This window comes from Micromonospora avicenniae, from assembly GCF_900156065.1.
Taxonomy (GTDB): Bacteria; Actinomycetota; Actinomycetes; order Mycobacteriales; family Micromonosporaceae; genus Micromonospora; species Micromonospora avicenniae.
Genome location: NZ_FTNF01000002.1, coordinates 401,951 through 516,423 on the forward strand (window position 1 = coordinate 401,951; position 114,473 = coordinate 516,423).

Below are 114,473 nucleotides of genomic sequence, written 5' to 3' on the forward strand. Positions count from 1 at the left end.
GGTACCCCTCGCTCAACCTCGGCTGGGCCGACCCCTGGGACGATCAGGTGCTCGCCGGCGGCATCCTCTGGGCCGGTGGCGAGTTCGTCAGTGTGACGATGCTCGCCGTGCTGGTCGTTCAGTGGATCAAGCAGTCCGAGCGGGAGGCCCGGCGCATCGACCGCGAACTCGACCGCCAGGAGGCCCGCGAGCGCGCCGCGGAGTCCGCGGCCTGAGCTGCGCCGGGAGCATCCGCGGCCGGCGGACGCCGGGCGGGATGTCGGCTGTGTCACGTCGACCGGTACGATCAGCGGGCAGCTACGAGGTGGGAGCCTGTCTAGCGATGAGCGATCGTGAGTGCACCGTCGTGCTCTACAGCGACGACCCGCAGGTCCGGGACCGGATGCGGCTGGCCGTCGGCACCCGGCCCGCGCCCGGCCTCCAGCTCGAGTTCGTGGAGGCCTCCAGCTATGCGGAGGTCGTCCGGCTGGTCGACGACTACGAGATCGACCTGCTCCTGCTCGACGGCGAGGCGACCCCGGGCGGTGGCATCGGAATCGCCCGCCAGATCAAGGACGACCGGGCCGACGCGCCCCCGACCTGCGTGGTGATCGCCCGCGCCGCGGACCGATGGCTCGCCGCGTACGCCGAGGTCGACGCCACCCTGGTGCACCCGCTCGACCCGGTGACCACCGGCAACACGGTGGCCGAGCTGCTGCGGACGCACGCACCCGCCTGACGTCCCCCGCTCCGGCACCGACCCACGGCGCCGGACCGACCGGCGCCGGTTCACCCACCCGTATCCGCACGCTCGGGAGGCCCGCGATGGGCGATCGGACCTGGCCGCACCTGCTCAACGCGCTGCTGCGCGGCGAGGAACTCTCCACCGCCGACACGGCATGGGCGATGGGCGAGATCATGAGTGGCGCCGCGAGCGCCGCGCAGGTCGCCGGGTTCGCCGTCGGACTGCGCGCGAAGGGCGAGACCTCGGCCGAGCTGGCCGGGCTGGTCGAGGCGATGCTCACCCGGGCGGTCCCGGTGTCGCTGACCGACGAGGTGCGGTCCACCGCCCTCGACGTCGTCGGCACGGGTGGCGACCTCGCCCACACGGTGAACATCTCCACCATGGCCGCTCTCGTGGTCGCCGGTGCGGGGGTGCGTGTGGTCAAGCACGGCAACCGCGCGGCCTCCTCCCTGTGCGGCACCGCCGATCTGCTGGAATACCTCGGCGTACCGCTGGATCTCGGCCCGGAGGCCGTCGCCCGGTGCGTTACGGAGGCCGGCATCGGCTTCTGCTTCGCGGCCCGCTTCCACCCCGGCATGCGGCACACCGGCCCGGTCCGGCGTGAGCTGGGCGTGCCCACGGTGTTCAATTTCCTCGGCCCGTTGAGCAACCCGGCCCGCCCCCGAGCCGGCGCGGTCGGCTGCTTCGACTCCCGGATGGCCCCGGTGATGGCCGGCGTGTTCGCCGCCCGAGGCGACTCGGTGCTGGTCATGCGGGGCGAGGACGGGCTCGACGAGTTCAGTACCGCCGCGCCGACCCGGGTCTGGGTGGCGCAGGGCGGCACCGTACGCGAGACGCTGCTGGACGCGGTCGACCTGGGGGTGCCCCGATCCACCATCGCCGACCTGCGGGGCGGTGACGCTCCCTACAACGCCGACGTGGCGCGCCGCGTGCTGGCCGGCGAGACCGGTCCCGTACGCGACGCGGTCCTGGTCAACGCCGCGGCGGCGCTGGCCACCCAGGGCCCGTTGAACGGTGATCTCGTCGAGGCGCTGCGGGCGGGAACGGCCCGCGCCGCCGAGTCGATCGACTCCGGCGCGGCAGCCGCCACTCTGGATCGTTGGATCGAGGTCGCCAAGACGCTCTGACCGCCGCCACGGCCGGTCCGCCGGGTTCGGGCTGCCCGTTCGTGTCGGAGGGGCGTGTCAAACTACACGCGAGTGATTCATCCTCGCTCGGGCAGCACGTCCACGACCGGCCCCTTCTCCGACCGGCCGGACGTCGTCCCGGGCGGACCGCAGCGAGAGGAGGCGCCCGTGTCGGACCGTGAGCTGTACTGCGACAACTGCCAGGGCGTTCAGCAGTTCGAGACGCCACCGTGCGTCGACGGGCACGGCGTCGACTGCCCCGAGCTGGTCTGCACCCGCTGCGGCAACGCCCTGCTGATCGCCACGTTCACGTTCCACGCGCCTCGCCTCGCTCGGAGCGAGCAGCGCGCGCCGGCCCGCCGGGCCGCCTGACGCTCCCGCCACGCGCCGGCCAGACGTCTGACGACCACGCCCCCACCTGCTGCGTACCCGCCACGCCCTCTGAGGGCCACGCACACCGCCTGACGGCCACGCCGTGCCTGCCCGGGGCTGCGTGGACCCGCCACGACCCTCTGACGGCCACACAAGCCGTCTGTCGACCCATCCGCTCTTCGCCCGGCCGCCGCGCGATGTCGTCCCGGCGGTCCGGCAGCCTCGCCGGCTGTTCGACGCCGATGCCGCATCGGCGGCCGAGGCGTCGCAGTTGGATTGCCGTACGAGCGCTGTCGAGCTGCCCCAGATTATGAGACGGCGGTGGGTGGCGTCGCGACCGTCCCCGGGACGCCGGCGGACGGTGCACACCGGGCGGCAACGGCCGCTTACCGGGGGCCGCACGTTGACGTCGAGCGCGATCAGCGTGTGCCCCAGAAGTGGGGCAGCTCGACACTGCCCGGCACACCACCCCGGCACCCCGCGTGGAAGCACGGGTCGCTCAGGAGGTGGGGTGGGTTCTCCCACCCGGGAAACGCGAAAGCCCGCCTCCGAAGAGGCGGGCTTTCGTCGTGGTCCAAGACGCGGCCGGCTCAGTGCTCCGCGGTGCGCCGGGTGCCCGAGTAGTACTCGAAGAGCAGCCCGCAGGCGGCGAAGATGACCGCCACCAGACCGGCGCCGAGCAGCCAGAACTGCCAGAACACGAGGCCGAGGCCGGCGATGGAGGCGGCGAGCGCCAGCCCGAGCGGCCAGTAGCTGCCCGGGCTGAAGAAGCCGACCTCGCCCGCGCCGTCGGCGATCTCCGCGTCCGGACGGTCCTCCGGACGCAGGTCGATCCGGCGGGAGACGAACCAGAAGAAGCCGCCGCACATCGAGCAGAGGAGGAAGGACAGCGCCAAGGCGGTGGTGCCGACCCACTCGACCCGGCCGCCCTCACCGGCGGTCCAGGCGCCGTACAGGATGGCGGCGCCGAGGAGGAAGCCGGCGATGATCAGGAAGATACGCCACTCGGTCTTCATGCCCGCTCCCTCAGCGTCCCGCGCCGGCCGGAGCCGGGTTGAAGTTGTGCTCCGTGCGCCGGGTCTCGAACGGCTCGGTGGTCTGCGCGTAGGGGTCCTCGCCGATCGCGGACAGCGCCTCCTGCGTGGTCTTGCCGTCCCGCTTGGCCGCGAGGAACTGGTCGTACTTCTCCGGCGACACGACCCGCAGTTCGAAGTTCATGAACGCGTGGTACGTGCCGCAGAGCTCCGCGCACCGCCCGACGTAGGCGCCCTCGCTGTCCAGGCTGGAGACCTCGAACACGTTACGGATCTTTCCGGGGAAGACGTCGCGCTTGAACAGCAGCTCCGGCACCCAGAACGAGTGGATGACGTCCCGGCTGGTCTCCTCGAAGCGGACGGACCGGCCGGTCGGCAGCACGAGGATCGGGATGACCTCGCTGGTGCCGAGCGTCGACGCGACGGTGTTGGCGTCCGGGCCCTGACCGTCACGGTAGTTGAACTGCCAGTTCCACTTGAACGCGACGACCTCGACGGTGACGTCGGGGTTCCGGCTCAGCTTGTTCACGTCGGTCTGCACGACCGCCGTGTAGTAGAAGAGCACGGACACCACGAGGATCGGCGCGATGGTGTAGAGGAACTCCATCGGCATGTTGTAGCGGGTCTGCACCGGCAGGTCGTTGCCCCGCTTCCGGTAGCGGATCACGCACCAGAAGATGAGGAACCACACGAAGACGCCGACCGCGAGCGCCGCGATGCAGGACGCGATCCAGAGGTCGTACATCCGGTGCGACTGCGGCGTGATGCCGCCCTGCGGCCAACCGAAACCGTGGAACGTCTTGCCGACGTCACAGCCCGTGAGCAGGAACAGCAACGCCGCGCCGCCGAGGCCGAGCCCGGCGAGCCGACCAGCACCACGCCGCCGGCCCCCGCCAGCTCCCGCGTTGTGCCGTACGGCCGACGGCCGTACCTCCGAACTCCTTGCGACCACCTGGTCCTGCCTCCCTAGCGCGCCGCGGTGTCTGTCCTTGTCCTGCCGACCTCCGGCTTACGGAGCGGACAGCACCGGCGGCAAAGGCGTCACCGACGGTCGCAGATTACTCGACCATGACCGGCTGGACCGTGTTGGGGTCACTCTCCGCCCCCCAACGGGGGATCTTGGCTCATTCGGCGAGATAGCGTAATCAGCCGTGAGTGCTTCCCCGGTCTACCTGGACGCCGCCACGGCCACGCCGCTGCACCCGGTGGCCCGGCAGGCCCTGCTCGCCGCTCTCGAGGACGGCTGGGCCGACCCGGGCAAGCTCTACACGCAGGCTCGCCGCTCGCGCCAACTGCTCGACGCGGCCCGGGCCGCGGCCGCCGAAACCCTGGGCGTACGTCCCGACGAACTGTCCTTCACCGCCAGCGGCACCGCCGCCGCGCACGCCGCCGTGCTGGGTGGCCTGGCCGGTCGACGGCGAACCGGTCGCCGGCTGGTGCACTCCGCCATCGAGCACTCGGCGGTGCTGCACGCCGCCGAACGGCACGTGGCCGACGGCGGGGAGGCGGCGTCGGTGCCCGTGGATCGGCTCGGTGGCCTGGACCTCGAGGTCTGGTCGGCCGAGGTACGCGCGCCGGGCGTGGCGCTGGCCGCGCTGATCGCCGCCAGCCATGAGGTGGGCACCCTCCAGCCGGTGGCCGAGGCGGCCGCCGCGTGCCTCGACGCCGGGGTGCCTCTCTACGTCGACGCGGCGCAGGCGGTAGGCCGGGTGCCGGTGCCGCCGGGCTGGTCCGTGCTGACCGCGAGCGCGCACAAGTGGGGCGGACCGGCCGGGGTGGGTCTGCTGGTGGTGCGCAAGGGCACCCGCTGGGAGTCGCCCTATCCGGCCGACGAGCGGGAGTCGGGTCGTACGCCCGGGGCGCTGAACCTGCCCGCGGTGGTGGCCGCCGCCGCGAGCCTGCGTGCGGCGGCGGCCGAGGCAGAGGCCGAAGCGGCCCGGCTGGCGCCGCTGGTCGACCGGATCCGAGCCCGGGTGACCGCGGAGGTGCCGGACGTCGAGGTCGTCGGTGACCCGCAGCGCCGGCTGCCGCACCTGGTCACGTTCTCCTGCCTCTACGTCGACGGCGAGGCGTTGCTGCACGCGCTTGACCGGCGGGGTTTCGCGGTGTCCTCCGGCTCGTCGTGCACCTCCTCGACGCTGCGCCCGTCGCACGTGCTGGAGGCGATGGGTGTGCTCTCGCACGGCAACGTGCGCGTGTCGCTGCACCGGGACACCTCGGCGGCCGACGTGGAGCGGTTCCTCGCCGAACTGCCCGGGATCGTCGCCGACCTGCGGGCCGAGGCGGGGGTGGTGGGGCTGTGACCATGCCGGACGAGGTGCTCGACTGCCGTGGCCAGCGCTGCCCGTTGCCGGTGATCGCGGTGGCCCGCCGCCTGCCGGAACTGCCGGTCGGCACGGTCGTACGGCTGCTCGCCGACGATCCGGCGGCCGCGGTGGACATCCCGGCGTGGTGCCGGATGCGGGGACAGGAGTTCGTCGCCCGGGTCACCGGCCCCGACGGCCCCGCCTACGACGTACGCCGCATCCACTGATCCCGGCCGCCTCGGCCCACTGTCAGGGCAGCAGGTGGGGGCGGACCTCGTCGGCGGCCACATCGCCGTACGACTCGCCGAGGCGCTTGATGAAGAGATCCCGGCGCACCTGGTATTCCTGGGTGCCGACGGTCTCCAGCACCAGGGTCGCCAGCAGGGAGCCCACCTGCGCTGCCCGCTCCAGGCCGAGCCCCCAGGAGAGCGCGGTGAAGAACCCGGCGCGGAAACCGTCCCCCACGCCGGTCGGGTCGACCGCCCGGATCTCCCGGGCGATGGGCACGTGGATCGTCTCGAAGTCACGCCCGGCGATCTCGACGCCGTCCTTGCCGAGCGTGGTGACCCGGACCTTGACGCGGTCGAGCAGCTGATCGTCGCTGAGCCCGGCCTTGCTCTGCAGGAGCGACTTCTCGTAGTCGTTGGTCATCAGGTAGTCGGCGCCGTCGATCAGCGCGACCACGTGTTCACCGGGCATCCGGGCCAGTTGCTGGGAGGGGTCGGCGGCGAAGGCGTAACCGCGCTCGCGGCACTCGGCGGAGTGACGCAGCATCGCCTCGGGGTCGTTCGCGCCGACCAGGACCAGGTCGAGGCCGCCGAGGCGCTCACCCACCGGGCCGAGTTCGATGTTGCGCGCCTCGCTCATCGCCCCCGCGTAGAAGGAGGCGATCTGACACATGTCGAGATCCGTGGTGCAGACGAACCGGGCGGTGTGCGCCACCTCGCTGACGTGCACCGAGTCGCAGTCGACGCCGTGCCGCTCCAGCCAGGAACGGTAGTCGGCGAAGTCGGCGCCGACCGCGCCGACGAGCGCCGGGTGCAGGCCGAGCTGGCCCATGCCGAACGCGATGTTCGCCGCCACGCCGCCACGGCGCAACACCAGGTCGTCCACCAGGAAGGAGAGCGACACCTTGTGCAGCTGGTCGGCGATGAGCTGGTCGGCGAAGCGGCCGGGGAAGCTCATCAGGTGGTCGGTGGCGATCGAGCCGGTCACCGCGATCTTCATGTCAACCCTCGAGGTCGGGAGCGGGGCGCGGTCAGCCTACCGGGCCGGCAAACGTGCGGTGTCCGCTCGGTGGGACGACGGTCGTCTGCGGGTGAACCGTGCCGGAACGAGGACGGGGCCGCCCAGATGGGCGGCCCCGTCGTCGTACGGGTCGACTCAGCTGAAGGAGTCACCGCAGGCGCAGGAGCTGCCCGCGTTGGGGTTGTCGATGGTGAAGCCCTGGGCGTCGATCCGGTCGGCGAAGTCGATGGTGGCACCGGCCAGGTAGGGGGCGCTCATCCGGTCCACGACGACCTCGACACCGTCGAAGTCGGTGACGATGTCACCGTCGAGGGAGCGCTCGTCGAAGAAGAGCTGGTACCGCAGGCCGGAACAGCCGCCCGGCTGCACCGCGACGCGGAGCCGCAGGTCGTCGCGGCCCTCCTGCTCGATCAGGGCCTTGACCTTCTGCGCCGCGACGTCGGTGAGGACGACGGTGGTAGGGGCCTTGGCCTCGGTCGACTCGGTCTGCGCTGGCGTGGTCACGTGGAATTCTCCCTGCGCGCTCGTGGTGTGGTCGTCCCGACCAACGTCACCCGCCGGTCAGCGATTCCCACTGTGGTCCAATTTCTGATTGTAGGCCGGTCCGGGCGCCGTTGACCCCTGGACGTGACCCGGGGGTCACCTCGGGCGGCGTGGGTCACACCCGCCGTGCTCGGCTCCACTGCCCGGCCAGCCGCGCGCCGAGCTCCCGCAGTCCGTCGGCGGGCCGGCTGAGCGCCTCCGCGAGGCCGCGCTCGTCGCCCCCGAAGTGTTCCACCAGGCTGTACGCGTCGGTGACCCCGGCCGCGGCCGCCTCCCGGCGGCCGGTGCTCACCTGACCGGCCAGCACCACGCAGGGCAGCCCCCGGTCCCGCGCCGCCCCGGCCACACCGGCCACCACCTTGCCGCGCAGCGACTGGTGGTCGAACGAACCCTCGCCCGTGATCACCAGATCGACGGCGTCCAACGCGGCGTCGAGGCCGATGGCCCGAGTGACCAGGCCGATGCCCGACTCACAACGCCCGCCGAGGGCGAGGATCGCCGCGCCTGTCCCGCCGGCGGCCCCGCCACCCGGAAGCGCACCGAGCGACGCCGGGCAACCGGGCAGGTCCCGTTCCAGCACCATCGCGAAGCGTTCCAGCGCGCTGTCCAGCAACAGCACGTCGGCCCTGTCCGCGCCCTTCTGCGGGCCGAAGACGTTGCTCGCGCCGTGCAACCCGAGCAGCGGGTTGTCGACGTCGGTGGCGGCGACGAGGTCGACACCGCGCAGCCGGGGCGCCCCGTCGAGCCCGGCGACGGCGGCCAGCGCCGCACCGCCGTACGGCAGAGCCAGACCCGCCTCGTCCAGCGGCGTGACGCCCAGGGCGGTGAGCATGCCCGCTCCTGCGTCGTTGGTGGCCGAGCCGCCGAGCCCGACGACCACGCGCCCGGCCCCGCGCTCGACCGCCGCGGCGATCAGCAGACCGAGCCCGAAGGAGGTGGTCGCCTTCGGGTCGCGCTCGGGTGGGGCGAGCAGGTGCAAACCGCACGCCTGGGCGCTCTCGACGTAGGCGGTGCCGTCGGCGGTGAGCAGGATCTCACCGGCCGCCGGACGTCCGAGCGGATCGACGATCGGCACCGCCACCCGGTGGCCGCCGAGCGCGTCGGCGAGCACGTCGACGAAGCCGGGCCCGCCGTCGGCGAGCGGTCGGATCAGGAGTTCGTCACGCTCGGCGATCTCGCGCCAACCGGCAGCGACCGCGGTGGCCACCTCGGGGGCGGACAGGGTGCCGGCGAACTTGTCCGGGCAGAGCAGCACGCGCATGCCGAGCAGTGTGGCAGCACACACCGGCGGAAGCTGCGCACCGTTCGCGCTGTGGGACCATGGCCTACGTGACTTCCACCTGGGTAGAACCCTCCAACACGGCCACGGCACTGCTGCTGCTCGGGCGGGGAAGCGACCCGGCCACCGAGCGCGGGGTGGAGTGTCCGGGCGACCTTCCGGCGCCCAGTGACCCCGACCTGGTGGCCCGGGCAGCGGCGGCGAAGGCGGCGTTGGGCAGCAAGGTGTTCGTGCTGGGGCATCACTACCAGCGCGACGAGGTGATCCAGTTCGCCGACGTGACAGGTGACTCGTTCAAGTTGGCGCGTGAGGCGGCGGCCCGGCCGGACGCGGAGTACATCGTCTTCTGCGGCGTGCACTTCATGGCCGAGAGCGCCGACATCCTCACCACCGACAGCCAGAAGGTGATCCTGCCCGACCTGGCCGCCGGGTGCTCGATGGCCGACATGGCCGTGCTCGGTCAGGTCGAGGCGGCCTGGGACGTGCTCACCGAGCTGGGTATCGCCGAGGAGACGGTGCCCGTCACGTACATGAACTCGTCGGCCGACATCAAGGGCTTCGTCGGCCGGCACGGGGGTGTGGTCTGCACCTCCTCCAACGCCAAGCGCGCCCTGGACTGGGCCTTCGAGCAGGGTTCGAAGGTGCTCTTCCTGCCCGACCAGCACCTCGGCCGCAACACGGCCGTGCTGGAGATGGGCTACTCGCTCGACGACTGCGTGCTCTACGACCCGCACAAGCCCAACGGCGGGCTGACGCCGGAGCAACTGCGCGACGCGAAGATGATCCTCTGGCGCGGGCACTGCTCGGTGCACGGCCGGTTCACCCTCGACAGCGTGAACGACGTCCGCGAGCGGGTGCCGGGGGTGAACGTGCTCGTCCACCCGGAGTGCCGGCACGAGGTGGTGACCGCGGCCGACCACGTCGGCTCGACCGAGTACATCATCAAGACCATCGAGGCGGCCCCGGCCGGCTCGGCGTGGGCGGTCGGCACCGAGCTCAACCTGGTCCGCCGGCTCGCCCTCGCGCACCCGGACAAGCAGATCATGTTCCTGGACCGGGCGGTCTGCTACTGCTCGACCATGAACCGCATCGACCTGCCGCACCTGGTCTGGGCGCTGGAGGAGCTGGTGGCCGGTCGGGTGGTGAACCAGATCACCGTGGATCCGGACACCGCCGGGCACGCCCGCGCGGCGCTGGACCAGATGCTGGCGCTTCCCGGCGTCGGCGCCTCGGCCCCGACCGCCAACTGATCACGTTCCGTAGCGTCGTTGATACCCATTAGTGCGGGATCACCGGTTTAACACTCTGCGGGTGGTGTGACCGGTTCCATTCTCGCCACCGAGGACTATGCTGCCGGAGCAACGACGCAGGCGGGTCCGTTTTGACCTGACCGCATCCGGGGTAGCGATGAGCACCATTGGCCCCACCATCAACACGGCAGCACCGACGCGCTGGAGGTTGCGTTGACCGACGACGTCCTGGTCGTGCACGGAGGCACTCCGCTTGAAGGGCGGATCCGCGTGCGCGGCGCGAAGAACCTGGTCTCCAAGGCGATGGTCGCCGCGCTGCTCGGCGACACCCCGAGCCGGCTGTTCGACGTGCCGAAGATCCGCGACGTCGAGGTGGTCCGGGGCCTGCTCGGGTTGCACGGGGTCAAGGTGACCGACGGCGAGGAGGAGGGCGAGCTCGTCTTCGACCCCGCCAACGTCGAGAGCGCCAGCACCGACCAGATCAACGTGCACGCCGGGTCGAGCCGTATCCCGATCCTGTTCTGCGGGCCGCTGCTGCACCGGCTCGGGCACGCCTTCATCCCGGACCTCGGTGGTTGCCACATCGGGCCGCGCCCGATCGACTTCCACCTGCAGGCGCTGCGCGAGTTCGGCGCCACGGTCGACAAGCGGCCGGAGGGCCTGCACCTCTCCGCGCCGAACGGCCTGCGTGGCACCAAGTTCTCGCTGCCGTACCCGAGTGTGGGCGCGACCGAGCAGGTGCTGCTCACCGCGGTGATGGCCGAGGGCGTCACCGAGCTGCGCAACGCGGCGGTGGAGCCGGAGACCCTCGACCTGATCTGCGTCCTGCAGAAGATGGGCGCGATCATCAAGGTGCACACCGACCGGGTGATCGAGATCCAGGGTGTACCGAAGCTGCACGGCTACACCCACCGGCCGATCCCGGACCGGATCGAGGCCGCGAGCTGGGCGGCCGCGGCGCTGGCCACCCGTGGTCACGTCGAGGTGCTGGGCGCCCAGCAGGCCGACATGATGACCTTCCTCAACATCTTCCGGTCCGTCGGCGGCGAGTACGAGGTGACCGACCTGCGGCCGCCGCGCGACGGCCGGCCGGGCCAGGAGGGCGGCATCCGGTTCTGGCACCCGGGCGGGGAGCTGAAGTCGGTCGCGCTGGAGACCGACGTGCACCCCGGCTTCATGACCGACTGGCAGCAGCCCCTGGTGGTGGCGCTCACCCAGGCCCGCGGGCTGTCGATCGTCCACGAGACGGTCTACGAGCAGCGGCTGGGCTACACCGAGGCGCTGAACTCGATGGGCGCCAACATCCAGGTCTACCGCGACTGCCTCGGTGGCACCCCGTGCCGCTTCGGTCGGCGCAACTTCAAGCATTCGGCGGTCATCGCCGGTCCGAGCAAGCTGCACGCGGCCGACCTGGTCATCCCGGACCTGCGGGCCGGGTTCAGCCACCTGATCGCGGCGCTGGCCGCCGAGGGCACCTCCCGGGTGTACGGCGTCGACCTGATCAACCGCGGCTACGAGGACTTCGAGGCGAAGCTCGCCGACCTGGGCGCCCACGCCGAGCGTCCGTAACGTCGGGAACCTCGAGTTCGCGCCCGGTGCACCGCGATGTGCACCGGGCGCCCTCGTTTGGCTACCCTTTCCCCGTGCCGTCGCTGTTTCGCCGTAAGCCCACCGACCTCGCCGACGAGGCCGTCACCTCGGTGACGCCCGACGAGGAGTCCGAGTCCGCCCACCCGCGCGGCTACACGCCCGCCAAGGGGCGCGAGACGCCGAAGCGGCCGAGCGTGGGCCGGCGCCCGGGCGGCGCCCCCAGCAAGCCGCTCACCAAGGAGGAGGCGCGGGAGCGTCGCCGGGAGCTGCGCGCCGAGGCGGCTGCCGAGTTCCGCCGCGAGGGCGGTCCCCGCGACCGGGGCCCCGAGCGGCTGCTGGCCCGCAACGTGGTCGACTCCCGGCGTAACGTCGGCACCTGGTTCTTCGGCGGCGCGCTGATCGTGCTGCTCGGGTCGAACGCCGCGATGCCGCCGCTGGTCCGGCTGATCTCCAACCTGCTCTGGGGTGTGCTGGCCCTCGGCGTGGTGGTCGACTCGATCCTCATCTCGCGCAAGATCGGGAAGCTGGTCCGTGAGCGTTACCCCGACACCGGCCAGCGCATGGGCTCGCTCTACCTGTACGCGATCATGCGGTCGATCACCTTCCGCCGGATGCGGACGCCGCAGCCGCAGGTCAACATCGGCGATCGGGTCTGACGCAGAGCGGCATCGCCGGGTGCGGTGACGCGGGCGAGCGACGTCCCATCACCCTCCGTTCGCGGTAGCGTACGTATGGTTCACCATGCGTAATGCGCTACCGAGATCAACGGAGTGACCCATGCCCGCTCCCCCGCTGCCCGACATCGCCGCCGCGCTGCGTCGGGAACGGGAGCGGGCCGGCCTGTCGCTGGCCGATCTGGCCCGCCGGGCCGGGCTCTCCGAGTCCACCCTCGCCCAGCTCGAGTCGACGGACGGCAATCCGGACGTGAGTACGCTCTGGGCGCTCGCGGACGCGCTCGGCGTACCGCTCGCCCGGCTGGTCGAGACGCACCCGCACGAGGTGCGGGTGATTCCGGCCGGCGAGGGTCCCCGGATCCGCTCCGAGCACGCGGACTTCGCCGGGGCCCTGCTCAGCGCCGGCTCGGCCGAGGTACGCCGCGACCTCTACCTCATCCGGCTGGAGCCCGGTGCGGTGGGCCGGGCGGAGGCGCACACCCCGCACAGCGTGGAGCACGTCGTGGTGGCCGCCGGGCGGCTGCGGGTCGGCCCCGAGTCGGAGCTGGTCGAGTTGGGCCCCGGCGACTACGCGGCGTTCCCGGCCGACACTCCGCACCAGTACGAGGCGCTGGCGCAGGACACCTTCGCGGTGCTGGTGCTGGAACACCCCTGACGCGCGCCCGGCCGACTCCGGCCGCCGCATCGACCCGGAACCGGCGCTCCAACCGCGACCGGCGCGCTCGTCCCCAGGAGACGCGGAAGCGGCGACATCCACAGTGGTGGACGATCCCGCCCAGACCCACTCGCCGGCAGGTGGAGTATCGTCGGAGGCCGGATGCGGCTATCGCCCAAAATGTCCGGAACAGTAGGATAACGTTTGAGGTAGTGAACGGTGCCACAGTGGCGTTGGGCGAGCCCACGCCGCTACCCTCCATCCGCAGCCACACCCTGCCGGAACGGCGAAGTCCGCCGGCGGGTCGGGTGCCCAGCGCGACAATTGGCAACGAGGTGACAACGCCGTGAGCGAGCGGACGCGAGCCGGCCACCGGAGCGCGGTCCTCGGCGGCCCGGCGTCCGGCGGTCACCCTGTCGCGGCCCCGGCCGGACGGCGTCGGACCGGCACCGGCACGCACCCCGGGCGAGGCGACAGGCACGCCGGATGAGCAGCCGGTACGCAGACCGGTGGCAGGACCCGGCCGAACCGTCCTGGATGGTCGAACCGACCCACGAGTGGCACCCGCAGTTCCCTGGTCAGCGTTACCCCGGCGACATCGGCGCGCAGTACACACCACCACCCCGCGGCCGGGCCGCCGTGGTCGGCCGCGCCGACGTGCCGCCGCTCGCCCCGACCCGGCCCGACGGCACGTACGTGGGCCGGTCCTGGGCCGACGAGCCGACGCCGGAGGAGGAGCCGCACGGCTGGGACCGCCGGCCGGACCGCGCCGACGGACGCCGGTACGACGACGAGCCGTACCGCACGCCGCACGCCGAACCAGCCTGGCCCGACGAGCGACCGTCGATGCGCCGCCGGGACCCGGACGGCCGCACCGAGTGGGCCGACCGCCGCTCGCGCGGCGAGGATCGCGGCACCCGGGAGAACGCCTGGGAGCGAGGGCCGACACCGGACACCCGCGCGCACCACGCCGAACGCAACCCGGGGTATCCGCCCGCCCGGCCGGTCTCCCCCGCGCCCCGCTCTCCCCAGCCGGGTTGGATGCCCGAGCCGGACGAGGAGCCGTCCCGCCGATACGACGGTGGGCGGCCGTCCGCCGGCCACGAGGGACGCCCGCCCGTCGGCGGCCGCACACGCTACCCGTGGGGTCACGCCCCGGATCGGGACCGGCGCCCGGACGACCTCCGGCACGACCCGCCCGGCCGTGCGGAGCGGCCACGCCACCCGGAACACGCCCGGCACCCCGACGACGCACGCGGCCCGCGCTACGACGACCGGCCACGCTACGAGGACGGGCCGCAGCGCCCCGCCGCGCGACCCCGCGACGACGACGAGCACCCCCGCCGTCCCGACCACGACCGGCCCGGCCGCCCGCATCACGAGGACGATCGTGCGTACGACCGTGGCGGGCATCCGCGTCCCGAGCCGGACCGGCGCGGGCAGCCCCGCGAGGCGGCCGGCTACACCGACCCGTACGCCGATCGGCGTACGCGCGAGCAGGGCCGGCCGGAGACGCACCGCGAAGGGTGGCCGCGACCCGAGCCCGAGGCACGGGCGGCGTCCTGGCCGCCGGGACCAGCGCGCCCCGGCCGGGACCCGGCACAGCGCGGCGAACCGCGACCGGAACCACGCCGGCCGGTCGAGCCCGAGGCATCGCCTCACGGCGCCGGACGGCAGGAGCTGCCGCCCCGGTACGACGACACACAACGCGCGCCCGGCCGGCCCTACCCGCCGGCCGCCGCCGCACCGGCCCGGGACATGCCGATGTCCGGCCCGCCCGTCTCGCCCGCCCCGACGGGCGGCCGACCCACGGGGCCCGCGCCGGCCGGCAGGACGTACCCGCCGACACCCGCGGCCCCACCGGCGCACCCGGCTCCCTCGCGGTCCGGCGTGCCCGACAGACCGATCTCACCCGCGCCGGCGCGACCGGTCTCGTCGGCGCCCGTCTCCCCCGCACCGCCCGGCCACGTCCCGGGGGCACCCGTCTCCCCCGCACCGGCCCGACCGGTCTCGTCGGCGCCCGTCTCCCCCGCACCGCCGGGCCACACCCCGGGGGCGCCGGCGTCCGGCTCGACCGCGCACCACAGGCCGGTCTCCGGTCCGCCGGGGAGCGGGACGCGACCCGAGTTCCGCCCCACCCCCGAGCCGCCCTCGGGCGCGCCGGCCCCGACGCGGCCCGCACCGGCTCCATCGGCCGAGGCGACCAGCCGGACGGCTCACCCCGTCCAGGGGCCACCGCCTGGACCGGCCGTCCCGCCCCGCCCGCCGTCGGCCGCTCCGCCCGCGCCGCGTACAGCGGACCGGCCCACGCCGGACGAGCCGCCGCGCCACGACGGACCATCCACTGTGGATCGAGGTGTGCCCGGCGAACGGCCGCCGGACCGGGGCCGTCCGGGCGTCGAAGGCGCTCACCCCTACCCCGGCGCACCGTCCGAGCAGCGGCCGACCGAGGGTGAACGCTCCTCCGCCGGGAGCACCGTGTCCCCTGCGGATTCAGCGGCGCCGGCCGCCCCGCCGGCACCCGGCACGCCACGGGTGTACGTCCCACCGCCCCCCTCGGGTGCGCCCGCGTACCGGCCGGAGCCCGAGCCCGCCGGTGGTTCGGACGCCTGGTTCCGCCCGGCCCGACCGACGCCCAGCGAACCCGAGTCGACCCCGTCCACCGGCCGGTCGGAGCAGGCCACCGGCCGGTCGGAGCAGGCCGCGGCGCAGCCGTCCGGGTCGGCGTCCGGCCACACCGAGGACCGGACGACGGTGCAGCCGGACCGGTCGACCAGCGACACCCCTGCGTCCTCGACTCCGAAGCCGGTCCACACCCCACCCACCCCGCATCCGCCGGCCGCGGCCCAGACGCCATCGACGGCGACGCGGCCCGTGGATCCGCAGGCATCCGCCCCACACCCGCCGGCCGCACCGGAGCCGCCCGCCACGCCCGAGCCATCGGACGACGCGTCCGCCGCCCCGCCGGTGGCCGGCCATGTCGAGACGTCGACCTCCGAACCGGAACCGCCGGCAACCGCGCCCGTCGACGCTCCGGTGAACCGACCGGCCAGTGTGCTCGACGAGCCGGTGAATCCACCGGCCGCCGGGATGGTCGACGCTCCGGTCAACCCGCCAGCCGCCCGGATGGTCGACGAGTCGGGTGTCCTGGCCGCCGATCCGATCGAAGCGGCGGCACCGGCGGCCGCCCCCGTCGACGCACCCGCACCGACGGTCGGTCAGTTCGGCACGCAGCAGGCTCCGCCGGCCGGACCGGTCGAGGCCACCACGGGGACGCCCGTGGACGTGGCGGAGGTCGACCCGGCGGACGACGTCGCGTCGGCGCCGGACGCACCGGCGGCCGCGTCGCCGAGTGCCGGACGCGAGCCAACCCGGTCGCCGATACCCGATGAGTCCGGCACCGTCGCCACGTCCGTACCGGACGAGCACAGCTCGACCTCGTCGTTCCCTGCTGACCTCGCCGCAGCGGTCCCCGACCCGGCGCAGCCCGTCTCAGCGCCGCCGATCCCAGCGCGGCCCGTCTCAGCACCACCGATCCCAGCGCCACCGGTCTCAGCGCAGCCGATCCAAGCTCAGCCGGTCTCAGCACCACCGCTCTCGGCACAGCCGGTCTCGGCGCCGCCCGCGCCGGCGGGTCCGGTCCCCGCGCCGTCAGCACCAGCGCAGCCCGTCGCGGCTCCGGCCGTACCCGGTCCGGCCGTGCAGGTGCCCGCCGTGCCGGAGCCGCCCCGCACGGCGACGGTCGTCCCGGAGCCGCCCCGCACGGCGACGGTCATCCCGGAGCCGCCCCGCACGGCGGCGGTCGCCCCCGAGGCGGTCGCCCGCGAAACGGCCGTCCCGGAGACGGTTCTGAAGACGGGCGGCACGGGGACGGGCGGCACGGAAACGGCCGGCGCTCAGACCGCCGGGGGCTTTCCCGCCGCGACAACCACCCCGCGCCAGACCTCCGCGTCACCCACCGAGCCGGACTCCTCGGCACCGGCTCCGTCGGCGAGCACGCCAGCCGGCGCGGACGACGCGGAGGTGGACGAGGCGGAGGTGGCAGCTGGCGGGCTGGATGGGACACCTCCGACCGCTCCCGCCGCCTCGTCCGCGACGGCGCCGGCCGACGCGACGGTGCCGGCCGACGCGACGGTGCCGGGTCCGGGCGGGCCCGCGCCCGATCGGGTGACACCACCGACGCAACCCGTGGCGACGCCGGCGTCCGCACCCCCGGTCACGTTCGGCCCCACGCCGCAGCCCGGCTCCGCCGCCGCGCCGGCCTCCGCCGCTTCGGCGCGTCCGGTGTCCGCGCCACCCGGATCCGTCTCGCCGCACTCGACCACTGTCGGGTCCGAGCCGGAATCCGGTCGCTCGACCGGCCCGACCGCCACGCCGGCGGCCGGACCGGTCTCCACGCCACCCACCGCGCCAGAGTCCGAGCGACCGACCGCGCCACCAGCCGGGCCAGAGTCCGAGCGACCCGCCGAACCGGCCGCCGGCACCGACGCCGCGCCCCTGACCGGCCGGGAGTCCGAGCAGCCCGCCGAACCGGCCGCCGCGCCACCGGCGTCGTCCGTGTCCGCCCCGCCCGCCGCGCCGATGGCCGCCGAGCAGGGCGACCCCGAGCAGGTGTTGGCGAGCTACCGCTGGCAGATCGACCCGGTGACGCTCCGGGAGGTCGTGGACGACCCCGAGGAGCTGCGGATCATCCGACGGCGGCTCACCGAGAAGCTGGGTACGGCCGTCGACAACCGGGCCCGCGCCCGGCTGCTCAGCCTCCGTGCCGTGGCCACCCGCGTCCTCGGGGAACTCGACGACGCCCTCGCCGACGCGCGGCTCGCCCTCACGTACGCGGAAGCGACAGGCGAGCTACGCCGGATCGCGCTCGCCCAGGCCCGGCTGGCGCAGGTGCTCCGCTGGCGCGGCGAGTTCGTGGAGGCCGACCAGCTGTTCGCCCGGGCCACCTCGCCCGAGTTGCCGGACCGGCTGCGCGCCGCGCTGCACGAGCACGCCGGACGATCCTGCGTCGACCAGGGCCGGTTCATGGAGGCCTGCCAGCACTTCGAGCGGGCGCTCGACCTGCGCGGTGCCGGGGATGCCGAGCTGCTGGCCCGGGTCCGGGTCGCGCTCGACGCGATCGCCGAGCGGGCGGCGGAGGGCTTCGGGCCGTACCCGCGCAGCCGCGACGAGGTCCTGGAGCGGATCCAACCCCCGGTGCCCGCACGCGACGGCGCGCTGTGGGGCTACACCGACCCGGAGGGCGACCTGGTCATCCCGGCCCGGTACGCCGAGACCCAGCAGTTCCGCGAGGGGCTGGCCTGGGTACGCCGGCCCGACACCGACCGCTGGTCGCTGATCGCGCTCACCGGTACCACGGTGATCCAGCCCTCGTACCTCGCGGCCCGTCCGTTCTCCGACGGGCTGGCCTGGGTGCTCCGGAACGCCGCCGAGGGCTGGCTGGCCATCGACCCGACCGGCGACGTGGTCGTTCCGCCCGGGTTCGCCGACGTACGGCCGTTCCGCCGGGGCGTGGCGGCGGTCCGGCGCGACGGTTGGGGCGCTGTCGACCGGTCCGGCCAGATCGTCGTGCCGACGAAGTACCACGGTTTCCGCACGGCCATGGCCGACGGTCGGCTCATCGACGGCTTCACCGACGAGGGACTAGCCGTGATCGAGTTGGCCGGCCGGCACGGTGTGGTGGACCACACCGGCAACATGATCGTGCAGCCGGTGCATCCGGTGCTGGTCGTGCATCCGGTCGCCTTCCTGGTGGGTACGGGCACCGGGCGGTGGGGCGCGCTCGATCGACGCGGGAATCCACTGATAGAGCCGGTGCACCGCACACCGGAGGACGTGCTCGACGAGATCGAGCGCCTGCTCGCCGACACCAACCCGGTGCTCTAGCGGGTCTACGGCGACGACCCGGCGGCCGGCGGCGGCCCGAGCAGTTCGACTGCTACCGCCCGACCGGCGGTCGCCGGCCCGCACCCCGCCAGGCCCACCCGGTGTGCGCCACCGCCGTCGGCACCCGGGCGAACCCGTGCGGACGAGGGACGACACACACCGGAGGACGGCGGGGGGGTAGGCAGCCGGAGATCAGGGTTAGGGTCGAGGTCATGGAATTCCGTCACCTGGGCCGCTCCGGCCTTCTGGTCAGCGAGATCTCGTACGGCAACTGGATCACCCACGGCTCGCAGGTCGAGGAGGACGCCGCCCTCGCCTGCGTACGGGCCGCGCTCGACGCCGGCATCACCACCTTCGACACCGCCGACGTGTACGCCGGCACGAAGGCCGAGGAGGTGCTCGGCCGTGCCCTGAAGGGTGAGCGGCGCGAGGGCATCGAACTCTTCACCAAGGTGTACTGGCCGACCGGCCCGGGCCGCAACGACCGGGGCCTGTCCCGCAAGCACATCATGGAGTCGATCAACGGCTCGTTGCGCCGGCTGCAGACCGACTACGTGGACCTGTACCAGGCCCACCGGTACGACTACAGCACGCCGCTGGAGGAGACGATGGAGGCCTTCGCCGACGTCGTGCACTCCGGCAAGGCGCACTACATCGGCGTCTCCGAGTGGAAGGCGTCCCAGATCCGCGAGGCGCACAAGCTCGCCCGTGAGCTGAAGATCTCGCTGATCTCCAACCAGCCGCAGTACTCGATGCTGTGGCGGGTCATCGAGGGCGAGGTCGTACCCACCAGCGAGGAGCTGGGCGTCGGCCAGATCGTCTGGTCGCCGATGGCCCAGGGCGTGCTCTCCGGCAAGTACCTGCCGGGCCAGCCGCCACCGGCCGGTTCCCGCGCCACCGACGAGAAGTCCGGGGCGAACTTCATCGCGCGTTTCCTCAACGACGAGGTGCTGACCCGGGTGCAGCAGCTCCGGCCGCTGGCCGAGCAGGCCGGGCTCACCATGCCCCAGCTCGCCATCGCCTGGGTGCTGCAGAACCCGAACGTCTCCTCGGCGATCATCGGCGCGTCCCGCCCCGAGCAGGTGTACGACAACGTCAAGGCGGCCGGCGTGAAGCTCGACGCCGACCTGCTCAAGAAGATCGACGAGATCCTCGACCCGATCACCGAGCGCGACCCGGCCAAGACCGAGAGCCCGGCGCAGCGCCCGTGACGCCCTCCGGTCCGGCCGGCGCGTCAGCCCGGCCGGACCGGCCCGTCAGCCCTGCCAGAAGCGGATCAGGTCGAGCCCGTCGGCGTAGAGCCAGGACGGCAGGCCGAGCACCTCGCCGACGGTGAAGACCACGTCGAAGAACCAGCCGCTGATCCGTGGATTCCACAGCAGCGCGAACAGCAGGATGAATCCGTACGGGGCGAAGAGGTCGTACATCCGGCGCCACTGCTGGTTCAGCCAGGGCTGAATCATGTTTCCGCCGTCCAGCCCCGGCACCGGCAGCAGGTTGAGTGCACTCGCCGTGAGCTGGAGGAACGTCAACAGCGCCACGCCGGCCCAGAACTCGACAGACCCGCCGGCGCCGGTGCCGACCCGCAACACCAGCACGAGCACCAGCGTGAACACCACGTTGGTGGCCGGTCCGGCGAGGCTGACCAGGGTGTGCCGCAGCCGTCCCGGAATGGCGTGCCGGTCCACCCAGACCGCACCGCCCGGCAGCCCGATGCCGCCGAGCAGCACCACCAGCACCGGCAACGCTATGGACAGCAACGGGTGGCTGTACTTCAGCGGGTTGAGGGTCAGGTAGCCGCGGTGCGCGACGCTACGGTCGCCGGCCCGGAAGGCGACGATCGCGTGGGCGTACTCGTGCAGGCAGAGCGACACCAGCCAACCGGAGACCACGAACCCGAAGACGTCCAGCCGGACGTTGCCGACCTCGTTCCAGGCGAGCACCCCGGTGGTCACGAAGAGCGCCACCAGGGCGACGAAGATGGGGCTCGGCCGGAACGCCGCCCGTGGCACGCCGAGTATCAGCGACTCCCCGCCCTGGCGCACGGTGGCCATCACTCGGCTGTGGGCAGCAGGCTCATCCGGTACTCGACCCGGTCGTCGTCGACGAGCGCGACCGAGGTGACGCCGGACGACGCGAGCTCGCGCCAGACCTGACCGATCCAGGACTCGGCGTCGGCCTGGCTGCCGAACGACTCCGCCGGGCCCTGCACCGGCTGGCCGTCCGTGCCCTCGTACCGCCAGCTCCACGCCATGCCGCGTCTCCCCTCGCCGCTGTGGTCCCCATGGGATGAACCCTCGCAAGCGTAGTCGCCCTGGCGCGCGACGGCCGCTCGCTCGCCCGTCGGGCGGTCGTACGGGCGTCGATAACCGGGTCCGCGCCTGCCGGTACGGTGGCCCGGTGCTGACTGAGGGAGTGGTGCTCAGCGATCGGTACCGGCTGAGCGAACGCGTGGCTACGGGCGGGATGGGTGCGGTCTGGCGGTGCACGGACCTGCTGCTGGAACGCGAAGTCGCCGTCAAGGTGCTGCTGTCGACCCTGGTCGCCGACGCCGAATTCGCCACCCGGTTCCGGGCCGAGGCGCGGATGCTGGCCGCTCTGCGTCACCCGGGGGTGGTCGCGGTGCACGATGTCGGTCAGGCCACGCTCGCCGACGGCACTCCGGTCGACTACTTGGTCATGGAGTACGTCGAGGGTGAACCGCTGGGCCACTGGATCGGCCGCGCCGGCCGGCTGGACGCCGCGTCCACCATGTCGGTGGTGGCGCAGGCGGCGGACGCCCTGCACGGGGCTCACGTCGCCGGGATCGTCCACCGCGACGTGAAGCCGGGCAACCTGCTGGTCAGGCCGGACGGCCGGGTGGTGCTGGTGGACTTCGGCATCGCCCGCTCGCCGGCCCTGACCGGGCTCACCGCGGCCAACATCGTGCTCGGCACCGCCCTCTACATGTCGCCCGAGCAGGGCACCGGCCAGCCGGTCTCCGCCGCCAGCGACGTCTACGCGCTCGGCGCCGTGGCGTACCTCTGCCTCGCCGGGCGGCCCCCGTTCGTCGGTGAGAACCCGCTCGAGGTGGCGCTGCGCCACCAGCAGGACGAGCCGGAGCCCCTGCCGCCGGGCACCCCACCCGCGGTCATCGAACTGGTGGCCCGGGCGATGGCGAAACGTCCGGCCGACCGGTTCGGCAGCGCCGCCGAAATGGCCAGGGCGGCCACCGAGGCGCGCCGCGCCATCCTGGCCGCCAGCCCGCACTCCGCCCGACCGCCGTGGGCGTCGACCGGCGCGACCCCTACCGCGCCACCCGCACCGGTCCACCTCTCCCAGCCGCCGCTGCCGGCCACACCGGCCGCTCCCGGCGGTACGCCTCCGCCGCCCGCCCCGGTCAGCCCCGCACATCCCGCGCCGGTCGGCCCCGTACACCCCGCGCCGTTCAGCCCCGCGCGTCCCGCGTCGCCGGCCGTGCCCGGGGATCTCACCATCGTCGGCGCGGCACCCGCCGGCCCCGGCGCCGGGCACCCGGACGCCGCTGCTCCACCGGCCGGGTCCGCGGCGCCTACCGTGTTCACCGCCACACCCGGGTTCCCGGCCCCGCCGGCCGACGTCCCGCTCGGGTTCCCGACCCCCGGGGCGGGCCCGAGCGGATATCCGACCCCCGGGGGCCCGAGCGGATATCCGACCCCGCCGGCCGGGTTCCCGGCCACACCGCCCAGCGGACCGGCCGGATTCCCGACCGGCTTCGCCGGCCCGGTCCCGATGTCGACGCCCATCGGCCAACCCGGCCCCGCCCGGTGGTCGGCCGACGTCACGCCCGTACCGCAACCGCCCCCGGCCGACACCCTCGAGAACCCGCTGGGTTCCGAGCCGACCGGACGCAGCGGCAAGCTCATCGGTGCCGGCGCGGCCGTGCTCGTGGCGCTGGCCGCGACGATCGGACTGATCACGCTGCGTCCCGGCGGCGAGCCCGGCAAGAGCGACCAGCCGCCGGCGCTGACCGCCGAGTCGGCCGCGGCGCGGGAGCCCACTCCCGTGCCGAACGCCGTCGGCACCGCCCCCGCCCGCAGCCCCGGCACCACCCCGAGCGCCACCCGTACGGCGAGCCCCGGGGCGACCGGCAACAGTCCGACCGGCCGGCCCGGCGCTCCCGAAGCGCCCGCCGGCGGGCGGACCGCCACGCCGACCGGTGGCACCGACGACCGCCCGACACCGAGCACGACCAGCAGCAGGCCCGAGAAGCCCAACCCGTACACGGCGGCCCAGGCCTGCGGCTCCGGCTACCAGGTGATCGACTCGGCGACGCTGACGGACGGCGGCGGACTCCGCCGGGGGCGCGTCTACCTGCTCTACAACGCGGCCAACGGCAACAACTGCGTCGTCACCCTCAAGGACACCGCCGTCGGCACGAAGACGGCGGCGTCCGCGTACCTCGAGGTGAAGGGGCAGACCCGTAGGACCGACAGTGGCTCGTTCCAGTACTACGCCGGGCCGGTACGGGCCGCCGCGGCCGGCACCTGCGTGAAGTGGGGCGGGTCGACCGGAGGCGTCAGCTACGGGAGCCCGTTCGAACACTGCGACTGAGCGCCCGGGCCGGGCGGCAACGGCAGCACCGACGGCCTTAAGGTACGGGCATGTCGGTTGACGGGTGGAACACGGTCCTGGTGCTCGGCGGCATCCGGTCCGGCAAGTCCGAGTTCGCCGAGTCCCTGGTCGGTGACGCGCCGGTGGTCCGGTACGTGGCCACCGCACCCACGGGGGACCCGCAGGACACCGAGTGGGCGGGCCGCCTCGCGGCGCACCGCGCCCGTCGGCCGGGCAGCTGGACCACCGAGGAGACCGCTGACGAACCGCGTCGGCTCGCCGACGTGCTCGCTTCCGCCGAGCCGCATGAGACGCTGCTCGTCGACGACCTCGGCGGGTGGGTGGCGGTGCTGCTGGATCCGGCGCACCAGCCCGCGGACGACACCGGGACGATCACCGAACTGGCCGACGCGATCCGTCACTGCGCCGCGCGGCTGGTGCTGGTCAGCCCCGAGGTCGGGCTGTCGCTGGTGCCGACCACCCCGGTCGGCCGGGCCTTCACCGACGCGCTGGGCGTGACGAACCGGGCCGTCGCCGACGCCTGCGACGGGGTCGTGCTGGTGATCGCCGGGCAGCCGACCTGGCTCAAGGGCCCCGCGCCGGTCCGCACCGGCGCCACGCCGGCCGTGAGCACCGGGGCTCTGCCGGCCGCCGGTGGGAAACCTGCCGGCACCACCGCCAACGGTGCCGGCGTCGAGCCGACACCCGAACTCGTCGACCTGTCGAACGCGGTGAACCCCACATCCCCGCCGCCGTTGCCCGCCGAGAGCGGCACCGGCTGGAACATGCCCACCATGACCCTGCCGATGGCCGCCACGGGTCTCGTCATCCAGCCGGGCATGGAACTGCCGATGCCCGACGAGTACGCCGGTCCGCAGGCGATCGAACGACTCGCCACCCTCGACGTGCCCGGCGCCGGGCTGGGCGTGCTGGAGCGACTGGTCGGCTTCGCCGCCGCCACCCAGGGCACCCCGACGCCGGCCGCCTGGAACTCCGTACGCGTGCTGCTGGTCAACGGCGACCACGCCGGCGGCGCGGCCGCCGGTGTCCGGCCCGGCGAGTCGGCGCGCCGGGCCGGCCAGGCCCGCACCGGCCGGGGCGCGCTGGCCCGGCTCGCCGCCGAGGCGGGCGCGAGCCTCCAGGTGGTGGACGCCCCGAGCGCCGCCGCGATGGAGGATGGGCCGGCGCTCACCGGCGAGCAGGTCGAGTCCGCCCTGCGCTACGGCTGGCAGCTGGCCGAGGAGGCCGCCGGGGCGGGCGCGCAGCTGCTGGTGCTGGCCGCGACCGGGGCCGGCACCGAGGCGACCGCCGCGGCCGTGCTCGCCGCCACCTCCGGAGCGGAACCGTCGGCCGTCCTCGGCCGGGTGGTCACCGAGACCGGCGAGATCGACGACGCGGCCTGGATGCGGCGCTGCGCGGCGGTACGCGACGCGATGCACCGGACCCGCAACTCGTCCCGGGCCGCCAAGGACGTGCTCGCCGAACTCGGCGGTGGCGACGTGGCGATCGCCACCGGCGTGCTGCTCGGCGCGACGGCGCACCGCATCCCGGTGATGCTCGACGGCCCGGTCGGGCTGGCCGCCGGCCTGGTCAGCCGGGACCTGGCCGGGCAGGCCCGGCACTGGTGCCTGCTCGCCGACCACGGCGGCGACCCGGCGGTGAAGCTGGCGGCCGACGTACTCGGCCTCACCGCGCTGCTCGACCTGCGGCTGGGTCTCGGTGAGGGCGCCAACGCGCTGGTCGCACTGCCGATGCTGCGTTCGGTGCTGGCGCTCGCCGCCGCGCTGCCCACGCACCCGTCGCTGACGGGCGAGGTCGAACCGGACGACGAGCGAGCGGCACCCGAGTTCGCCGAGCCGGCGCCGGCCGGACCCGGCCCCACCAGTATCGAGCCGGACGAGGAACGGGTCGACCCGTCGGGCCGTGCCGGCTGACGGGCGGTTCGTCGCCGGGGCGCGGCTGGCGCTCACCACGTTCACCACGCTGCCGGTACGCGCCGGCCGGATCGACCGGGCCGTGGCCGGCACCGCGATGGCGCTCGCGCCGGCCGTCGGGGCGCTGCTCGGCGCGCTGCTGGCCGGCGTGCTGCTGCTCCTGGCCACGGTCGCCCCGCCACTCGTCGCCGCCGGGGTGACGGTCGGCGCCGCCGCGCTGCTCACCCGGGGCCTGCACCTCGACGGGCTGGCCGACACCGTCGACGCGCTCGGCTCGTACCGGCGTGGGCCGGCCGCCCTGGAAATCATGAAGAAGCCGGACGTCGGCCCGTTCGGGGTGGTCGCGCTGGTGGTCGTACTCCTGCTGCAGACCGCGACGCTCGCCGAGCTGGCCGGGCGGTCGTGGCCGGCGTGCCTCGCGGCGGTGGTCGCCGCGACGGCGGCCGGCCGGCTCGGCGTCACGCTGGCCTGCCGACGGGGCGTGCCGGCAGCCCGGCCGGACGGCCTCGGCGCGCTGGTCGCCGGCACGGTCGGCCCGCCGGCCCTGGCGCTCGGCGTCGTCGCCGTCGCGCTGGTGGCCGTCGCCGCGGTGCCGGACCGGCCGTGGCAGGGGCCGCTCGCCGTCGGGGTCGCCCTGGCCGTCGCGGTGGCGCTGCTGGCTCACGTGGTACGCCGACTCGGCGGCATCACCGGCGACGTGCTGGGAGCGACCGTCGAGGTCGTCACCACGCTGGTCTACCTCGGACTGGTGCTGTCCGGCTGAACGCGGCACGGCCCGCCGGGTAGCGTTCGGCTCGACAGCACCGGCACCGCCAACCGGGGGACGAGAATGCTCATCACCGACGACTTCCTACCCGTACCGGTCCCGGAGTCGCTCAGCGCGACCTACCTGGTACCCGTGGAGGGGTTGCCGAAGGTCAGTACGAAGAGCGCGGTGGCGGCGCTCGCCGGCCGGATCGCCGAGCCGGTTCACGGGCTGGCGAAGCAGATGCTGGACAGCCCGCTGATGAGCGTGGACGTCCGTCCGATCGGCGAGTTCCCCGAACTGCCGCCGGACCTGCTCGCCGCGTTCGGCGCCAGCGAGACGCAACTGGACCGGCTCGCCGCGGCCACCCATCTCGTGGTCGTGCAGGCCGAGTACCGGCCCGGCTGGCCGCCGGCGCACGAGTGGGCGGCCCGGGCGGTGGCGGCGGCGGTCGCCGAATCGGTGGGCGGTGACGTGGTGGACGTCTTCGGGTTGCAGTTCCTGGACCCGGCGACCGCGCTGCGCTCGCTTCCCGACGACACCGGACGCATCCGGCTGGTCGACTGGGTGCTGGTGCCCTACTCCTCGGACGCCGAGGGGCTCTGGTTCACCACGAAGGGGCTGCGGCGCTTCGGCCTGCTCGAGTTGCAGACTCAGGGCGTACCGGACCACCTGACCCGGGCGTGGGGCGCGGTGATGACCGGTGCGGCGCGACGGCTGCTGCGAGATTGGACCGACGGGCTGTCCGGCGAGGAGGTGCCGGCGTTCGTGCAGCTGCCGGTGCTCGCCACGGTGACCGGGCACGACATCGCGGTGGCGTACGGCAATCCGGAGCAGCACGGTGCGACGGCCCCGGTGCTGCTGCGGCTCGAACTCGACCCGGCGACCGACCCGGACGCGGACTCGTTCCTCAGCCTGCGGCCCCCGGAGGGCCACCCCGGCCCGGCCGGCCGGTACTTCGCGGCGGCGTGCGCCACGCTCTTCGCCGGCATCCAGCCGGACGTGCGCTACGCCCGGCCGGGGGACGCGATGAGCAAGGCGATCGCCACCGCGCGGTCGGGGTTGGACGACGTACGTGCCCGGTTCGTCGCCGGGCAGCTGCCGCGCGAGTCGCAACTGGTGGTCAAGTACGGCCTGCCCGGCGAGGACGGTCCCGAGTACGTCTGGGCCGGCATCAGCTCGTGGGACACCCCGGAGCGGATCGTCGGGGTGAGCGCCAGCGACGCGACCTCCGATCCGACCGTACGGATCGGCTCCCCGGTCGTGGTGGAGGCCGCCGACGTGGTCGACTGGGCGGTGCTGGACGGCACCGGCGTCATCGAGGGCGGCTGGACCCAGGCCGTCCTCGACGCCGGCGAACACCCCACCCCCTAACCCCTCCCCGCCGACTGACCGCCTCGGTGATCAAGAGGTTTGCGTCACGGGTCGCGCTCAATCTGACGCGAACCTCTTGATCACGAGGCGGGGCGACGAAGGGCGGGGGACCCGGGGTGGGTTATTTGACGCTGGGCTGGACGAAGGGGGGGCGGGTGACGCGCATCTGCGCGCGGCGGCCGCGGATGTCCACCTCGACCACGTCGCCGTCGGCCAGGTTCGCCGCCGTGTCCAGCAGCGCCAGGGCGATGCCCTGCTTCAGCGTCGGCGAGAACGTGCCGCTGGTGACCGTGCCCACAGTCGTCTCACCGAAGTGCACGGTCATGCCGGGGCGCGGGATCGCCCGGTCGACGGCCACCAGACCACGCAGCGTACGGCGGGGACCGGCCGCCTTCTCCGCGCGCAGCGCGTCCCGGCCCCAGAACGCCGGCTTGTCCCAGCCGACCGCCCAGCCCGAGCGGGCCTGCACCGGAGTGATGTCCAGCGACAGGTCCTGACCGTGCAGCGGGTACCCCATCTCGGTACGCAGCGTGTCGCGGGCGGCGAGCCCGCACGGACGCACGTCGTACGACTCGTCGGCGGCGAAGAGGGCGTCCCAGACGGCGGTGGCGTGCTCGGCCGGCACGACCAGCTCGTACCCCAGCTCGCCCGTGTACCCGGTCCGGCAGACGGTCAGCTCGACCGGCACGCCGGCAACCGACGTGGCGCTGGAGAAGCTCATGTAGTCGTGCCCGGTGGGCAGACCCAGCGAGTCGAGCAGTTCGGCCGAGCGCGGCCCCTGCACGGCGAGCACCGCGTACGCCTCGTGCTCGTCGGTGACCGTGATCGACGCCGGCGCGGCGGCGCGCAGCCGGCGGACCACCTCGGCGGTGTTCGCCGCGTTCGGGATCAGGAAGACGTGGTCGTCGGCGTACAGGTAGGCGATGATGTCGTCCACGACGCCACCTGTGGCGTCGTCGCAGCAGAGCGTGTACTGCGCCCGGCCGGGGCCGATCCGGCCCAGGTCGTTGCTGAGGCAGGCGTTGACGAAGTCCGCCGCACCCGCTCCGGTCACCCGGGCCTTGCCGAGGTGGGACACGTCGAAGACGCCCACCCCCGTGCGTACCGCCGTGTGTTCCCGGAGCACGCCGCCGCCGGCGTACTCCAGGGGCATCTCCCAACCCCCGAAGGGGGCGAACTTGGCACCGGCAGCGGTGTGCCGCTCGTGCAACGGGGAACGACGCAGCCGGGTATCGGCGGCGTCGGTGGTCACGTCGGTCATGGGTGGCAACTTACCGGGGCCGGACGCGCTGGTTAGCATCGGCGGGACCCGCCGATTCGCCTCGGCGGGACAACCCACACGTCCGGCGGGTAGGTTCGCCGCCGGAGACCTTCACCGCCGGTACGCGTCGTCGCGGCCGGCCCGGCCCGCCCGGAGTAGCTCAGTGACATCGCCCCGCACCACCCTCAGCCTGGTCGACACCGACCCTGCAGAGCTCGCCGTCGACGCCATCGTGATCGGCGTGCACAGTCAGACCGGAGAGCAGGCCGCCACCAGCGGCGTCGCCGGCACCCTGCTGCTCGCCAGCGGCGCGGAGAGCATCGCCGCCGCCTTCGACGGGAAGCTCACCGAGACGCTGGCGCTGCTCGGCGCGACCGGCGGCCCGGGCGAGGTGATCAAGCTGGCGACGCTGGGCACGATCACGGCTCCGGTGGTCGCCGCGGTCGGCCTCGGCCCCGAGCCGTCCGGGGCCGCGCCGAACCCGGAGACGCTGCGCCGGGCCGCCGGTTCGGTCGTACGCGCCCTCGCCGGCGCCTCCCGGGTGGCGCTGGCCCTGCCGCTGCCGGACGACGCCGACGCCCCGGCCGCGCTGCGCGCGGTCGCCGAGGGCGCGCTGCTCGGCGCGTACCGCTTCGCCGGATACAAGACCCGGCCGCAGCCGGCCCGACGCGAGCCGGTCGCCGAGGTGCTGGTGGCCGTGCCGGACGCCACTGACAGCACCGCGCAGGCCGAGGTGGCCCGCGCCACGGCGGTGGTAGGGGCAGTCCTGACCAGTCGCGACTGGGTCAACACCGCGCCGAACGAGCTGCGCCCGCCGGCCTTCGCCGACGCGGTCGCCGACGCCGCCCGCGAGGCCGGGCTCGGCGTCGAGGTGCTCGACGAGGCGGCGCTGCGGGAGGGCGGCTACGGCGGCATCATCGCCGTCGGGCAGGGCTCGGAGGCACCGCCGCGGCTGGTCAAGCTCACCTACACCCCGCAGGGCGGCGGCAACGGCAAGCGGGTGGCGCTGGTGGGCAAGGGCATCACCTTCGACACCGGCGGCATCTCGATCAAGCCGGCTCAGGGCATGTGGGAGATGAAGTCCGACATGGCGGGCGCGGCGGCGGTCGGTGCGGCCATGCTGGCGGTGGCGGCGCTCAAGCCGTCCGTCGCGGTGACCGGCTACCTGCCGATGGCCGAGAACATGCCGTCGGGGACGTCGTACCGCCCCGGCGACGTGATCAAGATGTACAGCGGCAAGAAGGTCGAGGTGCTCAACACCGACGCCGAGGGCCGGATGATCCTCGCCGACGCGATCGCCCGCGCCTGCGAGGACGGCACCGACTACCTCTTCGAGACCTCCACCCTGACGGGCGGCCAGGTGATCTCGCTGGGCAAGAAGATCGCCGGTGTGATGGGTACGCCGGAACTCTGCGAGCGCGTGAAGACCGCCGGTGAGGCGACCGGCGAGCCGGCCTGGCCGATGCCGCTGCCGGACGACGTGCGCAAGGGCATGGACTCCGACGTGGCCGACATCTCCCAGGTGAACGCGGGCATGGATCGGGCCGGGCACATGCTCCAGGGCGGCGTGTTCCTGCGCGAGTTCGTCACCGAGGACGTGGCGTGGGCGCACATCGACATCGCCGGCCCGGGCTATCACTCGGGTGAGCCGACCGGCTACTGGGCCAAGGGCGGCACCGGCGTGCCCGTGCGCACCCTCCTGCACCTGGTGGAGGACGTCGCCGCCAACGGCTGACGCCGCCCGCGCACTTTCACGGAAAGAGTGGCCATTCCCGCGGGAACGGCCACTCTTTCCGTGAACGAGGCCTCTCGCCCGGTGGGGCGGGTGGGGGTCAGTAGAGCTCGGGGCGGCGCTTGCGGCGCTCGTTGAAGTCGCGCATCCGCTGCGGGTAGCCCATCAGGCGCACGTCGTAGACCGGGATGCCCAGCCGGTGCGCCAAGCGCCGCGCCCCGTCCGGGCTGTCGATCCGCCGGCGGGTCCACTCTCCGTCGTCGGCGATGAGGATCACCGTGGTCTCGGTGACTGTCGTCCGAGGCTCGATGTACGCCTCGACGCCGCGCCGGGTGCGGACGAAGCTCTCAAGATGCTCCAGATCGGCACGGTCAGCCACCCGATCCTGGCTCACCGCGCGCGTCGGCTTGCGGCGCCGGAACAATCCCACGGACCTCTCCCCCACAATCCGTCATCGACGACGGTGCCAAGCGTACGTGCCGGGGACGTGTCGTTGGGCACCTCACTACGCACCCTGTGCCCGGTGGTGACAAGATGACCGAGGTGGGGTCTGCCCAAGAGGCGTCCCGCCGTGACCCCCGATGCACTGTCGCGACCTGGGAGTTGGACGTGAGCGAGCCGAACGACGCAACCTTCGACATCGTCATCCTCGGAGGTGGCAGCGGCGGCTACGCGACCGCGCTGCGTGCCGCCCAGCTGAACCTCTCCGTCGCGCTGATCGAGAAGGGCAAGCTCGGCGGCACCTGCCTGCACAACGGCTGCATCCCGACGAAGGCTCTGCTGCACGCGGCCGAGGTCGCCGACCAGACCCGCGAGTCGGAGCAGTTCGGCGTGAAGGCCGAGCTGGTCGGCATCGACATGGCCGCGGTGCACTCGTACAAGGACGGCGTGATCGGCCGGCTCTACAAGGGCCTGCAGGGCCTGCTGGGCAGCTCCAAGAACATCACCGTGGTGGCCGGGGCGGGTCGCCTCGTCGCCCCGAACGCCGTCGAGGTCGACGGCAAGCGCTACACCGGCCGCAACATCGTGCTGGCCTCCGGCTCGTACGCCAAGAGCCTGCCCGGCCTGGAGATCGACGGTGAGCGGGTCATCACCAGCGACCACGCGCTGACCCTGGACCGGGTCCCGTCCTCGGTGATCGTGCTGGGCGGTGGCGTGATCGGCGTCGAGTTCGCCAGCGTCTGGAAGTCGTTCGGTGTGGACGTGACCATCATCGAGGCCCTGCCCCGCCTGGTCGCCGCCGAGGACGAGGATTCGTCGAAGGCTCTGGAGCGGGCCTTCCGCAAGCGGAAGATCAACTTCAAGGTCGGCAAGCCGTTCGAGAAGGTCGAGAAGACCGCCGACGGCGTCAAGGTGACCATCGCCGGCGGCGAGACCATCGAGGCCGAGCTGCTGCTGGTCGCCGTCGGCCGGGGCCCGAACACGGCCAACCTCGGCTACGAGGAGCAGGGCGTCAAGATGGACCGCGGCTACGTGCTGACCGACGAGCGGCTGCGCACCAGCGTGCCGAACGTCTACGCGGTCGGTGACATCGTGCCGGGGCTCCAGCTCGCGCACCGCGGCTTCCAGCAGGGAATCTTCGTCGCCGAGGAGATCGCCGGCCAGAACCCGGCCGTCATCGACGAGGCGGGCATTCCGCGGATCACGTACTGCGACCCGGAGGTGGCCTCGGTCGGCCTCACCGAGGCGAAGGCCAAGGAGCAGTACGGCGCCGACAAGGTCAAGATCTTCAACTACAACCTCGGCGGCAACGGCAGGAGCCAGATCCTCAAGACCGCCGGTCACGTCAAGCTGGTCCGGGTGGAGGACGGCCCGGTCATCGGCGTGCACATGATCGGCGCGCGGGTCGGCGAGTTGATCGGCGAGGCGCAGCTCATCTACAACTGGGAGGCCTACCCGGCCGAGGTGGCGCAGCTCGTGCACGCCCACCCCTCGCAGACCGAGGCCCTGGGCGAGGCGCACCTGGCGCTGGCCGGCAAGCCGCTGCACGTACACGCCTGATCAAGAACGTATTTTGCGGCGTCCGGCGACGGGCGATGATCCCACCAGGGGAATGAAGGAGTCTGGAGAACATGCCGGTATCGGTCACCATGCCTCGGCTCGGCGAGAGCGTCACCGAGGGCACCGTCACCCGCTGGCTCAAGCAGGAGGGTGAAACCGTCGAGGTCGACGAGCCCCTGCTCGAGGTCTCCACCGACAAGGTGGACACCGAGATCCCGTCGCCGGCGGCGGGCGTGCTGACCCGGATCGTGGTCGGAGAGGACGAGACCGCCGAGGTCGGCAGCGAGCTGGCCGTCATCGCCGGTGAAGGTGAGCAGGCCGGCGGCGCCGCGCCGCAGCAGCAGGCCCCGGCCGAGCAGGCCGCCCCGGCCCCGCAGCCGACGGCCGCCGCCGAGGGCACGGCGCCCGAGCCGGCCCCGCAGGCCGCGCCGGCTCCGGCCGCCGCGCCCTCCCCGGCTGGCCAGGGCACCCCGGTCACCATGCCGGCGCTCGGCGAGAGCGTCACCGAGGGCACCGTCACCCGCTGGCTCAAGCAGGTCGGCGAGACCGTCGAGGTCGACGAGCCGCTGCTGGAGGTCTCCACCGACAAGGTGGACACCGAGATCCCGTCGCCGGTCGCCGGCACCGTCCTCGAGATCAAGGTCGCCGAGGACGAGACCGCCGCGGTCGGCGCCGAGCTGGCCGTGATCGGTGCCGCCGGTGCCGCCCCGGCCGAGGCGAAGCCCGCACCGGCCCCGCAGCCGGAGGCGAAGCCCGCCCCGCAGCCCGAGGCCAAGCCGGCCCCGCAGCCCGAGGCGAAGCCGGCCCCGGCTCCCGCCGTCACCCCGGGCGTGTCGTACAACGAGCCGGCGGCGGAGGCGGAGACCGCCAAGCAGCCGGCCCAGGCCGAGCAGCGGGCCGTTCCCCCGGCCCCGGCCGCGCAGGCTCCGGCGGCGCCCGCCCCGGGTGCCGGCGCGGAGGCCGGCTACGTGACCCCGCTGGTCCGCAAGCTGGCCGCCGAGCACGGTGTCGACCTGGCCTCGGTCAACGGCACCGGCGTCGGTGGCCGCGTCCGCAAGCAGGACGTGCTGGAGGCGGCGGAGCGGGCCAAGGCCGCCAAGGCCGCGCCGGCCCCGGCCGCACCTGCGCCGGCCGCTGCCGCTCCCGCCAAGCCGGCCGCGAAGCCGCAGCCGAGCGCGAAGCGGGGCACCACGGAGAAGCTGCCCCGGATCCGCAAGGCCATCGCCACCCGGATGCACGAGTCGTTGCACGAGATGGCGCAGCTGACCACGGTGATCGAGGTGGACGTCACCCGGATCGCCAAGCTGCGGGCCCAGGCAAAGGACTCCTTCCAGCAGCGGCACGGCGTGAAGCTGTCCTTCCTGCCGTTCTTCGCCCTGGCCGCCATCGAGGCGCTGCAGACGTACCCGATCCTCAACGCCCAGCTGGACCTGGCGGGCGGGACGATCACCTACCCGGACGCCGAGCACCTCGGCATCGCCGTGGACACCGAGCGCGGCCTGCTCGTGCCGGTCATCCACAACGCCGGTGACCTGAACCTGGGCGGCATCGCCAAGCGGGTCGCCGACCTGGCCGAGCGGACCAGGACCAACAAGATCAGCCCGGACGAGATCGCCGGCGCGACCTTCACGCTGACCAACACCGGCAGCCGGGGCGCGCTCTTCGACACCCCGATCGTGCCGTCGCCGCAGTCGGCGATGCTCGGCACGGGTGCCGTGGTCAAGCGGCCGGTGGTGGTCAACGACCCGGAGCTGGGCGAGGTCGTCGCCGTCCGGTCGATGGTCTACCTGGCCCTCTCGTACGACCACCGGCTGATCGACGGTGCCGACGCGGCCCGTTTCCTGGTCGCGGTCAAGGAGCGGCTGGAGGGCGGCAACTTCGAGGCGGAACTGGGCCTCTGAGCCGCTGACGCAGCGACAACGAAGGGCGCCCCGGTCACCCGGGGCGCCCTTCGCCGTTCGCGCCTCAGGCGCGCAGCGTCTTCTCGGAGACCTCCCAGAGCCGTTCGGCGGCCTCCGGGTCCAGCGCGTACGGGGCGTAGCCGGCGCGCGACGGCGGCTCGTTCGGCCCAGCCTCCTGGCAGTCCTCGAAGTAGCGTCCACCGACCCCGTCGAGCAGCGGCGAGGTGGCGACCAGCACCGAGGTCGCCGCACCCTGCTCGGCAGTCTTCCAGTACGAGGCTCCGCCGCCGCCGGTCTGCGTCCGCATCCGGGCGAGTTCCTCCTCGTTGATGTAGCGCTGGAGGTTGGTCCGGATCGCGCCCGGCATCAGCGAGTTGACGAAGACACCGTCGTCGGCCCAACGCCGGGTCGCTTCCACCGCGAAGAGCACGTTGGCCGTCTTGGACTGCCCGTAGGCCAGCCACGGGTCGTACGGCCGGCGCTCGAAGTGGATGTCGTCGAAGACGACCGGCGAGCGCAGGTGTGCCGCCGAGCTGACCGCGACGACCCGGGCACCCTCGGCCGCGACGAGCGCCGGGCGCAGCCCGACGGTCAGCGCGAAGTGGCCCAGGTGGTTTGTGGCGAACTGCATCTCCCAGCCCTGCGCGGTCCGCATCTCCGGCGACGCCATGATCCCGGCGTTGTTGACGAGGATGTGCAGCGGGCCGTCCCAGTTGGCCACGAACGCGGCCACCGAGTTCAGGTCGGCGAGGTCCAGCGGGGCGACCAGGACCCGGTCGTTGCCGGTGGTCGCCGTGATGTCGGCGGCCGCCTCGTGCCCCGCCTCCGGATTGCGTACGGCGAGGGTGACCTCCGCACCGGCCTCGGCGAGCGCCCGCGCGGTCTCGACGCCGATTCCGGAGCCGCCACCGGTCACGACGGCGCGACGGCCGGCGAGACCGATGCCACGCACCACCTCGAGCGCCGTGCTGTCGCGGTTGAAGGGTGTGGTCACACGGTTGTTGGTCATGGTCCGTCCTTGTCGGCGACGGCGGGCGCGCAGGGCCGGCCGCTACGATTGGAAGCGGAGGATCCTCCGTTACGCCCCGAGCCTAATCGGAGGCTCCTCCGTTTGCCCACCAACCCCGGCCGCGACCCGGCCGCGCCGACGACTCAGGGAGGCGACGTGGGCGAGATCTCCCCCCGACCGCTCCGGGCGGACGCCCGGCGCAACCGGCAGCGCCTGCTCGACGCCGCCGTACGAGCCTTTTCCCGGAGCGGGCCGGAGATAACGCTGGAATCGGTGGCCCGGGACGCAGGCGTGGGCATCGGCACCCTCTATCGCCACTTTCCCACTCGTGAGGCGCTGGTCGAGGCGGCCTACCGCAGCGAGCTGGCGAAGCTCTGCGACGCCGCGCCGGAGTTGCTGGAGCAGCTGCCGGCGGATGCGGCGCTGCGCGCCTGGATGGACCGGTTCATCGACTACCTCGCGGCCAAGCGGGGGATGGCCGACGCGTTGCGCCTCGTCATCGAGTCGGGCGTCAACCCGTACGCGGAGAGCCGGGACCGGCTGTACGCCACGCTCGATCTGCTGCTGGCGGCGGGCGCAGCGGCCGGGACCGTACGGACCGACGTGCCCTCGGCCGACGTGCTGGCCAGCCTGAGCGGTGTCTCCCTGACCGCCGGCGAGCCGGCGCGGCGCGAGCAGGCCGGCCGGCTGCTCGACCTGCTGATGGACGGCCTCCGTTACCGCGCCGGCGTTGATCCGATTCCGGTCCTGCGTCGCCCGGGGCACTGACAGACTCGTCCGGTGGGTGGTCACTGGTGGCGCGGACGGCTGGGCCCGGCCGTCGCGATCGCACCGGGCGCCCGGGTCGACAAGTTCGAGATCTTCTTCGACCTGGTCTTCGTCTTCTCGTTCTTCATCATCGTCCGGACCACCGCGATGGACATCACCGGCAGCAGCCTGCTGCACGGCCTGCTCGTGCTCGCCGTGCTCTGGTGGTGCTGGGTGATCCACAGCGTGGTCGCCACCCGGGTACGGCTCGGCGAGGGCTTCGTCCCGGTCCTCATGGTGATCGGGATGGCTGCCCTGTTCTGCTTCGCGCTCTCCCTGCCGCAGGCGTTCGGTGACCCTCGGCAGACCACCGCCGGGCCCATGGTGGTGGCGGTCAGCTATCTCGTGATCCGCGCCGTGCACCTGCTGCTCTACTGGCACATCGCGAAGGAGAAGCCGGGCGAACGCCGCCTGCTGCTCAGGTACTCCCCCGAGGTGGCCGTCAGCACCCTGCTGCTGCTCGCCGCCGCCCTGGTCCCGCCGTACATCGACGACATGGGCTCGGCGCAGATGTGGCGGGACGGCCTCTGGGTCGCCACGGTGCTGATGCAGTACGGCAGCGGCCTGATCGCCGGCGCCTGGGGCTGGACGGTGACCTCGGCGGAGCACTGGACCGAGCGGTACGACCTGATCCTCATCATCGCGCTCGGCGAGTCGATCATCTCCGTCGGCGTGGGCGGCAACCTGCTCGGCCAGCGGGTCACCTGGGCGGCCGTCGCCGCCGCCTCGTGCGGCGTCATCTTCAGCGCGGCGCTCTGGTGGGCGCACTACGACGTGATCGGCCCGGCGGCACGGATCGCCCAGCACGAGGCGTTGGGCCGACGCCGGGTGGCCATGGCCCGCGACGCGTACGCCTACCTCTACCTCGTGATGATCGCCGGCATCATCATCTTCGCCCTCGGCGCCGAAGAGGTCGTACGCCAGATCAGCGATCCGCACATCGGGCCGGCCGAACCGTCCCACGGGCCGGGCGTGCCGCTGCTCTTCGCCGGAGTCATCTGCTACTTCTGCGGCGGCATGCTGTTCCAGGCCCGCACCCTGCACACGCTCTCCTGGACCCGGGTGGGCGTGGTGGCCGTGCTCGGCGCCGGCATCCCGGTCGGCGCGTACCTGCCGGGGCTCGCCACGCTCGCCCTGCTGACCCTGATCTGCGTCGGGCTGGTGGCGGTCGAGGTCGTGGTCATGGCCGACGCGCGGAAGGCCCTGCGCGAGTACGTCTTCCACGAGAAGACGAGCCACGAGGAGCACGAGGCGGCCTTCCGCGCCGCCTGGCACGAGCCCGGGGAGGACGGGTCCACCCGGCACGGGTGATGCGGTGCGCGGCCTGTCGAACTGCCCCAGATACGGGGCAGCGGGCAGCGGGCAGCGGGCAGCGGGCAGCGGGCAGCGGGCAGCGGGCAGCGGGCAGCGGGCAGCGATATGGTGCCGTCGCCGGTGCCGCCCGCACCCGGTTGGCGCGAGGCGACCGGGTGCGGGCGTGTGTACGGTGCGCCCGCTCGTGTCGCCGGCGGGCCGGGATCAGGTGGTGTGGACCCTCTGCCGGTAGCAGAATCGGCGGTTTCGGCTGGCTGTGCGGGAGCGCGACCCGGCAGGCTGAACCACATGATCACCTTCTCCCTCCAGGCCCGCCCGTCCGACGCCGCCAGCTGGATCGACCTGGCCCGGCGCGCCGAGGCCGCCGGCTACGACGCCCTACTCACCGCCGACCATCCTGGGGTGGTGTCGTCGCCGTTCGTCGCGCTGGCCGCCGCCGCGGCGGTGACCAGCAAGATCGGCCTCGGCTCGTACGTCTCGAACGCCGGGGTCCGCGAGCCGATGCTGCTCGCCGCCGACGTGGCCACCCTGGACCTCGTCTCCGGCGGGCGGGCGCGGCTCGGCATCGGCGCCGGGCACACTCCCGCCGAGTGGCGGGCGATCGGGCGGGAACGCCCCGACGTCGCGGGCCGGGTACGGCGCGCCGTCGCCGTCATCGAGGCGACCCGCGCGCTGCTCGACGGTGACGAGGTCACCGTGGAGACGGCCGACCTGGTGGTGCACGGCGCCCGGCTGGAGCAGCCCCGCCCGGTGCAGCGGCGGATCCCACTCACTGTCGGCACCGCGAACTCGTCGCTGCTGCGCTGGGCCGGCGCGCACGCCGACGTCGTGGGGCTCGCCGGGTTCGGACGTACGCTACCGGACGGCCACAGCCACGAGGTGCGCTGGCGGGCGGCCGAGATCGAGGCACAGCTCGCCGAGGTCGCGACGGGTGCGGTGGGCCGGGTCGAGCCGCCGGAACTGGAGGCGTTGGTGCAGCGGGTGGTGGTGACCGACGATGCGGAGGCCGCCGCCGCACAGACGGCCTTGGAGACCGGGTTGAGCGTCGACGAACTGCTCGCGACCCCGTTCGTGCTGATCGGCACCGAGGACGAGATCGTGGCGGCGATCGCCGCGCACCGGCGCCGCTGGGGCGTCACCCGCTACGTCGTCCGCGTCGACGCCCTCGACCCGCTCACCCCGGTACTCCCCCGCCTGACCACCCTGACCTGACAAACCCCCACCCCCGACCGCCCCCACCGCCCCCCACCGCCCCCGACCGCCCCCCACCGCCCCCCGACCGCCCACGGTGATCAAGAGGTTCGCGTCAGAGAGCCGCCCGCCGGTGACGCAAACCTCTTGATCACTCGTACCCGGAGGTTGGGGACGGTGCAGGTCCGCGGGAGTCGGGTAGCCGAACGGTCCATTGACGTCGCCCTCCACCACGCCGACATTGGAGGTGTTGTGGAGAGGTGACACACCGTGAACATCGAGATCGCTCATGCGGCTGATCTCGATCGGGTGGAGACGCTGGTCTCGTGGCTGAAGCGCCCCCATCTCGACCGGGTCACCGTCACCATGCCCGGGCTCGACACCACTGAGCGTGAGCGAGCCGCCAGGACCATCCGCCACCTGTTCAACGACTGCGGCTGCGCTTGGGGGGCGCTGGCGTTCGTCGTCGCGGTGGCGGCGGCCGTCCTGGCCCGACCGAGCGGCGGCACGGCGTACGCCATGGCCGCCCTCACCTGTCTCGCGGCGGCCGTCGCCGGCAAGCTCCTCGGCCTGGCGTGGAGCCGCCAGCGCCTGCTCGCTCGGCTGCGCGCCCTGCGATCCGCCTCCTGACTCGAAGGGGGGACCTCTCATGGCACTGGTCTGCACCGAAATCACCGAATGGATCGAAGAGGAGGTCTCCAAGCCGGTCGAGGAATGGGAAGAACGGCAGGAGAAGCGCTGCAAGGACTATCCCTGGTACGACCCGCGAGGCTGGGTCTGCTGGTTCGTCACGATTCTCGTGAAGGTGATCCGGTGGGTGGTGGTCACCGTCGGCAAGTGGGTGACCCGTACGGTCTGCAAGATCGTCGGAGTGCTCGTCGAGGCGGTCGTCCAGATCGTCGGCGGCCTCTGGGACGTGCTCGTCGGCATCGTGACGCTCGATTGGCGCCGCATCCTCGACGGGTTGCTGCGCATCGGCATCGGCGCGGTGCTGGGGATCATCCGGCTCGGCCGCATCGGGCTGCTCGGCGACACGATCGATTACATCATCGAGGAGATCAACAAGGAGCGGCTGCGCCGGTACGTGCGCGGTCTGCTGGAGGCGAAGTACGCCGGCGACAGACTGAGCCAGATCAAGGACGCCATCCGGCTCGACCACGGCGCGTTCGGGCTGCGCCTGCACGGCACCGCGTACCGGACGAAGCTCGACTCGGAGACGCCTTCGCCGCGCGAGCCGGGAGTGCCGAACCTGGTCGTGCTGCACGAGCAGGGTGCGATCAACATCCGGGCGCTCTGCGGCTTCGAGTTCGACGAGGGCTTCTGGAACCGTAAGCGCTACAAGACCCTCAAGAAGGAGACGGTGCTGGGCGGCGGGGGCGGCGGCGAGTTCGACAACCCGATCTCCGCTGACGACCTCGACACGTACCTCACGTCACGGGGCGCCGAGGGCCCGCCGTTCATCGTGCTGCCGATGCGCGACGGCGCGCTGGACACGAAGGTCTCGACGGCCAGCGAGAAGGGGCGCGAACTGGCGCTCATGCTGGACTTCGACAAGGAGATCCGCGAGGTCACCGAGGCCGGCCACATCGTACACACCGGCCTCGCCCAGCCCCGGTTCCTGATCGACGTGTTCGGTCGACGGGACGCCACGACCGACTCGGCGGGGGCCACCGCCGACCTCTGCCACCCGGTCGTCGTCGGCGTGTTCCGCTACACGAACACGCTGCGCGGGCTGGCGAGCAACCTGCACGAGACCCGGTGCGGGCTGGACGCCCACAACGCCTCCGGCGCCACGTTCATCGACAACCTGCCCGACCAGATCTGGAAGTACGTGCCGATCCACGAGCTGGGCCACTACTTCGGGTTGTGCCACACCGACGGGGTGGACCGGATCATGTACTCGCCGAAGACCAACAGCTGGTGGCGGGGCTGGGCGATCCCACGCACGCTGCTGAACGTCTACCTCCAGGGCGAGCCGACCTTCACCTACGGCGAGGCGAAGGCCACCTGGGACTACGTCGTGGCGCACTTCGCCCCGGAGTGCCTGGGCGCCAAACCCATCGTCATCGAGGCCCGACCGGCCGCCGCCAGCCCGGGAGCGGCCGACGCGGTCGCCTGACCGGAACTAACCGGTGCGCGCCGCAGGCGGACCGGCTCGGTCAACTCGACATGCAGGAAGTCGGGGTGTCCCGCTCGGCCGGACACCCCGACTTCATGGAATCCGAGTCGACCAAGGGCCGACGTCGGCTGGTGGTGACCGCGCCCCGGGTCACGGGCGGTCCCCCAGCGCCGCACCGGCCGCTGCGACCACGCTCTGCCGCGGCTGCGCCGCCCCCTGGCCGTGCGCGCCCGCGAGACTCCGCCTGGCCCGCGAGTACGCCGGCAGCCGGGCGCAGGTCCATCAGACACTTCCGGGCCCGGCCCGTCGCCGGCCCCGGATCGGCGGCCGCCGGAAGGTCAGGTGGAGTCGCCCAGCCCCTCGTAGAAGCGGATCTTCTCGCGGAGGTGGTCGTACTGGTGCTGGAGCAGGCGCATCTGCTCCTCGACCCGGGTGGCGTGCTCCTCCAGCAGCGCCTTGCGCTCGCCTGCGGTGTGCTCGCCCTCGCGGGCCAGTTCGGCGTACCGGCACATCTGCGCGATGGGCATGCCGGTGTCGCGCAGGCAGCGGAACAGCACCAGCCAGCCTAGGTCTTCGTCGGTGAAGACCCGCCGGCCGCCTGAGGTACGGCCGACGCTCAGCAGACCGATCTTCTCGTAGTAGCGGAGGGTGTCGAGGCTGAAGCCGCTACGACGCGCGGCCTCGGAGGGGGCGTACATGCTCGGAGGCTAGCGCTTGACCTGGAGTGCGCTCCAGGTTGAAGGCTGGGCGCATGACGATGACACGGGAACTTGGCCGCAGCGGCATCGAGGTGAGCGCGATCGGCATGGGCTGCTGGGCCATCGGCGGTCCGCTGTGGGGCGACGACGGGCAGCCGTTCGGCTGGGGCGAGGTCGACGACGACGAGTCGGTCGCCACCATCCACGCCGCGCTCGACGCGGGCGTGACCCTCTTCGACACGGCCAGCAACTACGGCGCCGGGCACAGCGAGCGGGTCCTCGGCCGGGCGCTCGCCGGCCGCCGCGACCGCGTGGTGATCGCCACCAAGTTCGGCAACCGCGCCGACGAGGCCACCCGCCGCTGGTTCGGCGCCGACCCCAGCCCGGCGTACGCGGTGCAGAGCCTGGAGGAGTCGCTTCGCCGGCTCGCCACCGACCACGTCGACCTGTTCCAGCTGCACATCAACGAACTGTCGGTGCCCGTCGCGCTCGACCTGATCGACACGCTCGAGGATCTCGTCGCCCAGGGCAAGATCCGGGCGTACGGCTGGAGCACCGACCATCCGGACTCGGCCGAGGCGTTCGCGAAGGCCGGTGCGCACTGCACCGCGATCCAGCACGACCAGTCGGTGCTGCGGGACAACGCGCCGATGCTGGCGGTCTGCGACGCGTACGATCTGGCCGCTCTGAACCGCGGGCCGCTCGCCATGGGGCTGCTCACCGGGGCACAGCGGACGCTCGGCCGCGACGACGTGCGCGGGTTGACGCCGGAGTGGCTGGTCTGGTTCACCGACGGCCGGCCGACGCCCGAGTGGGCGGCCCGGGTCGAGCAGATCCGCGCCGCGCTGACCGCCGACGGCCGTACCCTCGCCCAGGGCGCGCTGGGCTGGCTGCTGGCCCGCAGCCCGCGGACGGTGCCGATCCCCGGGGCCCGGACGGTGGCGCAGGCGGAGGAGAACTTCGCGACGCTGGCGCTCGGCCCGCTCCCCGCCGACGCGTTCGCCGAGGTGGAGCGTCTCCTCGCCGACCTGCGACCGACTCCGGTGATGTGAGGCGGTCGTTACCGGCTCGACGTGCCAGGTCCGCCGCGCGTACCCGAAGATAGGGTCATGCGGATCCTCATGGCCGGCGCATCCGGCTTCCTCGGCACCCGGCTGGTCGCCCGGTTCACCGCCGACGGGCACCAGGTCACCCGGTTGGTCCGCCGCCCGCCACGCACCCCGGACGAGCGGCAGTGGAACCCGTCCGCAGCGCAGCTCGACCCGGCCGTGGTGGCCGACGCCGACGCGGTGGTCAACCTGGCCGGCGCGGGCGTGGGCGACCGGCGGTGGAACGACGAGTACCGGCAGCTGATCCGGAGCAGCCGAGTGGACTCGACCACCACGCTGGCCATCACCATCGCGGGTCTGCCCGCGCAGGACCGGCCGAAGACGCTGCTCAACTCGTCGGCCGTGGGCTGGTACGGCGACACCGGTGACCGGGCCGTGGAGGAGGACGCGCCGGCTGGCGAGGGCTTCCTCTCCGACGTGTGCCGGGTGTGGGAGGCGGCCACCCGGCCGGCCGAGGACGCCGACGTACGGGTGGTCCGCCTGCGCATCGGGCTGCCGTTGCACCGCGATGGCGGGATGCTCAAGCCGCAACTGCTGCCGATGCGGCTGGGCGTCTCCGGCAAGTTGGGCGGCGGCCGGCAGTGGTGGCCGTGCGTGTCGATGGTCGACTTCCTGAACGCGGTGGCGTTCGTGCTGGAGCGCGAGGACGTGGCCGGACCGGTCAACATGGTCGGTGCGGCCCCGGTGACCAACGCGGAGTTCACCAAGGAGCTGGCCCGGCAGCTGCACCGGCCGGCGATCATGCCGATCCCCGCGCTGGCCCTGAAGATCGTGCTCGGCGGGTTCTCCGTGGAGGCGCTCTCCAGCTCCCGGGTGCTGCCCGGCGCCCTCGCACGCGCCGGTTTCACCTACCGCCACCCCGACCTCCCCTCCGCCCTCCACAGCGCCCTAACCGCCTAACCCCCCACCTCCCACCTCCCCACCTCCCCCTCCCCCGCACCCGGTTGATCAAGAGGTTTGCGTCACGGCGAGGCCGGAAATTGACGCAAACCTCTTGATCAACCGGGTCAGGACAGGGGGCGGGGTGGGGTGGGTGGGGTCAGCAGCCGATGACCCAGTAGTTCGGGGCGGTCTGCTTGAGCGTGCTCGTGTAGAAGGTGTTGTAGAGACCCATCCGCTGGTTGGAGCCGTTCGCGTAGGCGTATCCGCCGGACTGGTACGCCCGGCCGGCGGCCACGTGCGCGTAGTTGCTGGCGGTCGTGCAGACCGGGGTCGTCGGCGGATCGGTCGGAGGCGGGTCGGTCGGGTCGCCGCCGCCCGCGCCCAGGCCGAAGAAGATCGCGTCCCGGTACGCCGAGCAGATGGTGTCCAGGAAGTACGCGCCGGCGCTGCCGCACTGGTCGGCCCCGCTGCCCGGGTCGACCGGGGTGCCGTGACCCATCCCGGAGACGCGGTAGAGCCGGACGACGTCGTTGCCGTACACCTCGAGGCTGGTGCCCCCGGGCAGCGACGAGGTGCTGGTCGGAGTCTGCGAGACACCGCGCACGTTGGTCCACTGGTCGCGCGCCTCGCCGGCGTTGAGCGGAGCGACGGTGGTGTCCGAGGTGCCGTGCCAGATGGCCACCCGGGGCCGGGGCCCGCTGTAGCCGGGGTACGCGTTGCGTACGAGGTCGCCCCAGGCCGCCGGGCTCTTGTCGGTGCCCGGGTTCATGCAGCTGAACGCGTTGATCGTGCTGGTGGCGCAGCGGTACGGGATGCCGGCGACGATCGACCCGGCGGCGAAGACGTCGGGGTAGGTGGCGAGCATGACGGCGCTCATCGCGGCGCCGGCCGACAGGCCGCTCACGAAGACGCGGCTGCCGTCGGTGCCGAAGTTCGCCTTTGCGTGGTCCACCATCTGCTTGATGGACAGCGCCTCGCCCTGACCGCGGGCGGTGTCGCCGGTCTCGAACCAGTTGAAGCAGCTGGTGGCGTTGTTGGCGGACTTCTGCTCGGCCACGATCAGGGCGAAGCGCCACTGGTCGGCGTACTTCCGCCAGCCGGAGTTGGTGAAGTAGGCGGAGGCGTTCTGGGTGCATCCGTGCAGCAGCACCACCGCCGGCGCGCCGGACGGGAGGTTGTCCGGCCGGTAGGCGTACATGGCGAGGTTGCCGGGGTTCGAGCCGAAGTTCGCCACCTGGGTGAGGCTGGCGGCCTGGGCGGGGGTGGCGAGGGTGACCGCGCCCGCGACGGCGAGGACGAGCCCGGCGACCACGGTGGTCAGCCGGGTGAGCGGAGATGACGAGCGGCGCACGGCAGCCTCCCAGAGAAGATGTGAACTGGGTCACCTGCGATTGCCGCGACGTTACGACGAAATGACAGAGCCCCGACATGGGTGGCCATCACACATTCACGTCCACCATTGTGTTTATCGCGAGCGGCGCTCGCGGTTCGCCGACGCGAGCCGGCTCCTCGCCACCGGAGACGACAAGAAGAGGCCACTCCTCGCATGTATGACCGGCACGTCCAGTTCCGGTTGGTAACGTCCGCTGCGTGCCGACCTCCCCGTCCGTGGCCACCGGGCCCGCACCCGCCTCACCGCCGCGCACCGGCCGGGGGCGCCGGGCCGACCTGATCGTGGTGCTGGCCGCACTCGCACTGGCCGTCTGGGTGACCAGCGGCCTGTGGCGGGACCCGAACGTACGGACGATCACCGTCAACTCCAGCGACCAGGCCCTGTTCGAGTGGCTGCTGGCCTTCGGCGGGCACGCGCTGACCCACGGGCAGGACCCGCTCTTCACCCATCTGATCAACGTGCCGGACGGGGTGAACCTCGCGGTCAACACCTCGATCACCGTGTACGCGGTGGTCTTCGCGCCACTGACCTACCTGGTCGGCCCGCCCGTGACGTTCCTGGTCATCCTCACCCTGAACCTGGCCGCCACCGCGATCGCCTGGTACCTGCTGTTCTCCCGGCAACTGGTGCGCAGCCGACTCGCCGCCGCGGTCGGCGGCCTCTTCATCGCCTACTCCCCCGGCATGGTCTCGCACGCCAACGCCCACCTGAACTGGACGGCCGGCTGGCTGGTGCCGCTACTGATCTGGCGGGCGTTCGCGCTGCGCCGCCCCGGTCACTGGCTGCGCGACGGCGTCATCCTCGGCGTGCTCGTGGCGATCGCGTTCTCCATCGCCGCCGAGGGGCTCTTCTTCACCGCCCTCGCGCTCGGCCTCTTCGTCATCGTCTGGGCGCTGCATCCGACCCGGCGGGCCGAGGCGCGGGCGGCGCTGCCGAACTTCCTACGCGGCCTCGCGGTCACCGCCGTGGTCGCCGGGGTGCTACTGGCGTACCCGCTGTGGCTGCACTTCGCCGGCCCGCAACGGTTCCACGGCACCGGGTTCGACCCGGTCACCCACTCGGAGGACATCGCGGCGTTCGGCTCGTACCCACGCCGCTCCCTCGCCGGCGAGGCCGGACTGGGCACGTCGCTGGCCCCCAACCCGACGGAGGAGAACTCGTTCTTCGGGATCCCCCTGCTGCTGCTCACCGTGGTGTGCTTCGTGGCGCTCTGGCGCCGCGCCGACTCGGCCCGGCGTGCCACGCTCTGGGCGCTGGCCGCCGTCGCCGTCGTCTTCGGCGTGCTCTCCTGGGGGCCGGTCGCGAAGTTCGACGGCAACCACACCGACGTACCCATGCCGTTCGACGTGCTCGGGCAACTGCCGGTGGTGAACGCCGCGCTGCCCGCCCGGCTCGCCCTGGTGGTGGCACCGGTGATCGGGCTGCTGCTGGCGTACACCCTCGACCAGCTCCGGGCGGCACCGGCCCGGCACCGGTCGACCGAGGCGGTCTGGGCGCTCGGCTTCGTGGTCGCGCTGCTCCCGCTGCTGCCGACCCCGCTGCTCACCGACGAGCGCGAGCCGATACCGCGGTTCATCACCGCCGGCACCTGGCGGGACTACGTCTCCCCGGGCGGGGTGCTCACCCCAGTGCCGACGGCCGTGGACATCTACCCGGACGGGCAGCGCTGGCAGGCGTACGCCCTGGCCCACCGGCAGGGCGAGTTCCGCATCCCGGCCGGGTTCTTCCTCGGCCCCGGCGGTCCGGACGGCCGGGGCCGGATCGGCCCCGTGCCGCGCCCGTTCAGCGCCCTGATGGACCAGGCCGCGCGGACCGGCCTGGTGCCCATCGTCACGGACGGCACGGTGCGGGAGGTCCGCGCCGACCTGGCGTACTGGCACGTCGAGGCGGTGGTGCTCCCCGACGAGGTGCACGGGGCCAAGTTCGAGGTCGACCAGGACGCGGTCCGGCGCACCGCGACCGCCCTACTCGGCGAGCCGCAGCGGGTGGACGACGTGTGGCTCTGGCGGATCCCGCCGGCCTGAGCCGCCGGCGCGGCCGGCAGCGCCCCGGCGCACGTACCCGCCGCCACCACCGCGCCGGGCGGGCTCACGGCGGCGGTGAGGCGGCTCACCAGCGTCATCGGCCTGCTCCGGGACTACGCTGGACGGCGTGAGCACGATGACCTCCGGCCTCACGGCCGTCCGCGCCGGTCTCCTCGACTACCAGGCCGCCTGGGACGAGCAGCGCCGGCTGCACGAAGCGGTGGTTGCCGGCGAGCAGGGCGACACGGTCCTGCTGTTGGAGCACCAGAGCGTCTACACGGCGGGCAAGCGCACCGAACCGTGGGACCGGCCGACGGACGGCACCCCGGTCATCGACGTGGACCGCGGCGGCAAGATCACCTGGCACGGTCCGGGTCAGCTCGTCGGCTACCCGATCGTGCGGCTGCCCGACCCGGTCGACGTGGTGGCCTACGTGCGGCGCACCGAGCAGATGCTCATCGACGTCTGTGCCGAATTCGGGCTCGCGGCCGGCCGGGTCGAGGGGCGCAGCGGCGTCTGGGTGCCGGAGGACGACCGGGGCCCGGCCCGCAAGGTCGCCGCGATCGGGATCCGGGTGGCCCGCGGGGTGACCCTGCACGGCTTCGCCATCAACTGCGACTGCGACCTGAGCTACTACGACCGGATCGTGGCCTGCGGCATCCGGGACGCGGGGACCACCTCGCTCACCGCCGAGCTGGGCCGCCCGGTCACCGTGGCCGACGTGCTGCCGGTGGTGGAGCGTCACCTGTCCACCCTCATCGCCGTCGCGTCCTGACCCGGATGCGGGTCGACCTCGTCACCGTCGTGGTCGCCGAGTACGACCCGGCGATCGCCTTCTTCACCGAGGTGCTCGGCTTCGAACTGGCCGAGGACTCGCCGTCGCTGACCAACGACGGCCGGCCGAAGCGCTGGGTGGTCGTACGACCGCCCGGAGGCGGGACCGGCCTGCTGCTCGCCCGCGCCGACGGGGACGAGCAGGCCACCGCGATCGGCAACCAGGTCGCGGGTCGAGTAGGTTTCTTCCTGCAGGTCGACGACTTCGACGCCACGTACCGGCGCATGGTCGACGCGAAGGTCGAGTTCGTACGACCGCCGCGCACCGAGCCGTACGGCCGGGTGGCCGTCTTCCGCGACCTCGCCGGCAACCGCTGGGACCTGCTCGGCCCCGCCTGACCGCGAAGGAGTCCCGTTGACCGAGGCGCTGTCGACGCAGCAGCAGATCGCCGCCGACCTCCAGGTGTCGTCGACCTTCGACGCCGAGGCGGAGATCGAGCGCCGGATCGTCTTCCTCGCCGACCGGCTGGTCGACACCGGGCTGTCGGCGCTCGTGCTGGGCATCAGCGGCGGGGTGGACTCCACCACGGCGGGGCGACTCTGCCAACTGGCCGTCGAACGGGCCCGCGCGGCCGGCCACCCGGCGACCTTCGTCGCCATGCGCCTGCCGTACGGGGTGCAGGCCGACGAGCACCACGCCCAGGCGGCCCTGGAGTTCATCCGGCCCGACCGGGTGCTCACCGTCGACGTCCGGCCGGCCAGCGACGCCGCACTGGACGCGCTGCTGGCGGCCGGGCTGACCTTCCGCGACGCCGCCCAGCAGGACTTCGTGCACGGCAACGTCAAGGCCCGCCAGCGCATGATCGCCCAGTACGCGGTGGCCGGCGCGATGGGTGGACTGGTCGTCGGCACCGACCACGCGGCCGAGGCGGTCACCGGCTTCTTCACCAAGCACGGCGACGGCGCGGCGGACGTCGTACCGCTCACCGGGCTGACCAAGCGGCGGGTACGGGCGATCGCCGCGGCGCTCGGCGCGCCCGCCGAGCTGGTCGGCAAGGCGCCCACCGCCGACCTGGAGAGCCTTTCCCCGGGCAAGCTGGACGAGGACGCGCTCGGGCTGGCGTACGAGCACATCGACGCGTACCTGGAGGGCCGGCCCGTCCCGGCGGAGGTGGCGGAGGCGCTGGTCGCCCGCTACCGGGCCACCGAGCACAAGCGCTGCCTCCCGATCGCGCCTCCGGCCGTGGCCGGCACTGCGGCTTCCGCCATCGCTGACGACCGCCTCAGCCGCAACGGGTCCCGGTAACCGGCGTACGCACGGTCCACCCCGGCCTGATCGATCGAAGCGCCCCCACCCGCGGCCGGGCACGACGTCAGGTCTCCGGCCTACCACGCGCGGAAGATGGCCTTGTGTTCGATGATCTCCACGGGCACCCCGCTGCGGTACCGGTGGGGAATCTCGGCACGCGCACGCTCCACGTCGCCGGTCACCCCGACGGGCACCACCTGCCCGATGTAGTCGTAGCCCACCGACGCGACGGTGATGCCCCGCGCCGCCCAGTACGCCCGGTCGGCGATGATCTGGTCCGCGCGGGCCTTGATCTCCCTCGCCGAGTAGCGCGCGTCGAAAACCGCGACGCAGTCGCGGGCGAACTCGCGGAGCACGTACTCGTCGAACGCGCTCGACGGCTTGCGGAACACCTCGATCCGGTCCCGTGGACTGGCCAGCCGTCCGCCCGCGTACACCTGCGGGAACCTCCGCTTCACCGCCGGTTCCACCCGGCCGTACAGCTCCATGAGCTTCGGTTGGTTGGCGGGCAGACCGTGCTCGTCGTCGGCCCCCGCGCTCGGATCGGCGGTGGCGCAGCCCGCCGTGAGCACGACCCGACCCGTCGGCACGTCCGACGGCGTGGTGGTGGTCGACGGCACCACCGCCCCGCTCGGCGATGGCGCGACGCTCCGGCTCGGCGACGGCGAGACGGTGGGGCCGGCCGAGCGCGTCGCCGGAGCTGATTCCCTGCCGCCCGCGACCGTCGTCGTGGCCGAGGGCTGGAGGCCGGCGACCAGCGGCAGCGTCACCGCGGCCACGGCCAGGACCACGCCGCCCGATGCGGCGAGCCGGCGACGGCGGCGCGTCCGACGCCCACGCGTCACCACGTTCGCGCTGTCGAACGGGCTCGGCGGTTCGCTGCCCAGCGCGGTCGACAGCAACCGCCGGACGTCGCGTTCCTCCATGTCGTTCACGCTCCCTTCTGCTCGATCAGGAACCCGTCACCGAGACGCACGCGCAGCGTGTGCAGCCCCCGGGAGGTGTGGCTCTTCACCGCCCCGACGCTGCACCCCAGCGCCGCAGCGGTCTGTTCGACCGACAGGTCCTGCCAGAACCGCAGCACCAGCGCGGCGCGCTGCCGGCCGGGCAGCCCGGAAAGGGCGTCGAGCACCAGTCGCTGCTGATCCACCTGCCCGGTGCGGTCGTCCGCGGCCCGGTCCGGCAACTGCTCGACGGGGTGTTCCCGCCGTCGCCACGGCCGGCGCCACTCGTCGGTGAGAGAGCGGGTCAACACCCGCCAGGCGTACCCGTCGATGTCGTCCCGCCGGGTGAGCCGTGGCCACGCCAGGTAGAGCTTCGTCAGGGTGGTCTGCGCGGCGTCGTCGGCCGCGTGCCAGTCGCCGCAGATCAGGAACGCCGCGCGCCGCAACGCGGACGCCCGCGCGTCGACCCAGCTGGTGAACTGCTGCTCGTCTTCCCCGTGCATCGGCTGCGCGTCCTCTCCCTCGGGTCATACACGGGCCGAGGGCGCGGGCAGGTTTACCCGCGCCCTCGACGAATTCCGCGTACCTAGGGAGTCAGCCGGTGCAGGTCACGGGGAAAGGCGGTGACCTCGCGGACGTTGGCCGCGCCGGTCAGGCGGGCGACGAACCGCTCCAGGCCGATCGCGAAACCGCCGTGCGGCGGCATCCCGTGCCGGAACGCGTCCAGGTAACCGGCGTACGGCTCGACCGGCTCACCCCGCGCGGACAGCGCCGCCAGGTAGTCGGCGTGCCGGTGCAGCCGCTGCCCGCCGGTGACCAGCTCCACGCCCCGGAAGAGCAGGTCGAAGCCGTTGCTGTGGCCCGGCCGGACGGGGTCGGGGTGGGTGTAGAACGGTCGCTTCGCCATCGGGTACCCGGTGACGAAGAGGAAGTCCGAACCGTGCTCGCGGCGGGCCCACTCCCCCAGCGCCCGCTCGTGCGCCGGGGCGAGGTCCGGCTCGTCGGCGGGCGCGCCCGCGACCTTGAGCGCCTCGGTGAAGTGCACCGCCGGGAACTCCTCCGGCACGGCCGGCAGTTCGATCCCGAGGGCGGCCACCGCGCCCGCGGCCCGCTCCGCGACGCCGTCCAGCATCCCGGCGAGGACGTCGCGCAGCACGCGCATCACGTCCCGGTGGTCGGCGATGAAACCGAGTTCGACGTCGAGCGAGGTGTACTGCGCCAGGTGCCGGACGGTGTCGTGCGGCTCGGCCCGGAAGGCCGGCCCCACCTCGTACACCTTCTCGAAGACACCGACCATCAGTTGCTTGTAGAACTGCGGCGACTGGGCCAGGTACGCCGGACGGCCGAACCAGTCCAGCTCGAAGACGTTCGCGCCCGACTCGGTGGAGGAACTCACCACCTTCGGCGTGTGGATCTCCACGAAGTCACGGCTGTCCAGCGCCGCCCGGAAACCGGCCACGCTCGCCGCCGACACGCGCAGCGCCGCCGAGCGCAGCGGATGACGCAGGGCGGTGGGCGCGTGGTCGAGCTGGGTGGGCAGGCTCGCGGTGAGCGCCGGCCGGTACAGATCGAACGGCGGCGGCACCGCGGGCGGGCCGAGCGGACGTACGACCGGGTCGGTCAGCTCGACCCCGGCGGGCGCCGTCGCGTTCGCCACCACCGTGGCGGTCACCTCGACGACGGTCTCCTCGGTCAACGCCTCGACCTGTGCGCGGGCCGCCGGGTCGGTCACCACCACCTGCGACAGGCCGGCGGCGTCCCGGACGATCAGGAAGGCCACCGACTTGAGCAGCCGGCGACGGTGCGCCCAGCCGGCGATCCGGACGGTCGCACCGACGTGGGCGGGGAGCTGGGTGGAGAGGATGCGTTGCACGGTGTTACCTCCTCTTCGAATCGCAACGCGATCCCGGGAGGTGCGGGCGAGCGGGTCCTCGCGGTGCCACCACACCTTCGCCCCCGCCTGCGCGGGGGCCTCGTTCGTCGCCCGTGACGTGGGCCAGCCGGCGGGCTCTACTGGGCGTCGCCGTTCGGCGGCACGCCGTTCTACCCGCAGCTCGGGAGGGTCTTCACGGGTCCGTCGCCAGACCGCCTCACAGCACTTCGGCGGCTCTCTGCACTGGCGGGTCGGGCCGCTACTCGGCTCCGTCGTCGCAATTGCCGAGGACACTAACACCGATCACCGCCGGATGTGACAACGTTTTCCGCCGTGCCGGTGTCCGGCGTCACAAGCCTTCGGGACGTGACGCCGGTCGCCTGAGGTACATCGACAGGCACCGTCGGGCGTAGGCTCGGTTTCGTGACGATCGAGCACTCCGCGCCGACGACCGGCCAGGCCGCGCGTACCGCGACGCCCGCCCCAGAGGGGCGGCGCATGCTGCGGATCGAGGCCCGCAACGCCGAGACGCCGATCGAGCGCAAACCGCCGTGGATCAAGGTCAAGGCCAAGATGGGGCCGGAGTACACCCAGCTGCGCGGGCTCGTCTCGCGGGAGGGGCTGCACACCGTCTGCCAGGAGGCCGGCTGCCCCAACATCTACGAATGCTGGGAGGACCGCGAGGCCACCTTCCTCATCGGCGGTGACCAGTGCACCCGCCGCTGCGACTTCTGCCAGATCGACACCGGCAAGCCGGCCGAGTTCGACGCGGACGAGCCGCGCCGGGTCGCCGAGTCCGTGGTGTCGATGGGCCTGCGCTACGCCACCGTCACCGGTGTGGCCCGCGACGACCTGCCCGACGGCGGCGCCTGGCTCTACGCCGAGACCGTCCGCCAGATCCACGCGCTGCAGCCCGGCTGCGGCGTCGAGCTGCTGATCCCCGACTTCAACGCGGTCCCCGAGCAGCTCGCCGAGGTGTTCGGGTCCCGCCCCGAGGTGCTGGCGCACAACGTCGAGACCGTTCCACGGATCTTCAAGCGGATCCGGCCGGCGTTCCGCTACGAGCGGTCACTGGACGTGATCCGGCAGGCCCGCGCCGACGGGCTGGTGACCAAGAGCAACCTGATCCTCGGTATGGGCGAGGAGCGGGCCGAGGTCTCCCAGGCGCTGCGCGACCTGCACGAGGCCGGCTGCGAGCTGATCACCATCACCCAGTACCTGCGCCCCACCCCCCGCCACCACCCGGTCGAGCGGTGGGTCAAGCCCGAGGAGTTCGTGGAGCTGCGCGAGGAGGCCGAGGAGATCGGCTTCGCGGGTGTGATGAGCGGGCCGCTGGTGCGCTCGTCGTACCGGGCCGGCCGGCTCTACCAGCAGGCACTCGCCGCTCGCGAGGCCAGCCCGGTCGCCACCGCCGGCTGATCCGCGCCCCTGCCGGTCCCACCGGCCGGCAGGTGCCATGATCGGGTGATGACGGCCGGCGTGCGCGAGGAACTCCGCGACGTACCCGGTGCCCTGCCGGGCCCCCGGTGGGCCCGGCTGGCCGGCGTGCTCACCGCTGTGGCGCTGCTGGGCGGGGTCGGCTACCGGATAGCCCTGCTCGCCTTCGACGCTCCGCCGACGAACAGCGACGAGGCCACCATGGGGCTGGCCGCGCTGCACATCGCCCGCGGGCAGGACTTCCCGGTGTGGTTCTACGGGCAGTCCTACATGGGGACGCTGGAGGCGTACCTGGCCGCGCCGGTGCTCGCGGTGACCGGGCCGTCGCTGTTCGGGCTGCGCCTCGTCACGGTGGCGCTCTACGCGCTCTTCGTACTGCTCGCCTGGCGGTTGACGCTGCGGCTGACCGGGGACCGCTGGTTCGCGCTGCTGCTCGTGGTGCTGCTCGCGTTCGGCTCGGATCGGATCGTCAAGAACCAGCTCATCGCGGGCGGCGGCTATCCCGAGATGAACCCGGCCGGCGTCGCGCTGGCCCTGCTCACGTACGGCCTCTGCACCGGCCGGCCGGGCCGCCGGCTGCCGCGGTGGGCGGCCTGGGGTCTCCTCGCCGGGCTGATGCTCTGGGTGGACCCGCTCGTGCTGCCGTACGTGGTCGGCCCCGGTGCGGTGCTGCTGGCGTTCCGGTGGCGGGAACTGCGCGGCCGGGCCGGCACGGTGCTCGGGGTCGCGGTCCTGGTCGGCGCCGCGCCCCTGCTCGGTCACAGCCTGGTCTCCGGCCGGAACCCACTCGCCGCCGTACTGGCAGCGGCTTCCGGTGGCGCCGGTGTGCCGGCCGGCTGGGCGGACCGGCTGCACGGCGGTCTGCTGCTCGGTCCGCCACTGGGCATGGGTTTCTGCGCCCCCGGCAACTGCGCGACCTGGCAGCTCTGGTGGGCGTTCGCCCTGCCGGTGCTGCTCGTCGTCGGCGCGGTGACCGCCTGGCGCGCGCTGGGCGTGACCCGCGCCGACCGCGCGCCCGGCGGCGCCGCGAACCGCGCCGGCAGCGCACGCCGTGCCGACGCTGCCGGCGGCTCAGATCTTAAATCCGGTACGACGACCAACCGCCCAAGATCCACCGAGGGCGGAGCGACGGAGGGCCGCGTCGGAGCGGCCATCCGGCTCGCGCTCCTCGCCGCGGGGGTGGCCACGCTGGCCGCGTACACCCTGAGCAGTTCGGCGGGGCGGACCCCGGTGGAGAGTTCCCGCTACCTGTCCTGCCTGCTCATCTCGCTGCCCGCGTTGCTCTGGCCGCTGTGGCGCGCCGCCCGGAACCTGGTCGACGGCTCGGGGCTGGCCGGTCGGCGCGTCATGACGGCTGGACCGGAGCTCAGCGCAGGGCGAAACCGAGTCGACGGGACCGGCCGGCGGCCATTGTCCGGCCGACGGGTCGGCGGGGTGCTGGGCGTCGTCGTGTTCGTGGCGACCCTGGGGAGCTCGGGCTACGCGACGTACCGCGCGATCGGTACCGCCCCCGCCGCCCGGGCCGCCGAGGCCCGGCACGCCGAGTTGGTCACCGCGCTGCGCGACCTCGGCGTCCGGCACGTGTACGGCGGCTACTGGACCTGCAACCGGCTCACCTTCGCCAGTGGCGAAGACGTGGTCTGCGCGGTGGTCGACGACGAGCTTCGGCCTGGTTTCGACAGGTACGCCCCCTACCGCCGGGCGGTGGCCGCGTCGGCGGCACCGGCCTGGGTCGCCCCGACCGGCTCCCCGCTCGCAGCCCGCCTCGACGAACGGATGCGCCTCGAACCGGGCACCCTCGGCCTGGTCACCATCGACGGCTACCGCATCTACCTCGCGCACGCCTGACGCCCGCCGCCTCGCCCAACACACTGCCGGCAGCAGCCAACAACGCTGACCCCACGCCCAAAGATCGTGCTGTTTCCTGGATCGAGTGGCATTCCGGGCGCGCTGAGGCCACTGGATCCAGGATCGAGCACGATCTTGCGGTCGGGCGCCGCCGACGCGGGCTCGCCGCTCGCAACAGGGACAGGAAAAACGGAGCGCCGTCACCGCGCCCGGTCTGCCAGCTCGTCGCGGCGTAGCCCCGCCCGAGCCGCGCGGCGCGGCACGAGGCAGCACCGCACAACGCGGCACGCCACGGCACGGACGGCGCAAGGGGGCAGGGCACGGCACGGGGCGGCACGGCCCGCAAAGGCACTGGGCCCGGCCGCGGATCACGCTCACCGACGGCGACCACTAGACTCTGCGGCATGGCAAAGCCCCAGGAGAAGGTCTCGTTCGGCCAACGGCTGAAGCAGATCGGGATGGTGTTCCAGTTCACCGCGAAGCAGGACCGGTGGTTCGCGCCACTGGTCGCCGCGGCGGTGCTGATCCCGATCGCGCTGACCGTGGTCGCGACGATCTTCTGGGGCTGGATCTTCATCCCGCTGGGCATCCTGTTCACGCTGCTCGCGGTGCTGATCGTGCTCAACCTGCGCTCGAACAAGGCGATGATGAACGCCGCCGAGGGGCAGCCGGGAGCGGCGGCGCAGATCATGGAGAGCATGCGTGGCGACTGGCGGGTCACCCCGGCGGTCAGCTCCACCACCCAGATGGACATGGTCCACCTGGTCGTGGGCCGGCCGGGCGTGATCCTGCTGGCCGAGGGGAACCCGCAGCGGGTGCGCGGTCTGCTCGGCCAGGAGAAGCGCCGGCTGGCCAAGGTGATCGGCTCGGCGCCGCTGCACGACTACGTGATCGGCCAGGGCGACGACGAGCTGCCGATCCGTAAGCTGCGCACGACGCTGATGCGGTTGCCGCGCAGCCTCAGCGGCAAGGACGTCAACGCGCTGGACAAGCGTCTCAAGGCTCTCAGCGCGCGGCCGCAGATGCCCAAGGGCGCGATCCCGAAGAACATGCGGCCGCCGCGGGGCGCGTTCCGCCAGACCCGGGGCCGCTGACCCCGTCGTACGTCGAAGGAGCCGGACCCAGTGGGTCCGGCTCTTTGCTTGGTCCCGGTCCTTGCCCGGGCACGGCACCTACGCCGTCACCGAGCGCGAGACCGAGCCGCGGGCCCGGAGGCGTCGGTCACGCCGGTCGTCGCCACGCGTCTGCCCCGGTTAGCAGCGGCTCCGGCGGGATCGGACGGTTGATCGACTCGGGCTCCTGGAAGTCGGGGTGTCCCGGGCAAGCGGATACCCCGACCTCAATGACCCCGAGTCGATCATGTGGGTCAGACGGAGGTGAACACCTGAGCCGGTCGCAGGTCAGACGGAGGTGACGACCGAGCCGCTCGCGCGGTCGTGGAGGCCGCGGCGGTGCGCGTCCATGATCAGGGCAGGCACGACCAGGGCGAGGAGCAGACCACGCAGCAGGCCGCGGAACACCCCGATCCGGCCGCCGTCGAACCAGGACACGCAGCGGATCCGGGTGATGTACATGCCGGGCGTCTGAGCGAACAGACCGAGGAAGAAGCCGTACTCGAACACGAGCACGAGCACCGGGGCCCAACCGTCGCTGACCGGGTTGGCGAAGATCCGCGCCGCCAGCAGGCAGAGCACCCAGTCGATGATCAGTGCGCCGAACCGCCGGCCGATGCTGGGCGGGGTGAAGGAGGGGTCGGCGGCGGGCGGCACCAGGTGCGGATCACGCGGGTTGGTCACAGCGGTCAAGGGTAACCAGCGGGTTGGGCGTCGACCGGCGCGGACCGGAGTAGCGTCTCCGCCAATTCCGACAACAGGGACTCGCATTACTAGAATGGCTCATACCGGTGCCACCTGCCCGTCAGACCGGCGCGGATGACCAGCGTCGATGACGCTCCGCGAGGGCCGTAACACAGCAGAAACACTCAAGACACGGCCGGGCAACCGCCCCGCCATAGCGTCGCCAGAAGTACCAGCCACCAAGTGCAAGTGGACGTGCCAGGAGGACGTGTGTTCGCCAACCCCGAGGAACTTCTGCGCTACCTCAAGAATGAGGACGTGAAGTTCGTCGACGTACGTTTCTGTGACCTGCCGGGTGTGATGCAGCACTTCAACCTGCCGGTCGAGTCCGTCGACGACGACATCTTCACCGAGGGCCTCGCGTTCGACGGCTCCTCGATCCGCGGCTTCCAGGCGATCCACGAGTCGGACATGCTCCTGCTCCCGGACGTGGCCACCGCCTTCATCGACCCGTTCCGCGCACAGAAGACCATCGCGCTGAACTTCTTCATCCACGACCCGTTCACCCGCGAGGCCTACACCCGGGACCCGCGGAACGTGGCGAAGAAGGCCGAGGCCTACCTTGCGGCCAGCGGCATCGCCGACACCGCGTACTTCGGCGCGGAGGCGGAGTTCTACATCTTCGACTCGATCCGGCACGAGACCTCGGCGCACCAGTCGTTCTACTACATCGACTCGATCGAGGGCGCCTGGAACTCGGGCCGCGAGGAGCCGGGTGGCAACCGCGGCTACAAGACCCCGTACAAGGGTGGCTACTTCCCGGTGCCCCCGGTCGACCACTACGCCGACCTGCGGGACAGCATCGTGCGCCGGCTCGTCGACAACGGCTTCACCGTGGAGCGCTCGCACCACGAGGTGGGCACCGCGGGCCAGTCCGAGATCAACTACAGGTTCTCGACGCTGCTGCACGCCGCCGACCAGCTGCAGCTCTTCAAGTACATCGTGAAGAACGAGACGTGGGCGCACGGCAAGACCGCCACCTTCATGCCGAAGCCGCTCTTCGGCGACAACGGCTCCGGCATGCACACCCACCAGAGCCTCTGGCTCAACGGTGAGCCGCTCTTCTACGACGAGACCGGCTACGCCGGCCTGTCGGACACGGCCCGCTGGTACATCGGCGGCCTGCTGCACCACGCCCCGTCGCTGCTGGCGTTCACCAACCCGACGGTCAACTCGTACCGCCGCCTGGTGCCGGGCTTCGAGGCGCCGGTCAACCTGGTCTACTCGCAGCGCAACCGCTCCGCCTGCACCCGGATCCCGGTCACCGGCAGCAACCCGAAGGCCAAGCGCGTCGAGTTCCGCGTGCCGGACCCGTCGGCCAACGTCTACCTCGCCTTCTCGGCGATGCTGATGGCCGGCCTGGACGGCATCAAGAACAAGATCGAGCCGCCGACGCCGATCGACAAGGACCTGTACGACCTGCCGCCGGAGGAGTGGGGCGACGTCAAGCAGGTGCCGGGTTCGCTGCCGGAGGTGCTCGACCGGCTCGAGAGCGACCACGACTACCTGCTCGAGGGTGGCGTCTTCACGCCGGACCTGATCTCGACGTGGGTCGAGTGGAAGCGGGCCAACGAGGTCGACCCGGTGCGCCTGCGCCCGACCCCGCACGAGTTCGCCATGTACTTCGACTGCTGACGCAGCCGCTTCATCCCGGCCGGGCCGGCTCCGCACCAGCGGAGCCGGCCCGGCTTCTATGTGTCGGCCACCGTAATACCTTCGCGTCCGATATATTGCGCGGGTGGACACACCGCTACGCGAACCCACCTTCCTGATCCTCACCGCGCTGGCCGGCGCGCCGCTGCACGGCTACGGCCTGATCCGCGAGGTCGCCGCCCTCTCCGACGGCCGCGTCACCCTGCGCCCCGGCACCCTCTACGGCGCGCTCGACCGGCTGGTCGACGCCGGGCTGGTCGACGTCGACCGGGAGGAGGTCGTCGACGGCCGGCTGCGCCGCTACTACTGCCTCTCCCCCGTCGGCGACGCCACCCTCGCGGCGGAGACCGAACGGCTGCGCCGCAACGTCGAGGCGGCCACCGCCCGGCTGCGGGAGCGGGCCCACGCCGCCCGACCCGCCACCCCGCGAGCGGCCGGAGGGCTGGCATGACCGACCTGGAGCGCCGCTACCTTCGCCTACTGCTCGCCTACCCCACCGGCTACCGCCGCTCCCGTGGCGCGGAGATCGTCGGGACGTACCTCGACCTGGCCGCGCCGGGCCGCCGCTGGCCCTCCCTCGCGGACGCCGCGGACCTCCTGCGCGGCGGCCTCCGCCAGCGGCTGCGCGCAGCCGGCGCCCCCGACCTGATCCCTGGCGTACGCCTCGCCGCCGTACTCGCGTTCCTCACCGCCACCACTTTCGCGGCCGCCTGGTCGGTGCTGGAGCTTCGTCCGCCGCCCGCCGTGTTCGGGGTGCCCAGCGCCGGGCCGTTCGTCTCGCTCGGCATCGGGGCGTGGATCGCCTGGCTGCTCGCCGCGGTGGTGTACGCCCTGGCCCCCGGTCGGTGGGCCCGGCGTGCCGTCGCGCTCGCCCTTCTCCTCACCCTCGGCCTCGTTCCCGCCGCCCCGCTGGTCGGCCTGCCACGCCCGCCGCTGTTCGTCCTGCTGCCGCAGGTCGCGTTGGGCCTGGTCGCGCTCGGCCTACCGGACGCGCTGCCGGCACCGCTGCGGGCGGCGCCACTGGTCGCCGTGGGCGTCGTCGCCCTCGCGGGGACCAACGTCCACCTGCTGTCCCCGGCCGTCTTCGGAGGCAGCTACTACGTCACGTCGGCGGTGCCGGTGCTGCCGGGTGCCGCCGTCGCACTGCTCGCGGTGGCGGTGCTGCTCGCGGCCGGGCTCGCCCTGCGCGCCGACTCCCGGGGCGTCTGGGCGGCGCTGATCCTGCTCACCCCCATCGGCCTGCTCGCGCTGCAGCCGCTGGCCGGAGCGATCGACGGGGTCGGGCACACCGTCGCGGTCTGGTCCGAACTCGCCGCAACGGCCGTCGTGATCGGGGTGGTCGGCCCCGCGCTGCTGCCGCTGGCGCTCGCCCTGCGCCGCCGCCCGACCCGCTCACCCCGCCTCACCCCGCGCTGACCGCGCGTTGGTCATGAGGTTTGCGGCGATGTCGATCTCGAAGTCCGCCGCAAACCTCATGATCAACCGGGTAGAGGTCCGGGGGTGGGGGCGCGGGGGGTGCGCGCGCGGCGGGCCACGGTCCGAGTCAGCACGACCAGTAGGGTCAGGACCAGGGCGGTCATCGCAAGGGCGCCAGGGGCCTTCGTGAACCGGGCCAGGTTGGTGCCGTCCGGCAGCGTCAGGAAGCACGCCACCGCGCTGGGCAGCACGAACCAGGTGGTCCGGGCCGCCGTGACCGCCAGCAGCGCCAGCGGCCAGGTGGCGTACCAGGGGTGGAAGACCGGCGCCAGCACCACCGTCGCGGTCAGCGCCAGCCCGGCCGCGTACAGCGTCACCCGGGGACGGGCCCCGGCCAACCGGGCCACCCGCTGCCGGACGTCGTTCAGTCTGCGCAGCGCCGTCCAGGCGCGCCACCAGAGCACCACCAGCACCCCGGCCAGCAGGAGCAGGCCCACCGCCCGCGCCACCGGGACCGCGTCCGGATCCCGGCCGGCGAGCGCCCCCGCGTAGTCGACGACGAACCCCACCGCCGTCGGCGGCGAGGTCCACTGCTCGGAGTCACCGCTGTGGCTCAGCCCGCCGACCCAGCCCAGCCCGAGGCCGGACAGGAGCGAACTGCCCGCCAGCGCCGCGAGCACCCCGCCGGCCAGCCGGCCGCCGTCGCGCGCCAGCGCGCGTACGGTGTACCGGCCGTGCACCGCCGCCAGCGCGGCGTACGGGAGCACCACCACCGCTGTCGCCTTCACGGCCACGGCCAGCCCCAGCAGCGCCCCGGCGACGAGCAGCGCACCCGCCCGGCCGGGCAGGCGGACCAGCACCAGCAGACCGAGCAGGAGCAGCCCGAGCATCACCGCGTCGTTGTGCGCCCCGGCCAGCAGGTGCACGCCGACCAGCGGACAGGCCAGCAGCAGCCACGCCGCCCGTCGGGTCGGTACGCCGGCGGCCCGGGCCAGCCCCGGCAGGCAGAGCGCGGCCAGCAGCACCCCGGCCAGCGCGAAGAGCCGCAGCAACACGATGGTGCCCGTCAGGCCTCCGCCCAGCGTCACGGCCAGCGCGGCGAGCAGCACGAAGACCGGGCCGTACGGGGCGGGAGTGTCCCGCCATATCGGCGACACGGCGTCCACCCACGGGCAGCCCGCCTCGGCCACCCCCGTGACGTACGGGTCGACGCCGTGCGCGTACGCCCAGCCCTGGCAGGCGTACGAGTAGACGTCCCGGCTGCCCAGCGGGGCGGTGACCAACAGCGGCAGCGCCCAGAGCCCGGCGGTGCGGTACGCCCACCCGGTCGACGGCACGCCCCGCCGCAGCGCCAACCACGCGCCCACCAGCAGCCCGGTGCCGACCAGCCACGCGCCGAGCACGAGCAGCCCGTGCCGGCCCTGCCAGATGGTGACCGGGGTGACCCGCAACAGCGGCGCGGACGGCAGCGCACCACCGAGGTACCCGGCGACCGCGAGCAGCACCGCACCGGCCAGCCCGGCGTACCGTGCCGCGCGGGCCCGGCGCTGCTCGGCATGCTCAGCCCGGGCGGGGCCGTCCGGCGACTCCGCTCGATCGGCCGGGTTCGGACGCGCGCCGGGTCCGGTCACCGGCGGGGCCTCCTCAGTCAGTGCCGACGGTCGCGGCGACCGGCTGACGGGCCGCCCGAGCCGAACGTACCAACCGGACCACCACCACGATCACCAACAGCGTCATGAGCGGAGCACCGACCGTCTTGGTGTACCGGGGCAGGCCGGTGCCGTCCGGCAGCACCAGGAACGCCGAGACGACCGTGATCGCGGCGAACCAGTTGATCCGCTGCCGCGAGGTGGCCGCGAGCACCGCCAGCGGCCACGTCCAGTACCAGGGGTGGAAGAGCGGGGCGAGCGCGACCGTGGCGGTGAGCGCGAGCGCGGCGTGCCAGAGCGGCTCCCGGTGGCGGGCCCGGAACCAGAGCCAGACGAGCAGGATCGCCAGCACGCCCATGCCGATGCCCCGGGTGACCGGCAGCGGATCGCCGTGCCAGCCGAAGGGGAGCCCCAGGTAGGCGACCGTCTGACCGAGCGCGGTGGGTGGCGAGGTCCAGGCGACCACGAGGCCGCCCTGCTCCAGGCCGCTGATCCAGCCGAAGTCGAGGCCGGCGGCGAAGGTCGCCCCGACCACGGTGGCGACCGCACCGCCGACCACCCATCCGCCGTCGCGGATCAGCGCCCGGACGGAGAAACCGCCGGCGATCGCCGCCAGGGCCGCGAACGGCACGACGACCAGCGCGGTCGCCTTGATGCCACCCGCCAGCCCGAGCAGCACGCCCCCGGCGAGCAGCACGCCGGGGCGGCCCGGACGGGCGGCGACCACGGCCAGCCCGGCGACGAGCAGTCCCACCATCGCGGCGTCGTTGTGCGCGCCGGAGATCAGCTGGACGCCGATCAGCGGGCTGCCCAGCGCCAGCCAGACGGCCCGCCCGGCCGGTACGCCGCAGCGGCGGGCCAGCGCCGGGATGCAGGCCGCGGTCAGCACGACACCGGCCACCGCGAGCAGCCGGAACAGCACGATGGCGCCGACGAGCGAGCCGGTCGCCTTCACCACCGCGCCGGCGATCATCACGAAGAGCGGCCCGTACGGCGCCGGGGTGTCCCGCCAGATGAAGGAGATGGTGTCCAGCCAGGGGCAGGGCAGGGTCGAGACGCCCTGCTCGTACGGGTTGATCCCGGCCGCGTAGCTGGCGCCCTGGCAGGCGTACGCGTAGACGTCCCGGCTGCCCAGCGGCGGCGTGATCAGCATCGGCAGCAGCCAGAGCCCGGCGGTGACGAGCGCCCAACGGGTCGATGGCACCCCGCCGCGCAGCGACCACCAGGCGTACGCGAGCACGGCGGTACCCACGGCCCAGCCGATGAGGATCACCGGCCCGTACGGCCCCTGCCAGATGCTGAGCGGGGTCGGACGCAGATCGCCGTGCGGCATCGCTCCGCCGAGGAAGGCGGCGACGGCGAGCAGCGCGGAGCCGGCGAGACCGGTCCAGCGCGCGAGGTGGGAAGGCACCCGGACATGCTGCCAGCACCCGGTGCGCGGTCCCCAGGTGGGCCGGGGGGCGCTACGGACAGCGACCTTCGGGTGACAGGCTGCTGGTGACCGCGTAGGCGCCGGGAGTGCGGGCGCGAACGGTGGTCCAGCCGTCGGGGCCGGGGGCGAGGCAGCCCTCGCCGGCGTCGAGCGACAGCCACCGGGACCAGCGCACCCGGACCAGGACGTCGCCGGCGGCGTCGGCCGTGAACCGCACCCCGGCCGGCGTGGACTCGACGAGCGTGGCCGGCGCGGAGACCAGCGGAGCCGGTTCGATCACCTCGTAGAGCCGCCACCGCCCCGGCCGGGCGACCTCCCGCAGGTACGGCTGGCCGACGAGCACCAGCGCCGCCTCGGCCTGCGCGTACCGGTCGGGGGCGGCGTCCGGGGCGACCGCCACGAAGCTGACCGCGTTGCGCCGCAGCCAGTCGCCGTACCCGGCGGCGTCCGGGCCGGGGCCGTAGAAGAGTGCGTTCCGCTCGACGTCCACCTGCCGTTCCCACCCCCGGGCCAGCGGCACCGTCTCCGCCACGTACGCGCTCTCCCAGTGGTCGCGCAGCGGCACCACCTCGACCCGGCCGACCGGCGCCCGGCGGCCCAGCTCGTCGAGCAGCGGCTGGTGGAACGCCCGGTACGCGGGCGCGGTGCCCATCCGGGTGAGGTCGCTGGTGACCACCGGTGACTGCCACCACACCAGGACGGCCAGCAGGGCGGCGAGCCGGCGCGCGCCGACCGGCACGAACGCCGCGACCAGCGGCAACACGAAGAGCATCGGCAGGCGCAGCGCGTTCGAGCCGATCGGGCTCGGCAGGTGGTACGCCGCGACCAGCAGCAGCGCGGTCAGCGCCGCGCCGACGCGCAGCACGCGGACCGGTACGAGCGCGAGCACCACCACGGCGAGGGCGACGTTGATCCGCATGGACTCGGCGCTGAACGGCTGCGTTCCGCCGTTGCCGAAGAGCAGCGCCATCGGCGCCACGGCCGCCACCGGCACCAGGCAGAGCACCAGACTCTCCGCCCGTGGCCGGCGCGGCGACCACCCGCCCCGCCAGAGGTCGGTGAGCAGCAGCGCTCCCCCGGCGAGGCCGAGGAAGAGACCGGCGACCGGGCTGCCCCAGGTGGCCAGCGCGCCGAGCACCGCCCCCAGCAGCAGGCGGGCCCACCGGGGTGGCCGGGTGGCGTGCACGGCGCAGAGGGCGAGGAGCCCGAAGGCCAGGCCGACCGCGAACGTGATCCGCCCGCTGGCCAGGTTCCCCACCAGCACCGCCGCACCGAGCACCCCGCCGAGCAGCGGCCGGCGGGCCCGCCCGCGCAGCAGCAGCCAGGCCAGCGCCACCGCCGACGCGACGGCCGCGACCGCGCCGACCAGCCGTACCCCGACCACCGCGCCGAGGAACTGGGTGTAGAGGCTGTAGCCGAACTGGCCGTCCCCGCCGTACCAGGAGAAGTCGATCGGGGCGAGGCCGTTACGGCCGGCGAAGGTGGCCCGGGCGACCTGCGCGGACAGGTCGGTGCCCATCGGCGGGGCGAGCAGGAAGGCGCCGGCGAGCACCAGCACCGCGACGAGCGTGCCGAGCAGGGTGCGGCGGGGCTCAGCCGTCGAGGACCCGCTCCATCGCCGCCCGCGAGCGGCGGGCGGTGCGGAGGTAGTCGTCGAGGAACTGGCCTGGGTCGTCGGCACCGAGCAGTCGTACCACGCCGGCCAGCTCCACGCCGTGTCGGGGCAGCTGGTCACCGGCCCGGCCGCGGACCAGCATGAGCGCGTTGCGTACCTGCGCGGCGAGTGTCCAGCCGGCCGCCATCGCCGCGGCATCCGCCGGATCGACCAGGTCGGCGTCCCGGGCGGCCGCGAGCGCGTCGAGGGTACGCGTGCCCCGCAGCGCCGGTACGGCCCCGCCGTGGCGCAGCTGGAGCAGTTGTACGGCCCACTCGACGTCGGCGAGCCCGCCCCGGCCAAGCTTGGTGTGGGTGGCCGGGTCGGCGCCCCGGGGAAGCCGCTCGTGCTCCACCCGCGCCTTGATCCGGCGGATCTCCACCACCTGCTCACGGGTCAACCCGTCGGCCGGGTAGCGGACCGGGTCGACCAGCGCCTCGAACTCGGCGCCCAGGTCGGCGTCGCCGCAGACGAACCGGGCACGCAGCAGTGCCTGCGCCTCCCACACCCGGGACCAACGCGCGTAGTACTGCCCGTACGCGGCGAGGCTGCGCACCAGTGGCCCCTGCCGCCCCTCCGGGCGCAGGTCGGCGTCGATACCGAGCGGCGGATCGGGGGCGGGCATCCCCAGCAGGCGACGCAACTCCTCGGCCACGGCCTGCGCGGCCGCGCTGGCGGCGTTCTCGTCGGAGCCCGGCGCCGGATCGTAGACGAAGAGCACGTCGGCGTCGGAGAGGTAGTTCGACTCGTACCCGCCGAGGCGGCCCATGCCGATCACCGCGAAGCGCAGCCCGGGCTGGGCCGGCTGGGCGGCCCGGGCGATCCGCAGCGCGGCGGCCAGGGTGGCGTCGTTGACGTCGGCCAGCGCGGCCCCGACCCTCGTGACGTCGGTCAGCGCGGGGCGGACCGCGCCGTCCGGGCGGGGCGGGGCGGGAGCCAGCGAGCCGGCTCGGCTCAGCACGTCGGCGCAGGCGATCCGGACCAGTTCCCGGCGGCGCAGCGCGCGTACCGCCCGGGTCGCCTCGACCGGGTCGGTGTGCCGGGCGGCCGCGGCCGCGAAACCCTCGTGGAGCACGTCGCGGGGGCGCGGGACCAGCTCGCTCTCCTCGGCCAGCAGCCGCAGCGCCTCCGGCTCCCGGGCCAGCAGGTCGGCGGCGTACCGGGACGAGGAGAGCACCCGGGCCAGCCGGCGGGCGACCGGCCCCTCGTCGCGCAGCAGCCGCAGGTACCAGGGGGTGCTGCCGAGCTTGTCGGAGACCTGCCGGTAGTTGAGCAGCCCCCGATCCGGCTCCGGCGCGTCGGCGAACTCGCTGAGCAGCACGGGCAGCAGGGTGCGCTGGATGGCCGCCGTGCGACTCACCCCGCCGGTGAGGGCCTGGAGGTGACGCAGCGCCCCGGCCGGATCGCCGAAGCCGAGGATCTCGAGGCGGTGCCGGGCCGCCTCGGGGGTGAGTCGCAACCCGTCGGCGGGCACCCGGGCGACCGACTCCAGCAGCGGCCGGTAGAGCAGCTTGGCGTGCAGCCGGCGTACCTCGGCGGCGTGGCTGACCCACTCGGCGCGGAACGCCTCGACGGCGCTGCGTCCCGGGGTGGCCGTGTAGCCCAGCGCGGCGGCGAGCCAGCGCAGCGCCACCGGGTCGGTCGGCACGGTGTGGGTGCGGCGCAGGCCCTGCAACTGGAGCCGGTGCTCGACGCCTCTCAGGAAGCGGTAGCCACGCAACAGCGCCTCACCGTCGGCGCGGCCGACGTAGCCGCCGCCGACCAGCGCGCGCAGCGCCGGGATGGTGCCCGGTTCACGCAGCGACTCGTCACCCCGGCCGTGTACCAGTTGCAGCAGTTGGACGGCGAACTCGATGTCACGCAGCCCGCCCGGGCCGCGCTTGATCTCGCGCTCCAGCTCCTTCGGCGGTACGTGGTCGATGATCTTCCGGCGCATGGCGCGGACGTCCTCGACCGCCTCGGGTCGTTCGGCCGCCCGCCACACCAGCGGGGCGAGCTGGTCGATCCACTCCTGCCCCAACGCCAGGTCGCCCGCCGCCGGGCGGGCCTTGAGCAGCGCCTGGAACTCCCAGGTCCGGGCCCAGCGTCGGTAGTAGGCGAGGTGGCTGGCGAGCGTACGCACCAGTGGCCCGCGGCTGCCCTCGGGACGCAGCGCGGCATCCACCGGCCAGGCGACCAGGCCGCAGATGTGGATCAGCCGGGTGGCCACCGTAGTGGCGGCGGCCAGGTCGTCGTCGGAGTCGGCCACGAAGATGACGTCCACGTCGGAGACGTAGTTGAGTTCGAACCCGCCGCACTTGCCCATCGCCACCACGGCCAGCCTCGGCCCGGCGGTGCCCTCCGGCAGCTCCTCGACGGCGATCCCGTGCGCGGCGCGCAGGGTGGCGTCGGCCAGCGCGGAGAGCGCCGCCATGGTCTGCTCCAGCTCCCGCCCGCCGGTCAGGTCCGCCGCCGCGATCCGCAACAGCGCCAGCCGGTACGCCTGCCGCAGCCCGGCGATCAAGTTGCCGTCGCCGATCGGTTCCAGTCGCCCGTCGGCGGTCGGCTGTCGCCCGTCCGCGCTGGTACGCAGCACGCGCCAGTGGTCCGGGTTCGCCACCAGGTGGTCGCCGAGCGCCGACGAGGCGCCGAGCACGGCGATCAGCCGTGAACGCAGCCCCTCGTCGGCGTACAACTGCTCCAGCAGCGCCGACCCGGCGCCGATGCCGGCCGCTCCCGCTCCCCCGCCCGGGGAGCCGGTCGCGTCGGTTCCGGTGGCGGCGTCGCCCGCCGCGTCGGTTCGGGTGGCGGCGTTGCCGGCCGCCCGATGCTCGGCCTCGACGAGGCGGTGCAGCTGGCGAAGCGCCAGATCCGGGTCGGCCGCCCGGGAGAGCGCCGCGAGGAGTTCGCCCGCTCGCCCGTCGACCGGCTCCTGACCGTCGGGCCGCCACAGGCCGAGCCCGTCCGGCCCGAGCAGGTCGGCCGCCCGGGCGCCGCCGTCGCCCTGGGCCGTGCCGAAGCCGTACCGGGCGAGCCGGCCGGGCGCGCTGGTCGGCCGGGCCATCAGTGCCCGAGGAGCGGCAGGCTGCGACGCGGGGTGTCGTCGTCCAGCTCGCCGAGGGCCAGCGCCGCGAACCGGGCGGCGAACGGCTGCCAGACCTCCTCGACGTCGGCCATCACCGCGTCGCAGGCGGCCACCAGCAGCTCCGGGTCATAGCCCAGCTCCGCCAGCTGGCTGGAGGCGGCGGCCCAGGCGGCGATCATCGCGGTGTCGCACTCGATGTGGAACTGCAACCCCCAGGCCCGGTCACCCATCCGGAACGCCTGGTGCGGGTAGCGGGTGGAGGCGGCCAGCAGGGTGGCGCCGTGCGGAAGTTCGGTGATCTCGTCGGAGTGCCACTGGAGCACGTCCGGGATGAGTGGCACGTACCGGAAGAGCGGATCCTGCTCGGCGGCGTCCCGCCGGCCCACCACCGAGGGGCCGATCTCCGGCCCGGACGGGCTGCGCTCCACCCGACCGGCGTGCGCGGTGGCGAGCAGCTGCGCGCCGAGGCAGACGGCGAGCGTGGGCACCCGGTGCCGGACCGCCTTGCGCAGCAGTCCCTCGACGGTCGGGAACCAGGGAGCGCCGGGCGAGCCGTCCGGCAGCGGGTAGGCCTGCTGTTCACCGCCGAGCACCACCAGCGCGGCGTAGCCCTCCAGGTCGGCGGGGAGCTCGTCGCCGGCGTGCGGACGCACCACCCACAGGTCGAGCCCGGCCTCGGTCAGCCACTCGCCCAGCCGGCGGAGATCATCGGTCGGGTCGTTCTCGATCACCAACGCGGTTGCCACGCCGTCGAGGCTATCCGGTGCCCCACCGAACCCCGAACCCCCTCGGCCCGGTACGGCGACGGTGTCGACGCTCGCCCCGGCCGGGGTACCCGCCGCCGGGTGGGCGCAGCGCCGGCACGCGAGGCACGAGGATAGGCTCAGCCGCTGTGACCAGCGCTGCCCTCACCGTCCTACGTCCACCCGTGCTCCGCCCCGGCGACACGGTGATGCTGGTGTCCCCGTCCGGGCCGACCCGCCCCGAGCGGGTGGCCCGCGGTATCGAACTGCTCACCGGCTGGGGCCTGCGCCCGGTGCTGGCGCCGCACGCGTACGACCGGCAGGGCTACCTGGCCGGCGCGGACGAACTGCGGGCGGCGGACCTGAACGCGGCGTTCGCCGACCCGCAGGTACGAGGGGTGATCTGCACCCGCGGCGGCTACGGCGCGCAGCGGGTGGTCGACGCGATCGACATGGACGCCGTACGGCGGGACCCGAAGGTGGTGGCGGGCTTCTCCGACGTCACCGCGTTGCAGCTCGCCCTGTGGCGGGGTGCCCGGCTGGCCGGCGTCCACGGGCCGGGGGCGGCGTGGACGGACGAGCGGACGCCGCTGCGCTCCGCCGAGTCGCTGCACGCCGCGCTGATGACCACCGAACCGGTGACGGTGACCGCGGTGCCCGAGGAGGAGACCTACGCCGTACGGGTGCCCGGCCGCGCCACCGGCCCGCTGCTCGGCGGCAACCTGTGCCTGATCGCCGCGTCGCTCGGCACCCCGGACATGCCCGACCTGACCGGGGCGGTGCTGCTCGTCGAGGATGTGCAGGAGCCGCCGTACAAGGTGGACCGGATGCTCACCCAGCTGCGCCGGGCCGGGGCGCTCGACGGTCTGGCCGCGGTGGCGGTCGGGCAGTTCACCAACTGCGCCGACGGCTGGCCGGTGACCGTCGCGGACGTACTCGCCGAGCGCCTCGGTGACCTCGGCGTGCCGGTGCTCGGTGGCCTGCCGATCGGACACGGCGTCGGCCAGCTCACCGTCCCGGTCGGCACCGAGGCCACCCTCGACACCGCCACGGCGACCCTCACCGTCGCCCCCGCCGTCCGCTGACCCACCCGGTCGCCCTCGCCCCGTCGATCCTGAGGTTGACGGGGCCGAACCGGTCAATTCGCCCCGTCAACCTCATGATCACACCTGGGGTGGTGGGGTGAGGCGGGCCAGGCGGCCGATCTCGAGGGCGGCCCAGACGGTGCCGTCGGGAGCGACCGTGAGGCCGTGCGGCTCCGAGTTCGGGGTGGGGAGGTCGTACGTCTCGATCCGGCCGGCGACGTCGACGTGGCCGATCCGGTTACCGCCCCATTCGGTGAACCAGGCTCCGCCCACGGCGTCGCCGACGATCGCGTGCGGCCGAGCGGACCGGTCCGGCAGCGCGTACTCCCGGATCCGGCCGTCGGGGTCGATCCGGCCGAGCTGACCCGCGAGGATCTCCACGAACCAGAGCCCGCCGTCGGCGCTCGCGCTGATACCGACGGGGCCCGCGTTCGCTGTCGGCAGCGGATGCACGGTGACGCCGCCGGCCATGTCGACGCGGGCGAGCGCGTTCGCCTGGTTGAGCGTGCACCAGACCGTCTCGTCCGGCCCCGGAGCCATCATCGACGCGAACGCGCCGGCCACCGGCAGCGCGAAGGTGGTCGCCGCCCCGTCGGTGGCCACCCGGCCGACGGTGTCGGAGTTCATCCCGGCGTACCACAGCGCGCCGTCCGGGCCGGTGGTGATGCCGCACGGTCCGGTGCCGGGCGGCAGGGCGACCGAGCTGAGCTCGCCCGCCGTGCTGATCCGGCCGATCCGGTCGTCGCCGGAACGGGTGAACCAGAGCGCGTCGTCCGGACCGGGTGTGATGATCAGGGGCCGGCTCTCCGGCGCGCCCAGCGACCAGGTCCGAACCTCGCCGTCGACGCTCATCCGGGCGACACCACCGGCATGGACCAGCGTCAACCAGGACGCGCCGTCGGGGCCGGTGGTGACGCCGTACGGGCCGGCGCCCGCCTCGCTCACCGGGAACTCCTTGATCAGGGTGTCGATCACGCTGCCGCTCCTCGCCATCGCTCCGGCCGGGCCTGACGGTGCCGCACCGGCCCGCCGGCCGACCCTGCCGACGATCCGGCACCGGCGCAACCCGTTTGTCCCGTTCCTCGCCGAGACTCTCAGCCGGCTGACAGCCTCGCCACGGGTCCCGCCAAGCCGGCCTGGTCACTGTCGACGGGTCTTGGCAACACGACGACGAGATGGAGGACCGATGTCCCGCAGCATCAGGAGGAAGCACCTGCTGGCCGGCCTGGCCACGGCGGGCGTGCTCGGCGTCGGCATCGCCGCGCCGACCATGGCGTTCGCCGCCGACGGTGGCACCCCGACGCCGAGCGCCGGCAGCACCACCACGAACGGCGGCGCCCAGCAGAAGGCGGCCGGCCACCAGGGGAAATTCGCCGAGAAGCTCGCCAAGGAGCTGGGCGTGCCCACGGACAAGGTGACCGCCGCCCTGAAGAAGCTGCGTGACGAGCACAAGGCCGACCGGCCGCAGCGCCCGTCCGCCGAGGACCGGCAGGCACGGCTGAAGAAGCGCCTGGACCAGGCGGTGAAGGACGGCAAGCTCACCCAGGAGCAGGCCGACGCGATCACCAAGGCCGTCGAGGCCGGCGTCTTCCCCGGCGGCCCGGGTGGTCCCGGCCGCCACGGCGGTTGGGGCGGTCACCGCGGCGGCGCCAACGGCACGCCCGAGGGCACGACCGGCAGCTGACGCCCCGCACGCCCGTTGCCGACCCGGACCGGCGTACGGCCGGAACGCCGCAGTCGCCTGACCCCGGACCGGCGTGGGCCTGGCGCTCGGGCCGGGCCGCTCAGCGATCGGAACTCCGGCGACGTGGCGGTGTCGAACGCGAACACCGCCACGCCGCCGGCCCGGGTACAGCGGCGGACGCCTGACCGGTCAGGCGCCGGCCGGCGGCGGCGCGAAGACGCCGACGTGATTGCCGGCCGGGTCGAGCAGGTGGGCGAGGGTGAGGCCGTTCGGGTTCGTCTTCACCGGCACCACCACCTTGCCGCCGGCCGCCTCGGCGCGCCGGCAGGTCTCCGCCACGTCGGTCACCTGCACGTAGAAGATCGCGTAGTTCGGCCCGGTCCCGGCGGTGCCGCGGATCGCGCCGCCGATCCCGGCCCCGGCGCCCTCGGTCGTCCGGTACGACGTCTCCCCGGTCCCCTCCTCGGTGAAGCGCCAGCCGAAGAGGTCGCCGTAGAACCGCTGCGCCTCATCGGGCCGCTCGGTGCCGATCTCGAACCAGGTGACGGCGTTGCTGATGGTCATCTGTGGCCTCCCGTTCCACGCGCCGGCCACCCGGCCGGCGCTGTCAGGAGTCAGCCTCGACCTCGCTCGCGACACCGTGCTGTCGGCGTTTTCCGGCCAGGTCCACCACCTCCCGCACCAGCGGGCCCAACCGCCGCACCAGATCAAGGTGCTGCCTGCCGTACCGGGCCTCGAAGGCGGCGAGCAGCCCGGGGGTGAGGAACACCTCGCCGAGCCCTCGCTCGTGCAGGCGTACCAGCACCTCGGCGGTCACGCCGTCCAGAGCGATTTGGAGCTGGCCGACGCGGTCGCGCATCAGCGGGTTGACGATCCGGGCGAGCCGCAGATCCGTCACCTCGTTCGCGCCCAGCGCCCGCTGTGCGCAGCGCAGGAGCGCGAACCTCGCCGCCGGTTCCCCGAGCGGTTCGACCGGGCAGGCGGACAGCACCTCGGCCAGCAGTTCGGGAGACGCCGCACGGTCCGCGGCCAGCCGGTCGAACAGCAACCCCAGGAAGGCCGCCCGGTCCCACTCCGGCACCACCTCGGACACACCTGCCACCACCCGTACGCAGCGCAGGTAGACCTCGCGCCGTTCCCGCTCCGTCGCCGGTCGCAGGGGCAGGAGCCAGGCGTCCACCAGCGCCCGGGCGGCCGAGGCGGAACCGCCCGACCCGTTCTGGAAGACGGCGAGCGCGGTGGTCAGCTTGTCGAGGAACGGCTCGACGGCGTGCACCACCACGCCGGAGTCCGCATCGCAGGTCAGGTGGGCATTCCGCCGCAGCCGGGCCAGGAAGTCGCGCGACAGACCCCAGCCACTCCCCGCGCGCCCGGCGGGCAACCCCAACAGCCAGGCCACGTCCGCAGCGGGTGGAGCCGCGAGCCGATGGTGCGTCCAAATTCGGATGTCCCGCGCGCCGCCCTCCCCGAGTCGATCCAGCGCAAGCAGGTCGCTGAGGCCCTGCCACTCCTCCGGGTCGAGCTGGGACCGCCAGAGCCCCACCTGGGCCCGCCACTCGGCCACCGGATCGATGGCATCGGGAAACAACTGTCGCCCGGTCACCGAACCACCGGCAGCGAGGGCGAGCAGCAGCAGATTGGCGCTGTAGGCGGCGTAGCGGGCGGGCACCCGCAGCCGCCGGGGACGGTAGTCGTCGAACCGCCGCGCCCCCGCGTTGTACGGGGCCTCCCGGAACAGGCGCAGCAGCAGATCCGCCCAGGCGTCCCGGTGCGCGGTGCTCCGCCCGGCCAGCCCTTCGCCGAGGAAGGCGAGCACGGTGGCCCGGGTGCTCAGCACCGCGTACGAGAGCAACGCGTGCAGCAGGTCGTCGTCGACCCCCGACCCTCCGCGCCAGGACAGGCTGGCCGCAGCGTCCCGGGCGACCAGGTCGTCCACCACCTCTGCGGTGAGCCGGGCCACCAGGTACTCGCCGAACGTGGCGTGCAGGAACTCGTACGTCTCGCGCCGCCGCTCGTCGAGGGCGGCGCGGGACCGGTGTATGAAGAAGAATCGGCCGAGCACCACCTCCGCCGCCGCCAGCGGCACCCGGAGCCCCGGACGTTCGCGTGCCGGCGCGCCGCTCAGCGGCAACGCCGCCAGGTCACCGTCCAATTCGGTCGCGGTGACCCACTGGGCGCCCCGGTTGAACATCGCGAACGCGACGACGGCGAGCCGACGCAACTCCTCCTCGACCGCCCGGCCCAGCTCCCGATCGGGCAGGCCGTCGCGCTCCTTGACCACCTCGCGACGGGCGAAGCGGCTCAGCAGCCGCTCGTAGAGTTCCCACCGGCGCAGCTCCCCGGCCTGACGCAGGTCGCCGCCCTCCGCGTCGTAGAGCGCCAGCATCAGCAGCAGCAGAGGCTGCGTCGCCAGCTCGCGGTGCGACAGCACGATCTCCCGGTCCAGCGGGCGCGCGCCGAGCGCCCGGAAGGCGGCGCGATTGACCCGGTTCCAGGTCTCCACCCAGGTCCCGACCCGCGGCTCGTCGAAGGGCTCCAGCCGGACCGCGATGGTGCCGGGCGGCGACGGGGCCCGGTCCGCCACGCTGGTCCGGCTGGTCACCAGCACCGCCACCGGTCGACCCTGGTCTGCCTCGCGACGCTGGAACGCGGCCACCCGCCGCAGGTAGTCGGTCTGGCTGACCCCGGTCGCCTGCAGCAGCTCGTCGAACCCGTCGAGCAGGACGACCGGAAGCGCGTCCTTCGCGGACCGGGACAGGGTGGGCCAGTCGAGCCGTTCCCCGGTGTCGTTACGGATCGCCTGCTCGATCTGGTCCTGCAGGTCACCGGCGGCATGGACGTCGCGGAGCGTCACCCGGACCACGAGGAAGTCGGCCGCCGGCAGTTGCGCGGCGACCACGCGGGTCAGTACCGACTTGCCGGAGCCCGGCTGCCCGAGCACCAGCAGTGGGGCCCGGGTCGCGCCGGGCGAGGTGAGGTGCACGACGAGGCCCTGCCACAGGTCGTCGCGCACCGGCCGGCCCTCCCACCAGCTCTCGTCACTGGGCCGGGCGTTCGGGCCGAGTTCCGCGATCCGGCAGAGCGGCGGCACGTACGCCTCGCCGAGGGACGGCACGGTCAGCCCGGCCGGCACGTCGCCGGAGGCGATGATCGGTCGACGCAGCTCGGCGGCGTACGCGACACCGAGGGCGGCCCGCCGGTCGTCCGGCGCCCGCCCGGTCGAGATGCCGACCAGCACGCGCTGCATCTCGGCCAGCCCGAGCGAGAGGCGGTGCAGCTCCTGCCGGGTCGCCTCGTGCTCGTGCAGGCCGAGCCAGAACGACACCTCGGGGAAGTCGGCCGCGAGCTGGGTCAACAGGTCCCGGTGCCGGTCGGCGGCGGACTCCGGGAGACGGCCCAACGCCTGCTCGGTCGCCCGCCAGCGCCGGTCGAACAGCGTGTCGGCGATCGCCAGGCCGCGCAGGAACGTAAGGAAGGCCACCACCAGTTCCTGGTAGTAGCCGACGAGGGCCGATCGCAGGGCGGGGTAGGGCAGGTGCGGACCCGGGACCGGCGCGGGGGTGGCGAAGAGAGCGGCGGTGAGATCGTCGGCCGGGCGGGCCCCGGCCAGGATCAGCTGCTCGGACCGGCCGATCCTCAGGTCGCCGACGCTGAACGGCAGGTCCAGTTCACCCAGCTGCTCGAAGAAGGCGGTGACCGCGATGACGGCGTGCGCCGCCTCCAGCCGTCGCGTCCGTCCGTACCGCGACAGTCCGGAACGTTTCTCCGCGACGCCGCGCACCAGTTCGTGACCGAGCCGGACGAACTCCGTCCGCGCGTCGAAGATGCCGAGCAGTGCCGGCACCGGCACCGCGGCGACGAGCAGCGTGCCGGCCGTCAGCTTGTCGAACCAGTCGACGAGGCGGCTCTTCTCCCCACCCAGTAGGCGTACGGCGTCGGCGTAACCGAGTGCGTCGGGCACTGCACGCTCCTCCCGTCGGAGCTCCCAGAATGCCGTGCTGGGGGCCCGCCGCGCTGTCCCGGCTCGCCGAAGCGTCACCAGCCGCCGTTCTCCACCTCCGCATCGGTCGAGGCGTCGCGGTGTGGCCGCCGGCGCTCAGACCAGACTGAGCGGGCGCACCCGCTCGTGGGGGATGTCGAGGTCGTCGAGGCTCAGTTCCCGGGTCACCACCTCGGACAGCGGCTGCACGGACACGATCCGGTCGGTGCGGAAGGCGCGGATTCCGGCGCGTAGCCGGCACCAGGCGAGCAGGTACCAGTGCAGCGGGTTGCCCAGGTAGCCCAACGGCTCCACCTCACGCAGCGAGTCGGCGCCGGTGCGGTCGGCGTACCGGATGCGAAGCACCCGCCGCGCGAGGACCGCGTCGGCGACCGCGGCCGGGACAGGCGTCACCGGCCCGTCACCGATGAGGTGCACCCGGCCGGCGAGCCGGTGCGCCTCGGCGACGTCCGCTGCCGGCATCACGGCGACGAGCTTGCGCAGCGCGGTGGCGGCGGCCGCGGCGAACGGCGTGCCGCCCAGCCGGTGCAGCGCCATCGCCATCGCCACGGCCTCACCGGCGGTCAGGTTGACCGGTGGCAGGGTGCGGGCGCGGTCGAGCACGTAGCCGCCGGTGCGGCCCGGTTCGGCCCAGATCGGCACCCCGGACTGTTGGAGCGCGCCGATGTCGCGTTCGATGGTGCGGCTGCTCACCTCGAAGCGCGCGGCCAGCCAGCGGGCGCTGCGCGGCCGTGGTGACACCGCCCGCAGCTCCTCGACCAGGGCGTAGAGGCGGTCGGTGCGGTTCACCGCGTCAGGCTAGGCCGGGGGTACGACAACCCGTGCGTCCCGGCGGCGGCGACCGGTCAGAGGGACAGGTAGCGCTGCCGCTCGTACGGGGTGACCTCGCGGCGGTACTGCTCCCACTCGGCCCGCTTGTTACGGAGGAAGAAGTCGAAGACGTGCTCACCGAGCACCTCGGCGACCAGTTCCGAGCCGGCCATCACGTCGATCGCCTCGGCGAGGTTCTCCGGCAGCGCCTCGTACCCCATGGCACGGCGCTCCGCGCTGGTCAGCGACCAGACGTCGTCCTCGGCTCCGGGCGGCAGCTCGTAGCCCTCCTCGATCCCCTTCAGGCCGGCGCCGAGCAGCACCGCGAAGGCCAGGTAGGGGTTGGCCGCCGAGTCCGGCGAACGCACCTCGACCCGGGCCGAGTTCGGCTTGCCGTAGGCGGGCACCCGCACCAGCGCCGAACGGTTCAGGTGACCCCAGCAGACGTACGCCGGGCTCTCGGTGATCCGGTCCGGCAACGCCAGCGGGAAGAGCCTCTTGTACGAGTTGACCCACTGGTTGGTGACCGCGGTGTACTCGCGGGCGTGCACCAGCAGGCCGGCGATGAAGGACTTCGCCACCTTGGAGAGCTTCATCGGGTCGCTGCCGTCGTGGAACGCGTTGCGTTCCCCCTCGAACAGCGACAGGTGGGTGTGCATGCCGCTGCCCGGCTGGTCGGTGAAGGGCTTCGGCATGAAGGTGGCCTGCACGCCGGTCGAGAGCGCGACCTCCTTGACCACGTGCCGGAACGTCATGATGTTGTCGGCGGTGGTGAGCGCGTCGGCGTAGCGCAGGTCGATCTCCTGCTGCCCGGGCGCCACCTCGTGGTGGCTGAACTCCACCGAGATGCCGATCCGCTCCAGGGCCAGCACCGCCTGACGCCGGAAGTCCCGCGCCACCGCGTGGGTGGTGTGCTCGAAGTAGCCGCCGGTGTCGACCGGGATCGGCAGCGAGCCGTCCTGCGGGCCGTCCTCCAGCAGGAAGAACTCGATCTCGGGGTGGGTGTAGAAGGTGAAGCCCTTGTCGGCGGCCTTGGAGAGCGCCCGGCGCAGCACGTGCCGCGGGTCGGCCCAGGACGGGCTGCCGTCGGGGAGCAGGATGTCGCAGAACATCCGGGCGCTCTCGCCGCTGACGCCGCCCTCGAACGGGAAGACCTGGAAGGTGGTCGGATCGGGCATGGCCACCATGTCGGATTCGAAGACCCGGGCGAAGCCCTCGATGGCCGAGCCGTCGAAGCCGATGCCCTCCTCGAACGCGGCCTCCAGCTCGGCGGGGGCGACCGAGACGCTCTTGAGCGTCCCCAGCACGTCGGTGAACCACAGCCGGACGAACCGGATGTCCCGCTCTTCCAGCGTACGGAGGACGAACTCCTGCTGACGGTCCACTTCCACCCCTCGTGACACTCTTCTCCGCCGCGGCCGGCCGGGCCGGCACGGCCTGACCGACCAGTCTCCACGGGCCTGGTTACGCCGACGTTACGCGACCGGCCGGCACCCGGCCCGAGGTGTCCCAGCAGGGGAACCGGCGGATCGCGGAGCCACCCGCACGGACCCCTCGGGGCGCCCCGAGCGCGGGCCGGCCAACCTCCGACGCCCACGGTGTCGGCCCCCGCACTCTGGGGCAAGATGGGGTCATGCCCACCCTGCGTATCGCTTTGTCACAGGTCAACCCGACCGTCGGTGATCTCGTCGGCAACGCGCACCTGGTCCGCGCCTGGACCCGGCGGGCCGCCGACGCGGGTGCGCAGCTCGTCGCGTTCCCCGAGATGATGCTGACCGGGTACCCGGTGGAGGACCTGGTCTTCCGGCGGTCGTTCGTGGCGGCCTCCAGGGCCGCGCTGAGCCGGCTCGCCGAGGATCTGGCCGCGGACGGGCTGGGCGAGCTGCCGGTGATCGTCGGCTACCTGGACGCCGATGGGCCACCGCAGGTCTCCGGCGACGCCGAGCCGGGCCGGGGAGCACGCAACGCCGCCGCGCTGCTGCACCGCGGCGCGGTGGTCGCCACCTACTTCAAGCACCACCTGCCCAACTACGGCGTCTTCGACGAGGACCGCTACTTCGTGCCCGGCGACATGCTGACCGTGGTGCGGATCGGCGGGGTGGACGTGGCGCTGACCATCTGCGAGGACCTGTGGCAGGCGGGTGGCCCGTTCGCCGCGGCCCGCGAGGCCGGGGTCGGCCTGGTGGTCAACATCAACGGTTCGCCGTACGAACTCAACAAGGACGACATCCGGCTGCCGCTGGTCCGGCGCCGGGCCGCGGAGGCCGGCGCCACCATCGCGTACGTCAACATGATCGGCGGCCAGGACGAGTTGGTCTTCGAGGGCGACTCGATGATCGTCTCGGCCGACGGCGAGCTGCTCGCCCGCGCCCCGCAGTTCGCGGAGCACCTGCTGGTGCACGACCTGGAGCTGCCCACCGCCGGGGAGTCGGTCGGTGCGGGCGACCGGGTCGCCGACGGGCTGCGGGTGATCCGCGCCACCGTGAGCGGGAGCCTGCCGGCCCCGGCGGGCCCGCGCGCGGTCGACGGGACGATCGAGCCGGTCGCCGACGAGGCCGAGGTCTGGCACGCGCTGGTGCTCGGGCTGCGTGACTACGTCAACAAGAACCGCTTCCCGTCGGTGGTGCTCGGCCTCTCCGGCGGCATCGACTCGTCCGTGGTGGGCGCGCTGGCCGTCGACGCGCTGGGCCCGGAGCGGGTCGTCGGAGTCTCCCTGCCCAGCCAGCACTCCTCCGAGCATTCCCGCGAGGACGCGGCGGAGCTCGCCAAGCGCACCGGGCTGGACTACCGGATCGAGCCGATCCAGCCGATGGTGGACACGTTCCTGGCCAACATGTCGCTCTCCGGCGTGACGGTGGAGAACCTCCAGGCCCGCGTACGCGGCGTGATCCTGATGGCACTGTCGAACCAGGAAGGCCACCTGGTCCTGACCACCGGCAACAAGAGCGAGCTGGCGGTCGGCTACTCGACGCTCTACGGCGATTCGGTCGGCGGCTTCAACCCGGTGAAGGACGTCTGGAAGACGCTCATCTGGCGGCTGGCCAAGTGGCGCAACGCCGACGCCGTCCGACGCGGCGAGACCCCGCCGATCCCGGAGAGCTCGATCGGCAAGCCGCCGAGCGCCGAACTGAGCCCGGGCCAGCTCGACAGCGACACGCTGCCCGACTACGACGTGCTCGACCCGATCCTGATCGGCTACGTCGACGGCGACCTCGGCCGCGACGGGCTGGTCGAGGCGGGGCACGACCCGGCGGTGGTCGACAAGGTGCTGCGGATGGTGGATACCGCCGAGTACAAGCGACGGCAGTCGGCGCCCGGTACGAAGATCTCGATGAAGGCGTTCGGCCGGGACCGGCGGCTTCCGGTCACCAACCGCTGGCGCGAGCACGGCTGACCGCACTCCCCCACTCGGTCGGGTCGCGGAGTGAAATCCTCCACTGCGCTCTGCCGCCGCCGGTTCGTCCGGTGCGACGATCGGGGCGGGACCCGGGGACCGCGCACGCGGCCTCGAGGAAGGAGAGAGTCATGGTGGAGTCCACCTCGACCGAGGTGACCGCCCTCTATGGCGGACCGGCGACCCGACGGGTACGCACCCGCGATCTGATCGCCGCCAAGAAACGTGGCGAGCGGTGGCCGATGCTCACGTCGTACGACCAGTACACCGCCTCGATCTTCGACCAGGCCGGCATCCCGGTGCTGCTGGTCGGCGACTCGGCGGCGAACAACGTCTTCGGCTACGAGACGACCATCCCGGTCACCGCCGAGGACCTGCTGCCGCTGGTACGTGCCGTGGTCCGGGCCACCCGGCAGGCGCTGATCGTCGGCGACCTGCCCTTCGGCTCGTACGAGGAGGGCCCGCAGCAGGCGTTGCGTACCGCCGTGCGGTTCATGAAGGAGGGCGGCTGCCACGCCGTCAAGCTGGAGGGCGGCCGGCGTTGCGCCGAGCAGATCGCCGCGATCACCGGCGCCGGCATTCCGGTGATGGCGCACATCGGCTTCACCCCGCAGAGCGAGCACGCCATCGGCGGCTACCGCGTGCAGGGGCGGGGCGACGCCGCCGAGGAGGTCCTCGCCGACGCCCGGGCGGTGGCCGAGGCGGGCGCGTTCGCGGTCGTCCTGGAGATGGTGCCCGGCGAGGTCGCGAAGCGGATCACCAACGAGCTGGACATCCCGACCGTCGGCATCGGCGCTGGCCCGGACACCGACGCCCAGGTACTGGTCTGGCAGGACATGGCCGGCCTGCGCAGCGGCAAGGCGCCCCGCTTCGTCAAGCGGTACGCCGACCTGGCCGGCACCCTCGCCGACGCCACCCGCCGGTTCGCCGACGAGGTACGCGGCGGCGAGTTCCCGGCCGCCGAACACACCTTCTAGGGAGTGGGCTTCGGACGCCGGCCACCAGCGGGTGGCCGGCGTCCGGTCGTCCGAGCAGCCGGTGAGTTCGGGCGCGTCGTTGAAGCGACGGCAGGCGGGGCCACGACGTCAGAGGTCGGTGACGCGGATGCCGGCGTGGGCCTTGTAGCGCTTGTTGATGGCGATCAGGTTGGCGGTGAACGCTTCGATCTGGTGTGCGTTACGCAACCGGCCGGCGTAGATACCGCGCATGCCGGGGATCCGGGCGGCGAGCGCGGCGACGACACCCACGAGTTCCCGGTCCTCGGTGCAGATCAGGACGTCCAGTTCGATCCGGTCGATCTCCGGGTCGGCCAGCAGCGGCGCGCTGACGTGGTTGAACGCCGCGCAGACCCGGGAGTCCGGCAGCAGCCCGGCCGCCTGCTGCACCGCGCTGCCCTCCTGGACCTGCAGAGGGTACGGACCCTGCTTGTCGAACCCGAGCGGGTTCACGCAGTCGACGACGATCTTGCCGGCGAGCGGCTCGGCGAGCCCCGCCACGGTGGCCGCGTGGCCGTCCCACGGCACCGCGATGATGACCACGTCGCTGCGCCGGGCCACCTCCTCGTTGTCCGCGCCGGCCACGCTCGTCCCGGCCGCCACACCCGGCAGCGCCGCGATCTCCTCCGCCGACGCGGCCGCCCGCTCGGCGGAGCGCGAACCGATCAGCACGGCCTGGCCGGCCCGGGCGAACCGGTAGGCGAGGCCTCGTCCCTGGTCACCGGTGCCGCCGATGATGCCGACGGTCAGTCCGGACACGTCGGGCAGCGTGCTCGCGTCGTATGCCATGACCTCATCCTCGCAAACCCGCAGCCGCGCCCGGGAAGGCAGGCACCGCCACGCCGAACGGGTCGCCGGAGTCCGGTCGCGCACCGCCGCGTGACGGGCGCGGCCCGGCCGCGCCGTCGGTGACGGCTAGGCGCGTTCGAAGAGCACGGTCCGGCCGGCCGGGTCGGCGGTGACGAGGCGGACCCGGATCCGTTCGCCCAGCGGCAGTTCACCGAGGCAGCGGGAGCGGACCGGCGGGGTGTCCAGGGCCACGGTCCCGCCCGGCGGGCGCGGCCGGGAACGGGCGCTCGGCGGTGCGTCGACGTCGAGCACCGCCGCGTCGAAGATCTCCCCCACCCGGTCCGCGAGAAGGACCGCCTCGGTGAGTTCGACGGCGCCACGAGTGGCGGCGGAGGCCGTCCGGTCGGTCGTCGCCATCACCTCCGGCAACCGGGGCAACGCCGTACGCACCCAGTCGGGCACCGGTCGGCCTTCGTGCAGGGCCAGGCAGACCTCGGTCGCGTACCGGTCGGCCAGCCGACGCAGCGGGGCCGTGACATGGGCGTACGCGGCCGCGACCCCACCGTGCTCCGGATGCTGCGGCAACTCCCCGTCGAAGGCGGTGTACGCCGCACCGCGCATCAGTTCGGCCGCCTGGTCGATGAACGCCGCGGCCCGCGGCTGTGCGGGGTCGAGCGCGGCGATCACCTCACCGGGGCCGGCGCCTTCGGGCCAGTGGACGCCCAGCGGGGCTGCGGCCATACGCAGGCGCTCCACGGCCTCCGGCTTCGGCGCCGGCATCGTACGCAGCAGGCCGATCCGACCGGCGAGCATGATGTCGGCCGCGGCCATTCCGGTGAGCAGGGAGATCTGGGCGTTGTGCTCCTCCATCGGCGCCGGGCCGCGCAGCACCAGCCGCCAGCCGTCGCCGTCGGCCTCGACGTCCTGCTCGGGCAGGGGCAGGTTGATCGCTCCGCGGTGCAGTCCGCGCGCGGTCAGCCGTGCGCCGATCTCGGGAAGCAGGGCGATCGGTTCGGGCAGCCGGCCCGCGTCGGCCTGGGCCTGCACCCCCGCGTAGTCCAGCTTGGCCCGGCTGCGGACGAGCGCGCGTTCCAACTGGACGGCGACCGTCGCGCAGTCGGCGTCGAGGTCGATGGTCCACACGACGGCCGCGCGGTCGACGTCGGGGAGCAGGCTCGCCGCGCCCTCGCTCAGGGTCTCCGGATGCAGCGGCACGTTGCCGTCCGGCAGGTAGACCGTCTGGCCTCGGCGCCAGGTCTCCTCGTCCAACGCGCCGCCCGGACGGACGTGCGCGGCCACGTCGGCGATCGCGTACCGCACCCGGTAGCCGCCACCGGGACGGCGGCTGAGATGCATCGCCTGGTCCAGGTCACGGGAGCCGGCCGGGTCCACGGTCACGAACGGGACGTCGGTGCGGTCGACGGCGGGTCGCGGTGGGTCGGCGGCCGCGGCGTCGGCCTCACGCCGCGCCGCGGCCGGGAACTCCTCGGGGAGTCCCAGCTCGCGGCGCAGCGCGGCGAAGTCGATGCGGGGCGCGAGGACGCGTCGGATGACCACGCGCCCATCCTGACAGTGCGACAGGCGATCCGCCCGACCCGGGCGGCCCACCCGAAAGTGCGGCAGCGGTACGCCGCTGCCACGGACGACGTCGGGCAGGCGGGTGTGACCGACTTCCGCGCCGGCGGGAGCGTGCGACAGGCCGGTCGACGGGAGCCGGCCCGTCGTACGGTGGTGCGGGTGCCGCGTGCTCCGGAATCGCCGGAGGCGCGGGGTCAGCGGGCGGACTTGCGGGCCGCCACCGTGGCGCCGCGGGCGGTGGTGGCCCGCGTGGTGGTCGGAGTGGCCTTGCGGGCCGGCGCCTTCTTCGCCGGAGCCTTCTTCGCCGCCGCCTTCCGCGCTACGCCCGCGGTGGTGCCGGTCGTCTTCCGGGCCGGGGCCTTCTTCGCGGCGGTGCTGCGCACGGCCGCGGGGCGGGTGGTGGCGGTGGTCCGCTTGGCCGGAGCCTTCTTCGCGGCGGTCTTCTTCGCCGCGCCAGTGGTCTTCTTCGCGGTGCCCGTGGTCTTCCTCGCGGCGCCGGTGGCGGTCTTCTTGGCCGCGCTCGTGGACTTGCGGGCCGCCGCCGTCGTCTTCCTGGCCGCCGCCGTGGTGGTGCGCTTGGCCGCCGCCGTGGTCTTCTTCGCCGCACCCGTGGTCTTCTTCGCGGCCGTCGGGGCCTTGGCCGGTGCCTTCTTCGCGGTGCCGGTGGCCTTTCGGGCGGTGGTCGAGGCCTTGGTCGCCGCCTTTTTGGCGGGGGCCTTGGCCGCGGTGGTCTTCTTCGCCGGGGCACGGCCCGCGCCGCCGGCCGCCTTCTTGGCCGGCGCCTTGGCGGCCGTTCCGGCGGTCCGGCGCGCGGGCGTGGTCCGGGCCGCGGTCGTGTTCCGCTCCGCCGCGGCGGTCTTCTTCGCGGTGGTACGTTTCGCGGCCGGGCGGGTGGCCTTCGGTGTCACGGCCATCTCGGTTCCCTCCTTGGGGACGTGCTCTCGCGTGTCTCCTCGCGGAACACTGAGTACCTCGACGCGGGCCGTCCCGCGCCGTCTACCTGTCCTCCCCGGCCCAGCGGGCGTCCTCGGCGTCCCACGCTTCGTTCCGCTCCTGCACTCTCTGCAGCGCGTTCTCCGCGTCGGCGGCCGAGGCGTACGGGCCGAGAACGTGCCTCGCCGGACACACATCGGCGTCGGTCTCGACCCGGTGGTGTCGGGTGCACCAGTAGTAGTGCTCACCAAGTCCGCTCTCGCTCATGAGATCACTGTGCACCGCGTACCCACCGGCCGCCACCGGAACACCACAAGTCGCCGATGGCCTCCACAGTAGAGAGGCTGCGGGCGTCGCGGGTCGGAATCCGACAAAAAAGACAGGGCAGGGAGCGTCGCCGCCGCGCTTCCTGGAATCGACCCGGCTGATCCCGGCCCCCACCGACGTGGCCGCCGGGGTTATCGTCGCCGGGTGATACCGGACTACATCCTGCGGATGCGCAAGCACATCGGCCACGACCTGCTCTGGCTGCCCAGCGTGAGTGCGGTGGTCCGCAACAACGTCGGCGAACTGCTGCTCGGCAAGCGGACCGACGACGGCCGGTGGTCGGTGGTGAGCGGCATCGTCGAGCCGGGTGAGCAACCGGCCACGGCGGTGGCCCGGGAGGTCCGGGAGGAAACCGGTCTGGACGTCGAGCCGATCCGGCTCTCCAGCGTCGTGTCGCACCCGCACACCTATCCCAACGGTGACCGCTGCGAATACCTGAACCTCGGCTTCGAGTGCCGGCTGCTCGGCGGAGACGCCCGGGTCAACGACGACGAGTCCGAAGCCGTCGAGTGGTTCGCACCCGACCGGCTGCCCGCGCTCGACGCGCACGCCCGGCTCGTCATCGAGCACGCGCTGGGTGGCACGGCAGAGACGTTCTACCTGCCCGCCGGCACGGCCTGGGACGACCGGGACCTGCCCCGGTAGTCCCGCCGCCGGCGACGTACCCGGGCGCGGATCCGCCCGGTGCGGTCAGCGGGTCACGGCCAGGTTCGCGCCTCGGCGTCGAAGACCTCGGGCGCGGACTCCACCGGCAGTACGCAGACCAGGTGGCCGCCGGGCGCGCGCAGGACGCGGCACTCCTGCCACTGCGTCACCGGTGTGGCGCCCAGCCCGACCAGGCGCGCCGTCTCCGCCGCGACGTCGTCGGTCTCGATGTCGAGGTGGAACCGGGGTGCGTCGTCCACCGCCTGGACGGCGAGGACCAGTCCGGGCAGGCCGCCGTGCAGGCTCGTGAACTGCGGCTCCGGCGCGTACGGCTCGGCGCGGACACCGAGCGCCGCCGACCAGAAGGCGGCCGCCTGGTCCGCCTCGTCCCGGGGGGTGTCGATCAGCAGGGCGTAGAGCCGACTTCGATGCATCCGCGAAGGCTAGCGCTCCCCACCCGGGCCCGCGCGTCGAGCGGCATCGCGGGTTCGACAAGGCGGCCATTCCTGATCGGATCCGCACAGTGACGTCGGCCAGGAAAGGGGTCGGTCGTGAGGAGTCAGGCGACCACCTTGCGCAGAAGGCCGGCGAGGTTGGCCGAGGTCCGCTCGATCTTTTCGGTCAGGGTGATCGACTCCTCGATCCGCCGTCCGGCGTTCTTCTTCCCGCGCAGGTAGAGCGAGCAGGCCAGGTCGGTGCAGATGTACGCCCCGACGGAGTTGCCCTGCCGCCCGTCCGGACCGGCCTTGCGCGCCGTCATCAGCGACACGCCGTCGCCGGTGTGCGTGGTCAGGCACAGCGAGCACATGCTGCGCCGGGCCCGTCCGGTCTGCCGCGCCACCCGCAGCGCCACGCCGACGGGCCCTGATCCGGACTCGGCGATCAGGTAGGCCCGCTCCGGGGCGGAGAGGTCATGCCACCCGAAGAAGTCGAGGTCGGCCCAGGGCCGATCGGCCAGGTCGAGCGGTACCGCCAGACGCCTGGCCTCACCCTTCGTGAGGTTGACGAAGGCGGCGCGGATGGCAGGCTCAGTCAGGGGCACCATAGGACCGAGCCTAACACCCTTAGGAAGCGCTTTAAATGTGATAGGAATCGGGTGACGGGAGGTTGATCAGCTGTTGGGAATCTGACCGCGCCGCCACACCTCGCCCTGGGCACCATGGCGCTCGGCTGCGTGCCGCTCCTGCACAGCCGCCGCATCCCGCGCGGCAGCCGAATCCTCGGCAGAGGAGAGCCGCTTGCGGTCCCGCCAGCCCACGAAGACGAAGGCCGCGACCAGCAACACCACGAACACGACGATGAACACCACCACGACGGTCATGCCATCGACGCTACTCAGCGCCTACCAGGATGTGAGGCCGCCGAGCACGCGGCACACCACCCGGCCACTCAGTCGAGACAGAACTCGTTGCCCTCGACGTCCTGCATCACGATGCACGACTCGTTCTCGTCATCGGCAGGCAGCAGTCGTACGCGTACCGCGCCGAGCGCGACCAGGCGCGCGCATTCGGCCTCGAGTACGGCCAGCCGCTCCTCACCCACGAGCCCGGTACCGACCCGCACGTCAAGATGCACCCGATTCTTGACGACCTTGCCTTCCGGAACGCGCTGGAAGTACAGCCGCGGCCCCACCCCTGAGGGATCGACGCATGCGAACGCGGAACCCTGATGCTCAGGCGGCAGACGGACGAGTCGACCCTGTACGCCGGAATCTGGTGGATACCAGGTGGAGGCGGAACCGGGTCAACGTCTGACCGTCGCCAGGAGGGCCGCGGATAGGTTGGCCACGTGACGCCTGACATGCGGCCCCTGCCGTACGAGGACCTTGCGGCGCTCCTCGGACTGAATGTGCTCCTCCACGGGGAGTTGCTGGCCGACCAACTTCCACCTGACGTGACACAGCGACTGATCCGGCGGCTGACTGAGCACGGGCCGTTGCCAGTAGGAGCCTCAGAAGGAGATCTCAGCCTGCTCCTGCATGACTTGGCACAGCGTCTTCACTGGGCCATGGGGCACGGTGACGAGTACCCCGAAGCGACGGCGCGCCAGACCACGTACTACATCGACCTGCCGAGCGCCGCCGCAGTTGCAGCATGCCGTGCAGAGTTGACGGAGTTGGGCGCGCGGCGACTGACCATGTACCGGCCGGGACAGGCGGGCCGCGCCATGACCAGCAACGAGCATCTTGCGGCAGGGCTCCACTGGCAGCTCGTTGTCGCCTTCCCCGAGCTCATGCCTAGCCCATCATTCGAGGCGCGGACGCAAGCCCTCTGCGCGATGGCGGAACGCCACGGTGGCCGCTTCGCTGGCTCCTCGATCGGCTAGCCGGACTAGAGACACAGGGCCGTCGACGACCGACAGCGCCCGAAGAAACGGCAGGCCGGACGCCACGTGACGGCGACTGACCTGGTGGGCGACGGACGAGTCGACCTGTACGCCGGATTTTGTGCGCGGCGCGTACCCGAAGGCACGCGCCGGCGGCGGCCATCCATCTCGGCCTACCGTCGCCGGCAGGCTCCAGCGGCCTACCCGCAGACATCGGGCGGGCAGCCCTCGAGCGTCTGCGCGGGTCGTCATCTTGCGGTGACGGCCCTTTCTTGGCCTTGCTCCGGGTGGGGTTTACCGAGCCACCCCGGTCACCCGGGGTGCTGGTGGGCTCTTACCCCACCGTTTCACCCTTACCGTCCCCGATGGGGCCGGCGGTCTGTTTTCTGTGGCACTGTCCCGCGGGTCACCCCGGGTTGCCGTTAGCAACCACCCTGCCCTGTGGAGTCCGGACGTTCCTCGGCGGCGGGGTCGAAACCCCGCCGACGCGACCGCCCGGTCGACTCGTCCGTCGCGCTCTCATCCTAACGACGGCGGAGCGCCGCCTATTGCCGCCCCACCGCACCAAGATCCGCCGTCGACCCGGTCACCCCGATCGCGTGCCGCCGACCGGCTGGGCGTATTCCGCAGAGCGGCCGCCATCGGTGTCTCGCGCTGATACCTCAGAGTCATATTGATGCCTCTGTGGTATCAAGCTCGATCACAGACATCGCAGAGGTCGGCCGGCGAACCTCCGGGTGGGGGTGGTGCCGGCCGTCGGCCTCGTGCCACATGCGCGATCCGCCACGCCGCCCCCAGGGACCGACATACCAGGGCATCGGCCCAGGTCAGCCGGATCGCCCCCGACGATGGCCATGGCGTACGCACCGGGTGGCACGCCGCCGCCCGCTCGGACCGGACAGTCGGGGACTAACCTCGTGGGACCATGGACCTCTCCCACGCCGCGCTGCTGCTCGCCGCCGGCCTCGCCGCGGGCACGGTCAACGCGGTGGCCGGTGGCGGTTCCCTCATCACCTTTCCCGCGATGATCGCGATCGGGCTGCCCCCGGTGCCGGCCAACGTCAGCAACTCGGTGGCGGTCTTCCCCGGGTACGTGGCGAGCGTCGCCGGGAGCCGGATGGACCTCCCGCGTCCACGCGCGCTGGTCACGCTGCTGCCCACCGCCGTGCTCGGCAGCATCGTCGGATCGCTGGTGCTGCTCGCGACCCCGGCCCGGGCCTTCGAGGTGGTCGTACCGTTCCTGGTGCTCGGCGCGACGGCGGTGCTGGCGTTCCAGGACCCGCTGCGCCGGCTGGTCGGCCACCCGCGCGACCTGTCGCCGCGCCGCCGTACGGTCACGGTGCAGGCCATCGTCGGGCTCGGCGCGGTGTACGGAGGCTACTTCGGCGCGGCGCTCGGGGTGATGCTGGTGGCCGGGCTGGCCCTGGTGCTGGACGCCACCCTGGCTCGGGTCAGCGCGATCAAGAACCTGCTCTCCGCGGTGGTGGGGCTGACCACGCTGGTGGTGTTCGCGCTCTTCGGGCCGGTCAACTGGGCCGCCGTCGCCGTGGTCGCACCGGCGACGCTGGTCGGCGGGTACGTGGGCGCGCGGGTGGCCCGTCGGCTGCCCCCGGTGGTGCTGAAGACCGTGATCGTGCTCTTCGGCACGGCGATCGGCCTGTACCTGCTCTGGCGTGCCCTCGGCTGACGCGCGCCCGCGACCGGCCCGCGGGGCCCGGAACGCGGCACCGCCCCGCCGCAGGGGTGCGGCGGGGCGGCACGGGTTGGGGGACGGTGAGTCAGTACGCCTCGCCGACCGGCTCCTCCGGAGCCCCCTCGGCGCGGGCGGCGGCCCGGTTCCACCGGGACCAGAGCACCCGCTCGCCGTAACCAGCGGCCATCACGTGCGCGGTGGCGAGGTAGACCAGCACGCCGACGGCGAGCACCGCGAAGCCGACCCAGTACGGCAGGCCCAGCGAGTGCTCGGCGAGCTTGCCGGAGATGATCGGCGCCGGTGCCGCAGCACCCCAGCGGACCAGGTTGAACGCCCCGGTGGCGACCCGGCGGTCCGCCGAGCCGAGGCCGAGGGCCAGGTCGGTGAGGTTGGCGTTGGCCAGGCCCATGCAGAGCCCGGAGAGGACCAGCACGATCAGCGACTCGACGGTGCTGGTCGAGGTGGCGAAGAGCACCATGCAGACGAGCAGCCCGACGATGGCGACGCCGATGGTCTGCACCGCGCCGATCCGGTGGGCGAGCCGGTGCCCGATCACCAGGATGCCGGCGGCCAGGCCGAGGCCCCAGCCGGTGAAGGCCAGCCCGAGAGGTACGACGTCGAGCCCCAGGAAGAGCGGCGTGTAGCCGAGAACCACGAAGAAGACGAAGTTGTACGCCGCGGTGACCAGACAGAGCGCGATGAACGCGGGCCGCCGGTAGGTGCCGAAGATCTGTCCGATCCGGACGGGCGCCTGCCGGTTGGCCGGTTCGCGCAGCTTGCGAGCGGCCACCGCCAGGGCGAGCACCATGAACACACCGCAGACGAAGAACGGCAGCCGCCAGGTGATCTTGCCGAGCAGGCCGCCGATCAGCGGGCCGACCGCGAAGCCGAGGCCGAGTGCGGTCTCGAAGAGCCCGACGACCCACTCCCGATCGACGGCCAGGTTGACCAGCACCACCATGGCGGTGGCGAAGAACATCGCGTTACCGAGGCCCCAGACGCCGCGCAGCACGCTCAGCTGGACGATGTTCCCGCTGAGGGACGCGAGGATGGCGGCGAGCCCGACGACGGAGACACCGGTGATCAGCACCGGTTTGAACCCGAAGCGGCCGCTGGCCAGGGTGGCCGGGATCATGCCGACCGCCATGACCGCGATGTACGCGGTGAAGAGCAGTTCAACTTGCCAGGCGGTGACCCCGATGGCCTCGCCGATGGCCGGCAGGATCGGATCGACCACGGCGATGCCGGCGATCGCCAGGAAGGCCACCAGCGTGGTGGCGTAGATGGCACTGCGGTTCGGTTCGGCGCGCCGATCCACTCCGCCTCCCAGATAGCTGTATCTTACAGGTACTTATCCTGTATCCTACAGCTATGAGCGAGGACCCCTCCACGGGAGCCGACACCGACGAGGTCACCCTCGGCCGGATCGAGACCGAGGTGGCGCTGCTGATGCGGTTCGGCGAGGCCACCCGACGCCGCACCGGCGCGGAGCACCGGGTGCTCGACCGCGCCGCGTACGTCATCCTGCGTCACCTGGCCGACGCCGGCCCGCAGAACATCTCGGCGCTCGCCACCCGGCTCAACCTGGACGGCTCGACGGTGACCCGGCAGGTCTCGGCCATGCAGCGCGACGGCCTGATCGTCCGGGAGCCCGACCCGCGCGACGGGCGGGGCATGGTGGTCTCCCCCACCCCCGCCGGACTGCAACGGATGGCGGCGGTGCAGGCGGCCCGCACCCGGCTGTACGGCGACATCCTGGCCGGCTGGGCGCCGGAGGACCGGGACACCCTCGCCGAGATGCTGCGTCGGCTCAATGAGGCCCTGGAACACCGTCCCCGCCCCTGACGCGAAACCGCGCCCCGGCACGAAGAGGCCCTCGGCCGACGCCGGGCGTCGGCCGAGGGCCTTCTTCTCTCAGGCGACCGGTTCGGGCGCGGCGCCCGCGTCGGTGCGGGTGCCGGGGGTGACCCGCGGGTCGCCCTCGTCGGCGAAGTAGTCGTCCCGCGCGGTGCCGTCGACCCCCTCGGCCACCCTGGCGGCCCGCAGCACCAGCGTCACCAGGGCTGCGACCAGCAGGTTGACCAGCACGGCGACCATCCCGACGTAGATGGTCTTCTGCGTGTCGAAGCCGAACTTCTCCAGCGGGAAGGCCGAGCCGGCGAAGTGCTTCCGGGTCGGGCTGGAGATCTGGTAGAGCATCCACATGCCCAGACCCATGCCGGCCACCCAGCCGGCGACCAGCCCGCCACGGTGGAACCAGCGGGTGTAGATGCCCAGCGCCACCGCGGGCAGCGTCTGCAGGATGATGACGCCGCCGATGAGCTGGAGGTCGATGGAGAACTGCGGGTCGAGGAAGACGATGCAGGCCACCGCGCCGACCTTGACCACCAGCGAGGTGATCTTCGAGACGTTCGCCTCCTGCGCCGCGGTCGCGTTCCGCCGCAGGTACTCCTTGTAGATGTTGCGGGTGAACAGGTTCGCCGCCGCGATCGACATGATCGCCGCCGGCACCAGCGCGCCGATGCCGATGGCCGCGTACGCCACGCCGGTGAACCAGCTCGGGAACTGCTGGTCGAACAGCAGCGGCACGATGGTGTTGTTGTCCACCGTGCCCTCCGACGCCCCGGGCAGCGGCTTCACGTCGGCCGCGATCGCCATGTAGCCGAGCAGCGCGATCAGACCGAGCAGCAGACTGTACGCGGGCAGCGCGGACATGTTCCGCTTGATGACGTCCCGGTTCCGGCTGGCCAGCACGCCGGTGAGGCTGTGCGGGTAGAGGAACAACGCGAGCGCCGAGCCGAGCGCCAACGTGACGTACTGGAGCTGGTTGTTGGCGTTGAGCAGCACACCGTCGCCGGGGGCGGGTGACGCGTCGAACTTCGCGTCCGCGGCGGCGAAGATGTCGCCCCAGCCGCCGAGCTTGTACGGCAGGTAGAAGATCGCGACCAGGATCACGATGTAGATCAGCGAGTCCTTGACGAACGCGATAAGCGCCGGCGCGCGCAGCCCCGACTGGTAGGTGTAGGCGGCGAGGATGGCGAACGCCACGATGATCGGCAGGTGCCGCGCGAGGGTGCTCTCCCCCGTCACGCCCATGGCCTTGAGCACCGATTCGATGCCGACCAGCTGCAATGCGATGTACGGCATGGTGGCCACGATGCCGGTGATCGCGATGACCAGCGCCAGCACCGGCGAGTCGAACCGGCTGCGGACGAAGTCGGCAGGGGTGACGAAGCCGTGCCGGTGCGACACCGACCAGAGGCGGGCCAGCACCAGGAACACCAACGGGTAGATCACGATGGTGTACGGCACGGCGAAGAAGCCCATCGCGCCGGCTCCGAAGACCAGTGCCGGCACCGCGACGAAGGTGTACGCGGTGTAGAGGTCACCGCCGACCAGGAACCAGGTGATCCAGCCGCCGAAGTTCCGCCCGCCCAGCCCCCACTCGTCGAGGTGGGCCATGTCCTTCGGCGCACGCCACCGGGCAGCCACGAAACCCATCCCGCTGACCAGCAGGAAGAGCAGGGTGAAGATGATGATCTCGGTGAGGTGGTCGCGCCACATCAGCGGTCACCCCGCCTCTTGGTGAGCTGGTAGACCACGGTCGTGGTGGTCACGCCGAGGATGATGTAGGCGAGCTGGAGCCAGTAGAAACGCGGGAAGCCGAACAGGCGCGGTGAGTCCCCGTTGAAGAACGCCGGGACCAGCGGCACCACGATCGGGATGAAGAGCAACCAGTTCCAGGGGCTTTTGTCCTTCGCCCTGGCCGACGCCGTCGGCGGCGCCTCCGGGTCCGGTGCAGCCATATGACAGACCTCCGGGAAGTCGTAGCACGCGTTGTAACGGCCGGAGGCTACGGCTGTGTGACCGCCGTCACGCTACCCGCGCGGGAGGCGCTGCGCCGAACGGCGCTCGGGCTGCGCCGAACGGCGCGGCGGCTCGTCGCGTCGCCGTCTCCCGGACGGGCCCCGGGCACCCACAACGGCGACCCGGAGGCCTGTCGCGCCGGTCCCGCGGAGAGACGGACGGGCCCGGGCACCTACCGGCACCCGGGCCCGTCTCCCGGCTCAGCGCGCGACCGTCACGACCGCGCGCAACTCATCGCCGCGCGATTGTCACCACTGCGCGCTTGTCACCGCTGCGCGGCCCAGAGCAGGGCGCGCCCGAACTGCGCCTGCAGACCCTTCGGGTGCAGGCGGAACGTCGGGTCGGTGCCGAAGAGCACCACCCCGTTGCCGGCGGTGGAGACCCCACGGACGATGCTGGCCCGGTCGGCCGCCGCGGACTGGCCGCCGGCGCCCTCGGTCACCCACCAGCCGGAGAGCAGCGGGTCGGAAGCGTACGACTGCTCGACTGTCACTCCGGAGCCCAGACCGGTGAACCACACCGGCTGGCTGATGAACGAATGGTCGGCCGCACCGGCGCTCACCGGGCCGCCGGCGTTGACCACGTTGGCCACCCCGCTGGCCAGGCTCGGTCCGGCGGTGGCGGTCACCGTGAGCAGGCCGGCGGCGTTACTGAAGCCGGCCCCGGGCGTACCCAGGCCGACCACGCCACCGCCACGGGCGAGGAAGGCGTCCAGGGCTGCCCGGTTCTCCGCCGACAGGTTCGCCAGGTTGACGTTGCCGGCCACGACCAGCACGTCGACGTCCGCGGTGAGGGTCGTGCCGAGCGTGCTCGCGGTCAGGGCACGGGCCGCGAAACCGAGCTCGGCCAGGGTGTCCCGCTCCTCGACCGTGCCGAGGTAGCCGACGACGACCTCGTCCAGCCGGGTCCCCTGCCAGCGCTTCGGCGCCGGTTGGAAGGTCACGCCGTGGGCGCGTACCTCGGCGCGGGCCAGCTTCCGGTTGCCCGGCGTGCCGGGTACGACCACCGACCCGTCGGCGAGGCGGTGCACCGCGACACCCTTGCCCAGCAGCGAGTTGACCACGAGCAGATCGGCGGCGTCGCGCAGGTCGAGGCGCAGGTCACCGTCGCCGGGCGGAAGGAACCCCTCGGCCACCCCGTCGTACGTCCGCTCCAGGCGCACGTCGGGCAGCTCGTCCCAGAGGGTGTCCACCGTGGCGCCCCACGTCAGCCCCTGACTCCAGGCGGCCGGGCCGGCGTAGAGGTCGTCCACCCGCTCGGTGATGTCGGCGCCCGGCTCCAGCAGCGAGTTGACCAGGCCACGCTTGGGCTGGTGCAGGTCGACCACGTACGAGCCGGCCGCGTAGCGCCTTCCGTCCGCGGTGAACGCCTTCTTCGCCCGCCACACCCGGCCGCCGCTGCCGATCAGCAGGTCGACGAGGCGGGCGGCGGCGGGCTCGGACCGCTGGCCGGTCCCGCTGGGGATGACGTATGCGCGGGGGAAGGTGGTGCGGTAGTCGTCCTCGGGGCCCCAGCCCGGCACGTACCCGTCGGGGATGTCGCGCAGCGGCTCACCGGCCCAGCCACGCCGGTAGACCTCCGCCTGGTCGTGCAGCACCTCCGCCCGGTGCTCCTGGATGTACCGCAGCGACGTCCGGATCGCCACCTCGTGGACGTCGGTGTTGATGCGGGAGCGGCGCAGCCGCTCCTCGGGCGTGAGGTCGCTGCCCCGGGGGTTCAGTGGCGCCTCGATCGTGTACGGGATGCTGCTCTGCAGCATGGCGAAGGACGGCACGTAGATCGGCGGGAAGTCGTCCCACACGCCCGGCTCGTCGTCACGGAACGGGATCCGGGCCCGCTGGGTCTCGGCGTACCCGAGGTCGCGCAGGCCCTGCTCGATCGCCAGCGCATTCGGCAGACCGTGCTTGATGTACAGGTCGTACTCGTTGTTGACGTTGTGCGGCGGCGTGCTGGGGTGCAGCAGCGTCGGGTTGACGTAGCCGTGCAGGTCGAGTGTGATGATCGGCTTCGTGTCGACGATCAGCTCGCGGATGAGGTTCGTCTCCGGCTGCGACACGGTCGTGAGGTCACGGTTCAGGTCGTACCCCGCGGCGTTGGCCCGGGTGCCGGCCACCCGGCCGTCCGGATTGGAGGTGATGTTGAAGACCAGCCGGTTGCGCTCCAGCAGCCTCGTCACCTCGGGGCTGGTGTCCGTGGCCAGGTCCTCGATCACCCGCAGCGCAGCGTCGGTGCCCTCCCACTCGTTGCCGTGGATGTTGGCGTTGACGAACAGCGGGGTCTTGTAGCCGGCGAGCAGCGCCGGGTCCTGCCGGGCACGGACCGGCTCGTCCTCGATGCGGCGCTTCCAGATCTCCTGCTGACGAGCTTCGGCGCGGGTCTCCGGCGCGGTCACCGTGACCGCGTACAGGTCGTGGCCGCCGGCGGACTTCCCGGCCACCCGGGCGGAGACCCGACGACTGGCGGTCTGCAGGGCGTTGAGCTTCGGCGCGATGTCGTCGTACGCGATGACGCCGATCGGGATGGAGGCGTCCGCCGGGTTGTCGGGCCAGACCGGCAGAACGCTCTGCCGGGGATAGCCCGGGATGTGGGACAGGTCGGGGGCGGCCGGTGGCACCGCCGGCAGCGCCGAGGCGGCGGCCGGCGCGGTCAGCGCCGCCGTGGAGAGGACCGCGGTGGTCACCGCCGTGGCGGTGAGCCGGGGAAGGATTCTGCGTACCGACAAGGACACGTCTCCTGTCTGGAGGCGGGGGTGCGCGCAGGCGGACGCACCGCAGGGCCGGAGACCTGCGGAGTCGGGATATCGCCAGCAGCGTGCGAGGAAGGGTGGAACCCGGCGTCAGAGGGAGCGTCGACAGGCGGCGCTGGCGACGCGCAGGAGGTCGATGTGACCCCGCTTCGTCAGGTGAACGCTTCGCACGTAACAGATCTTCGATGTCTCACGGCGTGCTGTCAACCGGCACACGGAACGTGAAGTGTGGCGCGGGACACCACCGGCCGCGGTCAGGCAATCGCGGCCAGGTGGGCGGTGTCGTTGACCAACCGGACCGCCACCCCGCCGTCCGGCCACAGGTCCACCACGGAGATGCCGGCCGCGTCGAGGTAGAGCCGGTGCAGGAAGGCGTCGCCGGCCGCGAGCGCGTCGCGCAACATCAACTTGATCGGCGAGACGTGCGAGACCACCACAACGGTCTCCCGGGGGTACGCCTCGCAGAGCGCCGCCACCGCCCGGCCGGCCCGCTCGGCGACCTGGACGAAGGACTCCCCGTCCGGCGGCGCGACGGCGGTCGAGGCGAGCCAGGCGTCCAACTCCCCCGGCCAGCCCTCGCGCACCTCGGCGAACGTACGTCCCTCCCAGGCGCCGAAGTCGCACTCGATGAGGTCGTCCTCGCGGCGCACCGGCACACCACCGAGCGCCTCGGCGATCGCCGCCGCGGTCGCCGTACACCGGGACAGCGGCGAGCTGACCACGGCGGCCGCGCCCGGCGCCAGCGCGGCCACCCGGGCGGCGGTGGCCCGGATCTGCTCACGCCCCCGTGCCGAGAGCGCGACGTCTCCGCGACCGGAGTAGCGCCCCTGCTCGGTGTACTCGGTCTCACCGTGCCGGACCAGCAGCAGCCGGGTCGCGGTGAAGCTCGGCCGGGGCTCCCAGGAGGCGGGCGCGGTGCTCGCGTCACCGCCGGTGGCACGCGCACTGGCGGCGCTGGTGCCGACCTGACGCGCCCGGTCCCGGGCCGCCGGATCCGGGCCGGCCACCTCGCGCGGCGGCTCGACGATCCGGGGCGGCTCGACCACCGGCCGCGCCGGCGCGCCGGCAGCCGCGTCCATGGCGGCGTTGGCCAGGGCATCTGCGTGCCGGTTGCGTTCCCGTGGCACCCAGCTGAACCGGACCGCGGCGAACCGGGCCACCAGCTCGGCGGCCTGCGCGGCGAGCGGGCGGAGCCCCGGATTCTTGATCTGCCAGCGACCGCTCATCTGCTCGACCACGAGCTTCGAGTCCATCCGGGCGTCGACCTCGGTGGCGCCCAGCTCGGCGGCGGCCTCCAGCCCGGCGATCAGGCCGCGGTACTCGGCCACGTTGTTGGTGGCCACCCCGATCGACTCGGACCGCTCGGCGAGCACCTCACCTGTCTGCGGATCGCGGACCACCGCGCCGTAGCCGGCCGGACCGGGATTGCCCCGCGACCCGCCGTCGGCCTCGATCAGCACCACCCGAGGAGCCATGGCCGTTACAGACCCGACTCGTTGGTACGCACCATGATCCGTCGGCACTCCTCGCAGCGGACCACGTCGTCCGGGTCCGCCTTGCGGATGCGCGCCAGATCCGCCCCGGACAGCTCCAGCCGGCACCCGCCGCAACGGCCGGCGGTGAGCAGGGCGGCACCGAGGCCGGTGTCCTCCCGGATGCGGTCGTAGAGCGTGACCAGGTCGGCCGGCAGATCGGCCGCGAGCGGCTGGCGGGAGGCGCGCTTGAACTCCTCCTCCTTGGCGATCTCCGCGAGGCTCTCGTCGCGCCGCTGCTCGGTGGCCGCCCGCTTGTCCCGGGCAACGGCCAGCCGCTGCTCGACACCGTCGAGGACGCTCTGGGCGGTCTCCCGCTGCTCCATCAGTTCGAGCTCGGAGTCCTCCAGGTCGCTCTGCCGGCGGTTCAACGAAACCAGCTCGTGCTGGAGCGCCTCCAGCTCCCGCGCCGGGCCGCTGCCGGCGGCGAGCCGGGCCTCGTCCTTCTCCTTGCGGGCCCGGACCTGCTCGACGTCCTTCTCCATCCGGGTGATGTCCCGGTCCAGGTCGTCGACGGCCACCTGGGCGCGTACCCGCTCGTCCTCCAGCGCGGAGAGCTCCCGGGCCAGCGCCTCCAGCTCGGCCCGCTCGGGCAACGCACGCCGGCGGTGAGCGAGCTGGGCGAGGGCGGTGTCGATCGCCTGGAGATCGAGCAGGCGGCGCTGGACCTTCGGGTCAGCCTTCACGTTCGGAGCTCCTTGTCGTCCAGGGCGGGGGCGCAAGCGTGCATGGTCCACGGGTCGGTGTCCAGGTCGGACACCAGCGTCTCGACGCCCGTCGTCTCCCGCAGGAGCGCCGCCAGGTCGTCGAGCCAGGGTCGCTCGGTCGCCCAGTGGGCGGCGTCGAGCAGGGCGGTCCCCTCGGCGGCGAGGTGCTCGCCGGCCGGGTGGTGCCGCAGGTCGGCGGTGAGGTAGGCGTCCGCCCCGACCGCGGTCGCGTCACCGAGGAAGGCGTCGCCGGAGCCACCGCTGACCGCGAGCGTACGCACCATCCGCCCCGGGTCGCCAGCCGCGCGTACGCCCCAGGATGTGGCGGGGAGCACCGCGGCGGCGTGCCGGGTCAGCTCGGCGAGGGTCATCGGGCTGGGCAGCTCACCGACCCGGCCGAAGCCCCGGCCCGGCCCGTACGCGGGCGAGCCGGGCGCGGCGGGGCGGAGCGGGCGCAGATCGGTCAACCCGAACCGGGCGGCGAGGGCGTCGGACACCCCGGGTGCCGCCACGTCGGCGTTCGTGTGCGCCACGTAGAGCGCGACCCCGGCCCGGATCAGCTGGTGGACGATCCGCCCCTTGTACGTCGTCGGCGCGACCGACGAGACACCGCGCAGCAGCAGCGGATGGTGGGCGACGATCATGTCGACGGCGGCGTCGAGCGCCTCGGCGACCGTCTCCGGGACCACGTCGACCACACAGAGCACCCGGCGTACGGGGGCGGACGGCTCACCGAGCACCAGACCGACCCGGTCCCAGTCCTCGGCCCAGACCGGCGGGTAGCGCCGTTCCAGCTCGGCGACCACCTCGGTCACCGTCGGCCCTGATCCGGTTGTGCTCACGGCGGGCCAGCTTACCGGCGTGGGCCGCGCCCGGCCGCCTCCCCCGCCGGACCAGGGCGGTCGGCGTCTGCCGGGGCGGGTCAGACCATTGGGCAGAGCCGCTTGCGCAACGCGGTGAGCCCGATCTCCCACGGGAAGGCGTGCAGGTGCCGTTCGCCGGTTCCGGGCGCGTGCAGCGGGAAGACGTCGTCGCCGAAGAGCACTGTCACGCCCCACTCGTCCAGCCGGGCGAGGCCGGCCCGGAACGCCGGGTGGGCGGCCATGGCCGCGTTGGTGAACGGGACTGCCACGATCGGCGTACCGAGGCCCTGCGCCTCCACCAGCAGCCCCAGCGCGAGCGTGTCGGTGATCCCGGCCGCCCACTTGTTGACCGTGTTGACCGTCGCCGGGCAGACGATCATCGCGTCCGCGGGCGGCAACAGGTCCGGGTCGCTCGGCTGCTTGTAGTGCGTACGGACCGGATGGCCGGTCTGCCGGGCCACGGCGGGCCGGTCGACGAACTTGGCGCCGTCCGGCGTGGCGATCACACAGACGTCCCAGCCGTCCTGCTGAGCCAGGTTCACCAGCCGGCCTACGTGCCGGGCGAGCGGCGAACCACAGGCGATGACGTAGAGCACCTCGCGGCGCCCGTTGACGGATCGCGGGCCGGTCATCAGGCCGACTCCGCGCTCATACTCCTACTCCCATGTGCTCAGCCAACTCCGCAATCGGAGAAGGCGGCGCACCACGTGTGCGACGGAGGATGTCGGACATCACCTCGTGCGCGATCGGCCGGCACCGGATCTCCGACGGCGCGAGCCGGTCGCCGCGCAGCAGCATCTCCCCGGCGTTGGCGACGTCGCCCATCTGCGCGTAGCCCCGGGCGATGTCGAGGAGGTGATGCGCCCGCCGCTCGGGCAGCAGCGCGTTGAACGGCGGCTCCTGGATGCGTTGCTGGTGCACCTCCACTGCCCGGCCCCCGTCGCCCAGCTCGACGGCGGCGGCGGCCCGATGCAGTTCGAGGTTGGTCGGGCCGAACGAGGTCCAGTAGTGGTTCTGGTCGCCACCGAGCAGGATGGCCGCCTCCTCGGCACCGCTGATCAGGTCGCCCACGGTCGCCGAGTCACCGATGCGGGCGGCCGCCATCGCGCCCTGGAGCAGGAGCATGCCGTAGACGCTGAGCCGTTCCGGGGAGGCGTCGTTGGCGCCGCCGGGCGCGAGCCGGTTGGCGATGGTGACGTTGAGCTCCAGCGCCGGGCGTGGCCGGCCCATGGCGACCAGGGCGTTGCAGACCCGGGTGGTGGCGATACCGGCCAGGAGTTGATCGTCGGCCCGCTGGGCGACCGCCATCGACCGGTCGGCGGCGAGCCAGGCCAGGTCGCACTCGCCGAGCTTGCGCAGCACCGAGGAGGCGATCTGGTAGACCTGCCCGAGCAGGTGGGCCGCCTCGCGGGCCTCGTCGCCGCTGTAACCGGCGTCCGCCGCCTGGGCGTCGCGCAGCAGCTTCGGCAGGGCGCGGGTGAGCATCCCGTAGCGGCCGTACTGGTAGGTGAGCCAGGCGTGGTTGACGGCCTTGCGCATGTCTGCCAGCGGCCGCGGGTAGGGCGCGGCGTCGAAGTAGGCGCTCATCGAGTCGTACCGCTCGAGGGCCGCTCGGATCTCCTCCACCTCGACCTGGTCGATGCAGTTGAGCGCGTCGGTGCGCCGCTCCGGGTCCTTGCCCAGCAGCAGTTGCACGTCGACCTGGAGGATGTCGGCGATCTCGTACAGGACGGAGAACTTGTCCAGCCGGCGGACACCGCGCTCGACCTTGTCCACCCAGCTCTTCGACTTGCCCAACCGGTCGGCGAAGACCTGCTGCGACATCTTGCGCCGGCCCCGCCAGTAGGCGACCCGTCGGCCTATGGGTAGCTCGTCCATCTACCGATCCCTCCCCTGCTGAGACGCGGGCCGATGGCCGGTCCGACTCCTCGCGGTTGCGGGCGCGCGGCACGTCTCAGATTTCCGCTGGTCGCACAGTCTGTGCGTCAGCCGTACAGCCAGTCCTCATAGTTTTCGTGCAACTTGCATCAGCCGTTCGTCAACTCAACGATCGCGGGTTACGGCAGTGACGGTGCTCGACGTAATAGGCGGGGTCCGTCGGGCCGACGAGGGGAGATGGCACAAATGTGGGGGAACGTCGGCCCGCGGGTCGCGCAACTGTCGCCTTTGGAGCGGGTCCGGCTGCGCCGGGTCGCGGTGCGCTACGCCGTCCACGGCTGGGAGGTGACTCCCGGGGCCTGCCTGGCCCGTAGCCGTTTCGTCTGTGGGCGGGCCGGCTGTCCCACGGTCGGCTGCCACCCCGCGCTGGAGAACTGGGAGCACGCGGCCAGCGCCGACCCGGCCCGGGTGGCGACCTGGTGGCGTACCCGGCCACACGGCGTGCTGCTGCCCACCGGTCGTGCGTTCGACGTGCTCGAAGTCCCCGCCCACCTCGGCCGGCTGGTGCTGGACGCGGTTCAGGTCCACCCGGCCGGCACCGGCGTCCGCGGGCCGGTGCTGGTCACGCCGACCGGCCGCTGGATGTTCCTGGTACGCCCCGGCGACCCGCTCCGACCCGAGTTGGAGCACTGCTTCCACGTGGTGCGGCACGGGCCCGGATCGTGGATCCCGGCACCTCCCACCCGACTGCCGGAGGGTGCCGTGCGCTGGGCGGTCGCACCGGAGCAGGCCCGCTGGCAACTGCCCGACTCCTACCTCTTGCAGAACACCCTGATCGACGCGCTCCGGGCGACCGGCATCACGCTCACCTCGGATCTGCTCCCCGGTCATCTGCCCCTCCCCCGCCGCGGCATGTGACCTGGCGGGACGGGGCCGCGACGTCGAGGTGACCACTGCCTCCAGCCGCGACGGGACAGCGACACCGGCGAGGTCACGGGCGCTACGGACCCCGAAAACGGCAGCGTCGTGGGGGTGCCTGTCCTCGTTGAGCAGGGCGACGGCGCGGACCCGCGCCGGGAGCGGGGGAACAATGTCCACCGACAACACCGCGCCGTACACCGGCGGCAGCGAGCCGCCCTACCGCAGCCGCCCCCGGCGTCGCTGGGCCGGCACCCGTCCGGCGGGCTCACGTCCCGGCCGTCCCCGGCCGATGGGCTCCCGCCCGGCCGGCACCCACCGTCCGGTGCGCTGACCCGACCGACCCCGATAGCCGATCCTTCCGGTGGCGGTTCTTCCGGTGGCGGTTCTCCCGGTGGCGGGTCTTCCGGCGGCGGTTGTTCCGGTTGCCGTCCTCCCGGCGGACGGGCGATTCGACCGGGATGGCCGCGGGGCCGGACAAGAGGCGTCGTAAGCGCTCGCTCGGACAAGTCGCGCCAGCTCCGACTTCCTGCGCCGTTTCCGGCTGCTTCCGGACCGCTGCGCCGCACCGGCAGATGCGGACGCGTCCGGCGCCGACTGGGCGGCTGGGCGTGCCGCGCGACGCGGCCGGCATCGGTGTCTCACGCTGATACCGCTGGGTCATATTTATGCCTCTGTGGTATCACGCCCAATCGCAGACCGTACAGATCCGCCGACGGACCTCTGGCATGTGGCACGTTCCGGCGGGGCGCGTAACACGGTCGCGCGGCAGGGCTGGCCAAGGGCAAAAGGACCGGCAGGGGGCGGCGTGAGCCGCCGCCGCAGCGGGTATGCCGCCGGACCGCTGAACCGCGTGAGGGGAAGGCACCGCCATGCTCAGCAAAGAGGATCAGCGCAGGTTCGAACAGATCACCCGGCAGCTCCGCGAGAGCGACCCGGCGTTCTTCGCCCGGCTCGACAACCGGGCACGCGGCCGCCGTGGCCGCTACCTGCTGCTGTTGACCATCGTGCTGTGGGCCGCGCTGCCGGCGATGACCGTACTCGCCGGGCGGCTGGCCGGCGCTATCTGCGCAGTGGTACTGGTGGCCAACGCGGTGCTGATGTGGCGCTTCCGGCGCCGCTGGCTATGACCGTCCGCGCCGGCCGGCCCGCGGCTTCGGGAAGACCCGGACCGCGAGCGGGTCGGCGCGCCGGCATCCGCCTCAGCCGCCGAAGGCGCGGTAGGCCCGCCGGAGACGTTCCAGCAGACCTGGCCCGCCGATGGCGGGAGCCGGCGGACCCAGCTGTCGCAGCAGCAGGTCCGGGCCGGTGGCCAGGGTCGGCGGCCGGTCGGGCAGCGGCACCGGCGGCGACCAGAACCGGTCGGTCACCTCGGCCATCGGCGTCGCAGGCAGGGTGGCCAGGGCCCGCGCGGCCCCGGCCGGCAGGGTGTCCACCGGCTCGACGCCGACGGTCACCTCGTCCTCTTCGGACGATGCCGGGGTCACCGCGCCGTTGCTGGTCGCCCGGAGCGTCCGGAGCCGGTCGAGCAGATCGGTACGACCACGGCCACGCCAGTGCAGCAGCTCGAACGGGTCCGCGTCGAACGCCTCGGCGAGCAGGTAGAACGTGGCCGCGAGATGTTTGCACGGCACGGCGAAGTCCGGGCAGTTGCAGCGCTGGGTCAGCTCGTCGATCCCGGCCGGGAAGAGTGGCGCGCCCGCCGAGGCGAAACGTTCCTCCAGTTCGGACGGCAGGTCGCCGGCGAGCAGCCGGGCGCTGAAGAACGCCTGGCCGGCCAGCTCCGCCTCGATCCGGTTCCAGAGTTCCGCGGGGAACGGGGAAAGTCCGATATGGACGTCGTACGGACGGGGCCGGGAGCCCTGCACCACGGCGCTCACCATGCCGGGAGCGATGTCCAGCCGCACGACCTGGCCGGCCCGCGCGTACGACCGGCCGCGGGTGAGCCGGGTGCCGAGGGCGAAGGACTCCAGCACCTCCAGGAACCGGCGTGACCACCAGGACTGGCCGATCGCGCCGCGGGTGCTGCGCGCCCGCAGGCCGCCCGCCACTTTTCGCGGACGGCCGTAGTCGGCGAAGCGGCCGTTGGTCGTCCCCTCGCTCACTCGACCACCGCCCCGGCCTCCAGCGCGAACAGCTCCCGCAGCTGCGCCGTCGACAGCTCGGTGACCCACTGCTCACCGGTGCCCACCACCCGAGCCGCGAGGCTGCGCTTGTCGGCGATCAGAGCGGCCACCTTCTCCTCCACCGTTCCGGCGCAGACGAACTTGCGTACCTGCACCCGGCGGCGCTGACCGATCCGGAACGCCCGGTCCGTGGCCTGGTCCTCGACCGCCGGGTTCCACCAGCGGTCGACGTGCACCACATGGTTAGCGGCGGTCAGGGTGAGCCCGGTGCCGCCCGCCTTCAACGACAGAATGAAGATCGGCGGGCCGTCCGGGGACTGGAACCGGGTGACCATGGCGTCCCGGTCGGCCTTGCCTACGCCACCGTGCAGGAACAGCACCTCGCGGCCGAGGCGGGCCGAGAGGTGGCCGCGCAGCATGCCGCCGAACTCGGCGTACTGGGTGAAGAGCAGCGCCTTCTCCCCCGCCGCGAGCACCTCGTCGAGGATCTCGTCCAGCCGGGCCAGCTTGCCGGAGCGGCCGTCCAACGGTGAGCCGTCGCGCAGCAGTTGGGCGGGGTGGTTGCAGACCTGCTTGAGCCGGGTCATGGTGGCCAGCACCAGGCCGCGCCGTTCGATGCCCTCACTGGACTCGATCTTGGCAAGCATGTCGTCGACCACCGCCCGGTAGAGCGAGGCCTGCTCGGCCGTCAGGTTGCAGACCACCTCCATCTCCAGCTTCTCGGGCAGGTCCGAGATGATCGACGAGTCGGTCTTGAGCCGGCGCAGCACGAAGGGGCCGGTGATCCGGCGCAGCCGCTCGGCGGTCTCGGCGTCGCCGTGGCGCTCGATCGGCTCGGCGTACCGCTTCTTGAACGTGGCCGCCGGCCCGAGCAGCCCGGGGTTGACGAACTGCATGATCGACCAGAGATCGGCGAGGCGGTTCTCCACCGGCGTACCGGTGACGGCCACCCGTTGCCGCGCCGGCAGCGCGCGGACGGCCTCGGCCTGGCGGGTGGCCGCGTTCTTGATGGCCTGCGCCTCGTCCACCACCACCCGGTGCCAGTCGATGCCGGCGAGCGCCACCGAGTCGCGGGCCGCCACCGAGTAGGTGGTGAGAACGAGGTCGGCGCTCTGCACGGCCTCGGTGAACTCCGTTCCGCGCGCCCGGTCGGCGCCGTGATGCACGTGTACGCGCAGCTCCGGCGTGAACCGGGCCGCCTCCCGCTGCCAGTTGCCGACCAGCGACATCGGGCAGACCAGCAACGTCGGCCCGGCCTCCGGCGGGTCCCCGGCGAGCAGCGCGAGCAGCTGCACCGTCTTGCCCAGCCCCATGTCGTCGGCGAGCACGCCGCCCAGGCCGAGCGACTGGAGGAAGGCCAGCCAGGCTAGGCCCCGCCGCTGGTACGGGCGCAGCACGCCGCGGAACGACGCGGGCGGGTCCAACGGGGTGAGCCGCCGCTCCACGGCGCCGGCGAGCAGGTCGCCCAGCGGCCCGTCGGCGCTCACCTCCAGCACCGGCAGGGCCTCCTCGTCGTCACCGGCGGTGAGGCCGAGACGCAGCAGGTCCGCGACGGTCAGCTCACCGGACGAGCGGAGCAGGCGCAGGCCGGCGGCGAGCCGCTTCGGGTCCAGCTCGACCCAGCGACCGCGCAGCCGCACCAGGGGAGTCTTCAGCGACGCCAGCGCCGCCAACTCCTCGGCGGTGAGCGGCTGGTCGCCGAGGGCCACCTCCCACCGGTAGTCGACCAGGGCGTCCAGCCCAACCCCGCCCCCGGTGCTGGCGACGGTGCCCGGGGCGGCGCGGCCGCGAGCGCGCAGCCGGGCGCCGAGCCGGGCCGAGGGACGCCGCCACCAGGACGGCAGCAGCACACCGAACCCGGCGGCGTGCAGCACCGGGGCGCCCTCCCGCAGGAACCGGTGCGCGCCCTCGACGTCCAGTTCCAGCACCTCCGGCGCGGCCGTACGCAGCGCCTCGTCCAGGTCGGGCCAGAGGCGGCTGGCCCGGCCCAGTTCGGCGAGAAGGGTCTCCTGCACGTTCCCGGCCCGGCCGGCGAGGGCGGCTACCGCCGCCGGTTCCCGCCAGACCTGCCCGGCGTCGACGTGCAGGCTCGGCTCGTCCGCGGCCTGAAGCCCGAACTCCAGCCGCCACCGGCCCTCGGCGACGGCAGCGGGCCCGTCGTCGGCGCCCGCGCCGGGCACGGTCACCAGAACCGGTTCGGTGATCTCGTCCGGGGCCGGCTCGACCAGCCGGAAGCTGGCCCGGACACGGCCGCCGGCAGCGTCCCGCTGCCACGCGTCCAGCTCCGCCCGGAGGGTGGCCAACGCGGCCGGGTCGGCGGTGAACTCCCGCTGCGGTCCGGCGAGGGCGGCCAGCCAGGCCGGCACGGGGCCGCCGGGGCGCATACCGCGGGCCAACGCGGTCTCCGCGAGCGCGGTCCGGGCGGCGGCGTCGGTCAGCGCGTCCAGTGCGTCGGCGACCAGGTCGCCCTGGGCCAGGTCGGGGTGGGCGGCCCGGGCGGCCGGCGGCAGGGCGAGCGCGAGGGAGCGCGCCCAGCCGGCGTCGGTGCCGGTGAGCAGCGGTCGCCAGACCGCCCGCGCCGGACGTCCGTCGGCCACGCCGGGCAGAACCCGGCCGCGGGTCACCAGGTCGACGGCGAAGCGGGCCAGCTCGGCGAGGTGGCGCAGGGTCGCCCCGGGCACCACCGGCAGCTCGTCCACGGCGCGCAGCAGGGACAGCGCGGCGTCCGGGGCGTACCGCAGCACGGGAACCCGCCACCCGGCAAGGGTGACCCGCCCGCGCGGCGGCTCCTCGACGGCGGGCCGGACCAGTTCCGGCGATTCGACGGGTACGCCACCGCGGGCCGGCAGGGTGAGCAGCTCGGAGCCGAGCCCGGCCGGCTCGGCGAACTCCGCGAGCGCGGCGGCCAGCGCCGGGTGGTCGGCTGCGAACGGGTGCGGGCGTTCCCGGGGCGGCCGGCCCGGCCGGGGCGGCGCGGCGGCCGGGAGCGCGCTCTCCTCGCCCCAGACGGCGAGCACCGACTCGCCGGGCAGCCACGACCCGTGGATGACCAGCACGTGCTCCCCCTCGTCGACACCCCGGCCCAGGATAGGCGAACCGGGGCGCCGCACCGGCGCCGCCGTGTCCCGGGGCCGGAGCACGGCGGCCGCTCGGCACGGCCACCGGCGGCCTTCGCCGGCGGAGCGGGGTCACACCGCGCCGGTGCTCCCGTCGGTCAGCTCACGGAGGATGTCCGCGTGGCCGGCGTGCCGGGCGGTCTCCTCGATCATGTGCACGAAGATCCAGCGCAGCGAGACCTCACCGAGTTGCGGGTGCGGCACCACGTGGTCGAGGTCGAAGCGGGCGGCCACCGCCCGGGAGCGGGCGCACGCCTGCTCGTACGCGGCGGTGAGGCGCTCGACCGTGTCGCCGGGCGTGAGGGCGAAGCTGGCCGCCGCGTCCTCCTCGCTGGTCAGGTAGACGTCGCCGGGCTCGGGGGCGAGCAGGCAGGGGAACCAGTTGTGTTCCACCATCGCGAGGTGCCTGAGCATGCCGGCGAGGGTCGTCGCGGACGGGACCAGCCGACGCGCGGCCTCGGCGTCGGAGAGCCCGCGCACCTTGCGCAGCACCACGCCGCGGTGGAAATCGAGGAACGATTCGAGCACCGCACGCTCGTCGCCCGTCCTGGCCAGCACCGGGGCGAGCGTGGGATCGATCGATGTCTCCGCCATTTCCGCACCCTAGCCCGGCCGGAATCCCCGTGCAGCCCGCTATCCGCTGCGCGGCCCCGCCGCGAAGGGCAGGATGGGGCCCATGGCCGCAACGGTAGAGATTCCCCTCGTGGACGGTCCGGCCGCCGGGCAGCGCGTCGTCGTCGAGCTGGACAGCAACGGCCGCCCGCCGCTGACCCATCACCATCTCGGCCCCGGCGGGCTGGCCGCCGCGGAGATCTACGAGTTGGAGTCCGCCGGCGAGGAGGCCCGCGACTGGCGCTACTGCTGGCGGGGTCCGGCCGCCTGAGCGATTGTCGGGAAACGCCGGGGCGAGCGAGGCAGAGCCCAGGCTGCCCGGGCGTCCCGGGTCCGCTCAGGCGCGGGTGAGCGTGTGGGCCCGCAGGCTGTCGAGCACGGCACGGGTGACCTGCGAGGTGCCCCTCGCCTCGTCGCAGACCTGCGCGACCCGGCGTGCGGTGGCCTCCGCGCGTCGCCCCCGCTCGTCCCAGAGCCGGTCGACCTCGGCGAGCAGCGGGCCCTCCACCTCACGCTCCACACCGCGCAGCGCCGGCACGCCGAGCCGCTGAGCCAGGTCGAAGACCTTGCCCGCGTACGGCAGCGGGAGGAACGGCGTACCCACCATCGCGGCGAAGATCAGGAAGTGCAGCCGCATGCCGACGGCCAGATCGAAGTGTCGCATCAGGCCGAGCACCTGCTGGGGCGAGTACTTGCCGTGCAGGATCCGGCCGCGTTCGGCGGCGATCATGTGTGAGAGCACCCCGTGGGAGTGCCGGATGTCGTCGCGCTCCATCGGCACGAAGAGGACGTACGCGTCGATCCGGTGCACCAGGAAGTCGCCGATCTGGGCCAGCAGGCGGTGGTAGCCGTCCACGTCCAAGCGCTCAGCGGCCCGGCCCGGCTCCCGTACGCTCATCCCGACCAGCCGCTTGCCGGCCGGCACACCTTCCTCGCGCAGCAGCTCGGCGGGGAAGTCCGCCGGCTCGAGCAGGAAGGCCGGGTCGGCCGTGACCGTGATCGGGTTGACCAGTCCGGCCTCCTCCAGCACCATCCGGGACTCCTGGTCACGGACGGTGACCTGGGTGGCACCGGCCAGCGTCTCCCGGACCATGCCGGTGTCCACCCCGTCGCTGAGCGGCCCGACCCCCACCGCGTACGTGATCAGCGGCAGCCCGCGCTCCTGGGCGACCCGGACCACCCGCAGGTAGCGGCGTGCCTCCTTGTCGTAGAGGATGCCGCCGCCGCCGAGGATCAGCAGGTCGAGCTGGGCCAGCACCAGTGAGGAGTCGGTGCGGCTGACTCCTTCCCAGGGCACCGCCTCGACGTCCGGGTGAGCCACCCGGGTGTGTTCCGGATTCCGGGAGAACACGATAATCCGGGCATTTGGCTCTTGTTCGCGCAGATCGGCCAGCAGGCCGGTGAGGATCGCCTCGTCACCGAGATTCCGACCGCCGTACGAGCCGAGCACACCGATGGTCAGTCCGGCGCCATGCCTCATCCGTCGCTCCTCCCGGGTGCGTCGGCGAGGGTTTCCCGTTGGGCCGGTGAACACTCCTGCGCGTCAACTCAGCCCAGGGACGACGGAGGCTCCGGCGCGCCCGCGGCGAGCTGCTTGGTCATCTGCTGGGCGGCGACCTGGAAGCCGAGACTCTCGTACAGGCCGATGGCCACCGTATTCGAACCGAACACGTTCAAGCCCAGCTCGGTCACGCCGAGCCCGGCGAGTTCGGCCTCGATGAGCTGGATCATCCGCCGCGCGTATCCCCGTCCCCGGTGCTCCGGATGCACCTCGATGTTGTGGATCCAGGCCCGCCCCGAGCCGGCCGGCGCGTCGGATGCCCCGGCCGCGCCGGGCAGGGTCACCCAGATCCAGCCGACCTGGACACCGTCGACCCGGGCGACCCGTAGCAGGACGTCCTCGGTGGCCGCACCGGCGGGCAGCAGGTCCCGCGTCTGGGTTACGGCCCGGTCCAACGCCGCGGCCGCCGGAATCCCCCGATGCCGGGTCAACTCCTCGGCGTACGACCGTTGCAGCGGTCCGAGCAGCGTCGTGAGCTCCTCGTCGGTCATCAGGGCGAGTGTCAGGGTCATGCGGCAGGAGCCCTTCCGGGGTCGGCCCGGCCGGACGGGTGGGACACCCCGGCGACCAGGCGGGACACGAACGCGGACACCACCTCGTCGGCGTCGAAGCCGGCGTCGATGGAGGTGGTGAGCAGGTCGAGCAGGAGCCCGTCCATGGCGTAGTGCAGCAGAGCCACCTCGAACGCGCCACCGGGTAACCCGCTGGCGACGTGGAAGGCGACATCGTCGCGGTAGCCCCGGCGGAGCGTGTCGCCGAGGATTCGGGCCAGGTCGGGACGGCGGACCGCTTCCAGCCGCAGCTCGAACAGCGCGCGGGTCAGCTCGGGCTGGCGGGTGGTGCGCTCGACGATGTAACGGACGTAGTCGGTGAACAGCTCCAGCGACGGCTCCCGCGCGCCGAGCGCGCTTAGCACCTCCTCGTCCGGCGCGAACCGCTCCATGATCCGCTCGCCGAGCGCGCCGAGCAGGGCGTCGCGCGAGCGGAAGTAGTTGGAGGCGGTGCCGACGGGCATACGTTGAACCACGACATCAGTAGTGATTGCAGGGAGATCCCGTTTGCGCAAGCTCGTGTACTACGTCGCCGGCACCCTCGACGGCTTCATCGCCGCACCCGACGGGTCGTACGACTTCTTTCCGTTGGAGCCCGACGTGGTGGCCCACCTGGTGGCGACCTACCCCCAGACGTTGCCCACCTTCACCCACGCGCAGTTCGGCATCGACCGGCCCGAAGGTCGGTTCGACGCCGTGGTGATGGGCCGGGGCACCTACGACCCGGGGCTCGCCGCCGGCATCACCAGCCCCTACGCCCACCTGCGGCAGTACGTCTTCTCCCGCTCGCTGCCGCCCGCCGCGGAGCCGGAGGTGGAGATCGTCGCCGGCGACCCGGTCGCGTTCGTCCGAGCGTTGAAGGCGCAGCCCGGCAAGGACATCTGGCTGGCCGGCGGCGGTCAGCTCGCCGGGCAACTCCTGCCCGAGGTCGACGAGCTGATCCTCAAGCTGAACCCGGTCGTGGTCGGCAGCGGCATCCCGCTCGTCACCCGGGGCTTCGACCCACGACGCTTCACCCTGGTCGACGCGCGCCCGTTCGACAGTGGAGTGGTGATCCTGCGCTACGCCCGATCGGAGGGCAGCCCGGGTAGCCAAGACTGACGATGATGGCGAGGTGAGGATCGCGCACGTCAGCGACAGCCACCTCGCCAACATCGAGGGCGTGGCCACCTCGGTGGGCACCACGGTGGGCCTGCAACGGGCCGCCGGCCACCAGGTCACGCTGCACTCGCCCGGGCCGCTGTCGCGACGCCGCCGCCGGCCCGGCGAGCTGCCCTCGGTTCCGGTGCCGACCCGGCCGTACCGGCTGGCGCTGCCCCGGCTGCCGAACGCGCCGGTGGACGTGGTGCACGTGCACACAACCGGCCCGGTCGGCATCGCCGGGCTGCGCTACGCGGCCGCCCGATCCCTGCCGGTGGTCTTCACCTGGCACACCGACCTGATCGCGTACGCGGCGCACTACCCGGAGGTGCCGCTCGGGGCCGCGTACGCGGGGCTGCGACTCGGTCTGGGCTGGCGGGCCCGGGCGCTGCGGGAGTTGGCCCGGCCCGGCCCGGGCCGCGACGAGCGGCTGTTCGAACTCGGCCGGTGCCTGCTGGCACACATGAGCGTGCTGCTCGCCCCGTCCGCCAAGACCGCCGAGTCGATGGCGCCGATGGCCGGCGGCACCCCGATCGTGACACTGCCGACCCCGGTCGCCGCCCCGCTGCCCGACGCCGACGACCGGCGGCGGATCCGATCGCACCTGGACATCCCCCCGGATGCCCCGATGCTGCTCGCGGTGGGGCGGGCGTCGCCCGAGAAGGATCCCGAGCTGCTGCTCGGCGCGTTCGCCCAGGTGCGCCGTACGCTGCCGTCGGCCCGGCTGGTGCTGCTCGGCGTACGCGGCAACGGGACCGCGCTGCGCCGGACGGCCCGCCGGCTCGGCGTGGACGACGCGTCGCACCTGCTCCAACCGGTGCCCCGCGAGCGGGTCGGCGCGTACTACCGCGCCGCCGACGTGCTCGCCTTCGCGTCGAGCACCGACACCCAGGGACTGGTGCTCGGCGAAGCCGAGGCGTACGGGCTACCGGTGGCCATGGTGGACGACGGGCTCGCCACCCGGCCGGGCACCGGCAGCCGCCGGCCGCTCGCCGTCGGCACGTCGGCGGAGTTCGGGGCGCTGCTCGGCCGGCTGCTCTCCGACGAGACGCTGCGCGCGCGGGTGGTCGCCGAGGGTCGGGCCGCCGCCGCGGCCTGGAACGGGGAGCGCTACCTGGCCGAGCTGACCGGGCTGTACGCCACGATCACGCGCCGCTCGGCCGGCTGATGGCCGGCCGGGCCCTGCGGGCGAGCACCGCCGTGGTGCTCGTGGTCGGGCTGGCGCTCACCTTCGTGGCGGCCCGCGACGATCCGCTGGAGCTGCTCTGCTACTTCACCATCCAGGTGGATCTCGCGTACCTCGTGGTGCTGCCGATCGGCAGCGTCGACCGGCTGCGTACCGCGCTCACCGTCTACCTCGTCGTCACCGGCCTGGTCTTCGTGCTGGTGCTCGCCAACCCGTGGAGCGGCTACAGCATGGTGGCGACCGCCGACGCCCGGGGCACGGTCTCGGACGCGGGCAATCTCCTGCTGCACGTGGTGGCGCCGCCGCTGGCAACCGCCGACTGGCTCACCCGCCGTCCCGGAACCGCGCCACCCCGCACGTACGCGGTGAGTCTGCTCGCCTACCCGCTGCTCTGGCTCACGGCGATCCTGCTCCGCGCGGCCGGGTCCGACCCGACGCAGGAGAAGTACCTCTATCCGTTCCTCGACGTGAACCGGCTCGGCTACCCGACGGTCGTCGTCAACGCGCTGGTCTTCGCCACGCTCGTCCTGCTGCTCGGCCTCACCGCCGCCCGGCTGTCCCGCCCCGCGCCCGCCGCCCGACTGCCCTGACCCCGTCGCCGACTCGGATCGGCCCGGTCGCCGACCGGCGACGTCGCGGGCGGTCGTCGTGCCGGTGAAGGCAGGCCGATGGCGGGGATCGGACCTGGTGGTGGGCGGGGAACGCGGCGTCCGATCGCCGCCAGACCGGGGCGCGCGCCGAGGCGAGGATCGATGCATGAAGAGAACGTTGGAGGGCAAGGTCGCCCTGGTCACCGGCGGTGGGCGGGGCATCGGGGCGGGCATCGCGCTGCGCCTCGCGCAGGACGGCGCGGACGTGGCGCTGACGTACCTCCGCAACGCGGAGCAGTCCGCGGCGGTGGTGAAGGAGATCCAGTCACTGGGCCGGCGGGCGCTGGCCGTTCAGGCGGACAGCGCCGACCCGGCGGCGGTCCAGGGCGCGGTCGACCGGACGGCGACCATCCTGGGCAGGTTGGACATCCTGGTCAACAACGCGGCGGTGTTCCTGGTCGGCGCGGTCGACGAGCTGAGCCGGGACGACGTGGAGCAGACGATCGCCGTGAACGTCCGCGGCCCGTACGTGGCCGCCCAGGCGGCGGCGCGCCACCTCAGCGACGGTGGACGGATCATCAGCATCGGCAGCAACGTGGGCGAACGGGCGGTCTTTCCGGGGCTCGCGCTCTATTCGATGAGCAAGACCGCCCTGGCCGGGCTGACCCGGGGACTGGCGAGGGAACTGGGCCCGCGCGGCATCACCGTCAACCTGGTCAACCCGGGGCCGACCGACACCGACGCGAACCCGGCCGACGGCCCGAACGCGGCGACGATCGCCGGTTTCACGGCGCTGGGCCGCTTCGCGCGGCCCGCCGACATCGCGGCCACCGTCGCACACCTGGCCGCGCCCGAGGCCGGGTACGTGACCGGCGCGGTGGTCAACGTGGACGGCGGCTTCACCAGTTGATCGACGGCCGGGCGCGGCGGGAACGCCGTTGTGCCCGGCCGTCCCACCTCAGTGGACGAACCATCGCCGGGAACCTTGTGGCAGTGGGTCCGCGGTCCTAGCGTGTCAGCGCGAGGATCCACGGCCACGAGGCTCTCCGGGAAGGCAGGTTCATGGTGACCGAGGCAGGACTGCGACCGCGCGTCGCCAGGCCGCCGCGGGCGACGTGGTGGGTGCTGTGCGGACTTGTCGCGGTGCTCGCCGCCGTGGTCGTCGGACTCCTCTGGCGTGAGCCGCTCCTGCTCGTCACCGTCGGCGTCGGAGCCCTGGCGCCGGTGCTCGTCGGGGTCCTCCGACGCCGCCGGTTGGCGGTGACGGTGACCGTCCTGATCCTGCTCGGTCTGGCCGGAACGGTCACGGTGGTCGCCCTACACCTGGGTGCCACGTCGGACGACGAAACCGGCTCTGCCGTCGGGCCGGAGAAGATCGAAACCGTGTCGTACCGTGCCGAGGCCGTCCTGGACGATGGCACGCTCCGGCTCGACGAGGAGATCAGCGGCGCGGACCTCGGGCTCGACGCCACCTGGGTCACCGAGTTCGGCTGGCGACTCGACCGCACCGTCGACGGCGTTCCCGTCTACCGGCGCGGCCGCGAAGCCCTGGCACGCGCGGCGTCCCCCGCCTTCTCCGAGGTCGAGCTGCCGATCACCCTCGGGCGCCGGCCGGACGGCGTACGGCTGATGCCAGGCGAGGGCTCCGTCACCGCCATCACCGCGCCGAAGGGGGCGCTCGGGGTGATCGCCCCCGCGCCGCAGGGGCTCGTGGACGCTCCACGCCGCCAGGAGGTCGCCACCGTGGCGCTGGACGCGGACAGCGAGTCGCTGCTGGTGACGGTCCGGGCGCCCTGGCTGCGCAACCCGCTGGGTCGCAGCCTCGACGACTTCTTCTCCTGGGGACCGGCCGCGTGGCTCGTCGGAGCCGCCACGACGGTGCTCTCGAGCATCGTGGTCGGCCGCGTGACCGGGGGCCTCGAGCGGCTGCTCGGCGGGCTGCTGGGTTGGCTGCGCCCGGACAGGTCAGCACCGCCCGCGGCGGCTCCCACGCAGCGGTCCCGACCGCCACGCTCCGGGGCCGCGGGTCTGATTCGCCGCCGTAGGGTACGCCGCTAGTCGGCGTACCCTCGCTCCGTGGGAGGAGGCCCGATGAGCACCAGCAGGATCACAATCGCCGCACTGGACGACCGGCACGCCGACGCCGTGCTCGACATCTACCGGCTCGGCATCGCCACCGGCAACGCAACCTTCGAGACCGAGCCGCCCACTTGGGAACGCTTCACCGCCACGCGGCTACCCGGGCACCGCTGGGTCGCCGTCGATCCGGCCGACCGGGTCCTGGGCTGGGTCGCCTGCTCTTCCGTGTCCGACCGGTGCGTCTACGCCGGAGTCGTCGAGCACTCCGTGTACGTACACCCGGAAGCCCATGGTCGGGGGGTCGGTCGCCTCCTGCTGGAAGCGCTGATCGCCTCCA

General features: G+C 73.1%; 103 protein-coding genes, 1 other RNA gene and 3 pseudogenes (2 of these 107 running past the window's edge). 54 read left to right on the forward strand and 53 right to left on the reverse strand.

Features of this window, described 5'->3' with window-relative positions:
* The 4 genes from BXA10_RS05100 to BXA10_RS05115 all read left to right on the forward strand — a co-directional run.
* Positions 1-215, forward strand: partial view of a cytochrome c oxidase assembly protein gene (locus tag BXA10_RS05100; RefSeq protein WP_076468008.1) — the 3' end only. 769 nt of this gene lie to the left of the window's left edge; only the last 215 of its 984 coding nucleotides appear in the window; its start codon lies beyond the left edge, outside the window; the stop codon is at positions 213-215.
* A 107-nt stretch (positions 216-322) separates the two neighbouring features.
* Complete coding sequence (locus BXA10_RS05105) at positions 323-718, forward strand: response regulator (RefSeq protein ID WP_076468010.1); 396 nt, start codon at positions 323-325, stop codon at positions 716-718.
* Positions 719-804: 86 nt separating this feature from the next.
* Entirely contained in the window at positions 805-1,851 is a 1,047-nt protein-coding gene (gene trpD / locus BXA10_RS05110) for an anthranilate phosphoribosyltransferase (protein ID WP_076468012.1), read from the forward strand.
* A 168-nt stretch (positions 1,852-2,019) separates the two neighbouring features.
* A complete protein-coding gene (locus BXA10_RS05115) occupies positions 2,020-2,223 on the forward strand; it encodes a hypothetical protein (RefSeq protein WP_076468014.1) in 204 nt (67 codons plus the stop codon).
* A 590-nt stretch (positions 2,224-2,813) separates the two neighbouring features.
* On the opposite strand, the gene BXA10_RS05120 is transcribed toward BXA10_RS05115, so the two are convergent.
* Positions 2,814-3,239: a cytochrome c oxidase subunit 4 gene (locus tag BXA10_RS05120; RefSeq protein WP_076468015.1), complete on the reverse strand. Its 426-nt coding sequence runs from the start codon at positions 3,237-3,239 to the stop codon at positions 2,814-2,816.
* Between the two features lie 10 nt (positions 3,240-3,249).
* On the reverse strand, positions 3,250-4,209 hold the full coding sequence (gene ctaC, locus BXA10_RS05125) for an aa3-type cytochrome oxidase subunit II (protein ID WP_076468017.1): 960 nt from the start codon (positions 4,207-4,209) through the stop codon (positions 3,250-3,252).
* Between the two features lie 199 nt (positions 4,210-4,408).
* On the opposite strand from ctaC, the gene BXA10_RS05130 reads away from it, so the two are divergent.
* On the forward strand, positions 4,409-5,560 hold the full coding sequence (locus BXA10_RS05130; protein ID WP_076468018.1) for a cysteine desulfurase family protein: 1,152 nt from the start codon (positions 4,409-4,411) through the stop codon (positions 5,558-5,560).
* Complete coding sequence (locus BXA10_RS05135; protein WP_076468020.1) at positions 5,557-5,790, forward strand: sulfurtransferase TusA family protein; 234 nt, start codon at positions 5,557-5,559, stop codon at positions 5,788-5,790. Before BXA10_RS05130 ends, BXA10_RS05135 begins: the two co-directional genes overlap by 4 nt.
* A 22-nt stretch (positions 5,791-5,812) precedes the next feature.
* Here BXA10_RS05135 and BXA10_RS05140 read toward each other — a convergent pair whose 3' ends face one another.
* The 3 genes from BXA10_RS05140 to BXA10_RS05150 all read right to left on the reverse strand — a co-directional run bounded on the left by BXA10_RS05140 (position 5,813) and on the right by BXA10_RS05150 (position 8,615).
* Positions 5,813-6,790: a carbohydrate kinase family protein gene (locus tag BXA10_RS05140; protein ID WP_076468022.1), complete on the reverse strand. Its 978-nt coding sequence runs from the start codon at positions 6,788-6,790 to the stop codon at positions 5,813-5,815.
* 156 nt (positions 6,791-6,946) lie between these two features.
* Positions 6,947-7,315, reverse strand: coding sequence for an iron-sulfur cluster insertion protein ErpA (gene erpA, locus BXA10_RS05145; protein WP_076468024.1), 369 nt, complete (start codon positions 7,313-7,315; stop codon positions 6,947-6,949).
* Between the two features lie 154 nt (positions 7,316-7,469).
* The gene (locus BXA10_RS05150; protein ID WP_076468026.1) at positions 7,470-8,615 is read right to left on the reverse strand and encodes a glycerate kinase family protein; all 1,146 of its coding nucleotides are present in this window, start codon (positions 8,613-8,615) and stop codon (positions 7,470-7,472) included.
* A 68-nt stretch (positions 8,616-8,683) separates the two neighbouring features.
* On the opposite strand from BXA10_RS05150, the gene nadA reads away from it, so the two are divergent.
* The 4 genes from nadA to BXA10_RS05170 all read left to right on the forward strand — a co-directional run bounded on the left by nadA (position 8,684) and on the right by BXA10_RS05170 (position 12,802).
* Positions 8,684-9,883, forward strand: coding sequence for a quinolinate synthase NadA (gene nadA / locus BXA10_RS05155; protein WP_076468311.1), 1,200 nt, complete (start codon positions 8,684-8,686; stop codon positions 9,881-9,883).
* 213 nt (positions 9,884-10,096) lie between these two features.
* Positions 10,097-11,452 carry a UDP-N-acetylglucosamine 1-carboxyvinyltransferase gene (gene murA / locus BXA10_RS05160; protein ID WP_076468028.1) on the forward strand — a complete coding sequence of 452 codons (1,356 nt, stop codon included), beginning with the start codon at positions 10,097-10,099 and terminating at the stop codon, positions 11,450-11,452.
* 74 nt (positions 11,453-11,526) lie between these two features.
* The gene (locus BXA10_RS05165; protein WP_076468030.1) at positions 11,527-12,129 is read left to right on the forward strand and encodes a DUF3043 domain-containing protein; all 603 of its coding nucleotides are present in this window, start codon (positions 11,527-11,529) and stop codon (positions 12,127-12,129) included.
* A 121-nt stretch (positions 12,130-12,250) separates the two neighbouring features.
* The gene (locus BXA10_RS05170; RefSeq protein ID WP_076468032.1) at positions 12,251-12,802 is read left to right on the forward strand and encodes a helix-turn-helix domain-containing protein; all 552 of its coding nucleotides are present in this window, start codon (positions 12,251-12,253) and stop codon (positions 12,800-12,802) included.
* A 1,724-nt stretch (positions 12,803-14,526) separates the two neighbouring features.
* On the opposite strand, the gene BXA10_RS31350 is transcribed toward BXA10_RS05170, so the two are convergent.
* Together BXA10_RS31350 and BXA10_RS31355 are read right to left on the reverse strand one after the other, a co-directional pair.
* On the reverse strand, positions 14,527-14,940 hold the full coding sequence (locus BXA10_RS31350; protein ID WP_076468036.1) for a hypothetical protein: 414 nt from the start codon (positions 14,938-14,940) through the stop codon (positions 14,527-14,529).
* Between the two features lie 276 nt (positions 14,941-15,216).
* On the reverse strand, positions 15,217-15,627 hold the full coding sequence (locus BXA10_RS31355; RefSeq protein WP_175649095.1) for a hypothetical protein: 411 nt from the start codon (positions 15,625-15,627) through the stop codon (positions 15,217-15,219).
* A gap of 1,333 nt (positions 15,628-16,960) precedes the next feature.
* On the opposite strand from BXA10_RS31355, the pseudogene BXA10_RS32020 reads away from it, so the two are divergent.
* A pseudogene (locus tag BXA10_RS32020) lies at positions 16,961-18,688 on the forward strand (WG repeat-containing protein); the annotation flags it as partial.
* A 212-nt stretch (positions 18,689-18,900) separates the two neighbouring features.
* The gene (locus BXA10_RS05195; RefSeq protein WP_076468040.1) at positions 18,901-19,899 is read left to right on the forward strand and encodes an aldo/keto reductase family protein; all 999 of its coding nucleotides are present in this window, start codon (positions 18,901-18,903) and stop codon (positions 19,897-19,899) included.
* 45 nt (positions 19,900-19,944) lie between these two features.
* Here the strand turns inward: BXA10_RS05195 and BXA10_RS05200 are convergent, their stop codons facing one another.
* Positions 19,945-20,742 (reverse strand): site-2 protease family protein, encoded by a 798-nt coding sequence (locus tag BXA10_RS05200; RefSeq protein WP_076468042.1) that lies wholly within the window; start codon positions 20,740-20,742, stop codon positions 19,945-19,947.
* A complete protein-coding gene (locus BXA10_RS05205) occupies positions 20,742-20,942 on the reverse strand; it encodes a hypothetical protein (RefSeq protein ID WP_076468044.1) in 201 nt (66 codons plus the stop codon). The genes BXA10_RS05200 and BXA10_RS05205 overlap by 1 nt, the downstream gene beginning before the upstream one ends.
* Before the next feature lie 146 nt (positions 20,943-21,088).
* Between BXA10_RS05205 and BXA10_RS32025 the strand changes: the two are divergent.
* The 4 genes and pseudogenes from BXA10_RS32025 to BXA10_RS05225 form a co-directional block, all read left to right on the forward strand.
* Positions 21,089-22,396 (forward strand): annotated as a pseudogene (locus BXA10_RS32025) (serine/threonine-protein kinase); the annotation flags it as partial.
* A 914-nt stretch (positions 22,397-23,310) separates the two neighbouring features.
* Positions 23,311-25,194 carry a bifunctional adenosylcobinamide kinase/adenosylcobinamide-phosphate guanylyltransferase gene (locus BXA10_RS05215; RefSeq protein ID WP_076468048.1) on the forward strand — a complete coding sequence of 628 codons (1,884 nt, stop codon included), beginning with the start codon at positions 23,311-23,313 and terminating at the stop codon, positions 25,192-25,194.
* Positions 25,184-25,957, forward strand: coding sequence for an adenosylcobinamide-GDP ribazoletransferase (cobS, locus tag BXA10_RS05220; RefSeq protein ID WP_076468049.1), 774 nt, complete (start codon positions 25,184-25,186; stop codon positions 25,955-25,957). Before BXA10_RS05215 ends, cobS begins: the two co-directional genes overlap by 11 nt.
* 66 nt (positions 25,958-26,023) lie before the next feature.
* Positions 26,024-27,313, forward strand: coding sequence for a DUF2314 domain-containing protein (locus tag BXA10_RS05225; RefSeq protein WP_076468051.1), 1,290 nt, complete (start codon positions 26,024-26,026; stop codon positions 27,311-27,313).
* 121 nt (positions 27,314-27,434) lie between these two features.
* On the opposite strand, the gene gcvT is transcribed toward BXA10_RS05225, so the two are convergent.
* On the reverse strand, positions 27,435-28,574 hold the full coding sequence (gene gcvT / locus BXA10_RS05230; RefSeq protein ID WP_076468053.1) for a glycine cleavage system aminomethyltransferase GcvT: 1,140 nt from the start codon (positions 28,572-28,574) through the stop codon (positions 27,435-27,437).
* A 163-nt stretch (positions 28,575-28,737) separates the two neighbouring features.
* Here gcvT and BXA10_RS05235 point away from each other — a divergent pair, with 163 nt between their 5' ends.
* Positions 28,738-30,309 carry a leucyl aminopeptidase gene (locus tag BXA10_RS05235; RefSeq protein WP_076468055.1) on the forward strand — a complete coding sequence of 524 codons (1,572 nt, stop codon included), beginning with the start codon at positions 28,738-28,740 and terminating at the stop codon, positions 30,307-30,309.
* Between the two features lie 97 nt (positions 30,310-30,406).
* Here the strand turns inward: BXA10_RS05235 and BXA10_RS05240 are convergent, their stop codons facing one another.
* Positions 30,407-30,736 (reverse strand): hypothetical protein, encoded by a 330-nt coding sequence (locus BXA10_RS05240; protein WP_076468057.1) that lies wholly within the window; start codon positions 30,734-30,736, stop codon positions 30,407-30,409.
* Between the two features lie 179 nt (positions 30,737-30,915).
* Between BXA10_RS05240 and lpdA the strand changes: the two genes are divergently transcribed.
* Together lpdA and sucB are read left to right on the forward strand one after the other, a co-directional pair.
* Complete coding sequence (lpdA, locus tag BXA10_RS05245) at positions 30,916-32,307, forward strand: dihydrolipoyl dehydrogenase (protein WP_076468059.1); 1,392 nt, start codon at positions 30,916-30,918, stop codon at positions 32,305-32,307.
* Positions 32,308-32,378: 71 nt separating this feature from the next.
* Positions 32,379-34,208, forward strand: a complete 1,830-nt coding sequence (sucB, locus tag BXA10_RS05250) for a 2-oxoglutarate dehydrogenase, E2 component, dihydrolipoamide succinyltransferase (RefSeq protein ID WP_076468062.1) — start codon at positions 32,379-32,381, stop codon at positions 34,206-34,208.
* Positions 34,209-34,272: 64 nt separating this feature from the next.
* On the opposite strand, the gene BXA10_RS05255 is transcribed toward sucB, so the two are convergent.
* Positions 34,273-35,217 (reverse strand): SDR family NAD(P)-dependent oxidoreductase, encoded by a 945-nt coding sequence (locus BXA10_RS05255; protein ID WP_076468064.1) that lies wholly within the window; start codon positions 35,215-35,217, stop codon positions 34,273-34,275.
* A gap of 156 nt (positions 35,218-35,373) precedes the next feature.
* On the opposite strand from BXA10_RS05255, the gene BXA10_RS05260 reads away from it, so the two are divergent.
* From BXA10_RS05260 to BXA10_RS05280, 5 genes are all read left to right on the forward strand, one after another.
* A complete protein-coding gene (locus tag BXA10_RS05260; protein WP_342742858.1) occupies positions 35,374-35,985 on the forward strand; it encodes a TetR/AcrR family transcriptional regulator in 612 nt (203 codons plus the stop codon).
* A 12-nt stretch (positions 35,986-35,997) separates the two neighbouring features.
* Entirely contained in the window at positions 35,998-37,335 is a 1,338-nt protein-coding gene (locus BXA10_RS05265) for a low temperature requirement protein A (RefSeq protein ID WP_076468066.1), read from the forward strand.
* A gap of 291 nt (positions 37,336-37,626) precedes the next feature.
* A complete protein-coding gene (locus tag BXA10_RS05270; protein WP_076468068.1) occupies positions 37,627-38,550 on the forward strand; it encodes an LLM class flavin-dependent oxidoreductase in 924 nt (307 codons plus the stop codon).
* Between the two features lie 249 nt (positions 38,551-38,799).
* A complete protein-coding gene (locus BXA10_RS05275) occupies positions 38,800-39,159 on the forward strand; it encodes a hypothetical protein (protein ID WP_076468070.1) in 360 nt (119 codons plus the stop codon).
* Between the two features lie 19 nt (positions 39,160-39,178).
* Positions 39,179-40,648, forward strand: coding sequence for a hypothetical protein (locus BXA10_RS05280; protein ID WP_076468072.1), 1,470 nt, complete (start codon positions 39,179-39,181; stop codon positions 40,646-40,648).
* Positions 40,649-40,986: 338 nt separating this feature from the next.
* On the opposite strand, the gene BXA10_RS05285 is transcribed toward BXA10_RS05280, so the two are convergent.
* A complete protein-coding gene (locus BXA10_RS05285; protein WP_076468074.1) occupies positions 40,987-41,346 on the reverse strand; it encodes a MerR family transcriptional regulator in 360 nt (119 codons plus the stop codon).
* A gap of 53 nt (positions 41,347-41,399) precedes the next feature.
* Between BXA10_RS05285 and BXA10_RS05290 the strand changes: the two genes are divergently transcribed.
* Both BXA10_RS05290 and BXA10_RS05295 read left to right on the forward strand, forming a co-directional pair.
* A complete protein-coding gene (locus tag BXA10_RS05290; RefSeq protein ID WP_076468075.1) occupies positions 41,400-42,398 on the forward strand; it encodes an aldo/keto reductase in 999 nt (332 codons plus the stop codon).
* A 57-nt stretch (positions 42,399-42,455) separates the two neighbouring features.
* Entirely contained in the window at positions 42,456-43,355 is a 900-nt protein-coding gene (locus BXA10_RS05295; protein WP_076468076.1) for a TIGR01777 family oxidoreductase, read from the forward strand.
* 139 nt (positions 43,356-43,494) lie between these two features.
* Here BXA10_RS05295 and BXA10_RS05300 read toward each other — a convergent pair whose 3' ends face one another.
* Positions 43,495-44,688 carry an extracellular catalytic domain type 1 short-chain-length polyhydroxyalkanoate depolymerase gene (locus BXA10_RS05300; protein ID WP_076468078.1) on the reverse strand — a complete coding sequence of 398 codons (1,194 nt, stop codon included), beginning with the start codon at positions 44,686-44,688 and terminating at the stop codon, positions 43,495-43,497.
* Between the two features lie 239 nt (positions 44,689-44,927).
* On the opposite strand from BXA10_RS05300, the gene BXA10_RS05305 reads away from it, so the two are divergent.
* The 4 genes from BXA10_RS05305 (at position 44,928) to nadE (ending at position 48,834) form a co-directional block, all read left to right on the forward strand.
* Positions 44,928-46,754 carry a DUF6311 domain-containing protein gene (locus tag BXA10_RS05305; protein WP_076468080.1) on the forward strand — a complete coding sequence of 609 codons (1,827 nt, stop codon included), beginning with the start codon at positions 44,928-44,930 and terminating at the stop codon, positions 46,752-46,754.
* Between the two features lie 136 nt (positions 46,755-46,890).
* Positions 46,891-47,529: a lipoyl(octanoyl) transferase LipB gene (gene lipB, locus BXA10_RS05310; protein ID WP_425436036.1), complete on the forward strand. Its 639-nt coding sequence runs from the start codon at positions 46,891-46,893 to the stop codon at positions 47,527-47,529.
* A gap of 5 nt (positions 47,530-47,534) precedes the next feature.
* Positions 47,535-47,927, forward strand: a complete 393-nt coding sequence (locus BXA10_RS05315; protein ID WP_076468084.1) for a VOC family protein — start codon at positions 47,535-47,537, stop codon at positions 47,925-47,927.
* A gap of 16 nt (positions 47,928-47,943) precedes the next feature.
* Positions 47,944-48,834: an ammonia-dependent NAD(+) synthetase gene (gene nadE / locus BXA10_RS05320; protein WP_084752233.1), complete on the forward strand. Its 891-nt coding sequence runs from the start codon at positions 47,944-47,946 to the stop codon at positions 48,832-48,834.
* 80 nt (positions 48,835-48,914) lie between these two features.
* On the opposite strand, the gene BXA10_RS05325 is transcribed toward nadE, so the two are convergent.
* From BXA10_RS05325 to aspS, 3 genes are all read right to left on the reverse strand, one after another.
* Positions 48,915-49,772 (reverse strand): RAD23 family protein, encoded by an 858-nt coding sequence (locus tag BXA10_RS05325; RefSeq protein ID WP_076468086.1) that lies wholly within the window; start codon positions 49,770-49,772, stop codon positions 48,915-48,917.
* Positions 49,769-50,284 (reverse strand): SigE family RNA polymerase sigma factor, encoded by a 516-nt coding sequence (locus tag BXA10_RS05330; protein ID WP_076468088.1) that lies wholly within the window; start codon positions 50,282-50,284, stop codon positions 49,769-49,771. The genes BXA10_RS05325 and BXA10_RS05330 overlap by 4 nt, the downstream gene beginning before the upstream one ends.
* Positions 50,285-50,367: 83 nt before the next feature.
* Positions 50,368-51,654, reverse strand: a complete 1,287-nt coding sequence (aspS, locus tag BXA10_RS05335; RefSeq protein ID WP_076468090.1) for an aspartate--tRNA(Asn) ligase — start codon at positions 51,652-51,654, stop codon at positions 50,368-50,370.
* Positions 51,655-52,077: 423 nt separating this feature from the next.
* Here aspS and lipA point away from each other — a divergent pair, with 423 nt between their 5' ends.
* The 3 genes from lipA (at position 52,078) to BXA10_RS05350 (ending at position 56,033) form a co-directional block, all read left to right on the forward strand.
* On the forward strand, positions 52,078-53,073 hold the full coding sequence (gene lipA / locus BXA10_RS05340) for a lipoyl synthase (protein ID WP_076468092.1): 996 nt from the start codon (positions 52,078-52,080) through the stop codon (positions 53,071-53,073).
* A gap of 48 nt (positions 53,074-53,121) precedes the next feature.
* Positions 53,122-54,939 (forward strand): hypothetical protein, encoded by a 1,818-nt coding sequence (locus BXA10_RS05345; protein WP_076468094.1) that lies wholly within the window; start codon positions 53,122-53,124, stop codon positions 54,937-54,939.
* A gap of 404 nt (positions 54,940-55,343) precedes the next feature.
* On the forward strand, positions 55,344-56,033 hold the full coding sequence (locus BXA10_RS05350; protein WP_076468096.1) for a DUF4191 domain-containing protein: 690 nt from the start codon (positions 55,344-55,346) through the stop codon (positions 56,031-56,033).
* Between the two features lie 306 nt (positions 56,034-56,339).
* On the opposite strand, the gene BXA10_RS32030 is transcribed toward BXA10_RS05350, so the two are convergent.
* Entirely contained in the window at positions 56,340-56,744 is a 405-nt protein-coding gene (locus BXA10_RS32030; protein WP_425436030.1) for an RDD family protein, read from the reverse strand.
* Between the two features lie 261 nt (positions 56,745-57,005).
* Between BXA10_RS32030 and glnA (BXA10_RS05360) the strand changes: the two genes are divergently transcribed.
* From glnA (BXA10_RS05360) to BXA10_RS05370, 3 genes are all read left to right on the forward strand, one after another.
* Positions 57,006-58,430, forward strand: a complete 1,425-nt coding sequence (gene glnA / locus BXA10_RS05360; protein WP_076468100.1) for a type I glutamate--ammonia ligase — start codon at positions 57,006-57,008, stop codon at positions 58,428-58,430.
* A gap of 103 nt (positions 58,431-58,533) precedes the next feature.
* Positions 58,534-58,899 carry a PadR family transcriptional regulator gene (locus BXA10_RS05365; RefSeq protein WP_076468102.1) on the forward strand — a complete coding sequence of 122 codons (366 nt, stop codon included), beginning with the start codon at positions 58,534-58,536 and terminating at the stop codon, positions 58,897-58,899.
* Positions 58,896-59,864: a serine/threonine-protein kinase gene (locus BXA10_RS05370; protein WP_076468104.1), complete on the forward strand. Its 969-nt coding sequence runs from the start codon at positions 58,896-58,898 to the stop codon at positions 59,862-59,864. The genes BXA10_RS05365 and BXA10_RS05370 overlap by 4 nt, the downstream gene beginning before the upstream one ends.
* 62 nt (positions 59,865-59,926) lie before the next feature.
* On the opposite strand, the gene mptB (BXA10_RS05375) is transcribed toward BXA10_RS05370, so the two are convergent.
* From mptB (BXA10_RS05375) to BXA10_RS05395, 5 genes are read right to left on the reverse strand one after another with little or no spacing between them, the layout of a single operon-like run.
* Positions 59,927-61,516, reverse strand: a complete 1,590-nt coding sequence (gene mptB / locus BXA10_RS05375) for a polyprenol phosphomannose-dependent alpha 1,6 mannosyltransferase MptB (protein ID WP_175649128.1) — start codon at positions 61,514-61,516, stop codon at positions 59,927-59,929.
* Positions 61,509-62,924: a polyprenol phosphomannose-dependent alpha 1,6 mannosyltransferase MptB gene (gene mptB / locus BXA10_RS05380; protein WP_076468106.1), complete on the reverse strand. Its 1,416-nt coding sequence runs from the start codon at positions 62,922-62,924 to the stop codon at positions 61,509-61,511. The genes mptB (BXA10_RS05375) and mptB (BXA10_RS05380) overlap by 8 nt, the downstream gene beginning before the upstream one ends.
* Positions 62,925-62,976: 52 nt before the next feature.
* Positions 62,977-64,626 (reverse strand): hypothetical protein, encoded by a 1,650-nt coding sequence (locus tag BXA10_RS05385; RefSeq protein ID WP_139337885.1) that lies wholly within the window; start codon positions 64,624-64,626, stop codon positions 62,977-62,979.
* Positions 64,538-67,642 (reverse strand): bifunctional [glutamine synthetase] adenylyltransferase/[glutamine synthetase]-adenylyl-L-tyrosine phosphorylase, encoded by a 3,105-nt coding sequence (locus tag BXA10_RS05390; RefSeq protein ID WP_076468108.1) that lies wholly within the window; start codon positions 67,640-67,642, stop codon positions 64,538-64,540. The genes BXA10_RS05385 and BXA10_RS05390 overlap by 89 nt, the downstream gene beginning before the upstream one ends.
* The gene (locus BXA10_RS05395; RefSeq protein WP_076468109.1) at positions 67,642-68,409 is read right to left on the reverse strand and encodes a type 1 glutamine amidotransferase; all 768 of its coding nucleotides are present in this window, start codon (positions 68,407-68,409) and stop codon (positions 67,642-67,644) included. Before BXA10_RS05395 ends, BXA10_RS05390 begins: the two co-directional genes overlap by 1 nt.
* A 206-nt stretch (positions 68,410-68,615) precedes the next feature.
* On the opposite strand from BXA10_RS05395, the gene BXA10_RS05400 reads away from it, so the two are divergent.
* Entirely contained in the window at positions 68,616-69,491 is an 876-nt protein-coding gene (locus BXA10_RS05400) for a S66 peptidase family protein (RefSeq protein WP_076468323.1), read from the forward strand.
* A gap of 78 nt (positions 69,492-69,569) precedes the next feature.
* Here BXA10_RS05400 and BXA10_RS05405 read toward each other — a convergent pair whose 3' ends face one another.
* Positions 69,570-70,466: a Vgb family protein gene (locus tag BXA10_RS05405; RefSeq protein ID WP_139337886.1), complete on the reverse strand. Its 897-nt coding sequence runs from the start codon at positions 70,464-70,466 to the stop codon at positions 69,570-69,572.
* A gap of 211 nt (positions 70,467-70,677) precedes the next feature.
* Between BXA10_RS05405 and BXA10_RS05410 the strand changes: the two genes are divergently transcribed.
* Positions 70,678-71,175 carry a hypothetical protein gene (locus BXA10_RS05410; RefSeq protein WP_076468111.1) on the forward strand — a complete coding sequence of 166 codons (498 nt, stop codon included), beginning with the start codon at positions 70,678-70,680 and terminating at the stop codon, positions 71,173-71,175.
* 189 nt (positions 71,176-71,364) lie between these two features.
* On the opposite strand, the gene BXA10_RS05415 is transcribed toward BXA10_RS05410, so the two are convergent.
* The 4 genes from BXA10_RS05415 to glnA (BXA10_RS05430) form a co-directional block, all read right to left on the reverse strand.
* Positions 71,365-71,739, reverse strand: coding sequence for a VOC family protein (locus BXA10_RS05415; protein WP_076468113.1), 375 nt, complete (start codon positions 71,737-71,739; stop codon positions 71,365-71,367).
* A 43-nt stretch (positions 71,740-71,782) separates the two neighbouring features.
* Positions 71,783-75,136 (reverse strand): NACHT domain-containing protein, encoded by a 3,354-nt coding sequence (locus BXA10_RS05420; protein ID WP_076468115.1) that lies wholly within the window; start codon positions 75,134-75,136, stop codon positions 71,783-71,785.
* 135 nt (positions 75,137-75,271) lie between these two features.
* Positions 75,272-75,964 (reverse strand): helix-turn-helix transcriptional regulator, encoded by a 693-nt coding sequence (locus BXA10_RS05425; RefSeq protein ID WP_076468117.1) that lies wholly within the window; start codon positions 75,962-75,964, stop codon positions 75,272-75,274.
* A 56-nt stretch (positions 75,965-76,020) separates the two neighbouring features.
* Positions 76,021-77,370, reverse strand: a complete 1,350-nt coding sequence (gene glnA / locus BXA10_RS05430; RefSeq protein WP_076468119.1) for a type I glutamate--ammonia ligase — start codon at positions 77,368-77,370, stop codon at positions 76,021-76,023.
* 248 nt (positions 77,371-77,618) lie between these two features.
* On the opposite strand from glnA (BXA10_RS05430), the gene BXA10_RS05435 reads away from it, so the two are divergent.
* Positions 77,619-79,379, forward strand: a complete 1,761-nt coding sequence (locus tag BXA10_RS05435) for an NAD+ synthase (RefSeq protein ID WP_076468121.1) — start codon at positions 77,619-77,621, stop codon at positions 79,377-79,379.
* 131 nt (positions 79,380-79,510) lie between these two features.
* Positions 79,511-80,356, forward strand: coding sequence for a 3-methyl-2-oxobutanoate hydroxymethyltransferase (panB, locus tag BXA10_RS05440; RefSeq protein ID WP_076468123.1), 846 nt, complete (start codon positions 79,511-79,513; stop codon positions 80,354-80,356).
* A 108-nt stretch (positions 80,357-80,464) separates the two neighbouring features.
* On the opposite strand, the gene npdG is transcribed toward panB, so the two are convergent.
* From npdG to BXA10_RS05460, 4 genes are all read right to left on the reverse strand, one after another.
* Entirely contained in the window at positions 80,465-81,163 is a 699-nt protein-coding gene (npdG, locus tag BXA10_RS05445) for an NADPH-dependent F420 reductase (protein WP_076468125.1), read from the reverse strand.
* A 126-nt stretch (positions 81,164-81,289) separates the two neighbouring features.
* Complete coding sequence (locus tag BXA10_RS05450; RefSeq protein WP_076468127.1) at positions 81,290-82,720, reverse strand: RNB domain-containing ribonuclease; 1,431 nt, start codon at positions 82,718-82,720, stop codon at positions 81,290-81,292.
* 215 nt (positions 82,721-82,935) lie between these two features.
* A complete protein-coding gene (locus tag BXA10_RS05455; RefSeq protein WP_076468129.1) occupies positions 82,936-83,655 on the reverse strand; it encodes a hypothetical protein in 720 nt (239 codons plus the stop codon).
* An 82-nt stretch (positions 83,656-83,737) separates the two neighbouring features.
* Positions 83,738-83,941, reverse strand: coding sequence for a hypothetical protein (locus BXA10_RS05460; protein ID WP_076468327.1), 204 nt, complete (start codon positions 83,939-83,941; stop codon positions 83,738-83,740).
* 204 nt (positions 83,942-84,145) lie between these two features.
* Between BXA10_RS05460 and BXA10_RS05465 the strand changes: the two genes are divergently transcribed.
* Positions 84,146-84,646 (forward strand): NUDIX hydrolase, encoded by a 501-nt coding sequence (locus BXA10_RS05465; protein WP_245828136.1) that lies wholly within the window; start codon positions 84,146-84,148, stop codon positions 84,644-84,646.
* 53 nt (positions 84,647-84,699) lie between these two features.
* On the opposite strand, the gene BXA10_RS05470 is transcribed toward BXA10_RS05465, so the two are convergent.
* The 4 genes and pseudogenes from BXA10_RS05470 to BXA10_RS05485 form a co-directional block, all read right to left on the reverse strand.
* On the reverse strand, positions 84,700-85,080 hold the full coding sequence (locus BXA10_RS05470) for a VOC family protein (RefSeq protein ID WP_076468131.1): 381 nt from the start codon (positions 85,078-85,080) through the stop codon (positions 84,700-84,702).
* Positions 85,081-85,205: 125 nt separating this feature from the next.
* Complete coding sequence (locus BXA10_RS05475) at positions 85,206-85,691, reverse strand: FBP domain-containing protein (protein ID WP_076468133.1); 486 nt, start codon at positions 85,689-85,691, stop codon at positions 85,206-85,208.
* Positions 85,692-85,757: 66 nt separating this feature from the next.
* Positions 85,758-85,967 (reverse strand): hypothetical protein, encoded by a 210-nt coding sequence (locus tag BXA10_RS05480; protein ID WP_076468135.1) that lies wholly within the window; start codon positions 85,965-85,967, stop codon positions 85,758-85,760.
* Positions 85,968-86,035: 68 nt separating this feature from the next.
* Positions 86,036-86,329: pseudogene (locus tag BXA10_RS05485) on the reverse strand (VOC family protein); the annotation flags it as partial.
* Between the two features lie 105 nt (positions 86,330-86,434).
* Here BXA10_RS05485 and BXA10_RS05490 point away from each other — a divergent pair.
* Positions 86,435-86,971: a hypothetical protein gene (locus BXA10_RS05490; RefSeq protein ID WP_076468137.1), complete on the forward strand. Its 537-nt coding sequence runs from the start codon at positions 86,435-86,437 to the stop codon at positions 86,969-86,971.
* A gap of 92 nt (positions 86,972-87,063) precedes the next feature.
* Here the strand turns inward: BXA10_RS05490 and rnpB are convergent.
* Positions 87,064-87,478: RNase P RNA component class A (gene rnpB, locus BXA10_RS05495), an RNA gene on the reverse strand.
* A gap of 418 nt (positions 87,479-87,896) precedes the next feature.
* Here rnpB and BXA10_RS05500 point away from each other — a divergent pair.
* A complete protein-coding gene (locus tag BXA10_RS05500; protein WP_076468139.1) occupies positions 87,897-88,658 on the forward strand; it encodes a sulfite exporter TauE/SafE family protein in 762 nt (253 codons plus the stop codon).
* A 91-nt stretch (positions 88,659-88,749) separates the two neighbouring features.
* Here the strand turns inward: BXA10_RS05500 and BXA10_RS05505 are convergent, their stop codons facing one another.
* Positions 88,750-89,982 carry an MFS transporter gene (locus BXA10_RS05505; RefSeq protein ID WP_076468141.1) on the reverse strand — a complete coding sequence of 411 codons (1,233 nt, stop codon included), beginning with the start codon at positions 89,980-89,982 and terminating at the stop codon, positions 88,750-88,752.
* Positions 89,983-90,035: 53 nt separating this feature from the next.
* Here BXA10_RS05505 and BXA10_RS05510 point away from each other — a divergent pair, with 53 nt between their 5' ends.
* On the forward strand, positions 90,036-90,509 hold the full coding sequence (locus tag BXA10_RS05510) for a MarR family winged helix-turn-helix transcriptional regulator (RefSeq protein ID WP_076468143.1): 474 nt from the start codon (positions 90,036-90,038) through the stop codon (positions 90,507-90,509).
* 69 nt (positions 90,510-90,578) lie between these two features.
* On the opposite strand, the gene mctP is transcribed toward BXA10_RS05510, so the two are convergent.
* From mctP to BXA10_RS05550, 9 genes are all read right to left on the reverse strand, one after another.
* On the reverse strand, positions 90,579-92,228 hold the full coding sequence (gene mctP / locus BXA10_RS05515) for a monocarboxylate uptake permease MctP (RefSeq protein ID WP_076468145.1): 1,650 nt from the start codon (positions 92,226-92,228) through the stop codon (positions 90,579-90,581).
* The gene (locus BXA10_RS05520) at positions 92,228-92,470 is read right to left on the reverse strand and encodes a DUF3311 domain-containing protein (RefSeq protein ID WP_076468147.1); all 243 of its coding nucleotides are present in this window, start codon (positions 92,468-92,470) and stop codon (positions 92,228-92,230) included. Before BXA10_RS05520 ends, mctP begins: the two co-directional genes overlap by 1 nt.
* Positions 92,471-92,796: 326 nt before the next feature.
* On the reverse strand, positions 92,797-95,253 hold the full coding sequence (locus BXA10_RS05525) for a M14 family zinc carboxypeptidase (protein ID WP_245828137.1): 2,457 nt from the start codon (positions 95,251-95,253) through the stop codon (positions 92,797-92,799).
* 114 nt (positions 95,254-95,367) lie between these two features.
* Positions 95,368-95,598: a putative leader peptide gene (locus tag BXA10_RS32685; RefSeq protein ID WP_425436031.1), complete on the reverse strand. Its 231-nt coding sequence runs from the start codon at positions 95,596-95,598 to the stop codon at positions 95,368-95,370.
* The gene (locus BXA10_RS05530) at positions 95,532-96,752 is read right to left on the reverse strand and encodes a bifunctional RNase H/acid phosphatase (protein ID WP_076468149.1); all 1,221 of its coding nucleotides are present in this window, start codon (positions 96,750-96,752) and stop codon (positions 95,532-95,534) included. The genes BXA10_RS32685 and BXA10_RS05530 overlap by 67 nt, the downstream gene beginning before the upstream one ends.
* 5 nt (positions 96,753-96,757) lie before the next feature.
* On the reverse strand, positions 96,758-97,495 hold the full coding sequence (locus BXA10_RS05535; RefSeq protein ID WP_076468150.1) for a zinc ribbon domain-containing protein: 738 nt from the start codon (positions 97,493-97,495) through the stop codon (positions 96,758-96,760).
* Positions 97,492-98,322 carry a Nif3-like dinuclear metal center hexameric protein gene (locus BXA10_RS05540; RefSeq protein WP_425436037.1) on the reverse strand — a complete coding sequence of 277 codons (831 nt, stop codon included), beginning with the start codon at positions 98,320-98,322 and terminating at the stop codon, positions 97,492-97,494. The genes BXA10_RS05535 and BXA10_RS05540 overlap by 4 nt, the downstream gene beginning before the upstream one ends.
* Before the next feature lie 116 nt (positions 98,323-98,438).
* On the reverse strand, positions 98,439-99,011 hold the full coding sequence (locus BXA10_RS05545) for a flavoprotein (protein WP_076468152.1): 573 nt from the start codon (positions 99,009-99,011) through the stop codon (positions 98,439-98,441).
* Positions 99,012-99,027: 16 nt separating this feature from the next.
* Positions 99,028-100,257 (reverse strand): helix-turn-helix domain-containing protein, encoded by a 1,230-nt coding sequence (locus BXA10_RS05550; protein ID WP_076468153.1) that lies wholly within the window; start codon positions 100,255-100,257, stop codon positions 99,028-99,030.
* Between the two features lie 246 nt (positions 100,258-100,503).
* On the opposite strand from BXA10_RS05550, the gene BXA10_RS05555 reads away from it, so the two are divergent.
* From BXA10_RS05555 to BXA10_RS05560, 3 genes are all read left to right on the forward strand, one after another.
* Complete coding sequence (locus tag BXA10_RS05555; protein WP_076468154.1) at positions 100,504-101,175, forward strand: bifunctional DNA primase/polymerase; 672 nt, start codon at positions 100,504-100,506, stop codon at positions 101,173-101,175.
* Positions 101,176-101,347: 172 nt separating this feature from the next.
* Positions 101,348-101,509 (forward strand): hypothetical protein, encoded by a 162-nt coding sequence (locus BXA10_RS31360; RefSeq protein ID WP_175649115.1) that lies wholly within the window; start codon positions 101,348-101,350, stop codon positions 101,507-101,509.
* A gap of 538 nt (positions 101,510-102,047) precedes the next feature.
* Positions 102,048-102,305, forward strand: a complete 258-nt coding sequence (locus BXA10_RS05560) for a DUF3040 domain-containing protein (RefSeq protein WP_076468156.1) — start codon at positions 102,048-102,050, stop codon at positions 102,303-102,305.
* A gap of 72 nt (positions 102,306-102,377) precedes the next feature.
* On the opposite strand, the gene BXA10_RS05565 is transcribed toward BXA10_RS05560, so the two are convergent.
* From BXA10_RS05565 to BXA10_RS05575, 3 genes are all read right to left on the reverse strand, one after another.
* Complete coding sequence (locus BXA10_RS05565) at positions 102,378-103,280, reverse strand: SWIM zinc finger family protein (RefSeq protein ID WP_076468157.1); 903 nt, start codon at positions 103,278-103,280, stop codon at positions 102,378-102,380.
* Positions 103,277-106,357: a DEAD/DEAH box helicase gene (locus BXA10_RS05570; RefSeq protein ID WP_076468159.1), complete on the reverse strand. Its 3,081-nt coding sequence runs from the start codon at positions 106,355-106,357 to the stop codon at positions 103,277-103,279. The genes BXA10_RS05565 and BXA10_RS05570 overlap by 4 nt, the downstream gene beginning before the upstream one ends.
* A gap of 132 nt (positions 106,358-106,489) precedes the next feature.
* Positions 106,490-107,011, reverse strand: a complete 522-nt coding sequence (locus tag BXA10_RS05575) for a DinB family protein (RefSeq protein WP_076468161.1) — start codon at positions 107,009-107,011, stop codon at positions 106,490-106,492.
* An 82-nt stretch (positions 107,012-107,093) separates the two neighbouring features.
* Between BXA10_RS05575 and BXA10_RS05580 the strand changes: the two genes are divergently transcribed.
* Complete coding sequence (locus BXA10_RS05580) at positions 107,094-107,300, forward strand: hypothetical protein (RefSeq protein ID WP_076468163.1); 207 nt, start codon at positions 107,094-107,096, stop codon at positions 107,298-107,300.
* A 66-nt stretch (positions 107,301-107,366) separates the two neighbouring features.
* Here BXA10_RS05580 and BXA10_RS05585 read toward each other — a convergent pair whose 3' ends face one another.
* From BXA10_RS05585 to BXA10_RS05595, 3 genes are all read right to left on the reverse strand, one after another.
* Positions 107,367-108,509: a polysaccharide pyruvyl transferase family protein gene (locus BXA10_RS05585; protein ID WP_076468165.1), complete on the reverse strand. Its 1,143-nt coding sequence runs from the start codon at positions 108,507-108,509 to the stop codon at positions 107,367-107,369.
* Positions 108,510-108,577: 68 nt separating this feature from the next.
* Positions 108,578-109,081, reverse strand: coding sequence for a GNAT family N-acetyltransferase (locus BXA10_RS05590; protein WP_175649116.1), 504 nt, complete (start codon positions 109,079-109,081; stop codon positions 108,578-108,580).
* Positions 109,082-109,098: 17 nt separating this feature from the next.
* Complete coding sequence (locus BXA10_RS05595; protein WP_175649117.1) at positions 109,099-109,605, reverse strand: TetR/AcrR family transcriptional regulator; 507 nt, start codon at positions 109,603-109,605, stop codon at positions 109,099-109,101.
* Between the two features lie 43 nt (positions 109,606-109,648).
* On the opposite strand from BXA10_RS05595, the gene BXA10_RS05600 reads away from it, so the two are divergent.
* From BXA10_RS05600 to BXA10_RS05625, 6 genes are all read left to right on the forward strand, one after another.
* Complete coding sequence (locus BXA10_RS05600; RefSeq protein WP_076468171.1) at positions 109,649-110,242, forward strand: dihydrofolate reductase family protein; 594 nt, start codon at positions 109,649-109,651, stop codon at positions 110,240-110,242.
* 13 nt (positions 110,243-110,255) lie between these two features.
* A complete protein-coding gene (locus BXA10_RS05605) occupies positions 110,256-111,449 on the forward strand; it encodes a glycosyltransferase (protein WP_076468172.1) in 1,194 nt (397 codons plus the stop codon).
* Complete coding sequence (locus BXA10_RS05610; RefSeq protein ID WP_076468174.1) at positions 111,449-112,057, forward strand: Pr6Pr family membrane protein; 609 nt, start codon at positions 111,449-111,451, stop codon at positions 112,055-112,057. The genes BXA10_RS05605 and BXA10_RS05610 overlap by 1 nt, the downstream gene beginning before the upstream one ends.
* A 166-nt stretch (positions 112,058-112,223) precedes the next feature.
* Positions 112,224-112,967, forward strand: a complete 744-nt coding sequence (locus BXA10_RS05615; RefSeq protein WP_076468176.1) for an SDR family oxidoreductase — start codon at positions 112,224-112,226, stop codon at positions 112,965-112,967.
* 155 nt (positions 112,968-113,122) lie between these two features.
* The gene (locus BXA10_RS05620) at positions 113,123-114,115 is read left to right on the forward strand and encodes a hypothetical protein (protein ID WP_139337887.1); all 993 of its coding nucleotides are present in this window, start codon (positions 113,123-113,125) and stop codon (positions 114,113-114,115) included.
* 33 nt (positions 114,116-114,148) lie between these two features.
* Positions 114,149-114,473, forward strand: partial view of a GNAT family N-acetyltransferase gene (locus BXA10_RS05625; protein WP_076468180.1) — the 5' portion only. 179 nt of this gene lie beyond the right edge of the window; the window shows 325 of its 504 coding nt (coding positions 1-325); its start codon is at positions 114,149-114,151; the stop codon falls past the right edge of the window.

Coding starts and splice junctions, on each gene's coding strand:
- BXA10_RS05480 (WP_076468135.1), bottom strand. CDS start 85,967: ATGACCGTCGTGGTGGTGTTCATCGTCGTGTTCGTGGTGTTGCTGGTC.
- BXA10_RS05270 (WP_076468068.1), top strand. CDS start 37,627: ATGATCACCTTCTCCCTCCAGGCCCGCCCGTCCGACGCCGCCAGCTGG.
- BXA10_RS05195 (WP_076468040.1), top strand. CDS start 18,901: ATGGAATTCCGTCACCTGGGCCGCTCCGGCCTTCTGGTCAGCGAGATC.
- BXA10_RS05290 (WP_076468075.1), top strand. CDS start 41,400: ATGACGATGACACGGGAACTTGGCCGCAGCGGCATCGAGGTGAGCGCG.
- BXA10_RS05285 (WP_076468074.1), bottom strand. CDS start 41,346: ATGTACGCCCCCTCCGAGGCCGCGCGTCGTAGCGGCTTCAGCCTCGAC.
- BXA10_RS05330 (WP_076468088.1), bottom strand. CDS start 50,284: ATGCACGGGGAAGACGAGCAGCAGTTCACCAGCTGGGTCGACGCGCGG.
- BXA10_RS05510 (WP_076468143.1), top strand. CDS start 90,036: ATGAGCGAGGACCCCTCCACGGGAGCCGACACCGACGAGGTCACCCTC.
- BXA10_RS05595 (WP_175649117.1), bottom strand. CDS start 109,605: ATGCCCGTCGGCACCGCCTCCAACTACTTCCGCTCGCGCGACGCCCTG.
- BXA10_RS05585 (WP_076468165.1), bottom strand. CDS start 108,509: ATGAGGCATGGCGCCGGACTGACCATCGGTGTGCTCGGCTCGTACGGC.
- BXA10_RS05575 (WP_076468161.1), bottom strand. CDS start 107,011: ATGGCGGAGACATCGATCGATCCCACGCTCGCCCCGGTGCTGGCCAGG.
- BXA10_RS05140 (WP_076468022.1), bottom strand. CDS start 6,790: ATGAAGATCGCGGTGACCGGCTCGATCGCCACCGACCACCTGATGAGC.
- BXA10_RS05455 (WP_076468129.1), bottom strand. CDS start 83,655: ATGGCCGTGACACCGAAGGCCACCCGCCCGGCCGCGAAACGTACCACC.
- BXA10_RS05615 (WP_076468176.1), top strand. CDS start 112,224: ATGAAGAGAACGTTGGAGGGCAAGGTCGCCCTGGTCACCGGCGGTGGG.
- BXA10_RS05120 (WP_076468015.1), bottom strand. CDS start 3,239: ATGAAGACCGAGTGGCGTATCTTCCTGATCATCGCCGGCTTCCTCCTC.
- BXA10_RS05105 (WP_076468010.1), top strand. CDS start 323: ATGAGCGATCGTGAGTGCACCGTCGTGCTCTACAGCGACGACCCGCAG.
- lipB (WP_425436036.1), top strand. CDS start 46,891: ATGACCTCCGGCCTCACGGCCGTCCGCGCCGGTCTCCTCGACTACCAG.
- BXA10_RS05550 (WP_076468153.1), bottom strand. CDS start 100,257: ATGGACGAGCTACCCATAGGCCGACGGGTCGCCTACTGGCGGGGCCGG.
- BXA10_RS05530 (WP_076468149.1), bottom strand. CDS start 96,752: ATGGCTCCTCGGGTGGTGCTGATCGAGGCCGACGGCGGGTCGCGGGGC.
- BXA10_RS05170 (WP_076468032.1), top strand. CDS start 12,251: ATGCCCGCTCCCCCGCTGCCCGACATCGCCGCCGCGCTGCGTCGGGAA.
- BXA10_RS05555 (WP_076468154.1), top strand. CDS start 100,504: ATGTGGGGGAACGTCGGCCCGCGGGTCGCGCAACTGTCGCCTTTGGAG.
- sucB (WP_076468062.1), top strand. CDS start 32,379: ATGCCGGTATCGGTCACCATGCCTCGGCTCGGCGAGAGCGTCACCGAG.
- npdG (WP_076468125.1), bottom strand. CDS start 81,163: ATGGCATACGACGCGAGCACGCTGCCCGACGTGTCCGGACTGACCGTC.
- trpD (WP_076468012.1), top strand. CDS start 805: ATGGGCGATCGGACCTGGCCGCACCTGCTCAACGCGCTGCTGCGCGGC.
- BXA10_RS05215 (WP_076468048.1), top strand. CDS start 23,311: ATGTCGGTTGACGGGTGGAACACGGTCCTGGTGCTCGGCGGCATCCGG.
- BXA10_RS05400 (WP_076468323.1), top strand. CDS start 68,616: ATGCTGGTGTCCCCGTCCGGGCCGACCCGCCCCGAGCGGGTGGCCCGC.
- BXA10_RS05410 (WP_076468111.1), top strand. CDS start 70,678: ATGTCCCGCAGCATCAGGAGGAAGCACCTGCTGGCCGGCCTGGCCACG.
- BXA10_RS05560 (WP_076468156.1), top strand. CDS start 102,048: ATGCTCAGCAAAGAGGATCAGCGCAGGTTCGAACAGATCACCCGGCAG.
- BXA10_RS05610 (WP_076468174.1), top strand. CDS start 111,449: ATGGCCGGCCGGGCCCTGCGGGCGAGCACCGCCGTGGTGCTCGTGGTC.
- BXA10_RS05315 (WP_076468084.1), top strand. CDS start 47,535: ATGCGGGTCGACCTCGTCACCGTCGTGGTCGCCGAGTACGACCCGGCG.
- BXA10_RS05520 (WP_076468147.1), bottom strand. CDS start 92,470: ATGGCTGCACCGGACCCGGAGGCGCCGCCGACGGCGTCGGCCAGGGCG.
- mctP (WP_076468145.1), bottom strand. CDS start 92,228: ATGTGGCGCGACCACCTCACCGAGATCATCATCTTCACCCTGCTCTTC.
- gcvT (WP_076468053.1), bottom strand. CDS start 28,574: ATGACCGACGTGACCACCGACGCCGCCGATACCCGGCTGCGTCGTTCC.
- BXA10_RS05435 (WP_076468121.1), top strand. CDS start 77,619: ATGCCCACCCTGCGTATCGCTTTGTCACAGGTCAACCCGACCGTCGGT.
- BXA10_RS05590 (WP_175649116.1), bottom strand. CDS start 109,081: ATGACCGACGAGGAGCTCACGACGCTGCTCGGACCGCTGCAACGGTCG.
- BXA10_RS05350 (WP_076468096.1), top strand. CDS start 55,344: ATGGCAAAGCCCCAGGAGAAGGTCTCGTTCGGCCAACGGCTGAAGCAG.
- BXA10_RS05545 (WP_076468152.1), bottom strand. CDS start 99,011: ATGACCGGCCCGCGATCCGTCAACGGGCGCCGCGAGGTGCTCTACGTC.
- BXA10_RS05460 (WP_076468327.1), bottom strand. CDS start 83,941: ATGAGCGAGAGCGGACTTGGTGAGCACTACTACTGGTGCACCCGACAC.
- BXA10_RS05280 (WP_076468072.1), top strand. CDS start 39,179: ATGGCACTGGTCTGCACCGAAATCACCGAATGGATCGAAGAGGAGGTC.
- panB (WP_076468123.1), top strand. CDS start 79,511: ATGGTGGAGTCCACCTCGACCGAGGTGACCGCCCTCTATGGCGGACCG.
- BXA10_RS05470 (WP_076468131.1), bottom strand. CDS start 85,080: ATGCATCGAAGTCGGCTCTACGCCCTGCTGATCGACACCCCCCGGGAC.
- BXA10_RS05205 (WP_076468044.1), bottom strand. CDS start 20,942: ATGGCGTGGAGCTGGCGGTACGAGGGCACGGACGGCCAGCCGGTGCAG.
- BXA10_RS05580 (WP_076468163.1), top strand. CDS start 107,094: ATGGCCGCAACGGTAGAGATTCCCCTCGTGGACGGTCCGGCCGCCGGG.
- BXA10_RS05150 (WP_076468026.1), bottom strand. CDS start 8,615: ATGCGCGTGCTGCTCTGCCCGGACAAGTTCGCCGGCACCCTGTCCGCC.
- BXA10_RS05255 (WP_076468064.1), bottom strand. CDS start 35,217: ATGACCAACAACCGTGTGACCACACCCTTCAACCGCGACAGCACGGCG.
- BXA10_RS05225 (WP_076468051.1), top strand. CDS start 26,024: ATGCTCATCACCGACGACTTCCTACCCGTACCGGTCCCGGAGTCGCTC.
- BXA10_RS05390 (WP_076468108.1), bottom strand. CDS start 67,642: ATGGCCCGGCCGACCAGCGCGCCCGGCCGGCTCGCCCGGTACGGCTTC.
- BXA10_RS05295 (WP_076468076.1), top strand. CDS start 42,456: ATGCGGATCCTCATGGCCGGCGCATCCGGCTTCCTCGGCACCCGGCTG.
- BXA10_RS05500 (WP_076468139.1), top strand. CDS start 87,897: ATGGACCTCTCCCACGCCGCGCTGCTGCTCGCCGCCGGCCTCGCCGCG.
- BXA10_RS05415 (WP_076468113.1), bottom strand. CDS start 71,739: ATGACCATCAGCAACGCCGTCACCTGGTTCGAGATCGGCACCGAGCGG.
- BXA10_RS31360 (WP_175649115.1), top strand. CDS start 101,348: ATGTCCACCGACAACACCGCGCCGTACACCGGCGGCAGCGAGCCGCCC.
- BXA10_RS05200 (WP_076468042.1), bottom strand. CDS start 20,742: ATGGCCACCGTGCGCCAGGGCGGGGAGTCGCTGATACTCGGCGTGCCA.
- BXA10_RS05475 (WP_076468133.1), bottom strand. CDS start 85,691: ATGGTGCCCCTGACTGAGCCTGCCATCCGCGCCGCCTTCGTCAACCTC.
- BXA10_RS05370 (WP_076468104.1), top strand. CDS start 58,896: ATGACCGACCTGGAGCGCCGCTACCTTCGCCTACTGCTCGCCTACCCC.
- BXA10_RS05345 (WP_076468094.1), top strand. CDS start 53,122: ATGACGGCCGGCGTGCGCGAGGAACTCCGCGACGTACCCGGTGCCCTG.